Origin of the sequence: Roseovarius sp. SK2 (assembly GCF_028807495.1) — a bacterium.
In the GTDB taxonomy this organism is placed as follows: domain Bacteria; phylum Pseudomonadota; class Alphaproteobacteria; order Rhodobacterales; family Rhodobacteraceae; genus Roseovarius; species Roseovarius confluentis.
This window is the reverse complement of record NZ_JARAMK010000004.1, coordinates 111368-222590: the sequence shown is the minus strand read 5'-3', so window position 1 is coordinate 222590 and position 111223 is coordinate 111368. Positions and strand designations below refer to the sequence as shown.

General features: G+C 63.5%; 117 protein-coding genes and 1 tRNA gene (2 of these 118 cut by a window edge). 61 read left to right on the top strand and 57 right to left on the bottom strand.

From position 1 onward, the window contains the following. Together PVV74_RS10340 and PVV74_RS10335 are read left to right on the top strand one after the other, a co-directional pair. On the top strand, nt 1-446 hold the 3' portion of the coding sequence (locus PVV74_RS10340; RefSeq protein WP_103763229.1) for a uracil-DNA glycosylase family protein. 145 nt of this gene lie to the left of the window's left edge; 446 of the gene's 591 nt are visible here — the last part of the coding sequence; its start codon lies beyond the left edge, outside the window; it ends in the stop codon at nt 444-446. Beyond that, nucleotides 439-1215, top strand: a complete 777-nt coding sequence (locus tag PVV74_RS10335) for an SseB family protein (RefSeq protein ID WP_274593103.1) — start codon at nt 439-441, stop codon at nt 1213-1215. The genes PVV74_RS10340 and PVV74_RS10335 overlap by 8 nt, the downstream gene beginning before the upstream one ends. A gap of 87 nt (nt 1216-1302) precedes the next feature. Here PVV74_RS10335 and PVV74_RS10330 read toward each other — a convergent pair whose 3' ends face one another. The 7 genes from PVV74_RS10330 to PVV74_RS10300 are packed head-to-tail and all read right to left on the bottom strand — an operon-like array spanning nt 1303 to nt 8317. Next, nucleotides 1303-2238: a 2-hydroxyacid dehydrogenase gene (locus tag PVV74_RS10330; RefSeq protein WP_274593102.1), complete on the bottom strand. Its 936-nt coding sequence runs from the start codon at nt 2236-2238 to the stop codon at nt 1303-1305. A gap of 5 nt (nt 2239-2243) precedes the next feature. Next, complete coding sequence (gene rodA, locus PVV74_RS10325) at nt 2244-3383, bottom strand: rod shape-determining protein RodA (protein ID WP_274593101.1); 1140 nt, start codon at nt 3381-3383, stop codon at nt 2244-2246. A gap of 10 nt (nt 3384-3393) precedes the next feature. Beyond that, entirely contained in the window at nt 3394-5337 is a 1944-nt protein-coding gene (gene mrdA, locus PVV74_RS10320) for a penicillin-binding protein 2 (protein ID WP_103763233.1), read from the bottom strand. After that, nucleotides 5334-5873 carry a rod shape-determining protein MreD gene (locus PVV74_RS10315; RefSeq protein WP_274593100.1) on the bottom strand — a complete coding sequence of 180 codons (540 nt, stop codon included), beginning with the start codon at nt 5871-5873 and terminating at the stop codon, nt 5334-5336. The genes mrdA and PVV74_RS10315 overlap by 4 nt, the downstream gene beginning before the upstream one ends. After that, nucleotides 5866-6807: a rod shape-determining protein MreC gene (mreC, locus tag PVV74_RS10310; protein WP_103763235.1), complete on the bottom strand. Its 942-nt coding sequence runs from the start codon at nt 6805-6807 to the stop codon at nt 5866-5868. The genes PVV74_RS10315 and mreC overlap by 8 nt, the downstream gene beginning before the upstream one ends. A 26-nt stretch (nt 6808-6833) precedes the next feature. Then, on the bottom strand, nt 6834-7250 hold the full coding sequence (locus PVV74_RS10305) for a hypothetical protein (RefSeq protein ID WP_274593099.1): 417 nt from the start codon (nt 7248-7250) through the stop codon (nt 6834-6836). A gap of 20 nt (nt 7251-7270) precedes the next feature. Then, nucleotides 7271-8317: a rod shape-determining protein gene (locus PVV74_RS10300; protein ID WP_057792035.1), complete on the bottom strand. Its 1047-nt coding sequence runs from the start codon at nt 8315-8317 to the stop codon at nt 7271-7273. A 679-nt stretch (nt 8318-8996) separates the two neighbouring features. On the opposite strand from PVV74_RS10300, the gene PVV74_RS10295 reads away from it, so the two are divergent. Beyond that, on the top strand, nt 8997-9971 hold the full coding sequence (locus tag PVV74_RS10295; RefSeq protein ID WP_274593098.1) for a hypothetical protein: 975 nt from the start codon (nt 8997-8999) through the stop codon (nt 9969-9971). 245 nt (nt 9972-10216) lie between these two features. Here the strand turns inward: PVV74_RS10295 and rnhA are convergent, their stop codons facing one another. From rnhA to PVV74_RS10250, 9 genes are all read right to left on the bottom strand, one after another. Further along, nucleotides 10217-10681 (bottom strand): ribonuclease HI, encoded by a 465-nt coding sequence (gene rnhA / locus PVV74_RS10290; protein ID WP_274593097.1) that lies wholly within the window; start codon nt 10679-10681, stop codon nt 10217-10219. Between the two features lie 145 nt (nt 10682-10826). Then, on the bottom strand, nt 10827-11513 hold the full coding sequence (locus PVV74_RS10285; protein WP_274593096.1) for a hypothetical protein: 687 nt from the start codon (nt 11511-11513) through the stop codon (nt 10827-10829). Between the two features lie 604 nt (nt 11514-12117). Continuing rightward, on the bottom strand, nt 12118-12756 hold the full coding sequence (locus PVV74_RS10280; RefSeq protein WP_274593095.1) for a recombinase family protein: 639 nt from the start codon (nt 12754-12756) through the stop codon (nt 12118-12120). A 900-nt stretch (nt 12757-13656) separates the two neighbouring features. Further along, nucleotides 13657-15099, bottom strand: a complete 1443-nt coding sequence (locus tag PVV74_RS10275) for a type I restriction-modification system subunit M (protein ID WP_274593094.1) — start codon at nt 15097-15099, stop codon at nt 13657-13659. Beyond that, nucleotides 15099-16007, bottom strand: coding sequence for a DUF5655 domain-containing protein (locus PVV74_RS10270; RefSeq protein WP_274593093.1), 909 nt, complete (start codon nt 16005-16007; stop codon nt 15099-15101). The genes PVV74_RS10275 and PVV74_RS10270 overlap by 1 nt, the downstream gene beginning before the upstream one ends. Next, nucleotides 16004-17335, bottom strand: coding sequence for a restriction endonuclease subunit S (locus tag PVV74_RS10265; protein ID WP_274593092.1), 1332 nt, complete (start codon nt 17333-17335; stop codon nt 16004-16006). The genes PVV74_RS10270 and PVV74_RS10265 overlap by 4 nt, the downstream gene beginning before the upstream one ends. Further along, a complete protein-coding gene (locus PVV74_RS10260; protein WP_274593091.1) occupies nt 17332-20088 on the bottom strand; it encodes a type I restriction endonuclease subunit R in 2757 nt (918 codons plus the stop codon). Before PVV74_RS10260 ends, PVV74_RS10265 begins: the two co-directional genes overlap by 4 nt. 128 nt (nt 20089-20216) lie before the next feature. Then, nucleotides 20217-21743: a DUF6538 domain-containing protein gene (locus PVV74_RS10255; protein WP_274593090.1), complete on the bottom strand. Its 1527-nt coding sequence runs from the start codon at nt 21741-21743 to the stop codon at nt 20217-20219. A 79-nt stretch (nt 21744-21822) separates the two neighbouring features. Then, nucleotides 21823-21897 (bottom strand) — tRNA-Thr (locus PVV74_RS10250). Nucleotides 21898-21986: 89 nt separating this feature from the next. Between PVV74_RS10250 and PVV74_RS10245 the strand changes: the two genes are divergently transcribed. The 24 genes from PVV74_RS10245 to PVV74_RS10130 all read left to right on the top strand — a co-directional run bounded on the left by PVV74_RS10245 (nt 21987) and on the right by PVV74_RS10130 (nt 42560). After that, nucleotides 21987-22157, top strand: a complete 171-nt coding sequence (locus PVV74_RS10245) for a hypothetical protein (protein ID WP_170067192.1) — start codon at nt 21987-21989, stop codon at nt 22155-22157. Nucleotides 22158-22163: 6 nt separating this feature from the next. After that, nucleotides 22164-23432 (top strand): UDP-N-acetylglucosamine 1-carboxyvinyltransferase, encoded by a 1269-nt coding sequence (gene murA / locus PVV74_RS10240; RefSeq protein ID WP_274593089.1) that lies wholly within the window; start codon nt 22164-22166, stop codon nt 23430-23432. Continuing rightward, nucleotides 23429-23905 carry a DUF2948 family protein gene (locus PVV74_RS10235; RefSeq protein WP_274593088.1) on the top strand — a complete coding sequence of 159 codons (477 nt, stop codon included), beginning with the start codon at nt 23429-23431 and terminating at the stop codon, nt 23903-23905. Before murA ends, PVV74_RS10235 begins: the two co-directional genes overlap by 4 nt. 152 nt (nt 23906-24057) lie before the next feature. Continuing rightward, a complete protein-coding gene (locus tag PVV74_RS10230; protein ID WP_274593087.1) occupies nt 24058-24390 on the top strand; it encodes a hypothetical protein in 333 nt (110 codons plus the stop codon). Nucleotides 24391-24469: 79 nt separating this feature from the next. Continuing rightward, nucleotides 24470-25774 carry a histidinol dehydrogenase gene (gene hisD, locus PVV74_RS10225; protein ID WP_274593086.1) on the top strand — a complete coding sequence of 435 codons (1305 nt, stop codon included), beginning with the start codon at nt 24470-24472 and terminating at the stop codon, nt 25772-25774. Nucleotides 25775-25910: 136 nt separating this feature from the next. Further along, the gene (locus tag PVV74_RS10220) at nt 25911-26390 is read left to right on the top strand and encodes a UPF0262 family protein (protein WP_103763241.1); all 480 of its coding nucleotides are present in this window, start codon (nt 25911-25913) and stop codon (nt 26388-26390) included. 5 nt (nt 26391-26395) lie between these two features. Further along, the gene (locus tag PVV74_RS10215) at nt 26396-26857 is read left to right on the top strand and encodes an arsenate-mycothiol transferase ArsC (protein WP_103763242.1); all 462 of its coding nucleotides are present in this window, start codon (nt 26396-26398) and stop codon (nt 26855-26857) included. Continuing rightward, entirely contained in the window at nt 26854-27255 is a 402-nt protein-coding gene (locus tag PVV74_RS10210) for a ketosteroid isomerase-related protein (RefSeq protein WP_274593085.1), read from the top strand. The genes PVV74_RS10215 and PVV74_RS10210 overlap by 4 nt, the downstream gene beginning before the upstream one ends. Then, complete coding sequence (locus PVV74_RS10205; protein WP_274593084.1) at nt 27255-27842, top strand: GNAT family N-acetyltransferase; 588 nt, start codon at nt 27255-27257, stop codon at nt 27840-27842. The genes PVV74_RS10210 and PVV74_RS10205 overlap by 1 nt, the downstream gene beginning before the upstream one ends. A 282-nt stretch (nt 27843-28124) precedes the next feature. Further along, a complete protein-coding gene (locus tag PVV74_RS10200; protein WP_338020421.1) occupies nt 28125-29048 on the top strand; it encodes a lipid A-modifier LpxR family protein in 924 nt (307 codons plus the stop codon). Nucleotides 29049-29146: 98 nt separating this feature from the next. Beyond that, the gene (locus PVV74_RS10195; RefSeq protein ID WP_274593082.1) at nt 29147-30211 is read left to right on the top strand and encodes a Hint domain-containing protein; all 1065 of its coding nucleotides are present in this window, start codon (nt 29147-29149) and stop codon (nt 30209-30211) included. 180 nt (nt 30212-30391) lie between these two features. After that, a complete protein-coding gene (locus tag PVV74_RS10190; protein ID WP_103763246.1) occupies nt 30392-33268 on the top strand; it encodes a monovalent cation/H+ antiporter subunit A in 2877 nt (958 codons plus the stop codon). Further along, a complete protein-coding gene (locus PVV74_RS10185) occupies nt 33268-33630 on the top strand; it encodes a Na+/H+ antiporter subunit C (RefSeq protein ID WP_103763247.1) in 363 nt (120 codons plus the stop codon). The genes PVV74_RS10190 and PVV74_RS10185 overlap by 1 nt, the downstream gene beginning before the upstream one ends. Beyond that, entirely contained in the window at nt 33627-35279 is a 1653-nt protein-coding gene (locus PVV74_RS10180) for a monovalent cation/H+ antiporter subunit D (protein ID WP_274593081.1), read from the top strand. Before PVV74_RS10185 ends, PVV74_RS10180 begins: the two co-directional genes overlap by 4 nt. A gap of 1 nt (nt 35280) precedes the next feature. Then, nucleotides 35281-35781, top strand: coding sequence for a Na+/H+ antiporter subunit E (locus PVV74_RS10175; RefSeq protein WP_274593080.1), 501 nt, complete (start codon nt 35281-35283; stop codon nt 35779-35781). After that, complete coding sequence (locus tag PVV74_RS10170; protein WP_103763250.1) at nt 35778-36065, top strand: K+/H+ antiporter subunit F; 288 nt, start codon at nt 35778-35780, stop codon at nt 36063-36065. Before PVV74_RS10175 ends, PVV74_RS10170 begins: the two co-directional genes overlap by 4 nt. Further along, nucleotides 36062-36460 carry a monovalent cation/H(+) antiporter subunit G gene (gene mnhG / locus PVV74_RS10165; RefSeq protein WP_103763251.1) on the top strand — a complete coding sequence of 133 codons (399 nt, stop codon included), beginning with the start codon at nt 36062-36064 and terminating at the stop codon, nt 36458-36460. The genes PVV74_RS10170 and mnhG overlap by 4 nt, the downstream gene beginning before the upstream one ends. Before the next feature lie 122 nt (nt 36461-36582). Continuing rightward, nucleotides 36583-36924 carry an ArsR/SmtB family transcription factor gene (locus tag PVV74_RS10160; protein WP_274593079.1) on the top strand — a complete coding sequence of 114 codons (342 nt, stop codon included), beginning with the start codon at nt 36583-36585 and terminating at the stop codon, nt 36922-36924. Further along, nucleotides 36921-37388, top strand: a complete 468-nt coding sequence (locus PVV74_RS10155; protein WP_274593078.1) for an SRPBCC family protein — start codon at nt 36921-36923, stop codon at nt 37386-37388. The genes PVV74_RS10160 and PVV74_RS10155 overlap by 4 nt, the downstream gene beginning before the upstream one ends. Before the next feature lie 212 nt (nt 37389-37600). Next, nucleotides 37601-38221, top strand: a complete 621-nt coding sequence (rpsD, locus tag PVV74_RS10150; protein ID WP_103763254.1) for a 30S ribosomal protein S4 — start codon at nt 37601-37603, stop codon at nt 38219-38221. A gap of 84 nt (nt 38222-38305) precedes the next feature. Further along, nucleotides 38306-39727 (top strand): homospermidine synthase, encoded by a 1422-nt coding sequence (locus tag PVV74_RS10145; RefSeq protein WP_274593077.1) that lies wholly within the window; start codon nt 38306-38308, stop codon nt 39725-39727. A 222-nt stretch (nt 39728-39949) separates the two neighbouring features. Next, nucleotides 39950-41035: a histidinol-phosphate transaminase gene (gene hisC, locus PVV74_RS10140; RefSeq protein ID WP_274593076.1), complete on the top strand. Its 1086-nt coding sequence runs from the start codon at nt 39950-39952 to the stop codon at nt 41033-41035. Then, nucleotides 41032-41949 carry a prephenate/arogenate dehydrogenase family protein gene (locus tag PVV74_RS10135; RefSeq protein ID WP_274593075.1) on the top strand — a complete coding sequence of 306 codons (918 nt, stop codon included), beginning with the start codon at nt 41032-41034 and terminating at the stop codon, nt 41947-41949. The genes hisC and PVV74_RS10135 overlap by 4 nt, the downstream gene beginning before the upstream one ends. Before the next feature lie 5 nt (nt 41950-41954). After that, on the top strand, nt 41955-42560 hold the full coding sequence (locus PVV74_RS10130) for an extensin-like domain-containing protein (protein WP_274593074.1): 606 nt from the start codon (nt 41955-41957) through the stop codon (nt 42558-42560). A gap of 58 nt (nt 42561-42618) precedes the next feature. Here PVV74_RS10130 and PVV74_RS10125 read toward each other — a convergent pair whose 3' ends face one another. Next, a complete protein-coding gene (locus tag PVV74_RS10125) occupies nt 42619-43623 on the bottom strand; it encodes a DUF2125 domain-containing protein (protein WP_245890475.1) in 1005 nt (334 codons plus the stop codon). Nucleotides 43624-43706: 83 nt separating this feature from the next. On the opposite strand from PVV74_RS10125, the gene PVV74_RS10120 reads away from it, so the two are divergent. The 3 genes from PVV74_RS10120 (at nt 43707) to PVV74_RS10110 (ending at nt 47682) form a co-directional block, all read left to right on the top strand. Further along, on the top strand, nt 43707-44237 hold the full coding sequence (locus tag PVV74_RS10120; RefSeq protein WP_170067193.1) for a gamma-glutamylcyclotransferase: 531 nt from the start codon (nt 43707-43709) through the stop codon (nt 44235-44237). A gap of 103 nt (nt 44238-44340) precedes the next feature. Further along, the gene (locus tag PVV74_RS10115; protein ID WP_245890476.1) at nt 44341-45564 is read left to right on the top strand and encodes a biopolymer transporter ExbB; all 1224 of its coding nucleotides are present in this window, start codon (nt 44341-44343) and stop codon (nt 45562-45564) included. A 3-nt stretch (nt 45565-45567) separates the two neighbouring features. Beyond that, on the top strand, nt 45568-47682 hold the full coding sequence (locus PVV74_RS10110) for a peptidoglycan -binding protein (protein ID WP_274593073.1): 2115 nt from the start codon (nt 45568-45570) through the stop codon (nt 47680-47682). A gap of 31 nt (nt 47683-47713) precedes the next feature. Here the strand turns inward: PVV74_RS10110 and PVV74_RS10105 are convergent, their stop codons facing one another. From PVV74_RS10105 to gloB, 3 genes are all read right to left on the bottom strand, one after another. Continuing rightward, nucleotides 47714-48736, bottom strand: coding sequence for a M23 family metallopeptidase (locus PVV74_RS10105; protein ID WP_274593072.1), 1023 nt, complete (start codon nt 48734-48736; stop codon nt 47714-47716). Nucleotides 48737-48781: 45 nt separating this feature from the next. Then, nucleotides 48782-51115, bottom strand: a complete 2334-nt coding sequence (clpA, locus tag PVV74_RS10100) for an ATP-dependent Clp protease ATP-binding subunit ClpA (protein WP_103763261.1) — start codon at nt 51113-51115, stop codon at nt 48782-48784. 188 nt (nt 51116-51303) lie between these two features. Continuing rightward, a complete protein-coding gene (gloB, locus tag PVV74_RS10095) occupies nt 51304-52071 on the bottom strand; it encodes a hydroxyacylglutathione hydrolase (protein WP_274593071.1) in 768 nt (255 codons plus the stop codon). A 64-nt stretch (nt 52072-52135) separates the two neighbouring features. On the opposite strand from gloB, the gene PVV74_RS10090 reads away from it, so the two are divergent. Further along, nucleotides 52136-52888, top strand: coding sequence for a class I SAM-dependent methyltransferase (locus PVV74_RS10090; protein ID WP_103763263.1), 753 nt, complete (start codon nt 52136-52138; stop codon nt 52886-52888). On the opposite strand, the gene PVV74_RS10085 is transcribed toward PVV74_RS10090, so the two are convergent. Continuing rightward, nucleotides 52885-53244: a VanZ family protein gene (locus tag PVV74_RS10085; protein ID WP_103763264.1), complete on the bottom strand. Its 360-nt coding sequence runs from the start codon at nt 53242-53244 to the stop codon at nt 52885-52887. The two genes, PVV74_RS10090 and PVV74_RS10085, sit on opposite strands and share 4 nt — an antisense overlap. Nucleotides 53245-53648: 404 nt before the next feature. Between PVV74_RS10085 and PVV74_RS10080 the strand changes: the two genes are divergently transcribed. The 6 genes from PVV74_RS10080 (at nt 53649) to PVV74_RS10055 (ending at nt 59093) form a co-directional block, all read left to right on the top strand. Further along, a complete protein-coding gene (locus PVV74_RS10080; RefSeq protein WP_103763265.1) occupies nt 53649-54215 on the top strand; it encodes a F0F1 ATP synthase subunit delta in 567 nt (188 codons plus the stop codon). Further along, nucleotides 54216-55754 carry a F0F1 ATP synthase subunit alpha gene (gene atpA / locus PVV74_RS10075; RefSeq protein ID WP_103763266.1) on the top strand — a complete coding sequence of 513 codons (1539 nt, stop codon included), beginning with the start codon at nt 54216-54218 and terminating at the stop codon, nt 55752-55754. It abuts the gene before it with no gap. Between the two features lie 15 nt (nt 55755-55769). Continuing rightward, on the top strand, nt 55770-56654 hold the full coding sequence (locus tag PVV74_RS10070) for a F0F1 ATP synthase subunit gamma (RefSeq protein ID WP_274593070.1): 885 nt from the start codon (nt 55770-55772) through the stop codon (nt 56652-56654). Between the two features lie 20 nt (nt 56655-56674). Then, entirely contained in the window at nt 56675-58099 is a 1425-nt protein-coding gene (atpD, locus tag PVV74_RS10065; protein WP_103763268.1) for a F0F1 ATP synthase subunit beta, read from the top strand. 75 nt (nt 58100-58174) lie between these two features. Further along, complete coding sequence (locus tag PVV74_RS10060) at nt 58175-58618, top strand: F0F1 ATP synthase subunit epsilon (RefSeq protein WP_274593069.1); 444 nt, start codon at nt 58175-58177, stop codon at nt 58616-58618. A gap of 124 nt (nt 58619-58742) precedes the next feature. Next, nucleotides 58743-59093: an H-type lectin domain-containing protein gene (locus PVV74_RS10055; RefSeq protein ID WP_103763270.1), complete on the top strand. Its 351-nt coding sequence runs from the start codon at nt 58743-58745 to the stop codon at nt 59091-59093. A gap of 116 nt (nt 59094-59209) precedes the next feature. Here the strand turns inward: PVV74_RS10055 and PVV74_RS10050 are convergent, their stop codons facing one another. Further along, on the bottom strand, nt 59210-60226 hold the full coding sequence (locus tag PVV74_RS10050; RefSeq protein ID WP_103763271.1) for a ribose-phosphate pyrophosphokinase: 1017 nt from the start codon (nt 60224-60226) through the stop codon (nt 59210-59212). A 174-nt stretch (nt 60227-60400) separates the two neighbouring features. Here PVV74_RS10050 and PVV74_RS10045 point away from each other — a divergent pair, with 174 nt between their 5' ends. After that, complete coding sequence (locus PVV74_RS10045; protein WP_274593068.1) at nt 60401-61207, top strand: alpha/beta fold hydrolase; 807 nt, start codon at nt 60401-60403, stop codon at nt 61205-61207. Nucleotides 61208-61304: 97 nt separating this feature from the next. Beyond that, nucleotides 61305-61706: a DUF2177 family protein gene (locus tag PVV74_RS10040; RefSeq protein ID WP_274593067.1), complete on the top strand. Its 402-nt coding sequence runs from the start codon at nt 61305-61307 to the stop codon at nt 61704-61706. Nucleotides 61707-61715: 9 nt separating this feature from the next. On the opposite strand, the gene PVV74_RS10035 is transcribed toward PVV74_RS10040, so the two are convergent. Genes PVV74_RS10035 through PVV74_RS10025 form a run of 3 tightly spaced genes read right to left on the bottom strand, consistent with a single transcriptional unit; the run spans nt 61716 to nt 64164 of the window. Then, entirely contained in the window at nt 61716-62762 is a 1047-nt protein-coding gene (locus PVV74_RS10035; protein ID WP_274593066.1) for a threonine aldolase family protein, read from the bottom strand. Further along, nucleotides 62753-63241, bottom strand: coding sequence for a YcgN family cysteine cluster protein (locus PVV74_RS10030; RefSeq protein ID WP_103763275.1), 489 nt, complete (start codon nt 63239-63241; stop codon nt 62753-62755). Before PVV74_RS10030 ends, PVV74_RS10035 begins: the two co-directional genes overlap by 10 nt. Next, a complete protein-coding gene (locus PVV74_RS10025) occupies nt 63238-64164 on the bottom strand; it encodes a bifunctional riboflavin kinase/FAD synthetase (RefSeq protein ID WP_274593065.1) in 927 nt (308 codons plus the stop codon). The genes PVV74_RS10030 and PVV74_RS10025 overlap by 4 nt, the downstream gene beginning before the upstream one ends. 122 nt (nt 64165-64286) lie before the next feature. Here PVV74_RS10025 and PVV74_RS10020 point away from each other — a divergent pair, with 122 nt between their 5' ends. Continuing rightward, nucleotides 64287-64913, top strand: coding sequence for a glutathione S-transferase family protein (locus PVV74_RS10020; RefSeq protein ID WP_274593064.1), 627 nt, complete (start codon nt 64287-64289; stop codon nt 64911-64913). A gap of 18 nt (nt 64914-64931) precedes the next feature. On the opposite strand, the gene PVV74_RS10015 is transcribed toward PVV74_RS10020, so the two are convergent. From PVV74_RS10015 to PVV74_RS09995, 5 genes are all read right to left on the bottom strand, one after another. Then, complete coding sequence (locus tag PVV74_RS10015; protein ID WP_103763278.1) at nt 64932-65114, bottom strand: hypothetical protein; 183 nt, start codon at nt 65112-65114, stop codon at nt 64932-64934. Nucleotides 65115-65220: 106 nt separating this feature from the next. Beyond that, the gene (locus tag PVV74_RS10010; RefSeq protein WP_103763448.1) at nt 65221-65664 is read right to left on the bottom strand and encodes a MaoC family dehydratase; all 444 of its coding nucleotides are present in this window, start codon (nt 65662-65664) and stop codon (nt 65221-65223) included. Nucleotides 65665-65778: 114 nt separating this feature from the next. Next, a complete protein-coding gene (locus PVV74_RS10005; protein ID WP_103763279.1) occupies nt 65779-66654 on the bottom strand; it encodes a TIGR01459 family HAD-type hydrolase in 876 nt (291 codons plus the stop codon). A 113-nt stretch (nt 66655-66767) separates the two neighbouring features. Further along, nucleotides 66768-66995: a DUF1150 family protein gene (locus tag PVV74_RS10000; protein WP_152475776.1), complete on the bottom strand. Its 228-nt coding sequence runs from the start codon at nt 66993-66995 to the stop codon at nt 66768-66770. Between the two features lie 5 nt (nt 66996-67000). Continuing rightward, on the bottom strand, nt 67001-67414 hold the full coding sequence (locus PVV74_RS09995; RefSeq protein ID WP_103763281.1) for an Hsp20 family protein: 414 nt from the start codon (nt 67412-67414) through the stop codon (nt 67001-67003). A 169-nt stretch (nt 67415-67583) separates the two neighbouring features. Here PVV74_RS09995 and PVV74_RS09990 point away from each other — a divergent pair, with 169 nt between their 5' ends. The 3 genes from PVV74_RS09990 to PVV74_RS09980 are packed head-to-tail and all read left to right on the top strand — an operon-like array spanning nt 67584 to nt 69409. Next, on the top strand, nt 67584-67808 hold the full coding sequence (locus PVV74_RS09990) for a YdcH family protein (protein ID WP_103763282.1): 225 nt from the start codon (nt 67584-67586) through the stop codon (nt 67806-67808). Between the two features lie 46 nt (nt 67809-67854). Continuing rightward, nucleotides 67855-68343 carry a 5-(carboxyamino)imidazole ribonucleotide mutase gene (gene purE, locus PVV74_RS09985; protein ID WP_274593063.1) on the top strand — a complete coding sequence of 163 codons (489 nt, stop codon included), beginning with the start codon at nt 67855-67857 and terminating at the stop codon, nt 68341-68343. Continuing rightward, a complete protein-coding gene (locus tag PVV74_RS09980; RefSeq protein ID WP_274593062.1) occupies nt 68336-69409 on the top strand; it encodes a 5-(carboxyamino)imidazole ribonucleotide synthase in 1074 nt (357 codons plus the stop codon). The genes purE and PVV74_RS09980 overlap by 8 nt, the downstream gene beginning before the upstream one ends. Here PVV74_RS09980 and PVV74_RS09975 read toward each other — a convergent pair. From PVV74_RS09975 to PVV74_RS09945, 7 genes are all read right to left on the bottom strand, one after another. Then, nucleotides 69406-70551, bottom strand: coding sequence for an alpha-D-ribose 1-methylphosphonate 5-triphosphate diphosphatase (locus PVV74_RS09975; RefSeq protein WP_274593061.1), 1146 nt, complete (start codon nt 70549-70551; stop codon nt 69406-69408). The two genes, PVV74_RS09980 and PVV74_RS09975, sit on opposite strands and share 4 nt — an antisense overlap. Next, the gene (locus PVV74_RS09970; protein WP_274593060.1) at nt 70548-71270 is read right to left on the bottom strand and encodes an alpha/beta fold hydrolase; all 723 of its coding nucleotides are present in this window, start codon (nt 71268-71270) and stop codon (nt 70548-70550) included. The genes PVV74_RS09975 and PVV74_RS09970 overlap by 4 nt, the downstream gene beginning before the upstream one ends. A gap of 46 nt (nt 71271-71316) precedes the next feature. Next, nucleotides 71317-72168, bottom strand: a complete 852-nt coding sequence (locus PVV74_RS09965; protein ID WP_274593059.1) for a DMT family transporter — start codon at nt 72166-72168, stop codon at nt 71317-71319. Between the two features lie 111 nt (nt 72169-72279). After that, nucleotides 72280-73218: a sterol desaturase family protein gene (locus tag PVV74_RS09960; RefSeq protein WP_274593058.1), complete on the bottom strand. Its 939-nt coding sequence runs from the start codon at nt 73216-73218 to the stop codon at nt 72280-72282. Next, nucleotides 73215-73607, bottom strand: coding sequence for a hypothetical protein (locus tag PVV74_RS09955; RefSeq protein WP_103763289.1), 393 nt, complete (start codon nt 73605-73607; stop codon nt 73215-73217). The genes PVV74_RS09960 and PVV74_RS09955 overlap by 4 nt, the downstream gene beginning before the upstream one ends. A gap of 58 nt (nt 73608-73665) precedes the next feature. Beyond that, on the bottom strand, nt 73666-74835 hold the full coding sequence (locus tag PVV74_RS09950; RefSeq protein ID WP_274593057.1) for a trans-sulfuration enzyme family protein: 1170 nt from the start codon (nt 74833-74835) through the stop codon (nt 73666-73668). A 62-nt stretch (nt 74836-74897) separates the two neighbouring features. Beyond that, nucleotides 74898-75803 (bottom strand): DMT family transporter, encoded by a 906-nt coding sequence (locus PVV74_RS09945; RefSeq protein ID WP_274593056.1) that lies wholly within the window; start codon nt 75801-75803, stop codon nt 74898-74900. Between the two features lie 270 nt (nt 75804-76073). On the opposite strand from PVV74_RS09945, the gene PVV74_RS09940 reads away from it, so the two are divergent. The 3 genes from PVV74_RS09940 to gndA all read left to right on the top strand — a co-directional run bounded on the left by PVV74_RS09940 (nt 76074) and on the right by gndA (nt 79866). Next, on the top strand, nt 76074-77261 hold the full coding sequence (locus tag PVV74_RS09940; RefSeq protein WP_274593055.1) for an aspartate aminotransferase family protein: 1188 nt from the start codon (nt 76074-76076) through the stop codon (nt 77259-77261). 11 nt (nt 77262-77272) lie between these two features. Then, entirely contained in the window at nt 77273-78199 is a 927-nt protein-coding gene (argF, locus tag PVV74_RS09935; protein WP_274593054.1) for an ornithine carbamoyltransferase, read from the top strand. A gap of 260 nt (nt 78200-78459) precedes the next feature. After that, on the top strand, nt 78460-79866 hold the full coding sequence (gene gndA / locus PVV74_RS09930) for an NADP-dependent phosphogluconate dehydrogenase (protein WP_274593053.1): 1407 nt from the start codon (nt 78460-78462) through the stop codon (nt 79864-79866). 75 nt (nt 79867-79941) lie between these two features. Here the strand turns inward: gndA and PVV74_RS09925 are convergent, their stop codons facing one another. From PVV74_RS09925 to PVV74_RS09910, 4 genes are all read right to left on the bottom strand, one after another. Beyond that, nucleotides 79942-81423 (bottom strand): inorganic phosphate transporter, encoded by a 1482-nt coding sequence (locus PVV74_RS09925; protein ID WP_274593052.1) that lies wholly within the window; start codon nt 81421-81423, stop codon nt 79942-79944. 79 nt (nt 81424-81502) lie between these two features. Continuing rightward, complete coding sequence (locus tag PVV74_RS09920) at nt 81503-81952, bottom strand: NUDIX hydrolase (RefSeq protein ID WP_274593051.1); 450 nt, start codon at nt 81950-81952, stop codon at nt 81503-81505. A gap of 101 nt (nt 81953-82053) precedes the next feature. Further along, entirely contained in the window at nt 82054-84498 is a 2445-nt protein-coding gene (hrpB, locus tag PVV74_RS09915) for an ATP-dependent helicase HrpB (protein ID WP_274593050.1), read from the bottom strand. 8 nt (nt 84499-84506) lie between these two features. Continuing rightward, nucleotides 84507-85229, bottom strand: a complete 723-nt coding sequence (locus tag PVV74_RS09910; protein WP_274593049.1) for a DUF3108 domain-containing protein — start codon at nt 85227-85229, stop codon at nt 84507-84509. Between the two features lie 260 nt (nt 85230-85489). Between PVV74_RS09910 and meaB the strand changes: the two genes are divergently transcribed. Then, a complete protein-coding gene (gene meaB / locus PVV74_RS09905) occupies nt 85490-86476 on the top strand; it encodes a methylmalonyl Co-A mutase-associated GTPase MeaB (protein ID WP_103763299.1) in 987 nt (328 codons plus the stop codon). A gap of 273 nt (nt 86477-86749) precedes the next feature. Here the strand turns inward: meaB and PVV74_RS09900 are convergent, their stop codons facing one another. Then, nucleotides 86750-87766 (bottom strand): TraB/GumN family protein, encoded by a 1017-nt coding sequence (locus tag PVV74_RS09900; RefSeq protein ID WP_245890477.1) that lies wholly within the window; start codon nt 87764-87766, stop codon nt 86750-86752. 220 nt (nt 87767-87986) lie between these two features. Between PVV74_RS09900 and groES the strand changes: the two genes are divergently transcribed. Together groES and groL are read left to right on the top strand one after the other, a co-directional pair. Next, on the top strand, nt 87987-88298 hold the full coding sequence (groES, locus tag PVV74_RS09895) for a co-chaperone GroES (RefSeq protein ID WP_103763300.1): 312 nt from the start codon (nt 87987-87989) through the stop codon (nt 88296-88298). 57 nt (nt 88299-88355) lie between these two features. Continuing rightward, entirely contained in the window at nt 88356-90005 is a 1650-nt protein-coding gene (gene groL / locus PVV74_RS09890) for a chaperonin GroEL (protein WP_103763301.1), read from the top strand. A 117-nt stretch (nt 90006-90122) separates the two neighbouring features. Here groL and PVV74_RS09885 read toward each other — a convergent pair whose 3' ends face one another. The 3 genes from PVV74_RS09885 to PVV74_RS09875 all read right to left on the bottom strand — a co-directional run bounded on the left by PVV74_RS09885 (nt 90123) and on the right by PVV74_RS09875 (nt 92708). Next, complete coding sequence (locus PVV74_RS09885; protein WP_274593048.1) at nt 90123-91349, bottom strand: hypothetical protein; 1227 nt, start codon at nt 91347-91349, stop codon at nt 90123-90125. Between the two features lie 100 nt (nt 91350-91449). After that, nucleotides 91450-92067 (bottom strand): hypothetical protein, encoded by a 618-nt coding sequence (locus tag PVV74_RS09880; RefSeq protein WP_274593047.1) that lies wholly within the window; start codon nt 92065-92067, stop codon nt 91450-91452. Between the two features lie 149 nt (nt 92068-92216). Continuing rightward, nucleotides 92217-92708 carry a flavin reductase family protein gene (locus PVV74_RS09875; RefSeq protein WP_103763450.1) on the bottom strand — a complete coding sequence of 164 codons (492 nt, stop codon included), beginning with the start codon at nt 92706-92708 and terminating at the stop codon, nt 92217-92219. A gap of 134 nt (nt 92709-92842) precedes the next feature. Between PVV74_RS09875 and PVV74_RS09870 the strand changes: the two genes are divergently transcribed. Beyond that, the gene (locus tag PVV74_RS09870) at nt 92843-93712 is read left to right on the top strand and encodes a glycosyltransferase family 10 domain-containing protein (RefSeq protein WP_274593046.1); all 870 of its coding nucleotides are present in this window, start codon (nt 92843-92845) and stop codon (nt 93710-93712) included. 169 nt (nt 93713-93881) lie between these two features. Here the strand turns inward: PVV74_RS09870 and PVV74_RS09865 are convergent, their stop codons facing one another. Continuing rightward, nucleotides 93882-95957, bottom strand: a complete 2076-nt coding sequence (locus PVV74_RS09865; RefSeq protein WP_103763304.1) for a bifunctional sulfate adenylyltransferase/adenylylsulfate kinase — start codon at nt 95955-95957, stop codon at nt 93882-93884. A 117-nt stretch (nt 95958-96074) separates the two neighbouring features. Further along, nucleotides 96075-96986: a LysR substrate-binding domain-containing protein gene (locus PVV74_RS09860; RefSeq protein ID WP_274593045.1), complete on the bottom strand. Its 912-nt coding sequence runs from the start codon at nt 96984-96986 to the stop codon at nt 96075-96077. Nucleotides 96987-97095: 109 nt separating this feature from the next. Between PVV74_RS09860 and PVV74_RS09855 the strand changes: the two genes are divergently transcribed. Continuing rightward, entirely contained in the window at nt 97096-97638 is a 543-nt protein-coding gene (locus tag PVV74_RS09855; protein WP_274593044.1) for a DUF6647 family protein, read from the top strand. A 90-nt stretch (nt 97639-97728) separates the two neighbouring features. On the opposite strand, the gene trxB is transcribed toward PVV74_RS09855, so the two are convergent. Beyond that, nucleotides 97729-98709 (bottom strand): thioredoxin-disulfide reductase, encoded by a 981-nt coding sequence (trxB, locus tag PVV74_RS09850; protein ID WP_103763451.1) that lies wholly within the window; start codon nt 98707-98709, stop codon nt 97729-97731. A 218-nt stretch (nt 98710-98927) separates the two neighbouring features. On the opposite strand from trxB, the gene PVV74_RS09845 reads away from it, so the two are divergent. Next, nucleotides 98928-99428, top strand: a complete 501-nt coding sequence (locus PVV74_RS09845; RefSeq protein ID WP_103763307.1) for an Lrp/AsnC family transcriptional regulator — start codon at nt 98928-98930, stop codon at nt 99426-99428. A 7-nt stretch (nt 99429-99435) separates the two neighbouring features. Here the strand turns inward: PVV74_RS09845 and PVV74_RS09840 are convergent, their stop codons facing one another. From PVV74_RS09840 to PVV74_RS09830, 3 genes are all read right to left on the bottom strand, one after another. After that, entirely contained in the window at nt 99436-99732 is a 297-nt protein-coding gene (locus PVV74_RS09840; protein ID WP_103763308.1) for a hypothetical protein, read from the bottom strand. Between the two features lie 74 nt (nt 99733-99806). Continuing rightward, nucleotides 99807-100250 carry a YybH family protein gene (locus PVV74_RS09835; RefSeq protein ID WP_274593043.1) on the bottom strand — a complete coding sequence of 148 codons (444 nt, stop codon included), beginning with the start codon at nt 100248-100250 and terminating at the stop codon, nt 99807-99809. Between the two features lie 102 nt (nt 100251-100352). Continuing rightward, nucleotides 100353-101198, bottom strand: a complete 846-nt coding sequence (locus tag PVV74_RS09830) for a helix-turn-helix domain-containing protein (protein WP_274593042.1) — start codon at nt 101196-101198, stop codon at nt 100353-100355. 130 nt (nt 101199-101328) lie between these two features. Between PVV74_RS09830 and PVV74_RS09825 the strand changes: the two genes are divergently transcribed. Beyond that, nucleotides 101329-101529: a DUF2061 domain-containing protein gene (locus PVV74_RS09825; protein ID WP_103763311.1), complete on the top strand. Its 201-nt coding sequence runs from the start codon at nt 101329-101331 to the stop codon at nt 101527-101529. 10 nt (nt 101530-101539) lie between these two features. On the opposite strand, the gene PVV74_RS09820 is transcribed toward PVV74_RS09825, so the two are convergent. From PVV74_RS09820 to lgt, 5 genes are all read right to left on the bottom strand, one after another. Continuing rightward, the gene (locus PVV74_RS09820; protein ID WP_274593041.1) at nt 101540-102322 is read right to left on the bottom strand and encodes a Hint domain-containing protein; all 783 of its coding nucleotides are present in this window, start codon (nt 102320-102322) and stop codon (nt 101540-101542) included. A gap of 295 nt (nt 102323-102617) precedes the next feature. After that, the gene (locus PVV74_RS09815; protein WP_274593040.1) at nt 102618-102746 is read right to left on the bottom strand and encodes a hypothetical protein; all 129 of its coding nucleotides are present in this window, start codon (nt 102744-102746) and stop codon (nt 102618-102620) included. 310 nt (nt 102747-103056) lie between these two features. After that, entirely contained in the window at nt 103057-103812 is a 756-nt protein-coding gene (pgeF, locus tag PVV74_RS09810) for a peptidoglycan editing factor PgeF (protein WP_103763313.1), read from the bottom strand. Further along, complete coding sequence (locus PVV74_RS09805; RefSeq protein ID WP_274593039.1) at nt 103809-104876, bottom strand: class I SAM-dependent methyltransferase; 1068 nt, start codon at nt 104874-104876, stop codon at nt 103809-103811. The genes pgeF and PVV74_RS09805 overlap by 4 nt, the downstream gene beginning before the upstream one ends. Then, nucleotides 104873-105781 carry a prolipoprotein diacylglyceryl transferase gene (gene lgt, locus PVV74_RS09800; protein ID WP_274593038.1) on the bottom strand — a complete coding sequence of 303 codons (909 nt, stop codon included), beginning with the start codon at nt 105779-105781 and terminating at the stop codon, nt 104873-104875. Before lgt ends, PVV74_RS09805 begins: the two co-directional genes overlap by 4 nt. 97 nt (nt 105782-105878) lie before the next feature. Here lgt and PVV74_RS09795 point away from each other — a divergent pair, with 97 nt between their 5' ends. The 7 genes from PVV74_RS09795 (at nt 105879) to PVV74_RS09765 (ending at nt 110252) form a co-directional block, all read left to right on the top strand. After that, nucleotides 105879-106124: an accessory factor UbiK family protein gene (locus tag PVV74_RS09795; RefSeq protein WP_103763316.1), complete on the top strand. Its 246-nt coding sequence runs from the start codon at nt 105879-105881 to the stop codon at nt 106122-106124. Between the two features lie 145 nt (nt 106125-106269). Continuing rightward, a complete protein-coding gene (locus tag PVV74_RS09790) occupies nt 106270-106503 on the top strand; it encodes a hypothetical protein (protein ID WP_274593037.1) in 234 nt (77 codons plus the stop codon). Between the two features lie 116 nt (nt 106504-106619). Then, a complete protein-coding gene (locus PVV74_RS09785) occupies nt 106620-107135 on the top strand; it encodes a hypothetical protein (protein ID WP_274593036.1) in 516 nt (171 codons plus the stop codon). A gap of 362 nt (nt 107136-107497) precedes the next feature. After that, complete coding sequence (locus PVV74_RS09780) at nt 107498-107998, top strand: YbjN domain-containing protein (RefSeq protein ID WP_274593035.1); 501 nt, start codon at nt 107498-107500, stop codon at nt 107996-107998. A gap of 154 nt (nt 107999-108152) precedes the next feature. Then, a complete protein-coding gene (gene proC / locus PVV74_RS09775) occupies nt 108153-108968 on the top strand; it encodes a pyrroline-5-carboxylate reductase (protein ID WP_274593213.1) in 816 nt (271 codons plus the stop codon). After that, on the top strand, nt 108961-109302 hold the full coding sequence (locus PVV74_RS09770) for a tRNA-binding protein (RefSeq protein WP_103763320.1): 342 nt from the start codon (nt 108961-108963) through the stop codon (nt 109300-109302). The genes proC and PVV74_RS09770 overlap by 8 nt, the downstream gene beginning before the upstream one ends. Continuing rightward, the gene (locus PVV74_RS09765; RefSeq protein WP_274593034.1) at nt 109299-110252 is read left to right on the top strand and encodes a 2-hydroxyacid dehydrogenase; all 954 of its coding nucleotides are present in this window, start codon (nt 109299-109301) and stop codon (nt 110250-110252) included. Before PVV74_RS09770 ends, PVV74_RS09765 begins: the two co-directional genes overlap by 4 nt. A 79-nt stretch (nt 110253-110331) precedes the next feature. Here PVV74_RS09765 and PVV74_RS09760 read toward each other — a convergent pair whose 3' ends face one another. After that, the gene (locus PVV74_RS09760; RefSeq protein WP_274593033.1) at nt 110332-110940 is read right to left on the bottom strand and encodes an exopolysaccharide biosynthesis protein; all 609 of its coding nucleotides are present in this window, start codon (nt 110938-110940) and stop codon (nt 110332-110334) included. 156 nt (nt 110941-111096) lie between these two features. On the opposite strand from PVV74_RS09760, the gene PVV74_RS09755 reads away from it, so the two are divergent. Continuing rightward, nucleotides 111097-111223 carry the 5' portion of a beta-ketoacyl-ACP synthase III gene (locus PVV74_RS09755; RefSeq protein WP_274593032.1) on the top strand. The gene runs 995 nt beyond the window's last position, so the window shows 127 of its 1122 coding nt (coding positions 1-127); its start codon is at nt 111097-111099; its stop codon lies off the right edge, out of view.

The window sequence follows — 111223 nt, the reverse complement described above, 5'->3', positions numbered from 1 at the left end:
TGCGGGTGCACCAGTCGGGCAAGCCATTCGACGATCCGTCGGGCGACCGGCTGCGCGACTGGCTGGGAATGACGGCGGAGCAGTTCTATGACATGCGCCGGGTGGCGGTGATCCCGATGGCGTTCTGCTTTCCGGGGTATGACGCCAAGGGGTCAGATCTGCCACCGCCGAAGATCTGCGGCCAGACTTGGCATGACCGGGTGATGGCGGCCTTGGGGGAGGTCAAGTTACGGGTGATCGTGGGGGGCTATTCGCATCGCTACCACCTGGGCGAGAAGGGACCGGTGACCGAGACGGTGCGCAACTGGCGCGATTATGCGCCGGGGGTTTTCCCCTTGCCGCATCCGTCGTGGCGCAATACCGGGTGGCTGAAGAAAAACCCGTGGTTCGAGGCGGAAGTTCTGCCAGCACTGCGGGAAGAAGTGAGGCGCGCACTGGATGACTGAAACGACACATTTGGACCGGGCTCATGTGGCGATGGAAGCGGGCGGCGAGGCCGAGCGTCTGTGCTACTACCAGACGTTGACGGCGGCGGAACTGTTCCTGCTGCTGGAGGCGGAGGCCGAAGAGAATGATGTTGTGCCGCAAGCCTTCGAGTTGGAAGGTCGGACCTTCGTGCTGGCCTTTGATACCGAAGAGCGGCTGGCAGAGTTTGCCGGGGCAGAGGCGCATTACGTCGCGCTTTCGGGTCGGGCAGTTGCCGAGATGCTGGCCGAGGCAGGGCTGGGCCTTGGCCTGAACCTCGAGTCCGGGCCGCAGGCAGCGTTGTTGCCGAACGAGGCGATGGTCTGGCTGGCCGAAACGCTGGCCGAGGGTCCCGAAGAGGTGGAAGCGCAGCCGGATTCATTTCATCCGCCCAAGGGATTGCCTGAAGCGCTTGTTACCGCGCTCGACGCACGGCTGGCGGCGGCGGGCGGTCTGGCGGAACTGGCGTATCTCGTGGGTGTGACCTATGACAGCGGGGCCAAGGGCCACCTGCTGGGTGTGGTCGATGCCGTGCCCGAGGCGGAGCCGGCCATTGCGCGAGCCGTGTCGGAGGTGCTGGCGCTTTCCGGACTGGAGGCCGGATTGCTGGACGTGGGATTTTTCCGAAGCTCGGACCCGGCGGCGGCGCGGATGGCATTGGTGGGGCTGCGGTTTGACTTGCCCAAGGCTGAAGAGGCGAGACCGTCGACACCGGGGACCGATCCAGCGAAGCCGCCAAAGCTGCGGTAAGGAATTTTTTCCTTAGATAGGATGAGCCGGAATTCTCGCAATTTCCGCGCTCTTCTTCCGGCCTCGCTCGGACAGTGTCAGCGTGGGTCAGTAGCCCAGATCGCGGTCGACGAGGTGAAGCAGTGGCTCGCCCGCCTCACCACGGCGGATGTTTTCCACGATCACCTGCGCCGCGGTATCGGGACGGGTTTCCGAGGCAATATGCGGCGTCACTGTAACCTTCGGGTGAGCCCAGTAAGGATGCTCGGGCGGTAGCGGCTCGGTACGGAAGACGTCGAGGGTCGCATGGGCGATGTGACCGCCGTCAAGCGCGGCCAAAAGAGCGTCATCGTCAATCAGAGGGCCGCGTCCGGGGTTGATCACAACGGCGCCGGACGGCATCTGCGCCAGCGTGCCGGCGTCAATCACGTTCTCGGTCTGCGGCGTGTCGGGCAACAGGAGCACGACGATTTGCGCGGTTGAGAGTGCCTGCGCAAGACCATCGTCGCCATATAGGCAGGTAATCCCGTCTATGGACTTTTGGCTGCGCGACCAGCCTGTCACAGGAAAGCCAAGATGCACGAGAGCTTCGGCACAGGCCTGGCCAAGGGCGCCGAGGCCGAGAATTGCCACCGGTCGGTCCTTGGCCAGTGGCGGCACGTCGTGACGCCACGTGCCGTCCTGCCCCAGAACGTGGGTATCGGTGCCAAGGTGATGGCGCAGGGTATGGCCGGTCACCCATTCCACCATGCCGCGCTCCAGGCCGTCATCGACCATGCGCGTCAGCGGTTGGGTCAAGGTGTCGTTGCGCACAATGCCTTCGACCCCGGCCCAAAGGTTGAGCACCGCCTTCGCACGGGTGAACGGCGCGAAGTCCTGCACATCGCTGTTTGGCGCATAAACGATATAGTCGACCTGGTCCGGCGGCAGGTCCGTGGACAGGGTGTATTCGGTGATCCCGGCGTCGTGGAGTGACTTGCGCAGGGGGGCTTCGTAGTCCGCCCAGCGTTCGGCGCTGGCGGCGAATAGGATATTGAGAGACATGAGACCTACCGGGGGCGATGGATATGAGCGCTTTGCACCAGGCCGAAGCCCAGCATGAGGATGAGCATGGCCGAGCCGCCATAGCTGACCAGCGGCAGTGGCACGCCGACCACGGGCGCAAGGCCCATGACCATCGACATGTTCACCGCGAAGAACAGGAAGAACGTGACGACGACCCCCAGCGTCAAAAGCGACGAGAAGCGGTCGCGGTTCGCCAGCGCCGAGGTGACGCAGAAGACGATGATGAGCGCGTACAGCATCAGCAGCGAAATGGCTCCGACGAATCCGAATTCCTCGGCCAGCGTCGTGAAGATGAAATCAGTATGTTTCTCGGGCAGGAAATTGAGCCGCGACTGGGTGCCTTGCATGAAGCCCCGCCCCGTCCAGCCACCGGATCCGAGCGCGATCTTGGACTGGGTGATATGGTAGCCCGCGCCCAAAGGATCTGACGCGGGATCCAGGAACGTGTCGATACGGCGGTATTGATAGTCTGCCAGCAATTGCCAATCGGTGCCGCGGCTCTTGAAAACCGCCGTGACCAGCCCGCCGATGGCGGCGAGGACCGCAGCGAAATAGGCCCAGTGGACGCCCGCGAGGAACATGATAAGCCCGCCGCCGGTGATCAGCAGGATTGAGGTGCCGAGATCGGGCTGACGCAGAACCAGCGCCACCGGAACAAGGATCAGAACCACGGGTAGCAGAACCCAGAGCGGGCGAGACGTCTTCTTCAGGGGCAGCCAATCGTAATAGGCCGCCAGAAACATGACCAGCGTCACCTTCATCAGCTCGGAAGGTTGGAGGCGCATAAAGCCCAGGTCGATCCAGCGCTGCGCGCCCTTGCCCTCGACGCCGACCAGTTCGACCGCGATCAGAAGAAGGACGGAGACCGTGTAGGCCAGCACCGACATGTTGCGCCAGAACCAGATCGGGACCATGGCCACGAAGAACATCACGGCAAAGCCGAGCGCGTAGCGTTTTGCCTGCGGTTCGGCCCAAGGGTTAAACGTTCCGCCTGCAACAGAGTAGAGCATCAGGATTCCGATGGCGGCGACCGCCGTCAGCAAGAGCGCCAGAGGCCAGTTGAGGTACAGAACCTTGCGCAGGCCCGAAGGCGTGTCCTTGACGGTGTATTCAAGATAGCTCATGCAGCGCCCCTTATGCCCGGTCGCTGTCTTCGCTGCCGCGACGGTCGAGGCGCGAGCGCAGTTGTTCCTGCTGAGTCTTGATGCGGCCCCGGTCCTTGGACGGGTAGGCGTCAAGCGGGGGATCATCGCCGTACAGTGCTTGAAGGGTGATGTCGCGGGCGATGGGGGCCGCTGTCGTGGAGCCGCCTCCGCCATGTTCGACGATCACCGCCACAGCGACCTTCGGCACCTCGAACGGTGCGAAGTTGACATAGAGCGCGTGGTCGCGGCGTTCCCACGGCAGATCCTCGTTGCGGAAAACGCCGCGGGCACGTTCGGCGGCCGTGATGTTCCGGACCTGGCTGGTGCCCGTCTTGCCGGCCATGCGAAAGGCGTCTTCGATGATCCTGCTGCCATAGGCCGTGCCGCGCCGATTGTTGGACACGGCATACATCGCTTGCCGGATTTCGCGCAGGGTATTTTCGTTCAGGCCAAGCGGCTCGCCCCGGTTGGGCGGCTCCTCGACGCCATCGACAGAACGCACCAGTCGCGGTGACACCGAGCGGCCGGTGGCCAGCCGGGCGGTCATCACTGCAAGCTGCAATGGTGAACTGAGCACGTAGCCCTGGCCGATGGCGGCGTTCGCCGTGTCGCCGATGCGCCAGTCCTCGCCGCGCGAGGTCGCCTTCCACAGCTTGTTGGGGATGAGGCCGCCGGCGACGGACGTCATCGGCAGATCATGTTCGAGACCGAGACCGAGGCGCTTGGCCATTTCCGCGATCTTGTCGATGCCGACGCGCAGCGCGAGGTCGTAATAATAGACATCGCAGCTTTCGCGCAGCGAGCGGTGCAGGTCCACGTTGCCGTGCCCCGCGCGTTTCCAGCAATGGAAGCGGCGGTTCGCGACCTTAAGAAACCCGGGGCAATAGACGGTCTCGTTGGGATCAACCTGTCCATCCTCCAGCGCCGCCAGCGCAGTGACCATCTTGAACGTCGAACCCGGGGGATAGACGCCTTGCACGGCCTTGTTCGGCAGGGGGCGGTACTTGTTGTCCAAAAGCGCCGAGTAGTCGGCCTGCGATATTCCGCGCACGAAAAGGTTGGGGTCATAGCCGGGAGTGGATGAACAGGCCAGAAGGTCGCCGGTGTCGCAATCCATGACCACTGCGGCGGCGCTTTCGCCTTCCAGACGGGCAGTGATGTAGGATTGCAGCGCATTGTCGAGCGTCAGCTGGATGTCCGCGCCGGCCTCGCCTTCGACCCGGTCCAGTTCGCGCATCACGCGGCCAGCGGCGTTGACTTCGACCCGCTTGGTGCCCGCCTTGCCGCGCAGCGTATCCTCGCGCCGGCGTTCAAGCCCGATCTTGCCGATCTGGAAGCGCGGGATCAGCAACAGCGCGTCGGGCGCGTCGATGCGTTCCAGATCGCGGTCGCTGACCGGCCCGACGTAGCCGACGACGTGCGAGTAATCCTCGCCCATGGGATAGTGCCGCGACAGGCCCACTTCCGGCGTGACGCCGGGCAGGGCGGGCGCATTCACGGCGACGCGGCTGATATCCTCCCAACTGACGCGGTCTGCCACTGTCACCGGCGTGTCACCGCGCAGCTTGGCGAGGTCTTCGCGCGCCTTTTTCAGCTCTTCGGGGTTCAGCCGCACGAGCTTGGACAGGCGTGCGATCACGTCCTCGAGGTCACCGGCCTGTTCGCGAATGATGTTGATCCGGTAGGAGGGAATGTTCTCTGCGATCACCCGCCCCTCGCGATCGAAGATGCGGCCGCGGGATGGCGGGATCAGGTGGATATTGATCCGGTTCTCGTCCGCCAGCAAACGGAACTGGTCGGCCTGATCGACCTGAAGGTAGCGCATGCGCAGACCCAGAAGACCCACGAAGCCCGCCATGCCGCCGCCCAGCACCAAGCCGCGCCGGGTGATGCGGCGCTGGCTTTCGGTATTGTCGCGGGTGGGGCGCTTCATGTCCGGCCTCCGAGTGCGTCGATGTCACCAGGGGCCAGTTTACGCACCCCGAAGACAGATTGCGAGACCAGCACCACTAGCGGATAACAAATCATTGTCATCAGGAGCTGGATGAAGCTGAGGCCCAGCGGCGCCTGGTCGACAAGCAACACGGCTAGGATTGTGCGGTAGGCCAAGGTCATGACGACCAGTGTCGTGGCGACCGAGACCCATTCCACGGCAAAGGTCAGGTCCCGAAGGCCGATATGCCGCGCGCGCAGGGTTTCCGCCGCGATCAGCACCAGCGCGGCCCAAAGGCCGGGCGGGCGATGGAACATAAGGTCTCCCAACAACATCACGCCCGCCACCAGAAGGGGGGGCACGTATTCCGGGCGGCGCAGGATCCAAGCAAAGGTCAGCGCGACGATCAGGTCCGGCCCCGCCCAGCCACGTGGCAGGGTTTGCAGCGGCAGCAGGCTGAAGAACATCACGAACAGCGCGAGCCCGAGATAGAGCGCGCGCATCGTCCACATCTGCAAGGCAACATTGTCACCCATCGGTGGCCTCGCTGGTCTGCGCCTCGGCGGGTAGTTGCGGCTCCGGATCGGGGTCGGCACCCTGCACGACCGGGACGGACGGCTGAATTAGACTGCCGGGATCAAGCACGCGCTCATGCCCGTAATTCCGCAGAACGCGCAGGAATTCCAGGCGCTCGTAATCGGCGGCCAGGCGGACACGCATACGCCCGCCCGGGTCCTCGGCCAACTGCCCGACCAAGAGGCCGGCCGGAAAGACCTCGCCATCGCCCGAGGTCAGCACACGATCGCCAGGGCGCACCTTGTCCGGCGCCTCGATGAAGTCGATGGGCGGCGAGGCGGTGTTGTCGCCGATCAGCAGTGCCTGCTGGCCCGACGGCTGGATCGTGACGGGGATGCGGCTGGACGTATCGGTCAACAGGATCACCCTTGCGGTATTGTCGCCCACGCCCGATATACGGCCCACCAGCCCCAGCCCGTCCATAGCCGCCCAGCCGTCGACGATGCCGTCGCGGGCGCCGACGTTGATCAGAACGGATTGCCGGAAAGGCGAACCGCTGTCGGCCAGAACGACGCCGGTGACGAAGGTCAGTCGCGGGTCAAGCTGGACGTTGTTCAGGTCGAGCAGCCGCGCATTCTCCTGTTCCAGCTGTAGGGCGGCCTCTTTCCAGGCTTTCATCTGCTGCAATTCGCGCCGCAGTTCCTGGTTCTGCTGGTAGATGCGCTGGTAGCTTTGGAAATCGCGCAAGATGTTTACGGCACCGGTGACCGGCGCCATGGCCCAGTCAAAACTGGGCACGACCCGGTCGATCACCTGCGCACGGAAACGTTCCACGCGGGGACTGTCGATCCGCCACAACACGAAGAGACCGATCAGGCACAATACCAGTAGCCCCAGAAGCAGACGCTTCAGGGGAGCGGTGTAGTCGCTGCTTTGGTTGCGGTCCTTGGCCAAGCGTTACCTTCGATTGCAGATTGGGTTTACTCTAGCACAGAGCATTCGATGTCTTCGATTCCCCTGACGTAATTGATGACCCGCGTTCCGTCTTGTAGCGTTTCATATGAGACGACCGAGCGACGATGTGTTGTTTCTCCATCGAACGTGACCCCGAAAATCGTCATCTCGGACGGACCCGAGATCGGGTCTTCGTAGAAGATGGAAAGTTTGAAATTCTCGTCATGCGGACGCAGACCAACGACCTTGCCCGGAACGGTCTCGCCGTAGGTGGTTGTAATCTCGGCAGTCGCCCCGGACCATTTGATCAGGGTTCTCAGGATCACTCCGCTGGCGTCTTCCCTGTGAACACAATCACCGGTCTGGGGCAGGGCGGAGCCCGCATTTGCGGCGGAGGCCAGCAGTGCGAGCAACAGGGAGAGGATCATGAAACGTGGCATCATCCGACCTCTTCCCGCAGGGCTTAACTGTCGTAGTCGATGGCGTGGCGCAACTGCTTCTCGAATTCCAGGGCCTTGCCCGTACCGAGCGCCACGCAGTTCAGGCTGTCATCGGCGATGGACACGGCCAGCCCGGTCTGTTCGCGCAGGGCAAGGTCCAGATCGCCCAGCAGCGCGCCTCCGCCGGTTAGCATCACGCCACGGTCGACGATATCGGCCGCAAGGTCCGGCGGAGTGGCTTCGAGCGCGGTCATCACCGCCTCGCAGATCTGTTGTACGGGTTCGGCCAGCGCCTCGGCCACCTGGGCCTGGCTGATCTCGGTTTCCTTGGGCACACCATTGAGCAGGTCGCGGCCGCGGATCTGCATCGAGCTGCCGCGCCCGTCGTCGGGCATCCGAGCGGTGCCGATGGAGGTCTTGATGCGCTCGGCGGTGGATTCCCCAACCAGCAGGTTCTGCTGGCGGCGCAGGTAGTTGATGATCGCCTCGTCCATGCGGTCGCCGCCGACGCGGATCGAGCGGGCATAGACGATGTCGCCCAAGCTCAGAACCGCGACCTCGGTGGTACCGCCGCCGATATCCACGACCATGTTGCCGGTGGGGTCGGTGATGGGCATGCCGGCACCAATGGCCGCCGCGATGGGTTCGGCAACGAGGCCGGCGCGCCGCGCGCCGGCGCTGAGCACGGACTGACGGATGGCGCGTTTTTCAACGGGAGTCGCGCCGTGAGGGACACAGACGATGATCTTGGGCTTGGAGAAGGTCGAACGTTTGTGCACCTTGCGGATGAAGTGCTTGATCATCGCCTCGGCGGTGTCGAAATCGGCAATGACGCCTTCGCGCATGGGGCGGATCGCCTCGATCGAACCCGGCGTACGGCCCAGCATCAGCTTGGCATCCTCGCCCACGGCCAGCACCTTCTTGACGCCGTCCTTGACGTGATAGGCGACCACGGAAGGCTCCGACAGAATGACGCCTCGCCCCTTGACGTAGACCAGCGTGTTGGCCGTGCCGAGGTCGATCGCCATGTCAGCGGTGAAGAGCCCGGGGATTTTGTCAAAGATGGACATGGGTGCCTGCGTCCTGTGGTTTGAATAGTGATTTGGTCCCCGACTCGACCGCCGGAAACCGTTCGCTCTTATAGAGTGGGCGATTGTCGGGTGAAAGGGTGGTTTCGGGCCTGCTAAGCGTCAAATTGCCGGGCGTGATCGCAATGCGCCAGTCCTGTGCGGTCGCGGATGTGCCAAAACCTGCGATCAATAGAGAAGGTAAGCGCTCGTGGGCGCGCAGTTCAGGTGCTGCACGAATTGGAATGAGGCGATCACCTTTCGGTGATCATGGTGCTGCTGGGGAGGATTGAACTCTAGGATTGTAATTTCAACACATTGATAAACATATATAAAAAATGGCGCCATGCAACCTCTGTGTAGGAGGCGCGTGTAGCGCTTCACTGATAAAACAGACGTCGCTCGTAGGCTTCTTGCGAAAATACCTGTTGGCATTGGAGGTTTGCTGCGTCCGCGGCTCAAGTTAGCGCCCACGGGCGCAATTGAGTTTGGTGCGGCACTGCCAGCGTCGCCGGACTGGCCATTTAGTGCATCGGTCATGTTGGAGTTTGCAGAATTCGACCATGGAGCGATGGGGGCCTCGATCAGGTCAGCAAGTTCGCCTTGACCCGGTCCCGCATCGCATGGACAACTGCCATTTCCCGCACCAATGATCTTGTAAGATCACCACCAAGGACCGCAATTGAGACATATCCCCAACTCCCGGAAAAAGCGCTACCTGAAGGAACTAGACGATACATTAGCTGCACGCGTCCGGGTGGAGGCCTATGAAGATCAAGTGGAGCAGCTCGCGCGTCAATGCCGCAGGGGCCGGCTCGACAAGGCTACGCGGACCCGCACAGTGAAAGACTTGCTAAACATCACCTGCGCCACTGATGACCCGCATGTCGTCAGCCGGCGCGCGAGAGCCTATGAAAAACAGACCACCGGAACAGCGCTGCGGCTCTTTGCCGACGAGGAAAACAGCCGGTCGCGCGAGGAATCGACCAAGTATGGCGTGATGAGTTTTCGATACACGGTGGCACGCGAAGCCGCGGTCCTTTTCGTTGGCTACGTGCCCTTCCGGATAACGCGCCATGCATTAATTCGGCTGATGGAGCGCTCACAGATCGCTTATAATCAGGTTTCGGCCGCGAATTTCGGCATGGCTGAGATTGCTCAGTCGCTTGCACATATCATTCCCTATTTGCCAGTCTTCGTTCTCGGCAACATGGCCAGCGGGCATTACCACTTCGGCATCCGGATTGCCGATGGCATCCTGCTTTGCAACCTCTTCGAGGAAACCACCTATTACGAGGCCTCCTACCGGCTCGTGAGCAAGTATGGGGTAGCGCACCACCATGGGCGCTCGGTCTTTGGCAACCCCGAGGATGGCGTCTCGCGCGTTGTGCTGGCCAAGACTTGGATAGGACCCGAGGAGATACGGCCCGGCCAAGCCGAGTTGATCACTCAGGTCGAGGCGGTAATGGCAAGGAAAAGGCGTCTGGCGGCGAGCTTTATGGACGCCGATCTCTACCGCTCGCCCAATTGGATCGACGACGATTTACCCGACTATGTCTCGTCTCCGACGCAGGAGATCACCGATCTCGCTGTCGAAGTCGCCCAGATCATGCGTAGTGATGCCTACCACCGCGAGTTCGTGCCCCGAGAACGCTGACCTCGGGCCATCAGTTCAGATGTTGCGCGCGGCGGCACTCATTTGAGTGCGGAAATCTCCAAATGGTCTGTGAGGTATCCAATAACATCCGCCTTGAGCGATGGCAGGTCAAATCTGCATGGCGAAGCCTGTGGGCGGTCAGTCTGGACAGCCGGCTGCCTTCAGAAATTTAGCGTTGGCGCGAAGACCAGAGTCGGTGTTTGGCCCCACCCAGAAGAACCGAATGGGGCCGAATGTTGTGCTGGCTACCGGGCTTGTTTGGAAGCGGCCTGATTGGCATAGAAATCTGCTTCTTCGTTGCGAGGGTCGCCATCGTGACCGCGGACCCATTCCCACTGGACTTTCAGTCCTTCGGTGACCGCCAGAAGTTGCTCCCAAACCTCTTGGTTCTTGACGGGATGTCCGCTCGCTGTGCGCCATCCCTTAGTTCGCCACTTCGGGAGCCGTTCAGTCATCCCCAAGACGACGTATTGGCTATCCGAAAAGACTGTGATCGTGACGGGTTCGTTTCGTTTGATTTGGCGCAAGCCCGCGATGGCCGCCATCAACTCCATCCGATTGTTTGTGGTTTCCGGTGCGTTGTTGAGGACGACACGTTTCTTGGTTTCGACGCCATTTTCGTAGCGCCGGACAACTGCAGCGAAGCCCCCTTTGCCGGGGTTACCAAGGCAGCAGCCGTCAGTGTGAATAGTGATCTCTGTGTTAGTCATGAGTGAGTTTCCTTGCGGTTTTTTGGGGGTGTTAGGCATGGCGATTAGGCAGTCGGTTTTGTGGTCTCGCCAAACTCGGCCTACTCTCGCGCCTGCTTGAGACCAGCAGGCATCGAGGGCGTTTCAGGTTGGAACTTGAGGTGGACTAGGCAGCGGTCATGAGCCACGACGTCAAACGCGAAAAGTCGTCTTCTTCGTCGATGAGCAGGTCGTCATCCAACTCGATACGGTGCACTTTCTGGGGGATGTCACAGCCTTCCACGGCAAATTCGATTTCGTCACGACGAAGAGGACCAAAGTGACCCAGACCGTGATATGGGCCATTGGGACGAAGCGGGTCGAGAAGTTCACCATATTGGTTTTCATCCCTGACCATGATCACCTTCCGGAAGACAGGCTCAACGGTTGCAGAAACTGGACGCTTGGGTGACCATGTTTCCGCGTCACCTTCAGTCCAGAGGGTCTCTTCCATCCATTGCACGAAGGTGTTGGCCTTGATCGCGTTGAACCCTTTGACCCTTCCTTCTGCGAAGCGGCAAACTGCCCTAGGGCTTATCAGGCTGCCCCTATTGCGGCGACCATCGGTGAACCTGAAAGGCGTGTCGGTGATCTTGATTATGTCTGGATAGCCGATGCGCGATAAGCGACGGGCATATCCACCACCGCCACCATCTTGTTGAAAGCCCATCGCCTCCATGACGGTAGGACCAGCGAGCCAAAGATTGCCATTGGTCCTGATGACATCAACGGATGTTCCGTCAACGTCGTGGGTGGTATGAGTGAAGTCATCGACGAACAGGGGAATGCCGTCGTGATCGACAAGGTCGGTCATCGTGTCTTCCTTATCTAACTTAAGGGCATTGCGGGGTATTTTCTGCGGGGTATTTCTGCAGAGGAGGGTTGCCAGGGACTTTTGACAACTTGGCCAAAGGATTCCTCCTTCCCCGCGAAAACGCTAGAGGAGTCGAATGGTCAGGCTTCTCAAACATTGATTGCACCCTTCCGCTCATGCTCGCGAAAGCAAATCTGGTCTTTCTGTTCAGACGTTGCGACAGATGTCTTGGGGTCTCAGATGCTGGTTCATAGCTGGGCCAAGGCTCACTAGGGCTATGGTGAGTGTAAATCGGTTCGCAGTCTGAGTGACGCTCTTCACTGCTAGGGCGTGGGTTTGTTGCCGAGTGAGGCAGTTGCGAGATGTTGGGGCTAGTATGGGGGTTTTTCGATACCTCCCCTCGGTTGGCAACCCGGTTCCCGTCATGGCTATGCTGTGGGTTTATTATTGCAGGCGATAACAACCCGACCATCGGTGCTCCTTGATCGGTGCCAGTTAGGCTATACACCGGTGAATGGTCAGGGTGTCCTTAAGCTGGGCAACAAGATGATCGCCTCAGCTCCTAGGCACAATGCTGCGTAGTCCAAGTATGTGGGTTATTCTCTCACATCCCCCACTTCGCCAGTGCCGCTTCTGCCTTCGCAGGGTCTTGAGCAATCCTGATGACCGCGTTCCGGTTGATGCCTGTTGCCTTCGCAATGGCCGAATGCCCCTGACCAGCATCCAGCATCGCGTTCACCGCCTCAAAGCTAGCCCTGTCGAAGGTCGGCTTGCGCCCCTTGAACTTCTCCGGCGAAGCCGCCTTGTGGTGCTCTATACCGGCCTTCTGGGCTTCCTTTGTAGCCTCGGCCTGTGCCTCTGCCATGGCAGCCATGAAGCCGATCAGCGCGTCTCTGATGGCCTTCTGAGTGGGGTCTTTGGTAGTCCCGTCGAATACCATACCGTTGATCACGGTCTTGATCGTGACACCTCTACGGATGAACTCGCGGATGGTGTCGGTGACGTCCTGATAGTTGCGTCCAAGACGGTCTACCCAGCGGACCACCAGCGTGTCACCTTCACGTAGAAGGTCGAAGAGACGCTTGCCGCCTTCCCGGTCTGCCAGCTTGGTGGTCACCCCGGAGGTGCCATGATCGGCCACCACTTGGTCAACCTCAAAGCCAGCCTTGCGGGCTTGTTCAAGTTGGTGGTCGCTGGTCTGTTCGGTCGTGGATACTCGGACGTATAGGATGGTCTTGGACATGAGGTCACCTGTTCACAGAGCTTCTGTTCACATGATTGATGCGTTCACAAGATTAAGTCAACCCTAGTGAACACACTTTCTGTGTCCGCTCGTGATGTTCTTTGAGGTATACCCTAATGAACATGGTTCCATGGAGGCACATTCCGATCTGCTTTGTCAGACGACCTCTCGAAGAGTGGTCCAGCGGGGTATTCCTCTTTGCAAGCCAACAAGAACTTCTGCGTCAGAAGTGCAAACCCGACTGCGAGTTAGGAAGCATCCCGGCTTGGTTGCCTTTCCATCAGGCTCGATTGAACTATTGCCACGCCGTATTCGAAGAACAACTGGTCGCCGATTTTTTGATGACCTTGGACCTCTCATCTTCGCGCAGGCAACGGCAGCCCAATCGAATGCGCCGCGCCACGTCCTATCAAAGAAGACGACACCCTGCAGGTGCTCCTCCTCGACCATGCCTTTCCAGTTGCTTGAGCAACCCGGCGACAGTCCGTCTACGGCTATTCCGGAGAGGCTGCCAAAAGCGGTGCCGTGGTATAGATATCGCATTCCAAGCGGCACTTGAGCTTGTAGTTCATCCGCCAGCCTAAGGTCGCCGTTTCGATTGCTGAAGATGAAGTCCGCCATGCTCATCTGAGTGTGTATTTTGAAGCTCGCAGCCGCTTTGGTTAGCAGATCGCGAAGCTTGGGAGGAAGCGTTGGTGAAGATAGGGCTTCCGATATTGATGTGAGATGGCCCTCTCTTTCTTCATGGTCCCAAGTCGGGCAAAGCAGAGCATCTGCGCACTCAAGTAGAAGCTCCAAGACGCTTAGCTTATTCATCGGTAGCTTTTCATCGACCACCCCCACGGGGGGAACTTGCGTGCTGCTCATCCTATTCTGACCTGTCACATTTTTCCGATGAAATCATTCTGCATCTTCACCCAATTCTTCGGCTACGCTGCGGAACTGCTCGAGAGCCGCTTCGAGGTTCTCAACAATCTCTGCAGCCAGAATACCGGGTTCGGGCAAGCTGTCCAAATCTTCGAGGCTGTCGTCTTTGAGCCAGAAGAGATCGAGGTTTAGTTTGTCCCGCCCGATCAGGTCCTCGTAGCTAAACCGACGGAAGCGCTCGGTCTCTTGTCGGGCATGATAGCACTCGATGAAATCGTCGAAGTCTTCGCGCGCCAACCGTTTGGTCTTTAGTGTCTTGTGGACGTTGGTCCGATAATCGTAGACCCAGAGCGCCTTTGTCTGGGCATCTCGTGATGCGGACCGCTTGTCGAAGAAGAGGACGTTCGCTTTCACACCGGGGCTATACCAGATGCCCGTTGGCAGCCTCAGTAGCGTGTGGAAGTTGAATTGCTGCAGCAGCCTCTTGCGGATGCCTTCACCAGCCCTCCCGGCTTCGAAAAGGACATTGTCGGGGAGGACCACTCCGGCGCGCCCGTTGGTCTCGAGGCTGGTCATGATGTGTTGTAGGAAGTTGAATTGCTTGTTCGAGGTCGTGAACTTGAAGTCCTCGCGCTCGTAGCTTTCCGTCTCCGTCGAGACTTGGCCATCTTCGCCAATCACCTTGTAGCTCGACTTCTTGCCGAAAGGCGGGTTGGTGAGTATCACGTCGAACCGGCCTCCGCCGTCGAAAGCCAAGGCGTCACCTTGCACCACGGGGCTGCCGCCGTTCCCGATACCGTGCAGATAGAGGTTCATCGCGCACAAGCGCACCACCTCGTCCACGATGTCGACCCCGTAGAAAGCCGAATGGCGCAACTGGCGTAGCTTCTCGCGGTCCTGGGACTGCACCTTCATGTGGTCATATGCTGCCAACAGGAAGCCACCGGTCCCGCAAGCCGGGTCGCAGATGCTTTCTCCCACTCTCGGATTGACGCATTGCACGACGGTCTCGATGACCGGACGCGGGGTGAAATATTGCCCAGCGCCTGATTTGACCTCAGATGCGTTTTTCTCGAGAAGGCCCTCGTAGATTTCGCCCTTAACGTCGACCGTAAGGCCGACCCAAGGTCCTTCCTTGTCGATCAAGCTGACGACGCGTTTGAGCTTTGCAGGGTCAGAGAGCTTGTTCTGGGCCTTGCGGAAGATCGTGCCAATCAGCCCGTCTTCCTTCGCGAGAGCCTCCAGCGCGTGCCGGTAGTGCGTCTCAAGAGCGTCACCGTCCTTCGACGCCAGCGTCAACCAGTTCCACTGCGAGGGAACCGATGACGGCTCCCCGAGGAGGTCGATGCGCTCTTGGTCCATTTTCAGGAAGAGAAGATAGGTGATCTGTTCGATGTAGTCGCCATACGAGATGCCTTGGTCACGCAGGACGTGGGCGTAGTTCCAGACCTTGGAGACGAGTTGTTCGTTGGTCACTAAGAAGCCTCGTAGGATTGAGTGATCAGGGGCATAGCTTTCTCTAGGTCATCATGAGAGCAGATGGTCAACTCGAGGTCGCCCGTTCCGAAGTGCCCTATGTTGCTGACGTCGCGCGAAAACCCGTCTTCGAGTTCAACTGTCGATGGGTCGACCTTCAGGTATACGCGAACGGCACCAACTTGCGGCCTAATTTCGACGCAGGCGAAGTTCTTGATGCGCCGGAAGGCGATGTAGAGTTGCATCGTCTTCTTGATGACCTCGTCACCAAAGCTCATCAGGAACGCCTCGAGGTCGGCATAAAGGTTCTGCAGGTCTTCGTCGGCGTCAGCCAGATATTCGGTCACCGTCTTGTATTTCGTCGCCTTCGGGTTGGTGATGCCACCATTTCCGTTGATCGCCGGGGTTGCAGAGACCGCCGTAAGGAGTTCCAACGTCAGAAGATCATCGCCAAAGGTCTTGTAGCGGACAAGCTCGATGTTGCGGCCCATCTGGTTGACCGCGTGGGTATCATACTTGGTGAAGTCTGCAGCGATGCAAATGAGGCGCGGCGCGGCCCAGTCGATCTGCTTGGCCCTCTCGGCCCCAAGGGTTTTCATGACCAAGACCTCAAAGTCCCCGCGATGGTCGAGCAGCCAGTCCAGATAGAACAGGCCTTGGTTGATCACGTTCTCGCTCGAGGTTCGCTTATATTCGATGATCACCGGGGAGCCGTTTTCGTCGAGGCCAAGAGTATCCATCCGGCCGCCATTTGAGGTGACGTATTCGGAAGCCAAGAAACGCACTCCTAGGACCGCATCAAGGTTCTTTTCGAAGAGCGTCTGAAGGGCCTTTTCAAGGGGCGATGATGACCCGGCGAGTTCAGAGAAAGCGCTACCCTGTCGCCGGAAGAGTTTGATGTCGCTCATGCGATAGCCTTTCTGGCTTTCGATGCTGGCCCTTCGGAACGGATGCGGGCGAGAAGAGCGCTTGCTGGTTCTTCGAAGGCATCTTGCGCGACAAGTTTACCTGAGAACGCCTGTTTCAAAATGGACTGACGAAGTGCCGAGGCGCGTGAAAGTTCTGTCTGGCACCATGTTTCAACTGCCGAGACGCGAGCAATCTCTTCCCGAATTCGTGTAACGATCTCTTCTTGTTCTCGGACCGAAGGTAGAGCTAATTTGACCTCCCGTATGTTGGTTAGGTTCAGTCCCGGCTTACCGGCACCATAAGCAAACTGTTCTAGCTGCTTCCTTCCGGCAGTTTCGGCGACCAAAGCCCAATAAATGAACCCCGAACTGACTTCGTCTGCTACTCGCAGGAGAGCCACATGTTGACTGACATAAGCCTCATCAAGGTCTGCCGCCACTAGCGCTGTCTTAGTTACGTTCGCGCCCGTAATAGTGATGAGGATATCACCTGCCTGCACCAGAGTTCGAGTGCCTTCAGACTTGTCGGGCAGGCTGACGAAAGCCACATCCTTAAGGTCCAAACGGTCGTGTTTTAGGTTTTGCGCTCTGATGAAAATTGCCCCGCTTTGGGCATAATATTTCGCCCAACCTCGAGAGCCAGATGTAAGGAAATCAGTCACTTCTCCCAACTCGACCTCTCGCCACCTGGGAGCCGAATGTGTCTCTCTCCAATCTGAGGTCAGTTCCCCCGCCAAGGCGGCCTTCAAGACCGACTGTCGGTAACGCTTCAGGAGCACCTGCACCTGCCGCACCGCTTCTTCGCCTTTGTCGAGTTGGGCGAATAGCGTTTCGATCTTCTCGACGATGCGAAGCTGCTCAGGAGCAGGGGCAACCGGCAACGCGACTTGACTAAGTTTCGATGCGTTTACGTTTGGAACTGCAATTCCCGCTGACTTCTCCTCAATCTGCGACCAATAAAGTCGAGAGGCCATGAAGTAGTCGATGTATTCCGGAGCGATAAAGGGTTTGAACCGGACCAAATAGGACGCAAAGACTGCGCTATTGACGTCTTCCTTGACGAGGATGCTCTTACCTACTGAGCCTGCTCGGGCAACCAGTATGTCACCCTTGGCTAGAAAGTAGTCTTCTGGGTTCTTTGGTTCCTGCACACATGTTGGCACGGTATCCCAATTGACCCGCCCTGATGTTATATCCGAAGTTCTAAGCAGTTTAAGCTTAGTGCCATTCCGAGCCGCTTTTGTTGTCCACCCATACTGCGGTTTGCTAGCAACCTCCCCTAGGGTCGCCATCGACCATCCGCTCGGTAAGGTGTCTGCCTCATTCACGCGACGAGCGCTCCTTGCAGATCATCAAGCATGTCGTTCAGGTCCTCTCCAAAAGCCTTCTGGGCCGCCACGATGCCTCCTCGTCCGGTCAAGGTCGGGGCCTCCATGAAGTCGCGCGGTGCGATCTCGGCATTTGCCGCTATAAACGACGAGATGGCGCGTAGCCACCCTGCCTGCTCCTCAGAATAGTTCCTCCCCGCTTTTTTCTCACGGCCCAGCCAGAGGTTGAAGCGCTGCTCGACCTTGTCTGCGAAGGGCTCCAACATGTCTTCCTGCCCCAGCGCGAACCGGACAAGTGACACCACCTCAGTCAGTTGATCATCTACCGGAGCACCGCGAACCTTCGCCGCGTCAAGGCGCTTGTATGCCTGCCAGACATTGGCTGTGACGAGGTAGTGCGGGGGTGCTGTAAGGGCATCCACAAGCTCCCGGATGGCGGTGTAGGTGAGCCTCTGCTGTCCCCGTGGCTGGTTGTAGAGGATTTGCAACGCGGTAAGTTCATCCCGGTTTTCCTCGATGAAGTCACGGAAAGTCTTTACCGTCTCTTCGGCCCGCTTCAGGTCGAACCCTGCGCCGGTCACCTCGTCGGGAGTCGCCTCGTCGATGACCTGTTCGGATTTCTGTTTGAGCAGCTTGAGCAATTTTCTAGTGTCCGGGTTGTCAAGCGGCCTGCACGCGGTTTCGATCAGTTCCTCGATCACCGCTTGTTCCTGCTCAGGCGTGGTCATGGTGCCATGCACATGCTCAATGTTGGCCTGCTGTTCATCTGGGTCGATGGCGTCGAGGAGCGTATTCGAAAGATCACGCAAGCTCTTGCCTCCCGTCACCTCTGCAACCTTCGCCCGGTCCTCGTCCTCGAGCTTACGGTCGAGTGTTGCGAGGCGCGCGGCAAGCGACGACAGGGCATCCTCGTCCCTGCGACCCTGTGCGATCTGATCGAGGAGCGCGTCGAAGCTCACAGACCGTTTGCGCTCGAGAGGTTGAGAGGCAGATTTCTTGGTCTCGGAGACCCCGACGGCATCAATAAGGATGAACCGGGTTTTCGTTCTGGCATCTGGTGTAACGGCGCGAAGGTCGGCATCGGGGATGGTGCGGACCCCGCGACCCTTCATCTGCTCGTAATAGCCTTCTGACTTCACGTCACGCATGAAGATCAGGACCTCGACCGGTTTGATATCGGTGCCAGTGGCAATCATGTCGACGGTCACCGCGACGCGTGGCAACGGGTCCACGCGGAATGTCTTGATGAGCGTCTTTGGGTCTTCTCCCGTATTCCGGTAAGTGATCTTCTTGGCGAAATCGTTGCCTTCTCCAAAGACCTCGCGCACCGCGTGAACGATCTCTTCTGCATGATTGTCGTCCTTGGCGAAAATCAGCGTCTTGGGGAGCCATTCGCCTGACCGCTCTGGGAAGAGTTCCGTGAAGACACGGTCTTTGTAGGTTTGCAGTATGGTTCTGATCTGGTTCGGGTTCACGACTGAGCGGTCAAGGTCCTGACCGGTGTAATCGAGGTCCGCATCAAGTTCCCTGTAGCGCACCGCTCGGGTTCGCTTGTCCCTGACGGGCACCTGAAAGCCTGCTGCCTCCACCTTTCCCCCTGCCTCGGTCACGCGGGTGCGGATGCGGTAGACTTCGTAACCCACGTTCACGCCATCCGCCACGGAGCGCTCGTATGGGTATTCCGCGACGAGGTTCTTATTGAAGAACCCGAGGGTGTGCTTGGAAGGGGTCGCTGTCAGGCCGATGATCGAGGCGTCAAAGTATTCGAGAACCTGACGCCACAGGCCGTAGATCGAGCGGTGGCATTCGTCAGTGACAATAAAGTCGAAGGTCTCGATGGGGATTTCAGGGTTGTAGGCGAGCGGTGGGATTTCGCCTTCTTCACCTTGCCATGTCTCGAATGCAGACGCCTCCTCATCTTCAGGCTCGATCTCTTGGCCTTTCAGCATCGAATAGAGACGCTGAATGGTGGTGATGACCACCTTGGCATCTGCGTCCAAGCGGTGGGAGTGAAGGTGCTGGACGATATACGTGTCGGTGAACCGGTTGGCAGAACCATGAGGCAGGAAGTTCTGGAACTCCTTGAGTGTCTGGTCGCCCAGATTATTGCGGTCGACGAGGAACAGAATGCGCCGCGCGCCTCCATAGCGGATGAGCCGATGCGAGAACGAGCATGCCGTAAACGTTTTCCCTGCTCCTGTAGCCAACTGGATCAAGGCGCGTGGGCGGTCTTCCGAGAAGGACTTCTCCAAGCCGGTGATGGCTTCGATCTGACAGTCCCTCAAGCCCTTGGGGTTCAACTCGGGGAGCGCCTGCAGGCGGCCTCTCAGGGTGTCATTTTCCTTCAGCCAAGCAAGTAGCGTCTCGGGCCTATGGAAGGCGAACAGGCGGCGCGAGCGAGGCTTGGGGTCAGACATGTCACGGAAGAAGGTCTCGTCGCCGGTGCTCTCATAATCGAAGCGCAACACGTCCTGCCATCTAGCCAAATGGTCCGGGAGCTTCGCCATGTATTTCTCGGACTGATCAGCTACTCCACTCAAGGTGACGCCAACTTTCTTGGCTTCGATCACGCCTGCCGCTTTGCCGTCGACAATCAGAAGGTAGTCGCAGGGACCAGCCGGAAGCTGGAACTCCCTAACGGCAACCCCAAGCGCTGCATTCCGGTTCATCTGATCGCGGTCTTGAAGGACCCAACCAGCATCTAAAAGCAACGCGTCGATTTTGGCTCTCGCAACCTGTTCCGGTGCAACCACAAAGAACGCCTTAAGACAAATTTCGTCGACCTTAGCAGGTCAACCTTGTTTGGCAACTCAACGGCGAACTCGGCTCGCTGTTGGCACTAGACGCTAGCATAAATGCCACGTCGTTTTTTCTGCAATCCTTAGGATATGTTAATGCGCGGAATCTTACAAATCTCTCTGTAGAGCGTTTCGACTGGATACTCCCCGTAGTTTTCCCCAGCTGTGCGCCCGGAATGGGCTTGAATGGCCCCGAGGTATTCTGGAGCAATATCCGCGTTGCGACCCAATGTCTTGAACCTATGCCGCCACGCATGGTTCGGCCGTATACGCTCATCGGTGATGCCAACGTTGTCTCGCACCCAGACCGCAATCTTGTCTCTCGCGTTGTTTGAGCGCCTCACTGCTTCTGCTGTGGTGGAGGCCCCTGAGTGGAAAAGATAGCCGCTCTTCGCGCTTCTGATAAAGTCCAGAAGGCCAATCTCCTGAAGATGTGGGTGGACCGGCACGTCCCGATACATACCTGCTTTAACGCTTCCAGCTTCTGGTGTGATGGTGAGTTGCGGAATTCCATTTATGATGGTCAGGTCTTCTTTACGAAGCTGGGTTATTTCTCCCGCCCTTGCTCCTGTGTAGGCGCATATCCAAGGCACCCAGCGACAAGCGAGTTTGTTGTGGTGTGCCATCTTGGGCGACTGGTCAAAGACCGTGATCGCCGCAGACAAGACGCGTGTCGCCTCCTCTTCAGTGAAGCCAGACGACCGCGATTTGATCTTCTTGGGAACCTTGATTGTGACGTCTTTTGTCGGGTCGCTTTCTATAAGGAATTTGGAGCGAGCCAGTTGGAAAACTGACTTCACCGCTGCAAGGTATTTCGCTCCAACCGTTTTGGCTGCCAGCCCCTTTTCATGCCGCAGATAGTCCGTCCATTCGGAAATTTCTCGCGGAGAGATGCGTTCAACATCCTCATGACCCAGATACTTCTTGAGGACTTCCAACTTCTGGGCGAAATCCTTGACAGTATTCTCAGTTTTTCCGTTGGCGAGGTGATCTTTCTTCCACCTATCGAAGAGGTCTGAAAGCGTCGGCCCCGAAGCTGACTGCGAGGATCTCTTTTTCGGTGCCCATTCTGGGAACCGGTTGGCGTTCGGGTCGGCTGAGAAATCTCCCCGTGATCGTTTGTGCAGTTGTTCGGTGGCTTGTTCCCATGCGCGCTGGGTTTCTGTGATCAAGCGCTTCCGCGATGTCTGATCAACGGCAATGCCCTCTTCGAACAAGATCTCGTCCACGCTCTCACCATACCACAGTTCCAACGCGCTCTCGTCGCTCGCCGCCTGCTTGTTCAATCGGGCAACGTGTTCCCAGATCGCCGTTTCACCGGGTTCTTCATCCAAGTTTGCCATAAGGCGCTGATAGACTCGTCCTGACAGGCTGACGATTTGTTTGAGTGAGAGTGGTTCTGGTTTGGCCCGCAGGGCAGCCCAGCGGCATTGAATGGCCGCATACTCAATAGCAAAGCGTTCCTTGGCCTCGGCAGGGTCACGCGTTCGCAACGATTTCGACACCTCTTTTCGTCCGAAGGAGGCCGCTAGATCAGTCGGAACGCGCACGCGGATGTAGTAGATTCCGCTCTCTGGGTCTTTTACAGGACGGGGCATAATCAGGGTCACTGTGTAGGACTCCTGTGTAGGAGTCGACAAGCGCAAGGCGCTGATTTTGCGCAAGTATTTGTGTTTGTTGGTGTTTTCATGGTGCTGCTGGGGAGGATTGAACTCCCGACCTCACCCTTACCAAGGGTGCGCTCTACCACTGAGCTACAGCAGCGCCGGTTCGTGGCGGGGTGATTAGACCGTTCCGTGCATTCGTGCAAGCGTAATCTAGACGGTTTTTAGCGACTGCTGTAGACAGGCGCCATGAGCACGAACCCCCCGCCCAAATCAGGCGCCAAATCCCAGCAAAGTCGCGAGGACCGGCTGAAGGCTGCGCTGAAAGCGAACCTGGCCCGCCGAAAGGCACAGGCGCGCGGCAAGGCGTCGGGACAGGAGGGGCCGGAGGCAGGCCAGGACAAGAAAAAGGGCGGATAAAACGACATGGATTCGATACTCGTGACGGGCAATGGCCCTCTTCAGGGGCAAATCCCGATTGCCGGGGCAAAGAACGCGTGCCTGACGCTGATGCCGGCAACGCTGCTGAGCGAGGAGCCCCTGACGCTGACCAACGCGCCGCGCCTGTCGGACATCAAGACGATGACCGCGCTTTTGCAATCGCTGGGCGCGGAGGTGACGACGCTTCAGGACGGCCAGGTTCTGGCGATGTCGAGCCATGATCTGGACAGCCACGTGGCCGATTACGACATCGTGCGCAAGATGCGCGCTTCGATCCTCGTGCTGGGGCCGATGCTGGCGCGGGACGGCCACGCGGTGGTGTCGCTGCCGGGCGGATGCGCCATTGGGGCACGGCCTGTGGATTTGCACCTTAAGGCGCTTGAGGCGATGGGCGCGGAGCTCGAGCTGAAAGAAGGATACGTGCATGCGAAGGCGCCCGGTGGCCTTGAAGGCGGTGTCGTGGACTTTCCGCTGGTGTCGGTCGGGGCGACGGAAAACGCGCTGATGGCGGCCACTCTGGCCAAGGGCAGCACGGTATTGAAGAATGCGGCGCGCGAGCCCGAGATCGTCGACCTTGCGCAATGCCTGCGCAAGATGGGCGCGCAAATCGAGGGCGAGGGTACGAGCGAGATCACCATCCAGGGGGTAGACCGCCTCCACGGGGCGACCCATCCGGTGGTGACCGACCGGATCGAGTTGGGCACGTTCATGCTGGCACCTGCGATTTGCGGCGGCGAGGTGGAATGCCTGGGCGGGCGGATCGACCTTGTCGAGGCATTTTGCGAAAGGCTGGACGCCGCCGGTGTCTCCGTTGAAGAGACCGACGTGGGCCTCAAGGTCGCGCGGAAAAATGGCCGGGTGCGCGCCGTCGACGTGGTGACCGAGCCGTTTCCGGGCTTCCCGACCGATCTTCAGGCGCAGATGATGGCGCTGATGTGCACCGCCGAGGGCACCAGCGTTCTGGAAGAAAAGATTTTCGAGAATCGTTTCATGCACGCGCCCGAACTGATGCGGATGGGCGCGAAGATAGACGTTCATGGCGGCACAGCCACAGTGACCGGCGTGGAGCGTCTGAAAGGCGCGCCGGTCATGGCGACTGATCTGCGGGCGAGCGTCTCACTGATCCTGGCGGGACTGGCGGCCGAGGGCGAGACGCTGGTCAACCGGGTCTATCACTTGGACCGCGGCTATGAGCGGGTCGAGGAAAAGCTGGGCAATGTCGGCGCACGGATAGAGCGGGTGCAAGGCGAATGACCGAAGATGCACGTTTCGAAGACGGGCGCGAGGCGCCGCTGAACCTGGGGGCCTTCGATGCCGAAGATCTCGACGTGGTGTCGAGTCTGGTACAGGACGCGGTCTTTACCCTGCAAGACATGGCGTGGCGTCCCCGCGAGCGCCGGCTGGCGCTGTTGATCAACCGGTTTCGCTGGGAAGACGGCGCGCGGGCGCGGCACGGGGCCGAGCGGGTGCGCACGCTTCTGGTAATTGACAATGTCGAAGGCGTCTCCAGCCAAGGGCTGGACCGCGACGACCCTGATGTGATCCTGTCGGTGCTCTCCGTGCGGTTCGAACCCGACAGTGCCGAGGACGTTGCAGGCTACGTGACGCTGACGCTGGCGGGTGACGGAGCCTTGCGGGCACGGATCGAGGCGCTGGAAGTCACGCTGCGGGATGTCACGCGCCCCTATCGTTCACCGTCCGGCAAGGCGCCGGACCACGACGCCTGACGCGGCATTGCCGCAAACGGGACCGACGGGCATGAATGTTGTGCGTTTCGTCCTTGTCGCCATACCGCTTGGCGTCGTTCTCTTTTACTTCGTCATGCAATCGCTGACTGTTGGAAACGCCGAATCTGTGTCTTGTTGTCGCCAATGGCGGATTGAGCAAGCTGAACCGGGTCGAACTGAGCCGGATCGAGCCCGACCTGCATGGCCGTTGGCTGACCGCACAGTTCGCGGCCTTGGCGACGGGGCGGGGTATGCCGGAGACCTTCGAGAAACCTTCGGAAGAAGACTGGCATATCTTCCTGAAAGGCTGGCGCGAGGCGGACGGCGAGACGACTCCGGCCATGCAAGCCTATCTGCGGTCGAATGAAGAGGATCCCGGCCTCTACTGCGAAGGGGCCATCGGGTTCGTCCGGCGAGTGATTGCGGACACCACACCTTCGGGCTTGCGTATTTTGGCCGATTACACGGCCAGCCTTGCGCTATAGGGGCGCCGTTTTGAAAAGCGAAGGCACTTGAGGCGCGGCAGGCGTCGGTCTAAGTCTGCGCGGCAATAGGAGAATGCCCATGCCGGTGCGACTGACCACCAAGGATGACGATTTCGAGGCGCGGTTCGCTGCGCTGTTGAGCGCCAAGCGCGAAGACAGCCCTGACGTGGACGAGACCGTTTCCAGCATCATCGCGGATGTCCGGGCGCGTGGCGATGCGGCGCTGCTCGAACTGACGGCGAAGTTCGATAGGCTGGACCTGACCCCGGACAGGTTGCGGTTCACGGCGGAAGAGGTTGCCGCGCTGGTCGCAGACGTGCCGCCGGACGAGATGGCGGCGCTGGAACTGGCGGCTGCGCGCATCCGGTCCTATCACGAACGTCAGTTGCCCGAGGATGCATCGTGGCAGGATGAATGCGGCGCGACGCTGGGCTGGCGCTGGTCGGCGGTCAGCGCGGCGGGGCTTTACGTACCGGGCGGGCTGGCGTCCTACCCGTCTTCGGTTCTGATGAACGCGATTCCTGCCAAGGTGGCGGGGGTGGAGCGGCTTGCCATTGTGGTGCCGACGCCGGACGGTGTGGCCAATCCCGCCGTCCTGGCTGCCGCACAGATCGCCGGTGTCGACGAGATCTACCGAGTGGGCGGTGCGCAGGCGATTGCGGCGCTGGCCTATGGCACCGAAACCATCGCACCTGTCGACAAGATTACGGGACCGGGCAACGCCTATGTCGCTGCGGCCAAGCGGCGGGTTTTCGGCAGGGTTGGCATCGACATGATCGCCGGGCCCTCGGAGATCCTTGTGATCGCGGATCGCGACAACGAGCCGGACTGGATCGCGCTCGACATGCTGAGCCAGGCGGAACACGACGAAAGCGCGCAGGCTTTGCTGATTACCGACAACCCGGCGTTCGCCGACGCGGTGGAAGCGGCCATAGAGATGCGGCTGGAAACGCTGGAACGCCGTGCCATCGCCGGGGCAAGCTGGCGCGATTTCGGCGCGGTGATCGTGGTCGCGGACATGGACGAGGCAGCGCGTCTCGCCGACCGGATCGCGCCTGAACATCTGGAGTTATGCGTGGCCGAGGCGGAACGGCTGGCCGACAAGATCACGCATGCAGGCGCGATGTTCCTGGGCGCGTGGACACCCGAGGCGATTGGCGACTACGTTGGCGGGCCCAATCACGTGCTGCCCACGGCACGCTCGGCACGGTTTTCCAGCGGCCTCAACGTTCTGGATTTCATGAAGAAAACCACGATGGCGCGTATCACACCCGGCGCGCTGAAGGCGATCGGACCGGCGGCGGAGACACTGGCGCAGTCCGAAAGCCTGGAGGCACATGGGCTAAGCGTGCGGGCGCGACTGGACAAGCTGAACGAAGGCTAGGTGGCGCGCGCTTCGGGCCTTTCGGCCCGCCTCGCGGGTCACAGCGTCGCAAAAACGCCACCTCAGGACGTTCGGCTGCATTGCCCGCTAACGATTGCTGGGGTAGGCAGGAACAAGACTGCCGAAGAGAACACCCATGAGCCATATCTGTCATATCGAGTTGGATGATGCCAACCTGCCCCCGCCCACGCCCGAGATCGAGCAGGAGCGGAAAGTGGCCATGTTCGACCTGATTGAGGAGAACTCTTTCAGCCTGCCGATCCGGGATGACCGGGTTGCGCCCGACGGGCCTTATCGCGTCGGGCTGTCGATCCGCGAGAAGCGATTGGTGTTCGACATCCGCACCGAGGATGACGCGCCAGCGGCGGAATTTCACCTTTCATTGTCGCCATTTAGACAAGTGGTCAAGGATTACTGGGCGATCTGTGAAAGCTATTTCGACGCGGTTAAGAACATGCCGCCGAGCCAGATCGAGACCATCGACATGGCTCGCCGGGGCATTCACAACGAAGGTGCCCGGGTGCTGGAAGAGCGGCTGGAAGGCAAGGCGAAGGTCGACAACGATACCGCGCGGCGTCTGTTCACGCTGATCTGCGTGCTGCACTTCGGGAGCTGACCCAGATGGTCGAGGAGCTTCCTCAGTCCGTTCTGTTTTGCTGCGACCATAATTCCGCGCGCTCGCCCATGGCCGAGGGCATCATGAAAAAGCTCTATGGAACCGATACTTATGTCCAGTCCGCCGGGGTCAAGGGTGATATGGACATCGACGGGTTCTCGATCGCGGTCTGCGACGAGATCGGAGTCGAGCTTGCCCGGCACCGGACCCGAAGCTTTGACGAGATGGAACAGTGGGGCGACGACCTGTCCTCGTTCGATCTGGTTGTGGCGTTGAGTCCGGCGAGCCAGCGCAAAGCTCTTGATCTGACACGGGTTTTTCATCTCGACGTGGTCTATTGGCCGATCCTGGACCCGACCGGACTGGGCGAATCGCGAGAGGCGAAATTGAACGCTTACCGCCAGACCCGGGACCAGATAGTGGAACATCTCAAACGACGGTGGGGCGACCCCAAGGATATGAAATGACTGCGAAAAACGTGATCGAGGCTTACTTTCAGGCGTTCAACAACGGTGACGTGGATGGTATGCTGGAATGCCTGAGCGAGGATGTGGCGCACCACGTCAATGAAGGGCAGGTGCGGACAGGCAAGGCGGCCTTTGCCGCGTTCTGTGAGCACATGAACCGATGCTACCGTGAACACCTTGATAACATGGTGATTTTCGAGGCCGAAGACGGCACGCGGGGCGCGGCGGAATTCGTGGTGAACGGCACCTACCTCGCCACCGACGAAGGGCTGCCGGAGGCGCACGGGCAGACCTACAAGCTGCCGGCGGGGTCGTTTTTCTCTTTGGAAAACAACAAGATCACGCGGGTCGTGACGTATTACAACCTTGCCGACTGGACCAAACAGGTCAGCGCCTGATGCGGGTGGAGCGGCTGACCGGCGAAAACCTGTTGGCTGCGCTGGATGACGTGGCGCAGCTACGGATTACGGTTTTTCGTGACTTTCCATACCTTTACGATGGCGACGTCGCCTATGAGAGGGCGTACCTTGAGCCTTACCGGCAGAGCGAGGACGCAATCGTGGTGGCGGCGTTCGACGGGGAACGTCTTGTCGGGGCCTCGACGGGGACGCCTATGGAGGATCATGCCGAGGATTTCGCAGCAGCTTTTTCTGGGCAAGACATTGATATGAAAGATATCTTTTATTGTGCCGAGAGTGTTCTGCTGCCCGCGTACCGGGGGCGCGGGCTGGGCCACGCGTTCTTTGACGCGCGGGAGGCCCATGCGCGGGCTCTGGGGCACCGCTATGTTGCCTTTTGCGGTGTGGTGCGACCCAAGGATCATCCTTTGCGGCCAGAGACTTACCAACCATTGGACGGATTCTGGCGCAAGCGGGGATATGCGCCGGTCGAAGGGGCCGTCGCGACCTATCGCTGGAAGGATATCGACCAGCCGGAAGAGACCGACCACCCGTTGCAATTCTGGATGCGGCGACTCGAAGGTTGACGCCAGCCGAATGTTCAAACCCGCGTCGGTATCCGGGTGGTACGGCGTCGGTGCGATTGTCCGCCGGCACGGGTTAACGCATTGCGCGGTCCGTGTTGCCGCAAAACCCGGCCGGAACACGGCAAACGCGGCAAGGTCCCGGGGCAGGCCCGGGACGAGGCGTCCCATTGTTGCGCGAAGCCCACGGTGCGGAAATTCGGATCTTTCCCGATAGTCCAGTGCGGGGCTTTCGGTGTACCAGTTCAGGGCCGGGGGGCGATGGGATTTGGACGGATAGACATGATGCGCCGCCTTGCAGCGTTTTTGACCTTTTTTGCGGTTCTTTTGACCGGCCATGCCGCAGAGGCAGGCCCGCGCGAGCGTATCGGCTTTGGCTGGCTGACAACCAATGACATCGGTGGTGATTTTCACGACCGCTGGCAGACCGGATCGCTGACGACCAGCCGGGTCTGGGGGCCGGGCTGGAGCGGGCGTTTGCCGCAAGGCTTCGGCGAAGTGCTGGAGCTGCGTCTGGGCGGGCGCATCGTCTCGCCGCAGAACCTCACCAATCCTGCGGCCGGTGACCGGCCCTTTGCCGGGGTTCTTTCGGTCGGGCTGCACACGCATTTCGCACGGGGACCGATGGATTTCGCCGTGGGCGTCGATGTGAACGTGACCGGGCCGCAGACCGGGCTGGACGATTTCCAGCGCAACCTGCACGACGTGCTGGGCGGGCGAAATATTTCGGACCGCGTGCGCCGCAACCAGGTCAGCGACGACGTGAACCCGGAACTGGTGATGGAGACCGGCCGTGCCTTTGACATGGGAGGCAATGCCGAAATCCGGCCGTTTGTCGAGGGGCGCTGGGGGTTCGAGACGCTGGCGCGGGTGGGGTTCGACCTGACGATTGGCCAGCGCGGTCGTGACGGATTGCTGGTGCGGGACCCGGTGACGGGGCAGCGCTACGTTGCCGTGCAGGGCGTCGAGGCGCCGGGTGCGAGCTTTGTCTTCGGGGCCGACGTGGCCTATGTGGACAGCAGCGTGCTGTTGAATCGCGACCGGGGCATTCAGCTGACCGATGCGCGGACGCGGGTCCGCGGCGGGGTCAACTGGCAGGGCAAAGGCGGCAGCACGATCTTCTACGGGCTGACTTGGCTGGGCGAGGAATTCGAGGCCCAGGAGGAAAGCCAGCTTGTGGGATCGCTGCGACTGCGCCTGAGATTTTGAACGTAACCCTTTGTTAACACTTTGCAGGCTGATTCGTTTTTGCTAGCGTGCCGCTACAAAAAGACAAAAAAAGACTAAAGAAGGCAGGCATACAGGCAATGGGAACGACCTTTCGGGGCGCGTTCGTCATCTCCTGGTCGCAGACGGAAGTGGACGGTTTGGAAGCCGCTCCTGTCCAGTCTCTTAACGTGGGGGCCGCATGGTCCTGGCGCGGGGATCTGGTGCGGGTGGACGGACCCAATGAAGTACTGCGCCTTGAGCGGACGGAAAGGGACGCAATGAGCCGCAAATGCGCGGCAAAGCTGGTGCGGCGGCTGGTGACGGCGGCACGCACGGGCACGACGAAACTGGACGAAGTCGAGGTGCACGAGCCGCTGATGGACTCTGGGTTCGTGGTAACCAACGGGGTCCGAAGCTACACCATCACCGTGATCGATGTGGGGCATGGCGCACCGCCTCTGGTGATGTTCCTGGACGAGATTCCGCCAAGGAATACCGAGATGTGGATCGTGCACCAGTCGCTGGGCGCGCATCGCAGCCAGACGACCGACGTGGAAAGCGGCGGGGTGATCTGTTTCACCCCCGGCACGCGGATCGAGACACCGGACGGGCCGCGGCTGGTCGAGGAACTGCGCGAAGGTGACTACGTGCAGACCAAGGACAACGGCGCGGAGGAGATCCAGTGGATCGGCAGCCGCCGGATGAGCGGCGCGCGCCTGTTCGCGATGCCGCATCTGCGGCCGGTGCGCATTCGCGCCGGGGCGCTGGGCGTCGAGCGGCCGGACGAGGAACTGCTGGTCAGTCCCGAGCATCGGATGCTGGTGCAGGGCGAGATCGCGCAGGCGCTTTACAACACGCCCGAGGTGCTGGTGTCGGCCAAGGACCTTGTGAACGGGCGCAACATCGCCATCGACCTCGCGGTGCGTGAGGTGACCTATGTGCACCTGCTGTTGCCGCGGCATCAGGTGTTGTGGGCCAACGGGGTGGAGACCGAGAGCTTTCATCCCGCGTCCGCGTCGCTTCAGGCACTGGACGGCGAGGACCGCAAGCGGCTGTTGGAGTACAATCCGACGCTGGAGTTCGAGCCGCAAACCTACGGTGGCTTCGCGCGGCGCAACCTGAGCGCGTCTGAGGCGGCGATCCTTCAGCACGAGGCGGCCTGAGCCGCCCGGACAGATTGTCACGGCCTCGCCGCCGCGCGGGCGCCGTGACACATGCACCTGATTTTATGGTGCGATAACGCACGATTATAACCGACAATTTCGGTCGTTTTTCCTTGCGCTTTCGTCGCTGGGATGCAGTTTAGGTCGGAATTTACGAAACTGTTACGCCAAGGAGTTCGCGTGTCCCTCTTCTTTATCGTAGCACTTCCGTTCTTCGGCGCCCTTCTGCCGGGCTTGATGAATTCGGCGGGCCGGTCGTCCTGTGCGGGCGTCACGTTCACTGTTTCGCTGGCCGCGTTCATCGGGCTTTTGACCAACCTTCCGACGGTTCTGGCCGGTGGAACGGTGATGGCGCAGATCGATTGGATGCCGGCGCTGGGGCTGAACTTTACGCTGATGCTGGACGGGCTGGGCTTTTTCTTCGCCTTTCTGATCCTTGGCATCGGGATGCTGATCATCGCCTATGGCCGGCAATACCTGAGCCGCGAAGACCATATGGGCGAGTTTTTCACCTATCTGCTGCTGTTCCAGGGCGCGATGGTGGGGATCGTTCTGAGCGATAACATCCTGCTTTTGCTGGTTTTCTGGGAGCTGACCTCGCTGTCGTCCTTCCTGCTGATCGGCTATTGGAAGCACCTGCCCGAGGGCCGGCAAGGCGCTCGGATGGCGCTGGCCGTGACCGGCATGGGCGGGCTGGCGATGATCGGTGGGATGCTGATCCTGGGCCAGATCGTGGGCAGTTATGACCTGAGCGTGATTTTGCAAAACCGCGAGATGATCCAGGCCGACCCGATGTATGTGCCGGCGCTGATCCTGATCCTGCTGGGGTGCTTTACCAAGTCGGCGCAGTTCCCGTTCCATTTCTGGCTGCCGCACGCGATGGCCGCGCCGACGCCGGTCAGCGCCTACCTGCACTCGGCCACCATGGTGAAGGCGGGCATCTTCCTGATGGCGCGGATGTGGCCCGTGCTGTCGGGCACGCCCGAGTGGTTCGTGATCGTCACAACGGCAGGGCTGATCACGATGGTGCTGGGCGCGGTCATTGCGCTGTTCAAGCACGACCTGAAGGCGCTGCTGGCGTTCTCGACGGTCAGCCACCTTGGCCTGATCACGATGCTGCTGGGCACGGGCACGGCGTTTGGCGCGATGGCGGCGGTGTTTCACATCCTGAACCACGCGACGTTCAAGGCGGCGCTGTTCATGTCCGCCGGGATCATCGACCACGAGGCGCATACGCGGGATATCCGTCTGCTCGGTGGGTTGCGGAAGCTGATGCCGGTGACGTTCGTCATCGCCACGCTGGCGGCGCTGTCGATGGCGGGGATACCGTTCCTCAATGGCTTCTTGTCGAAGGAGATGATGCTGGAGGAGGCCAACCACACGGTGCTGTTCGACACGTGGTGGTTCGTGCCGGCGCTGGCCGTCATCGGCTCGCTTTTTTCGGCCGCGTATTGCTTCCGCTTCATTTCGCACACGTTCCTGGGCCCGGTGCGCGACGATTACCCGGCCAAGCCGCATGACCCGCCGGCGGGCATGTGGCTGCCGCCCGCGATCCTGGTGGTGCTGGTGGTGGTGATCGGGGCCGCACCCTTCCTGGTGCAGGATTTCGTGTTCCTTGTGGCCAAGGCCGTGATTGGCGGGGTCGAGCCGCTGGAAGTGAAATACATCAAGATCTGGCACGGGCTGGTGCCGGCGCTTTACATGTCGATCGCCGCCGTGGTGGGCGGGTTGATCGTGCTGCTGCTGTTCAAGCCGCTGCTGAAGCTGTGGGACGCGGCGCCACGCCCCGAGGCCAAGGTGATCTTCGAGTGGATCGTCGAGACGGCGGCGGCGGGGGCGCGGGCGCTGATCCATCCGATCCACAACGGATCTTTCACGCGCTATGCCGCCGTGGGGTCGGCGGCAATCATCGTGGCGGGATACTATGCCTGGGCGACGGGCACGGTGGCCGAAGCCACGCGGGCGATGCAGGCGCCGAGTGCCGTGGCAATAGCCGGGTGGCTGATGCTGGTGGCCGCCACGGGCGCGCTGGTGATCTTGCATCGCAATCGTTTCTTCTCGCTTATCCTGATCGGGATCGTGGGGCTGATGGTGTCTGTGGGCTTCATCTTCTTCAGCGCGCCGGACCTTGCGATGACGCAGTTCACCGTCGAGGTGGTGACGATCATCCTGTTGCTTCTGGCGCTGAATTTCCTGCCCAAGACGACGCCCGTGGAAAGCAGCCTGCTACGCCGGGTGCGCGATGCGGGCATGGGGATCGTCGGCGGGTTGGCGACCTTTGCGCTATCCTATCACTATCTTCTGCGCGATGCGGTCAGCAGCCCGATTTCCGAGTATCACCTGGCCAATTCCTATAAAGGGGGCGGCGGCACCAACGTGGTGAACGTGATCCTTGTCGATTTCCGGGGCTTTGACACCTATGGCGAGATCATCGTGCTGGGGATCGCCGCGCTGCTGATCTATGCGCTGACCGAGACGCTGCTGAACAGCAATGTGCGGGCGCGGCTGCTGAACCGCAAACCGGACCAGCCGCGGGCGGGGGACATGCATCCGATGATGATGGTGGTCCTGACCCGTGTGATCATGCCGGTGGTGTTGATGGTCGGCTTCTACATCTTCCTGCGCGGCCATAACGAGCCGGGTGGCGGGTTCATCGCCGGGCTGGTCGTGTCGATCGCCGTGGTGATGCAGTACATGGCAAGCGGCTTTGCCTGGACCTCGCAGCGGTTGCGATACCCATATCACGGGGTGATCGGCGCGGGCGTGCTGATCGCCGGGCTGACCGGCATCGGCTCGTGGTTCGTGGGCAAGCCATTCCTGACCTCGGATTTCACCTATGTGCGCATTCCGCCGTTCGAGAAATTCGAGCTGGCGACGGCGGCGCTGTTCGACCTGGGTGTGTTCCTGGCGGTCGTGGGCGCGGTGATGCTGTCGCTGGAGAGCTTCTCGCGGCTGGCGCGGCGGGCGCATACGCCGGATACCGAGCATCCGATGGATATTGACCCGTCGAGGGATGATCCGCCGAAAACGGTGGGCGCGAGCGGGGGGCCTGTCTGATGGAGTTTCTTGTTGCATCTGCCATCGGCGTCATGACCGCGGGCGGGCTTTACCTTGTGCTGCGGCTGCGGACATTCCCGGTGATCCTTGGGATCTCGCTGCTGACCTATGCTGTGAACGTGTTCCTGTTCGCCTCGGGGCGGCTGACCGTCGGGGCGCCGCCGGTGTTGGTGGACGGGGTCCAGACCTATACCGACCCGCTGCCGCAGGCGCTGGTGCTGACGGCCATCGTGATCTCGTTCGGGATGACGGCTGTGGTGGTGATGATCGCGCTGGGGTCGTTCCTTGGTGCGGATGACGATCACGTGGACGACCAGCCGGAAGAAGACGAAAACGACGCGCAGGCGGAGGGCCAGCAATGACCCATTGGATTATCGCGCCCGTCGTGCTGCCGGCGCTGCTGGCGCCGTTCATCGTGCTGGCCGCACGGTTTCATTTCGGCATCCAGCGGGCGTTCTCGGTCGCGGGTGTCGTAGCACTGATCGCCATTTCGGCCAGCCTGGCCTGGTCCGTGTCGGATGGCGACGTGATGCTGTACCAGCTGAGCGACTGGGCCGCGCCGTTCGGGATCGTTTTGGTGGGCGACAGGCTGTCGACGATGATGGTACTGCTGACGTCCGTTCTGGCGCTGTTCGTGCTGCTGTATGCCATCGGGTCGAGATGGGACGAGCGGGGGTGGCATTTCCACGCCCTGTTCCAGTTCCAGCTGATGGGCATCATGGGGGCGTTCCTGACGGACGACCTTTTCAACCTGTTCGTGTTCTTCGAGGTGCTGCTGATCGCCTCCTATGGCCTGATGATCCATGGGGGCGGCAATGAGCGGCTTCGCGCGGGGGTGCAGTATGTTCTGTATAACCTGATCGGCTCGACGCTGTTCTTGTTCGCGCTGGGCTCGATCTATGCCGAGACCGGGACGCTGAACATGGCGGACCTAGCCGAGCGGGTGACGCAGATCGGCGCGGAGGAGACGGTGGGTATCCGGGTGGCTGCCGTGCTGCTCTTGTTGGTCTTTGCGATCAAGGCGGCGCTGGTGCCGCTGCATTTCTGGCTGCCGTCGAGCTATGCCGAGGCACCGGCCCCCGTGGCGGCGCTGTTTGCGATCATGACCAAGGTGGGGGCCTATGCCATCATCCGGGTCTACACGATGATCTTTCCGCCCGACCTGGAGGCGACGGCGGGGCTGCACGTGGTGTGGCTGATGCCTGCCGCGCTGATCTCGCTGGCGATAGGTATGATCGGCGTGCTGGCCGCCAAGACGCTGGACCGGCTGGTGGCCTTTTCGATCATCGGGTCGATGGGCATGGTGATGGTGGCGATTGCGCTCTTTACCGAGGACGGGATCGCGGCGGCGCTTTACTATATCGTGCATTCGACGCTGGCGGGCGCGATCCTGTTCCTGATCACCGACCTTGCAAGGGCGGGGCGGGACAACCTGACCCTGACGGCGCAGCCGCCGGTGTCGGGCGCGGCGCTGACCGCGGGGATGTTTTTCGTGGGCGCGATTGCCATGGCGGGCCTGCCGCCGCTGTCGGGCTTCCTGGGCAAGCTGTTGGTGCTGGATGCCGCCTATGACAGTGCGCAGATGCCGTGGATCTGGGCGGTGGTGCTGGTGTCCAGCCTGATCAGCGTCGTGGGGTTTGCACGTGCTGGCAGCAATGTGTTCTGGAAGGCGCGCAGCATCGCGCGGCCCGAGGGGGCGCCCGTGGTGGCCGCCCCGTCCGCACTGAGCTATGTCGCTGTTGGCGGGCTGATCGCGCTGTTGATCGCGCACACGGTCTTTGCCGGTCAGGTGCATGGCTATACCAAGGCGATCTCGGCGCAGCTGTTCGCGCCCGAGCCGCTCAAGTCGACGGTTCTGGAGACGCCGGGCAAGCTGGGCCGGCCCGAGGACAAGGCCAAGGGTGGCTATGGCGATGACGACCATGGCGACGACGGTTATGGCGACGACGCGGCCCATGGCGAGAGCGATGAGGGCCATGGCGCGGACGAACAAGAGAGCGGGGGGCACTGACATGACACGCGCGTTCTACTGGGTGTTCCCGCATCCGTTTCTGACCCTGCTGCTGACGCTGGTCTGGGTCCTTTTGCAGAACGGATTTTCCGCCGGCATGGCGGTGTTCGGGCTGATCCTGGGCATCATCATCCCGTGGATGACGTCGATCTGGTGGCCGGATACGCCCAAGGGTTTCAACCTGTTCCGCATGTTCACCTATGGCCTGATCGTGATCTACGATATCATCATCGCCAACCTGCAGGTGGCGTGGATCGTGCTGACGGTGCCGAATTCCAAGCTGAAACCGGCGTGGATCGTGGTGCCACTGGACCTGGTGAAGCCCGAGGCGATCACCATCCTGGCGGGCACGATCACCCTGACGCCCGGCACGGTGTCGTCGGACCTGTCGGACGAGGGGCACAGCCTGCTGGTGCATGTGCTGCACACCGATGACCCGGACTCGGTGCGCGACGAGATCAAGACCCGCTACGAGGCCCGGCTGGAGGAGATTTTCGCATGAGTTCGCCATCTGACATCATGGATATTGCCATCGTCATCTCTTTCGTGGCGCTGGCGCTGGGGCAGCTTTTGTCGATGGTGCGCCTTGTCATTGGGCCGACACCGGGCGACCGGATCCTTGCGCTGGACACGATGGTGATCAACGCGCTGGGGCTGGTGGTGATGGTGGGCATCTTCCAGGGCGTGCAGGTCTATTTCGAGGTCACGCTGCTGATCGCGATGCTGGGTTTCGTGTCCACGGTTGCGCTGGCGCGGTTCATCCTGAGGGGGGACATCATCGAATGACTGCCATGGATATCGGATATCTTTCTGTCGCGTTCTGCCTGCTGGTGGGATCGGGATTCGTGTTGGTCGGTGTGTTCGGCCTGCTGAAGTTCAACGATCCGATGACGCGCCTGCACGCGCCCACGAAGGTGGGCACGTTGGGGATCGGGATGTTCCTGCTGGCGTCGATGATCCACTCGTTCCTGGTCGGCGACAGGTCTTATCACGAGCCGCTGATCATGGCGTTCCTGTTCGTCACGGCACCCATTTCGGCGCATTTCATCGCCAAGGTGAACATCCACAAACGGGCCTGCGAGACACCGCCCAGCCCGCCGCGTGACGACACATGGTCGACGCTGACGGATCCGGACGTCGAAAAAGAGGCCGAGGCGGACGCGGCAAAGGCGCGGGAGTAGGGCGCGGCCTGCGAGGTGGGCGGCGCGTGGGTTTTCACCCACCCTACGTGAACTTCCGCTGAAAGTTAGCTTATTGGCTTAGTTTTATTGACACGGTCTTGGTGATCCGGTTACTTAGGCATATGGCTAAGTTTGATTCGAAGCTGGACCTGTGTTTTTCCGCGCTGGGCGATCCGACGCGGCGGGTGATCCTTGAGCGGCTGGTCCGCGGCCCGGCGAGTGTCAGCGAACTGGCCGCGCCGCATGACATGGCGCTGCCGTCCTTCATGGGCCATCTGAGAAAGCTGGAGGAGGCCGGGCTGGTCACCTCCGACAAGCAGGGCCGGACACGGACGTTTGCCCTTGCCCCGGACGCGTTCGCCCCGGTCGATGACTGGCTGAGCGAGCAGCGGCGGATCTGGGAGGGCCGGCTGGACCGGCTGGACGATTATGTTGCAACCCTGATGAGGGACCGAAAGACATGAACCTGAACCCCGAGACCGACTTGAGCTTTACCCGAACCCTGAACGCGCCGCGCGCGCTGATCTGGGAGTGCTGGACCACGCCGGAGCACATCAAGAACTTCTTCGTGCCCAAGCCGCACAGCATCGAAAGCTGCGAGATCGACCTGCGCGTGGGCGGGCGGTTCAACACAGTGATGAACGTGGAGGGACACCTGATGGACAACAAGGGGGTGTACCTGGAGGTGGTCGAGATGGAACGGCTGGTCTTTACTGACACTTATACCGAGGGCTGGGTGCCCGTGCCGGACCCGTTCATGACGGCGATCCTGGATCTGGAAGACGACGGGAATGGCGGCACGATCTATACCGCGACGGCGCGGCACCGGTCGCCCGAGGCGAAGAAAACCCACGAGGACATGGGGTTCTTCGATGGCTGGGGCACGGTGGCCACGCAGCTGGAAGAGTATGCGCAGAGCTTGAAGTAGGACGTGAGGGCGCGTGGGTTTTCACCCACCTTACTCCTGCGCTGCGGGAAACTTGCGGGTTGGGCGAAGCGACGTGTTGACTCCACCACGAACCCTTATATAAGCGCGGCTTCATTGGTGTTGGTGGCCCCCGCAAGGGGATGCCTGTCGCCGTGGCAAAATCCACGGAGAGGACAACGCCCTTCGAAACCTTAAACGAAGGAGATCAGTCGATGACAAAGAGAACGGCTGCCAAATACAAGATCGACCGCCGGATGGGCGAAAACATCTGGGGGCGTCCGAAATCCCCGGTCAACCGCCGCGAATACGGCCCCGGCCAGCACGGCCAGCGCCGCAAGGCGAAGATTTCCGACTTCGGCCTGCAGCTGCGCGCCAAGCAGAAGCTGAAGGGTTATTACGGTGACCTGACCGAGAAGCAATTCCGCCGCATCTTCCGCGAGGCCGAGCGTCTGAAAGGCGACACCGGCGAGCTGCTGATCGGCCTGCTGGAGCGTCGGCTGGACGCGGTCGTCTACCGCGCCAAGTTCGTGCCGACCATCTTTGCCGCGCGTCAGTTCGTGAACCACCGTCACGTCCGCGTGAATGGTCAATTGGTGAACATCCCGTCCTACCGTGTTAAGGAAGGCGACGTGATCGAGGTTCGCGACCGTTCCAAGCAGATGGCCGCTATCCTGGAAGCCACGCAGCTGCCCGAGCGCGACGTGCCGGACTATATCGACGTGGACAATTCCAAGCTGACCGCGACTTTCGTGCGGACACCCAGCCTGGGCGACGTGCCGTACCCGGTGATGATGGAACCGAACCTGGTCATCGAATTCTACGCGCAGAACTAAGTTTTTAGGTCTGCCGCACCTGATCCGGAAGGCCGCGCCGCTGGGCGCGGCCTTTTGCATTTGTAAGTGGAGGAGACGCAGAGCATGGCACAGGACTTTCCAAAGTACGGGCGCATCGACGGGACCATCGTGATGATCGGCTTCGGGTCGATCGCGAAGGGAACGTGGCCGCTGATCGAGCGGCATTTCGACTATGACGCGGACAAGTTCGTGGTAATCGAGCCGAACGCGGCCAATCACGAGGCTTTGCGCGAGCTTGGGCTGCGTTTTGTCCCCGAGGCGGTGACGGCGGAGAATTATCGCGAATTGCTGGGCGGGCTGATCGAGCCGGGCAAGGGGTTCGTGGTGAACCTGAGCGTGGATACCTCGTCGCTCGACCTGATGAAGTTCTGCCGCGAGCAGGGCGTTCTGTATATCGACACGGTGGTGGAGCCGTGGGCGGGCTATTACTTCGACACGCAGGACAATGCGGCGCGTACGAATTATGCCTTGCGGCAGGCGGTGCGGGACGAGAAGGCGGCCAATCCGGGCGGGACCACGGCGGTGAGCTGTTGCGGGGCCAACCCCGGGATGGTCAGCTGGTTCGTGAAAGAAGCGTTGCTGACGCTGGCGAAGGACACCGGCAAGGACGCGGAGGCGCCGAAGGACCGTGAAGGCTGGGCCAAGCTTATGCAGGGGCTGGGCGTCAAGGGCGTGCATATTGCCGAGCGTGACACGCAGGCGCGCGCCGAGCCACGGCCGCGGGGGCATTTCGTCAACACCTGGTCGGTCGAGGGGTTCATCGCCGAAGGGTTCCAGCCCGCCGAGCTGGGCTGGGGCACGCATGAGACGTGGTTCCCGGAGAACGGGCACAGTCATGACACGGGGTGCCGCGCCGGCATCTGGCTGGAACGGCCCGGGGCGATTACGCGTGTGCACACGTGGTGCCCGACGCCGGGGCCCCAATTCGGCTTTCTGGTGACCCATAACGAGGCGATTTCGATTTCCGATTTCTACACCGTGGGCGCGCCGGAGGACCCCGAGTTCCGGCCCACGTGCCACTATGCCTATCACCCTTGTGACGATGCGGTGCTGTCGCTGCACGAGATGTTCGGGGCGGGGCGGCAGCAGACGACGCACGAGATTCTGGACGTGGACGAGATCGTGACCGGCATCGACGAGCTGGGCGTGCTGCTCTATGGGCATGAGAAGAACGCGATGTGGTATGGCTCGCGCCTGTCGAACGAGGAAACCAAGGACCTCGCGCCTTATCAGAACGCCACTGGCCTTCAGGTGACGAGTGCCGTTCTGGCGGGCATGGTCTGGGCGCTGGAGAACCCCGAGGCGGGCATCGTGGAGACCGATGAGATGGACCACGCCCGGTGCCTCGAGGTGCAGCGGCCGTATCTGGGCCCGGTGGAGGCGCATTACACCGACTGGACACCGTTGCAGGACCGGTGGGAGCATTTCCCCGAGGATATCGACGAGAGCGATCCATGGCTTTTCCGGAACGTGCTTGCGTCGTGAGGGGCGGGCTTTGCCACTGATTCCGCGCCGGGGTGCGGAACGTGGACGTCTACGCTGGTATTTCAATGCACGCGGCGTGGTCTTCGCGCCGCATCTGGTGCGATTTGACTTGGTGGGGCTGGTCAGGGCGCGCGCGTCTCGGTAATGCGGAACATGACCATCCGTTCAGGGCCGCTGCGGCCCCTGGGCGGTGTGCCGCTGCCCCGTGAGGAATGACATCACATGACCAATATCACTGCCCAGCCCGGAATACTGGACATCGCCCCTTACGTGGGCGGGTCGAGCCATGTGGAGGGGGTAAGCAACGTGGTCAAGCTGAGCTCGAACGAGAACCCGTTCGGGCCGAGCGAGGCGGCGAAGGACGCGTTTCGCAAGGCGGCGTATGATCTGCACCGCTATCCGTCGACCGACCATGCCAGCCTGCGGGGTGCGATTGCCGACGTGCACGGGCTGGATGCCGACCGCATCGTCTGTGGCGTGGGCAGTGACGAGATCCTGTCGCTGCTGTGCCAGTGCTATGCCGGGCCGGGCGATGAGGTCATTCATACCGAGCATGGCTTTGCCATCTACAAGATCGCGGCGTTGTCCAATGGCGCGACGCCGGTCGAGGTGCCCGAGCGCGAGCGGGTGACGGATGTGGATGCGATTCTGACCGCGGTGACCGAGCGCACGCGGCTGGTGTTCATCGCCAACCCCAACAATCCGACCGGCACGATGATAGGCGACGGCGAGATCGCCCGGCTGGCCGAGGGGCTGCCGGAGCACGTGCTGCTGGTGCTGGATGGCGCCTATGCGGAGTATGTCGAGGGGTTCGACGGTGGCGCGGGGCTGGTCGATGCGCGCGAAAACGTGGTGATGACGCGGACCTTTTCCAAGATCTACGGGCTGGGCGGGCTGCGCGTGGGGTGGGGGTATGGTCCGGCACATGTGGTGGATGTTCTGAACCGGGTGCGCGGGCCGTTCAACCTGAGCCAGTCGGCGCTGGTCGCCGCCGAGGCCGCGGTGCGCGACCAGGCCTGGGTCGACAAATGCCGCGCGGACAATGCGCGGATGCGGGCGTGGCTGGCAGAGGCGCTGGCCGGGCATGGCGTCCCGTCGGACACGTCCCTGGCGAATTTCGTTCTCGCCCGCTTTGCCGATCAGGAGCAGGCCGAGGCCTGTGACGAGTACCTGAAATCCGAGGGTCTGATCGTGCGCCGGGTGGCAGGCTATAACCTGCCGCATTGCCTGCGGATCACCGTTGGTGACGAGGCCAGCTCGCGCCGGGTGGCCCATGCGGTAGGGCAGTTCATGGGAGACGCGGAATGAGCGTGATCTATGACCGGGTTGCGCTGATCGGGCTGGGGCTGATCGCGTCGTCGATGTTCTGGGCGATGAAGCGCGCGGGTCTGGCGGGCGAGGTCACGGGATATGCCCGGTCGCAGGAGACCCGCGATGTGGCACGCGAGATCGGGCTGTGCGACCGGGTCTGTGATAGCGCTGCCGAGGCCGTGGAGGGTGCGGACTTGGTGGTGCTGTGCGTGCCGGTGGGCGTGATGGGCGCGGTGGCCGAAGAGATAGCGCCGGCGCTGAAGCCGGGCGCCACCGTCAGCGACGTCGGCTCGGTCAAGAAGGCGGTGATCGAGGCGGTTGGTCCGCATTTGCCGCAAGGCGTGCATTTCGTACCGGCCCACCCGATGGCCGGGACCGAACATTCGGGGCCACGCTCGGGCTTTGCCGAGCTTTTCGAGAACAAGTACACCCTGATCGTGCCGGTGGAGGGCAGCGACCGCGCGGCGGTGGAGCGGCTGGAGGCTTTGTGGCAGGCGATGGGCGCAAGGACCGACGAGATGGATGCCGACCATCACGACCTTGTCTGCGCCGTGACCAGCCATACGCCGCACCTCATTGCCTATACGATGGTCGGCGTGGCCGACGACCTGCGCCGGGTGACCGACAGCGAGGTCATCAAGTATTCCGCCGCGGGGTTCCGCGACTTCACCCGGATTGCCGCCAGCGACCCCACCATGTGGCGCGACGTGTTCCTGACCAACAAGGAGGCGACGCTGGAAGTGCTGGGGCGTTTCACCGAGGAGCTGTTCGCGTTGCAACGGGCGATCCGCACCGGGGACGGTGATCTGCTGTATGATTATTTCACGCGGACGCGCAGCATCCGGCGTGGTATCATCGAGGCCGGGCAAGATACGGATGCGCCGGATTTCGGGCGCGTGAAAAAGGGTTGAGCAGGATGCGCTTGGCGTGGATTTTTCCAGTTTTTCTGGCAAGTTGTTCGTTTGGCGGCGGCAAGGGGGATGACCCCGAACTGGTCACGCGGGGGGCTGTCTGCGGCGACCCGTCGATACAGGGCGTGGTGGTGGGCGATGTGCCCGGAAACGGGGCCTGCGGGATCGCCAATGCGGTCGAGGTGGATGCTGTCGGCGGGGTTCTGCTGAGCCAGCCCGCGACGATGAACTGCAAGACAGCGCGGACGCTGAACGCCTGGGTGAAGAACGACATGAAGCCGATTGTCGGCAATACCGGCGGCGGCGTCAGAAGCCTGAAGGTCGCGGCGCATTACGTGTGCCGGACGCGCAATCACAAGCGCGGCGCGCGGCTGTCGGAACATTCCAAGGGCAACGCGATCGACATCTCGGCCTTTCTGTTGCGTGATGGCACGGATATCTCGGTTCTGAACGACTGGGGCACGGGCAAGCGCGGCAAGATCTTGCGGCAGTTGCATGGCTCGGCCTGCGGGCCGTTCGGCACGGTTCTGGGGCCGGGATCAGACGGGTATCACCGCGATCACTTCCATTTCGACACGGCAGATTACCGGAGCGGGTCCTACTGTCGATAGGGCGTATCAAATCTTTTGCAAAAAGATTTGCCAAAAGATTTCTGAAATCTTTTGGCCTCTAGCGCAGGCGCAGCACTGGCGCGGGGCCGAGGGGCACCGGGCCCAATAGGACGCGGCCATCGCGCAGACCCAGCGGAATGTCGAGCGTCTTGGGGTTGCCGGCCATTTGCGACACCAGCGCGAGGCCGTCTTCGAGCGTGCCGGCAAAGCCCTGTGGCAGCGCGCCGCTGTCCACGGCGAGGCGCAGGATGTCGCGCCAGTTGCGCGCCTTGACGGTGATTTCGCCCGTGGGAATGCCGGCGGCGTCGACCGTGACCTCGCCCGCGGCCTGCAATTCCAGCCGGCCCCAGCGGGCTTCGGCCAGCTTGAGCTCGATGCGGCGGGGCTGGGGGCGGGCGTCCTCGATCGCCGAGAGGTCCCAGGGCTTGTCGAACGCCACGGTCATGTCTATCGACAGCGCCTCGAGCGAGTCGGGCAGGGTGTCGCCGGGATCGACCTTGACACGCCAGTCGAGCGCAGGGGTAAACCCGTCGGCGTTGAGGCCCAGGCGATAGCTGCTGTCGGCGGCGGTCGAGCGTTCGGCGGCGAGCGTCAGGCTGTCGGCGGTGGTCGGCTGGACGGTGGTGTCAGGCTGAATGGCGAGATTTTCGGCGGTCAGGGTCAGGCGATCCAGCGGCAGGCCCGGCGCGGCGCGGGTAACAAGGCTGGCGCGCATGTCCGTGCTGGTCACGTCGTACTTGGCCCGGGGCGTCGCGACCAGCTGATGATCGGGCCAGACGGCGATGATGTGGTTGGGCTTGTAGCTGAGCGCGAAGAGTTGGAAGAACGGTGCCTCCCACGCAAGGCCGGTGTCGGGGTCGGCGAGGCTGACATCGGTGAAGGTGGTGTCGAAGCGGTTGGGGAAGCCGCGGGTCGTGAGGTCGGAATACTCGGCCACCCAGCCATCGGCGCGACGGCCCTCGAACCACGCCTCGAACGCCTTGGTCGCGCCGGTGGAGCCGACGGCCCAGTAGACGGACCATGCCAGGGCCGCCACCACGATCAGGATCAACATGCCGCGCATCTGCCTATCAGCCTTCTTCCGAGCCCTTGCCGAGTGGTATTTAAAGTGATTAGGGGGCAGGGGAAAGCGCAAGGAGCGGAAAAATGACGATGTGGGTTTTCGGCTATGGGTCGCTGGTGTGGAACCCCGGCTTCACGCCGGTGCAGCGCGTGCTGGCCGCCTTGCCGGGCTATCATCGCAGCTTCTGCATGCGCTCGATCCACCACCGCGGCACCGAGGAGAACCCCGGCCTTGTGCTGGCGCTGGACGAAAGCCCGGATGCGCTGTGCCGGGGTGTGGCGCTGGCGGTGCACGAGGACGAAGAGGACAAGGTGCTGGCCTATCTGCGCGAGCGGGAACTGGTGTCGGCGGCCTATCTTGAGAAAGAGCTGGACATCATGCTGCGCGACGGGCGGCAGGTGCGGGCGCTGACCTATGTCATCGACGCCGATCACGTGCAGTATTGCGGCGGGCTGGACCTGGAGGAACAGGCCCGGATCATCGCGCGCGCGCATGGCGGGCGGGGGCCGAACCACGAGTATCTTTTCCAGACCGTCGCGCATCTGGAGGAGCTGGGCATCGTTGATCCCGAACTGGACTGGCTGGTGCGGCGGGTGAAGGGGATCGGGGTCTGAGCAAACCTGCGGCGAAGGTGCGGCAAACGCTTTAAAACCTTGGCTTCAAAGTGGTTAACGCGTAGGGTGTCGCCAAACAATAACCGCGCCGGGAGCCGTCCAGATGGACCAGCCGGACCGTGAGGTCGAGCCCAACTTTTCACACCCCGTGAGGCAGATCACGCTGATGCTGATCGTGCTGGCCCTGACGGGGCTTGGCGCGTTCTTCGCGCTGCCGCGGGTATTGCCGGTGTTCCAGGCCAACCCGTACCTGAACGGGTTCATCCTGTTCGTCTTTGTGATCGGGGTGGTGGCCTGTTTCTGGCAGATGTACCAGCTGATCGGTTCGGTGCGCTGGATCGAGGGGTTTGTCCAAGAACGGGAAACACCCCAGGATATCAAGGCGCCGCTGCTGCTGGCACCCCTGGCGACCCTGCTGAAGCAGCGCGGCAAGCGGATGAAGATCGCGTCGGGCTCGGCGCGGTCGATCCTCGACTCGGTGGCACAGCGGATCGACGAGGCACGGGAGATCACGCGCTACATCACCAGCATGTTGATTTTCCTCGGTCTTTTGGGGACGTTCTATGGCCTGGCCACGACGGTGCCGGCGGTGGTGGACACGATCCGCAGCTTGGCCCCGCAGGACGGCGAGGAAGGCGTGGACGTGTTCAACCGCCTGATGACCGGGCTGGAATCGCAGTTGGGCGGCATGGGCGTGGCCTTTGCCAGTTCGCTCCTGGGCCTTGCCGGGTCGCTGGTGGTGGGCCTTCTGGAGCTCTTCGCGGGGCACGGGCAGAACCGGTTTTACCGCGAGTTGGAAGAGTGGATGTCGACGATCACGCGGGTCGGTCTTGCGTCGGGTGACGGCGAGGGCGGCAGCGAGGCGGGCGTGATGGCCAGCGTCGTCGACCACATGGGCGAGCAGATGGAGAGCCTGCAGCTGATGCTGACGCAATCCGACGTAAGCCGCGCGATGGTGGACGAAAAGCTGGGGCTTCTGGCGGATTCGATGGAGAAGCTGACCGCGCGTCTGACCGATAGCGCGCCCCTGCATGACGCGTTGTCGCGGGTGGCGGACGGGCAGGAAGAGCTGATCCGGCAGATGGCGAGCCACGAGGGCGAGAGCGGTGGGATCGACGCGGAAAGCCGGATGCGGCTGCGGTCGATCGACGTGCAGATGTTGCGCATCCTGGAGGAAATCAGCGCCGGGCGGCAGGAAAGCATGAGCGAGTTGCGCACCGACCTGAATTCGCTGTCGCGGGCGATCGGGCAGTTGGCGTCGAGCCATGGGCGAAGCGATGCGGCGCCACGGGCACTGCGCCGCACCGAGCGGGAGCAGGGGAGCTAGGCGATGGCCCTGTCACGGCGCACCGGCGCACGATTCCAGGCCTCTATCTGGCCGGGATTCGTGGATGCGATGACGGGCCTTCTGCTGGTGCTGATGTTCGTGCTGACCATCTTCATGGTGGTGCAGTTCGTTTTGCGCGAGACGATCAGCGGACAGGAAAGCCGGCTGGACGAGCTGTCGTCCGAAGTGGCGGCGCTGAGCCGGGCGCTGGGGTTGGAACAGGACCGCAACGCCACGCTGACCGAGCGGGTGGGTGCGCTGACCGCGACGCTGGGCGATGCGCGGGAACGGCAGGAACAGCAGGCGGCGCTGATCGCGGCACAGGAATCGCAGATCGCCGAGGCAGAGGCCCGGATCGCCAGTTTCGAGGAACAGGTGGCGGGGCTGTTGGCGCAGCGCGACGAAAACCTTGGCACGATTGCGGACCTGGAAGGCCAGCGCGAAGAGTTGCTGAGCGAGCAGGAGCAGCTGCAGCTGGCATTGGCGGGTTTGCGCGACGAGTTCGATGCGCAGGAAGAAGCCGCACGGTTGGCGGCGGCGCAGGCCGATGCGCTGGAGGCGATGATCGCGGAATTGCGCGGCGAGGCCGAGGCGGATGAGGCGGCGCAGGCGGAGCTGACCGCGCAGGTCGAGGGTTTGCAGGCGCAATTGTCGGACGAAGAGAAGGCGCGGCTGGCCGAGGCGGCTGCGGCGGAGGCGCTGCGTGATCGTTTGGAAAACGCGGATGCGGAGCTGACGGCGATGACGCTGGCGCTGGAGGAACAGCGCAGGAAAGCCGAGGAAACGCTGGCCATGCTGGCCGCGGCCGAGGACGCGCAGGAGGATCTGGACGTGCGGCTGGCGGCGGCGCTGATGGCGCAGCAGGAGGCCGAAGCCGCGTTGACGGAGGCCGAGAGCGGACAGGAGGTGACCCGCTCTCAGTTGAACTCTGTCGAGGCGGAACTGGCGCAGGCGCTGGCGGATATGGAGGCCGAGACGGTGCGGGCCGAGGAGTTGCAGCTTCGGCTGAGCGAGACCGAAGCGGAACTGGCCGCCTTGAGTAAGGAAAGCGGCGAGGTGGCGCAGACCGCGGCAAGTCTGGAAGAGCGGTTGGCCGAGGCATTGGCGGCCAAGACCGCCGCCGAGAACGAGGCGGTGGAGAATGCCGATCTGATCGCGGATTTGAGGCGACAAGTCGAGGCGCTGGAGGCAGATGTGCAGGCGCGCGACAAGCGGATCGCGTCTTTGATGGCGGCGAACGAGGCGGCCACGGCGGAGGCCATGTCGGCGGAAGATGTGCGCGCGCAGCTGGCCGCGGCCCTGGCCGCGAAGCTGGCCGCCGAAGAGGAGGCCGAAGCGCGGCTGACGGAAGCCGAGCAGCGGGCGGCGATGCTGGGGCAGGTGCAGGCGGAGCTGGACCGGCAGCGTTCGTTGGCCGACGAGGCGCAAGAGGAAGAGGCGCTGCTGAACCAGCAGGTGCGCGCATTGCGTGATCAGTTGGGGCAGTTGCAGGCGCTTCTGGACGATGCCAAGGCGCGCGAGGCCGCATCGGAAGTGCAGCTGCAATCGCTGGGCAACGAGTTGAACACCGCGCTGGCGCGGGTGGCGGCCGAGGAACGGCGGCGGCGCGAACTGGAGGAAGCCGAGCGCAAGCGGCTGGAGGCGGAACGTGCGGACCTTGAGAAGTTCCGGTCGGAGTTCTTTGGCCGGTTGCGGCAGTTGCTGGAAGAACAGGAAGGCGTGCGGATCGTGGGCGACCGCTTCGTCTTCTCGTCCGAAGTACTGTTCGCACAGGGTGAAGCGCGCCTGTCGGACGCGGGTGAAGGGGAATTGGCGAAGGTGGCGGACATCCTGCGCACGGTGGCCGAGAATATTCCCGAGGATATCGACTGGGTGATCCAGGTGGACGGGCACACCGACAACGTGCCGGTGCGCGCGGGCGCGCGGTTCGAGGACAACTGGGAGCTAAGCCAGCAGCGGGCACTGTCGGTGGTGCGCTACCTTGTGGATTTCCTGGGCCTGCCGCCGGAGCGTTTGTCAGCCAACGGGTTCGGACAGTACCAGCCGGTCAACCCCGCCGACACCCCCGAGGCGCGGGCGCAGAACCGGCGGATCGAGCTGAAGCTGACGGAGAAGTAGGCGCGAGCCTGTCGCGAACACCCCGTTGGCGCTACTCGGCCAGAACGATGATGTCGGCGTGGCGGTTGGCCAGCACCTGGCTGTACCGTTCCAGCGTCACGTAGCCGCGATAGGCACCGGGGGGCCAGCCGCCCTCGGGGGCGCGGCGGCCATAGGCGCGGAAAAGCTGGGCCTGCGGGGCGTTGAGCGTTTCGGAATGGGTGAAGATTTCGCCTTCGGGGCCGGACGCCGTGACGCGCATGGTGTCGCCCGGTTGGGCGTAGAAGACGTGACCGTAGAGCACCAGCGGCATGTCGGGGGTGGTCTCGGACACGCGGGCGTCGCCGGATTTCACGGCATCGAATTCCGGCACGGCGGTGGAGAAGCCGGCGGTGAAAAGCCCGGCGCGGTCATAGGGCAGGGCGCTTTCCCAAAGGCCCGGGCCGGTGGCGGTGCCGCAGGTGCCCGGCTCGGCCTCGGGCAGGAACGGGTCGATCACCTCGCCGTCCTTGAGGACCGAAAGGTGGATGTGGGGCGCGTTGGTGAGGCCGCTGAGGCCGATTTGACCCAAGGGCGTGCCGCTGTCGACCTCCTGTCCTTCGGTCACGGCGATAGAGCCCTTTTTCATGTGGCAATAGAGTGTCTGCCAGCCGCTGCCGTGGTCGATGCGCACGGCATTGCCGCATTCCCGGCCTGCGATGGCGTCGCGGGTCTCTTCGGTCACGGGGGTGTCTTCCATCCCATCGCGCAGGGCGGCGACGCGGCCCGGGGCGGCGGCGAGGACGTTGACGCCCTGATCCATCGCCTCGAACGAGAGCAGGTGAATGTCGGTGCCGCGGTGGCCGTCGCGGCTTTTGAGGCTGCACATGAAGTCGTGCTGGCCCGGGCCGGGGTCGAGGTCGACGTAATCCTCGATATAGCAGGTCTGGCCCAGGGCGCAGTCGATGGGCAGCGCGAGCGTGGGCGGCTCGGCCAGGGCAGGTGTGGTCAGCAGGGCGATGGCAAGGACGGCAAGGGAGAGGCGTGTCGGCACGGGGTCATCTCGCAGGCTGGTCGAACGGAAAACGGGCGGCATTGGATGCCGCCCGTCATGTAGTCTATCGCAAAGCCTGCGCCGGTGTCACTCGGCCGTGAGTAACGGCGGCTTCTTGCCCGAAAGGCGCGGATGCTCCGGCCCTTCGATGCGCAGGTCGATCTGGCCGTCCTTGACGCCGACCTTGACCACACCGCCCTTGGCGAGCTTGCCGAACAGCAGTTCTTCTGCCAGCGGCTTCTTGATGTGTTCCTGGATCACGCGGCCAAGCGGACGCGCGCCCATCTTGTCATCGTAGCCCTTGTCGGCCAGCCATTCGGCGGCGGGCTTCGTCAGTTCGATGGTCACGTTGCGATCCATCAGCTGCGCCTCGAGTTGCAGCACGAACTTTTCGACCACTTGCAGGATGACATCCTTGGGCAGCGCGCCGAAGGAGATGACCGCATCCAGCCGGTTGCGGAATTCCGGCGTGAAGGTGCGTTCGATCGCGGCGGTATCTTCGCCCTCGCGGCTGTCGCGGCCAAAGCCGATGGCCGACTTGGCAAGCTCGGTGGCGCCGGCGTTCGAGGTCATGATCAGGACCACGTTGCGGAAGTTCACCGTGCGGCCGTTGTGATCGGTCAGGTTGCCGTGGTCCATCACCTGCAGAAGGATGTTGAACACGTCCGGGTGAGCCTTTTCGATCTCGTCCAGCAGCAGCACGCAATGCGGGTGCTGGTCGACGCCATCGGTCAGAAGGCCGCCCTGGTCGAAGCCGACATAGCCCGGAGGTGCGCCAATGAGGCGCGAGACAGCGTGTTTCTCCATGTATTCGGACATGTCGAAGCGCAGAAGTTCCACGCCCAGCGTATCGGCCAGCTGTTGCGCCACCTCGGTCTTGCCCACGCCGGTGGGGCCGGCGAAGAGGTAGTTGCCGATGGGCTTTTCAGGCTCGCGCAGACCGGCCCGGGACAGCTTGATCGCCGCCGACAGCGCCTCGATCGCAGTGTCCTGACCGAAGACGACGCGTTTGAGCGAGCCTTCGAGATCCTTGAGAACCGCGGCATCGTCCTTGGAGACGTTTTTCGGGGGAATGCGGGCAATCTTGGCCACGACATTCTCGATCTCCTTGGGGCCGATTGACTTGCGTCGCTTGGAGGCCGCCACGAGATGCTGTGCGGCACCGGCTTCGTCGATGACATCGATGGCCTTGTCGGGCAGCTTGCGGTCGTTGATGTAGCGCGCCGAAAGGTCCACCGCGGACTTGATGGCCTCTGCGGTGTACTTCACGCTGTGATGCTCCTCGAAATAGGGCTTGAGGCCCTTGAGGATCTTGATCGCGTCATCGACCGTGGGTTCGACCACGTCGATTTTCTGGAACCGGCGGGAAAGGGCGCGGTCCTTCTCGAAATGCTGGCGGAACTCCTTGAACGTGGTGGAGCCCATGCAACGCAGCTTGCCGCCTTGAAGCGCGGGCTTCAGCAGGTTGGAGGCGTCCATCGCGCCGCCAGAGGTGGCGCCGGCGCCGATGACGGTGTGAATCTCGTCGATGAAGAGCACCGCGTCGGGATGTTCCTCAAGCTCGGTCATGACGGCCTTGAGCCGTTCCTCGAAATCACCGCGGTAGCGCGTGCCCGCAAGGAGCGCGCCCATGTCGAGCGAGAAGATGGTTGTCTTGGACAGGACCTTGGGTGTCTGGCCGCCGACGATCTTGTGCGCCAGGCCTTCGGCGATGGCGGTCTTGCCCACGCCGGGATCGCCCACCAGAAGCGGGTTGTTCTTGCGGCGGCGGCAGAGCACCTGGATGCAGCGCTCGACCTCGCTGTCGCGGCCAATCAGGGGGTCGACATCGCCCTGGCGGGATTTCTCGTTCAGATCGACGCAATATTTGGCCAGCGCGGATTCGCCATTCTCCACCTGCTCGCCCTCCGTGGAGGACTTGGCGGATTCGGATTCTTCCTCGCCCACGCCCTGCACCGGGCGGGATTCGCCGTAGGCGGGGTCCTTGGCGACGCCATGGGCGATGAAGTTGACCGCGTCGTAGCGGGTCATGTCCTGTTCCTGAAGGAAGTAGGCGGCGTTCGACTCGCGCTCGGCGAAGATGGCGACGAGCACGTTGGCGCCCGTGACCTCGGTGCGGCCGGAGGATTGCACATGGATGGCGGCGCGCTGGATAACGCGCTGGAAGGCGGCGGTCGGAACCGCCTCGGAGCCTTCGATGTCGGTGACGAGGTTGGACAGGTCATCGTCGATGAATTCGACCAGCGTGGTGCGCAGGTCCTCGGTATCGACACTGCACGCCTTCATCACGCGGGCCGCATCGGGCTCGTCGATCAGGGCGAGCAGGAGGTGTTCCAGCGTCGCGAATTCATGTTGCCGTGCATTGGCCAGGGCCAATGCGGCGTGGATTGCCTGTTCAAGGGTGTTCGAGAATGACGGCACGGTGTGCTCCCTCTGCTTGGGCTAGGGCCGGTCCGACGACCTTCGCCTTATATGATTAAAGTTTGGTCGATACAGGCCAGCCTTCAAGGACTTTTTTCCCAAACCCGTTCACTTTTCCCTTTCCTATCTTACAAAAGCTGCTTTTACAGGCCATGCCGTGACAATTTGGCCAGCCCGCGTGGGCGCGCCTAGAAATTGTCCTTTCGGGTGCGGATTTCGGCGAACACGTCGGCGGCGTCGGCGCCCGTCATGCCCAGATGCGCCTGCACGGCGGGATCGGTGGCACGCAGGAAGGGGTTGGTGGCCAGTTCTTCGGACAGGGTGGAGGGAACGGTCGGTTTCCCTTGATCGCGAGCCGCTTCGACCGCCTTGACCCTTGATATAAGCGCCGGATTGTCGGGATCAATAGTGACCGCGAAACGCCCGTTGGCGGCGGTGTATTCATGGCCCGAGCAGATGGTCGTGTCGGGCGGCAGGGCGGCCAGCTTCGACAGGCTGTCCCACATTTGCGGCATGGTGCCCTCGAAGACGCGGCCACAGCCCAGGGCCATCAGGCTGTCGGCGGTGAAGGCGACCTTGCTGTCGGGGAAGTGAAAGGCGATGTGGCCGATGGTGTGACCCGAGACATCCATGACGGTGCCGGTGTCGGAGCCGATGGTGACCGTATCGCCGTCATTCAGCGCGATATCGAGTTTTGGCAGGCGGGAGGCGTCGGCGGCGTGGCCGACGACCTTTGCGTCATGTTTGGCCAGTAGCTCGTCCAGGCCCTGCACGTGGTCGGCATGGTGGTGGGTGATCAGCACATGCGTGGCGGACCAGCCCTTGTCGGCCAGCGCCTTGAGGATCGGCGCGGCCTCGGGGACATCGACGACGGCGGTGTCGCCGGTTTCGGGGTCGTGGGCGAGGAAGGCGTAGTTGTCCGAAAGGCACGGGACGGTTTCGATCTGCAATGTCATTGGTCCATCCTTGAATTCGTGGTTATGTTTGCCCCGAGAGTGACGGATCGAGGCGCGGGCTGCAATGCATCTGGATGTGCAGGACCTGAGGAATTTCTATTACCGCAACCAGCTGGGGCGTGCGGTGCAGAAAACCGTGGGCGCCGAGATCAGGGCGCTGTGGCCCGAAGCGAAGGGGCAGACAGTGGCCGGTTACGGCTTTGCCGTGCCGTTCCTGCGGCCCTACCTGAAAGACAGCCGGCGGGTGATCGCGCTGATGCCCGCGCCGCAGGGCGTGATCCACTGGCCCGCGGACAAGCCCAATATCAGCGTTTTGTGCGAGGAAACGCTGTGGCCGCTGGAAACGGGGCGGGTCGACAAGCTGATGCTGGTGCATGGGCTGGAGACCTGTGAGCGGCCAGGTGAACTGTTGGAGGAATGCTGGCGGGTGCTGGGGCCGGGGGGATCGGCTCTGTTCGTGGTGCCGAACCGCGCCGGGCTGTGGTCGCGCAGTGACCGGACGCCGTTCGGGTACGGGCGGCCCTATAGCCAGAGCCAGTTGGAGGCGCAGCTGAAGACCCGCAATTTCCTGCCCGAGCGGCATGTGACCGCGCTTTACCAGCCGCCGTCGCACCGGAAATTCTGGCGCAAGACGGCGGGCATGTGGGAAAACATGGGCGGCAAGCTGTCAGTGGTGCTGAAAGGTGGGGTGTTGATCGTGCAGGCCACCAAACGGGTGCACGCGCCGACCGATCGCGGCTCGGCCATCCGGGACACGGTGCGCAGTCCGCTGGGGGTGCTGGCGCCGAAGCCGAAACCGGAGGCGAAGCCGGTTTAACGGCGCCGGAAGGCTGCGCGAAACCCCCACCCCAGGGCGAGGCCCAGCCCGACGCCGAGCGCATCGGCCAGCAGGTCCAGCCATTCGGCGCCGCGCCCGAAGGCTGGCTGGATCACCTCGATCGCCGCGCCGAACGCGATGTAGACGGGCGCGAGGCGCAGGGCGCGGCGCGGTTCGGTCACGGCCATGGGCAGGATCAGGGCCGCGAAGGCCAGAAGGTGAAGCACCTTGTCGTGCAATGTGAACGGCGGGGGGTGCCCGTGCGACGGCCAAAGCGTGGTGACAAGGATGCCGAGCGCGAGCGCCAGGGTCAGGACGTGGGCGAGACGTAGACTGAAGGGGGCGGGACGGGTCATCAGGCGTCCTTAGGGAGATGGAGCACGCTGTGCAACGTGGAAGAAAGTGGGCGCACATGCGCGTGCTTGAGAGTGTGGTAGCGTTAACGGCTTTTGATGCGCCAAAACCCTTTGATGCCTGACTTCTGTGCAGGTTGCGCAGGAAGGAATCGCAAAAAAGCGACGAAAAGTTACGATTTTTGTCGCAATAAAATTGCGCATTCGGTCGCAGAGCCCGTAAGCCATTGAAAAGTAAGGGCGACCACTGGGGTCTTAGTCCGTCCTGCTGGCTTGCGAGGTTCACAACGGTCTGCTAAACCGCCCACGAAAATCGATGTCTCGCGAGTTTCATCGTCTCTAACCACCCTGGTAAAGACGGCCTTTGCGCCGTCTTTTGTCGAGCCGGGGTCAGAACTATCGGAAGGGTGGACGTGTCCGAACCAGCTTCGATCTCCTCCGGCATTGCCGAACGCTATGCCACTGCCATTTTCGAGCTTTCCAAAGATGCCAACTCGCTGGACAAGCTTGAAACGAACCTCGCCGATCTTTCCGCCGCTCTTGATGACAGTGCCGATCTGCGTGACCTGCTCAGCAGCCCGGTTGTCAGCCGGGAAGACCAGGAACGCGCCATCACGGCGGTTGCGGACAAGATGGGGCTCGTGCCCGAACTGAAGAACGGCCTGGCGCTGATGGCGCAGAAACGCCGCCTGTTCGCGGTGCCGCAACTGGTGCGCCAGCTGAACGAGCGTATCGCGGACCACAAGGGCGAAGTGACCGCCGATGTGACCAGCGCCGTCAAGCTGACCGACGCGCAGTCGAAGAAGCTGGCCGAGACGCTGAAAAGCACCGTCGGAAAAGACGTGAAGATCAATGCGACCGTCGATGAAAGCCTCATTGGCGGTCTTGTCGTAAAGGTGGGCTCGAAGATGATCGACACGTCGATCCGTTCGCGCCTCAATTCCCTACAGAATGCAATGAAAGAGGTCGGATAAATGGGTATCCAAGCTGCAGAGATTTCTGCGATCCTTAAGGACCAGATCAAGAATTTCGGCCAGGAGGCCGAAGTTGCCGAGGTGGGTCGCGTGCTGTCAGTCGGTGACGGGATTGCCCGTGTGCACGGCCTCGACAATGTGCAGGCCGGTGAGCTGGTGGAATTCCCCGGCAACATCATGGGCATGGCGCTGAACCTGGAAAACGACAACGTCGGTGTCGTGATCTTCGGTTCGGACCGCGACATCAAGGAAGGCGACACCGTCAAGCGCACCAAGTCGATCGTGGACGTTCCGATCGGTGACGAGCTGCTGGGACGGGTCGTGGACGGCCTGGGCAACCCGCTGGACGGCAAGGGCCCGATCAAGGCCAAGAGCCGCGGCGTTGCCGACGTGAAAGCGCCGGGCATCATCCCGCGTAAATCGGTTCATGAACCGATGGCAACCGGCCTGAAATCGGTCGACGCGATGATCCCTGTTGGCCGTGGCCAGCGCGAGCTGATCATTGGCGACCGCCAGACCGGCAAGACCGCAATCGCGCTCGATACGATGCTGAACCAGAAGTCGTATAACGACGCGGCCGGTGACGACGAGAGCAAGAAACTTTACTGCGTCTACGTCGCCGTTGGCCAGAAGCGGTCGACCGTGGCGCAGCTGGTGAAGAAGCTGGAAGAAGCCGGCGCGATGGAATACTCCATCGTCGTGGCCGCCACCGCTTCCGACCCCGCGCCGATGCAGTTCCTGGCGCCCTATTCGGCGACCGCCATGGCGGAGCACTTCCGCGACAACGGCCGCCACGCGCTGATCGTGTACGATGACCTGTCGAAACAGGCCGTGGCCTATCGCCAGATGTCGCTGCTGCTGCGCCGCCCGCCGGGCCGCGAAGCCTATCCGGGTGACGTTTTCTACCTGCACTCCCGTCTGCTGGAGCGTTCGGCGAAGCTGAACGAGGACAACGGCTCGGGCTCGCTGACGGCGCTGCCGATCATCGAGACCCAAGGCGGCGACGTGTCGGCGTTTATTCCGACCAACGTGATCTCGATCACCGACGGTCAGATCTTCCTGGAAACGGAACTGTTCTACCAGGGCATCCGCCCCGCCGTGAACACCGGTCTGTCAGTGTCGCGCGTGGGCTCTTCGGCCCAGACCAACGCGATGAAGTCGGTTGCGGGTCCGGTGAAACTGTCACTGGCCCAGTACCGTGAGATGGCGGCCTTCGCCCAGTTCGGTTCGGACCTCGACGCCTCGACCCAGCAGCTGCTGAACCGGGGCGAGCGTCTGACCGAGCTGATGAAGCAGCCGCAGTATTCGCCGCTGACCAACGCCGAGATCGTCTGCGTCATCTACGCGGGCACCAACGGGTACCTCGACAAGATCAAGGTCGACCAGGTTGGCCGGTTCGAGGATGGTCTGCTGAACCACATGCGCAGCAAGCGTAAGGACGTTCTTGACTGGATCACTAACGAGGATCCCAAGATCAAGGGCGACGCCGAAGACAAGCTCAAGTCGGCCATCGAAGAGTTCGCAGCCGACTTCGGATAAGGGGGTGACGAGGCAATGCCGAGTCTGAAGGACCTAAAAAACAGGATCGAGTCGGTCAAATCGACCCGCAAGATCACCAAGGCCATGCAGATGGTGGCCGCCGCGAAACTGCGGCGGGCCCAGGATGCGGCCGAAATGGCCCGCCCCTATGCCGAGCGGTTCAACGCCGTGATGTCCAAGCTGGCCGCCGCGGCGGGCGACGCCGAGAACGCGCCGCCTTTGCTGCGCGGGACGGGCAAGGACGACGTGCATCTGCTGGTGGTGATGACCGCCGAGCGCGGTCTGTGCGGTGGGTTCAACGCCAACATCGCCAAGCTGGCGCGGGGCGAGATCAACAAGCTGCAGGCGGATGGCAAGACCGTGAAGGTCATCACCGTGGGCAAGAAGGGCCGCGACGCGCTGAAGCGTGACTTTGCGGATCTGTTCATCGACCATGTCGATCTGTCGGACGTCAAGAACGTGGGCTATGCCGACGCGCAGGCGATCGCGCAGAGGGTGCTGGACCTGTTTGACCAGGGCGAATTCGACGTTTGCAAGATCTTCTTCTCGGAGTTCGAGAACGTGGTCAGCCAGAAGCCGACGATAAAGCAGGTGATCCCCTTCGAGGTCGACGAAGCAGCGGCCGAAGAGTCGGACGATGCCGGCACGGTCTACGATTACGAGCCCGACGAGGACGCGATCCTGCGCGACCTGCTGCCCCGTGGCGTGGCGACCGCGATCTTCAGCGGCCTGCTGGAGAACAGTGCCAGCGAACAGGGCGCACGGATGTCGGCCATGGACAACGCGACGCGCAACGCCGGCGAGATGATCGAGGACCTGACCATCGAGTACAACCGCTCGCGTCAGGCCGTGATCACCAACGAGCTGATTGAAATTATTTCGGGCGCCGAGGCGCTTTAAGAACAACCGGAGAGACGACAATGGCCAAAGCAAAAGGCAAAATCACCCAGGTGATCGGCGCCGTGGTGGACGTGCAGTTCACCGACCACCTGCCCGAGATCCTGAACGCGCTGGAAACCGACAACAACGGCAAGCGGCTGGTCCTCGAAGTGGCGCAGCACCTTGGCGAAAGCACCGTGCGCACGATCGCCATGGACTCCACCGAGGGCTTGGTGCGCGGCCAGGAAGTGACCGACACCGACGGCCCGATCAGCGTGCCGGTGGGCGACGCCACCCTGGGCCGCATCCTGAACGTCATCGGCGAGCCGGTGGACGAGGGCGCGCCGATCAAGGCGAAAGAGACCCGCGCGATCCACCAGCCCGCACCCGAGTTCGAGGAACAGTCGACCGAGTCGGAAATCCTGGTCACCGGCATCAAGGTCGTCGACCTGCTGGCGCCTTACGCCAAGGGCGGCAAGATCGGCCTCTTCGGCGGCGCCGGCGTGGGCAAGACGGTTCTGATCATGGAACTGATCAACAACATCGCCAAGGTGCACTCGGGCTACTCGGTCTTCGCCGGTGTGGGCGAGCGGACCCGTGAGGGTAACGACCTGTACCACGAGATGATCGAGTCGAACGTGATCGACCCCGAGAACCTGGAAAACTCCCAGGTGGCACTGGTCTACGGCCAGATGAACGAACCGCCGGGTGCGCGTGCCCGTGTCGCCCTGACCGGCCTGACGCTGGCCGAACAGTTCCGCGACGCGTCGGGGACCGACGTTCTGTTCTTCGTGGACAACATCTTCCGCTTCACGCAGGCGGGCTCCGAGGTGTCGGCTCTGCTCGGCCGTATCCCCTCGGCGGTGGGCTACCAGCCGACGCTGGCGACGGACATGGGCGCGATGCAGGAACGCATCACCTCGACGAAGCAGGGATCGATCACCTCGATCCAGGCCGTGTACGTGCCCGCGGACGACCTTACCGACCCCGCGCCGGCCACGACCTTTGCCCACCTCGACGCCACGACCGTTCTGAGCCGTGCAATTTCGGAGCTGGGCATCTACCCGGCGGTGGACCCGCTCGACTCCAACTCGCGTCTCATGGACCCGCAGATCGTGGGCGAGGAGCACTACAAGGTGGCGCGTGACGTGCAGGGGATCCTGCAACGCTACAAGTCGCTGCAGGACATCATCGCGATCCTTGGCATGGACGAATTGTCCGAGGAAGATAAGCTGACCGTGGCCCGCGCCCGGAAGATCCAGCGCTTCCTCAGCCAGCCCTTCGACGTGGCCAAGGTGTTCACCGGCTCGGACGGCATCCAGGTGCCGCTGGAAGACACGATCGCGTCCTTCAAGGCCGTGGTTGCCGGCGAATACGACCACCTGCCCGAAGGGGCGTTCTACATGGTCGGCGGCATCGACGACGTGAAAGCCAAGGCCGAGAAGATGGCCGCGGACGCCGCATAAGCGTGGGTTTTCACCCACCCTACGGACCGGTCCGCGGGGTGGGAGAAGCCTGGCGCGACAGAAACGGAGGCCAATATGGCTGATACAGTGCAATTCGACCTGGTGAGCCCCGAGCGCCTGCTGGCGTCGATCGAGGTGACGCAGGTGCAGATCCCTGGCAGCGACGGCGACATGACGGCGATGGCCGACCACGCGCCGCTGATCACGACGCTGCGCCCCGGTGTCGTCAGCGTGTCCGGCCCGGAGGGCGACAAGGAGTATGTCGTCACCGGTGGTTTCGCCGAGATCAACGCCGACTCGATCTCGGTCTTGGCCGAACGCGCGCTTCCGCGCGAGGACATGACGCAGGACGAGTTTCAGAAGATGGTCGACGAGGCTACCGACCGTCTGGCCAAAGCGCAGGAAACCTTCGTCAACGAGCCCGGCCCGGTGGACGACGCGGCGAAACTGCTGTCCGACATGGTGGCGATGGGCGACCAGATCGGTCTTTCGACCTCGTCCAAGGTCCCCGCTCCCTGAGCGCGGTCGGGCAAAAGACATGTTTCGTAAAGGGCCCACAAATGTCGGGCCCTTTTCCTTTTTGTTTCGCAATTTCGCCGAAAAGCGATATTAGAACGAATTGTGTGACGGCGCGCGGCGGTAGATGAAGTATCTTGTCAATCAGACCATGGGGATTGAACAGGGCGACGACGTCCTGTTCTCCGACTACGAGGATGGTGGCGAGATGTGGACCGGCACCGGCGCCCGCGAACGCCGCCGCAAGGTGAAATTCGGGACGGCTTTCAAAGAGCCGCCTTCGGTGCATGTCAGCCTGTCGATGTGGGACATGGCAAGCGCGACGAACGCCCGCGCGGACGTGACCGCCGAGAACGTGGCCGCAACGGGGTTCGATGTGGTTTTCCGCACATGGGGTGACACGCGCGTGGCCCGCGCCCGCATCCGGTGGATGGCGATCGGCGCCGTCCCGCACGAGGACGACTGGCAGCTCTACTGAAGAGTTTCGGGCCTCCGGCGGGATAATTTTCGCCAGAGGAAGACGCGCGGGCATGCCTTTTCCTCTGGCCCCAATCAAACAATAGAGCGTGGCTCAGCCACTCGATCGGATCAGGCTCAGGTGCCGAACTGGCCTTCGTAGATGGGCTCCAGCGTCGGGGTCTCGAAGAGCGACGAGACGGACGTGCCGTTCCAGATGTTCAGGATTGCCTGGGCAAAGACCGGGGCGGTGGGGATGATGCGGATGTTGGGGGTGTTCTTGACCGCCTCGGTGGGCTGGATCGTGTCGGTGATGACCATGGATTTCAGCACCGAGTTGGTGATCCGCTCGACCGCCGGGCCGGACATGACGCCGTGGGTCGTGTAGGCGTGAACCTCGCGTGCGCCGTTGTCCATCAGGTGCTGGGCAGCCTTGCACATGGTGCCGGCGGTGTCGCACATGTCGTCGACGATCACGCAGATTTTGTCGGTGACCTCGCCGATCACGGTCATCTCGGCCACTTCGCCGGCCTTTTCGCGCCGTTTGTCCACGATGCTGAGGGGCGCATTGATCCGCTTGGCGAGTTCCCGGGCGCGGGCCACGCCGCCGACATCGGGCGACACGATCATGACGTCGTCGAGGTGGTCGCGGAACTGGGTCATCACGTCGAGCGCGAAGACCGGAGAGGCGTAGAGGTTGTCGACGGGGATGTCGAAGAAGCCCTGGATCTGGGCGGCATGCAGGTCCATCGTCAGGACCCGTTCGATGCCGGCCTCGACGATCATGTTGGCCACCAGCTTGGCCGAAATGGGCGTGCGGGCCTTGGTGCGGCGATCCTGCCGGGCGTAGCCGAAATAGGGGATGACGGCGGTGATGCGCTTGGCCGACGAGCGGCGCAGCGCGTCGGACATGATCAGCAGTTCCATCAGGTTGTCGTTGGCCGGATTGGACGTCGGCTGGATGATGAACATGTCCTCGCCGCGGACATTCTCGAATACCTCGACGAAGATCTCGCCGTCGTTGAAGCGTTCGACGCGGGCATCGACGAGCCCGACATTGACGCCGCGATGCATGGACATGCGGCGCGAGACGGCTGTGGCCAACGGCATGTTGGCGTTGCCGGAAATGAGCTTCGGCTCGTGAGTGACTGACATGTGAAAGGGTCCCCGGGTGGTCGATCTTGACAGATTCGTGACGTTGACACCGATTAGCATGGGTGGCACGTCTGGCAAAGACATGCATTGGGCGAGGGTGCCGAATGCCGCGAAAGGCCATGAAAATGAGACGCACCCTGCCGCATTTCCCCGCAGATGCCCCCGTGACGCGCGATGCCTGAGGCGTTGAAAGCCGGGTTTCCGACGTATTGGACGACGTTCGGGCAAGGGCCGCAGCCAGCGTTGGCCATCCATTGTTCGCTGGCGCATTCGGGCACGTGGGGCGCGCTGGCGCGGCACCTGTCGGGGGCGCTGACCCTGACGGCGTTCGATATGCCCGGGCACGGGCGCAGCGGCGACTGGGACGGGCGCGGCGAGATCCAAGAGGTGACGGCGAAGATTGCCGCCGACTTGGCTGATGGTCCGGCGCATGTGATCGGGCATTCCTTTGGTGCGACGGTGGCGTTGCGGCTGGCGGTCATGCGGCCCGAGCTGGTGCGGTCTCTGGTCCTGATCGAGCCGGTGTTCTTTGCCGTGGCGCTGACCGATCGCCCGCAGATGCGGGAGGGCTTCGCGGCGCAGATGGCCGGGTTCACCGACGGCATGAAAGCTGGTGACGGACATGCGGCGGCGCGGGCGTTCCTGTCGGTCTGGGGGAACGGCACCGAGTGGGAGAGCCTGAGTTCGGCGGAGCGCGACCGGCTGGCGACGCAGATGTCGCTGATCGAGGCGGGGCATGCCGCGCTGTACGACGATGTGGGGAGCCTGTTGGCGCCCGGTGTCCTGCAGGGCGTGACCCAGCCCGTGCTGCTGATCGAAGGCACCGCCTCGCCCGCCATCATCGGTGCGATCAACGAAGGGCTGGCGGCGCGATTGCCAAAGGCCGAGCGCGCGGTCATGGCCGGGGCGGGGCACATGGTGCCGCTGACCCATGCGCGGCAGGTGAGTGCGGAAATCCTGCGATTCCTGCGCAACGTGTGACGCAGAAGCGTTGCCCTGAAGGTTTTCACGCTAGCTCTTGAGGGGCGGCAGGAACCGGCGCGGTTCGGGCCGCGTTCAACCGGTCTGGAGGCCAAGCATGACCATCGCCATTCTTTACGTCGTGACCTTCGCGGTTTTCCTCGGGCTGGATTACCTGGGCCTGAGTTACCTGATCAAGCCGACCTTCGAGAAGGACGTCAAGGGCCTGCTGCTGGACAGCCCGCGCATGGGGCCGGCGGTCGTTTTCTACGCCTTCTATATCTTCTGCGTGCTGTGGTTCGTCAGCTGGCCCGCGATCCAGCAGGAGCGGACGCTGCTGTGGGTGTTTGGCACCGCGGCGCTGATCGGGGCGATGGGCTATGGCACTTACGAGTTTACCAACCTTGCGACGCTGAAGGATTGGACGTGGCGGATGGTCGCCACGGACTTTACCTGGGGCACGCTGCTGACGGGCACGTCGGCCACGGTGGGTGTCGCGGTGGCGCGGTGGTGGGCCTGAGGGTCCGCGTCAGCCTTTGACGAGCGCCAGGAAGTCGTCGATCTGCTCGTCTGTGAGGGACCAGTCGCAGACGCAGCGCATCAGGAGTGGTTCGTCCGGGTCGCCATCTTCCAAAGGTCCTTCGTAGAGGCCGTAGACCGCGCCGCCCGCGTGCAGGCGCTGGTGCGTGGCGCGGGGCAGGCGGGCGAAGATCATGTTGGCCTGCGGTTCGGCGATAAAAGTGCAGCCGGGCAAGGCGCGCAGGCCCGCGACAAGGCGGGCGGCGTTGGCGTTAGCGCGCTGTGCCGAGGTCAGCCAGACATCGTTTTCGAGATACCCCAGCATTTGCGCGGCCAGGAAGCGGCCCTTGGACACGAGGTGTCCGCCACGCTTGCGGCGGCGTTCCAATTCCCACGCGTGGCCCGGGTCGAACATGACGACAGCCTCGACATTCAGGCAACCGTTCTTGGACGCGCCGAAGGAGACGGCGTCAATGCCGGCCTCATGGCTCATCTGGGCGGCGGTGCAGCCGAGGGCGGCGCATGCATTGGCAAAGCGCGCGCCGTCGAGATGCACCGAAAGTCCGTGGGCATGGGCGACGTTGGTAAGGCCGCGCAGCTCGTCCAGCGTGTAGAGCTGGCCCATCTCGGTGACCTGCGTGAGCGCGACCGTTCCCGCCTCGGACGCGTGGACGTCGCGGGCAGGCAGGGCGGAGATGGCGGCGGCGAGATCGCCGGCCGTCATCTTGTCTTCGTGTCCCGTAAGGGTCAGGCGGGCGCCGCCGGTGTAGAACTCGGGCGCGTGACATTCATCGACGAGTATGTGGGCGCGGGGCGTGCAAAAGATGGTCTGCCATGGCTGGGTCAGGTTGGCGAGCGCCAGAACATTCGCCGCTGTGCCGGTGGTGACGAACTCGACCGCCGCGTCGGGGGCGGCGAAGACCTCGCGCACCTTGTCGCGGGCGGCGTCGGTGAGCGCGTCGGCGCCGTAGGGCGTGGCGTGGCCTTCGTTGGCGCGGGCCAGCGCTTCCATCACCTGGGGCAGGGCGGGGCCGGTGTTGTCGGAGCCTAGTCGCATCCCAGGGGTTCCTCTATCAGGTGCTCTTCCCACTCGTCCTCCGAGATCTCGAACTCGGGCAGGGTGGCGTTCTGCACCGAAACCCCGGCGGCGTGCACACTGTCGGGTGTGCCGGAGATGAGCGGGTGCCAGTCGTAAAGCGGCTTGCCGGTCCAGAGGAGCTTGTAGGCGCAGGTTTCCGGCAGCCAGTAGAGGCTGCCTTCGATATTCTTGGGCGAGAGCGAGATGCATTCGGGCACGAACTGGTGCCGGATGTCGTAATTGGCGCAGCGGCAGGTGCTGTCGTCGAACAGGCGGCAAGCGATGCGGGTCAGCGCGACCTCGCCGGTGTCCTCGTCCTCGAGCTTGTTGAGGCAGCATTTGCCGCAGCCATCGCAGAGCGCTTCCCATTCCTTTTGGGTCATGCGGTCCAGCGGCACGGTTTCCCAGTAGCGCGGGCGCAGGCCGGAGCGGTCGATGGGATCGGAGGTGTCGGTCATATGGCGGCCAGGATCGCGCGGGCGCGGTCGCAGTCGGCGTCCATCTGGGCGATGAAGGCCTCCAGGCTGTCGAAAGTTTCCTCGGGGCGAAGGTATTCGACGAGGGCCACGGACAGGTCGGCGCCGTAGAGGTCGCCGGCGAAATCGAAGAGGAAGGTCTCGATATTGGGGACTTCGCCCTGGAACATCGGGCGCGTGCCGAGGGACGCCGCGCCGTGGTAGTGGCCCCGGTGCGGGCCGTCCAGCACGTCGACCAGCACGGCATAGACGCCGAAGCGGGGCGGGTGCAGCCCTTCGATGGACATGTTGGCGGTGGGATAGCCGAGGTCGCGGCCGCGCTGTTCGCCGCCGATGACAGGCCCGTCGATGCGGTGCCAGTGGCCCAGCATGGCGGCGGCGTCGCGCGGGCGGCCCTCGCTCAGGGCGGCGCGGATGGCGGTGGAGGAGACTTGGCCATCGTCGCCTTCGAGAAGCGTGGCGATGGTGACGTCGAAGCCCATGTCCTGCCCGAACCGCTGCAGGTCGGCGGAATTGCCGGCGCGGCCCTTGCCGAAGCAGAAATCGGCGCCGACGACCACATGCGTCAGGCCCAGACCGTCGGCGATGACGTTGCGCGCGAACTCCTCGGGTGTGAGGCTGGCGAGGGCGGCATTGAAGTTGAGCTCATAAAGCCGTTCGACGCCCAGCTTGGCGAGGCGGTTGGCGCGCGCCTCGTGGCCCATCAGGCGGAAGGGCGGCGCGTCGGGGGCGAAATACTCGCGCGGGTGCGGCTCGAACGTCAGCACACCAAGAGGACCGTCGCCCTTGCGGGCGAGGTCGATCACGGATTGGTGGCCCAGATGCACACCATCGAAATTGCCGATGGCGACGGAGGCGCCCCGGTCTTCGGGATCAATGAAGGTGTAATCGCGGATGATGCGCATGGCGCAGGGGTAGCCGGATGCGGGGGGGTGATCAAGAGGCGGTGCCGCGCATTCAGTTTGAAAGAAACGCAAACCGTTCTTATGCGTTCATGCAGCAGCAACAAGATGATTGGAGAGAATGAATGGCCGACAAACCCGTGCTTTACGGTTTCGACGGATCGACGTATGTGCGGACGGCGCGCATGGTCCTGATGGACAACGAGATTGACTATGACCAGGTGCATGTGAACGTGCTGGAAGGCGAGCCCAAACAGCCCGAGCACTTGAAGCGGCATCCCTTCGGCAAGGTGCCGGTCATGGACATCGACGATATGCGCCTGCGCGAGTGCGACGCGATCTGCCGCTACATCGACGAGACGGGCAAGGGGCCGAGCCTTGTGCCGGACGATCCCAAGGCGCGGGCGAAGATGAACGAGGCGATCAGCGTTTTCACCAGCTATGGGTACGACGCCCTGATGGCGGCGGCGGGCTATCACCTGTTCCCCGAGCTGATCGGCGGCAAGAATGACGATGCCCTGTCGAAAAGCCTTGCGGACTCGCAGACGCTGAACGCGCTGCTGATGGACTGGGCCGATCCGTTCATCTGCGGCAAGGAGCCGACGCTGGCGGACTACATGCTGGCGCCGATGATCTATTACGTGTCGCTGACGCCCGAGGCCGACAACATCATCACCGGCAAGCTGGCGCGGTGGTGGACGCCGATGCAGGAGATCGAAAGCTTCAAGGCGACCGAGCCCGATATGGGCTGATCGCCCGTGGCGCGTGCCTCAGGTCTGACTGGGGCCGCGCCGCTGCATCACGGCCTGGCGGATGGCAGCCCAACTGTCGGCCTCTGACTTGCGTCCGGCGTCCTGCGACTCGCGCATTTTTCGCGCGGCCTCGGCCTCGGCCTTGGGGCCGTGCGCGCTCAGCAGCGCGCGGGCGTATTCGGCTGTCTGGATTGCATCCATCGGTTGGGTCCTCCCTCTGGTTGTCCAATTGTGAAACGCACTATACACGATTCGTGTTCCGGTCGTGTGACGCGCGGCGATCTATCGCCGGGCGGTTGTACGCGGCTCAGTCAAACTTGCCGGTCGGGGCCAGCACTGTCGCCTCGCCCACGAGGACCTTCTTGCCGTCCACGAGGCAGCGGGTTTCCAGCGTCACGCGGCGCTTGGCGTAGTCGATGGCGGTCACCTCGACCTCGGCCTCGACCATGTCGCCGGGGCGCACGGGGCCGAGGAATTTCAGGGTCTGGCCCATGTAGACGGTGCCGTGCCCCGGAAGCTGTTCTCCGATCACCGCAGATATCAGGCCGGCCGTGAGCATCCCGTGGGCGATGCGCCCCTCGAAGATGGTGTCGCGGGCATAATCGTCGTCCATGTGCACCGGGTTATGGTCGGTCGAGACCTCGGCGAACATGCGAATGTCCTCGTCGGTCACCACTTTGCGCAGCGACCGGGTCATTCCCATTTCGATCTCTTCGATCGTGATCGTTCCGCGCGGCATGTTGTCCAACATCAGACCCTCCATTTCCACCTGCGCCCCTAACGGGTGCGCAATAAATAACACCATACGATAGGTAAGGATGCAACTTTATTACTTTGCAGGCGCAGAAAATCAAGGGTTATTTTGTCAGCGCAGTTTGCCGATGGCGTAGGTCGGAGACGACATTTCCTTTTGCAGGTAAGCGGTTAGCGCCTGCGGGTCGGGCTGGTGCGACGTTTTGGTTTCGTCCGCCGCCAGCCCGCCGGTGATGAAGAGAGAATCGATATCCTCGCCCGTTGCGCCCTGGATGTCGGTGGCGATGCCGTCGCCGATGGCGAGGATGCCGTCGCTGGAGATATCCTTGCCCAAGGCCGAAAGGCGACGGCGGGCGAGGTCGTAGATCGGCGGGTGCGGTTTGCCGAAATAGAGGCTTTCGCCGCCCATTTCGGTGTAAAGCCGGGCGAGCGCCCCCGCGCACCATTCGCGCACGTCGCCACGATCAACGATGATGTCGGGGTTGGCGCAAAGCAGTTTCAGGCCCTTCTGCTTGGCATAGAGGAAATCGGCGCGATTTGTTTCGGGATCGGCCATCGTGTCGTTGGGACCGCAGCAGACGATGCCTTCGGCGTCTTTCAGGTCAACGCGCTCGATCTCGACGGGGTTGTCGATGACTTCCAGCGGTTCGAAAAAGCCCGCATCGCGCGCCCATTCGCCCATGAACCACACCTTGCGGCCGACCATCCCGCGATACATCGCGGCGCGGGCGCTGTCGCCGGACGTGGCAATGGCGTCATAGCAGGACGCGGGCACGCCGAAGCTTTCGAGTTGGGATTCGACGCCGGCGCGGGGCTTGGGGGAGTTGGTGACCAGCACCACCGTGCCGCCATCGGCGCGGTAGGTCATCAGCGCCTCGACCGCGTCCGGGTAGGCGGTGACGCCGTTATGCACACAGCCCCAAAGGTCGACGAAAAGCGCGTCGTAATTGCCGGAGATTTCGGAGAGGGAAGTGATGATCTGGGTCACTGCGATACGGGCCTTTCGCGTCGTTAAGTGTCGAAAACCGTATGCCAGCGAAGGGGCTGTTTGACCAGCCGGGGTTTCGGCCCGGGATGCGGGCCGAAACGGGATTGGGCGTATCAGTGCACGGCGACCGGATCGAGGTCGTTCTGGCGGGCCAGAACGAAGGCCATCTTGCGGTCGGCGACAAGCGCCAGGCGCTCGCCTTCCTCGTTGTGCACGGCGTAGAGCGTTTCCAGCTCGCCCACCTGCTCGCGCATGTCCTCGGGCAGATCCTCGGCGTTGACCTGACGGACATAGACGATGGGACGCTCGGCCTCGTGATCGAATTCGTACTGCGTTTCCATACTATTTACCCCTTGTTTATCTTGATGGTCTGAACCACCGTTTCTGGTGCGGCGCGGGTCAGGTCGACGTGCAACAGCCCGTTTTCCATGATCGCCTCGCCCACTTCGACCCCGTCGGCCAGCACGAAGCTGCGCTGGAACTGGCGGGCGGCGATGCCGCGATGCAGATAGACGCGTCCATCCGCATCGTCCCGCTGGCGTCCGCGGATCACCAATTGGCGGTCTTCCAGCGTGATCGACAGGTCTCCGTCGGCGAATCCGGCCACGGCCAGCGTGATCCGATAGGAATTCTCGGAGGTCTGTTCGATGTTGAAAGGCGGGTAGCCTTCGTTTCCCGACTTGGCGCTGCGTTCCAGCAGGCGCTCAAGCTGCTCGAAGCCGAGCATGTAGGGGTGCGATCCCATCGTGTGCTTTGTCATGGGCGTGTCCTTATGCAGTCAAGCGACAGTCCGTATGTGAAGGCCCCGTTCGCGGCGACCTCTTGCAGTGAATATGGGGGCGCGGGGCGGGGCCTGCAAGGGCTATGCTGCGAGAGGGTTTGTCGCTATTCTGCCCCAACGCGGGGCATTTTTCGGAGAATCGGGGCGAATGAACAAGTTCAACGACCTTTCGATGAAGTCGGACGAAGTGCTGCGGGTGGAGTTGGAGGAGTTCCGGCGCCAGCACCGCGACCTTGACGAGGCGATCCGCGCGCTGGAGGAAAAAGGCACCAGCGATTTTCTGACCGTGAAGCGCTTCAAACAGCAAAAATTGCGGCTGAAGGACCGGATCTCGTGGATCGAGGATCGGCTGCTGCCGGATATCATTGCGTAGGCACCGCTGATCGGTATAGTTCGCGCTCCGCAAAGGGGAGCGAGACATGGGCAATCCGCAGATCGGCATCATCATGGGCAGCCAGTCGGACTGGGCCACCATGAAGGAGGCCGCCTTGATCCTGGACGAGCTGGGCGTGTCGTACGAGACGAAGATCGTCTCGGCGCATCGCACGCCGGACCGGCTGTGGGACTATGGCAAAAGCGCCGTGGACCGCGGCCTGAAGGCGATCATCGCGGGTGCGGGCGGTGCCGCGCATCTGCCGGGCATGATGGCCAGCAAGACGCGCGTGCCCGTGATCGGCGTGCCGGTGCAGACCAAGGCGCTGAGCGGTGTGGACAGCCTTTATTCCATCGTGCAGATGCCCAAGGGCTTTCCCGTGGCCACCATGGCGATCGGATCGGCGGGCGCGGCCAATGCCGGGCTGATGGCGGCGGCGATCCTTGCCAATGGCGATGCGGCGTTGGCGGAGCGGCTGGACAAGTGGCGTGATGCGTTGTCGGCATCGATCCCGGAGGAGCCATCGGATGACTGAACCTTTGCCGCAGGGTGCGGTGATCGGAATCCTGGGTGGCGGGCAACTTGGGCGGATGCTGTCCGTCGCGGCCAGCCGGCTGGGGTTCAAGACCTGCATTTTCGAGCCGGGGGGCGATTGCCCGGCCAGCCATGTTTCGAACTTTCACTTGCAGAAGTCTTACGAAGACGCAGACGCGCTGCGGCAGTTCGCGGATGCCGTGGACGTGGTGACCTACGAGTTCGAGAACATCCCGACCTCGGCGCTGGACGTGCTGGAAGCGGCCCGCCCGATTCGTCCGGGGCGCGAGGCGCTGCGGGTGAGCCAGGACCGGCTGACCGAGAAGGCGTTCCTGACCGGGCTGGGACTGAGCACCGCACCTTACGCCGACATCACCGATCTTGCGAGCCTTGAGGCCGCGCTGGAGGAGATGGGCACGCCCGCGATCCTGAAAACACGGCGGTTCGGCTATGATGGCAAGGGCCAAGTGCGGATCAACGATGCGGCCGAAGCTGAAGCAGCGCTGGCCGAGATGAACGGCGCACCCGCGATCCTGGAAGGGTTCGTGGCTTTCAGTCACGAGGTATCGGTGATCGGTGCGCGCGGCGTGGACGGGCAGGTGGCTTGTTTCGATCCGGGCGAGAACGTGCACCGCGACGGGATTTTGCACACGACTACGGTTCCGGCGACGCTGAGCACGGCGCAGCGGACGGATGCCGTGCTGCTGGCCGGGCGGATATTGAACGCGCTGGACTATGTCGGCGTGATGGGCGTGGAACTGTTCGTGACGGCGCAGGGCCTGATCGTGAACGAGATTGCGCCAAGGGTGCACAACTCGGGCCACTGGACGCAGCAGGGTTGCACGGTGGACCAGTTCGAGCAGCATGTCCGGGCGGTGGCCGGGTGGCCACTGGGCGACGGGTCGCGCTATGCCGACGTGGTGATGGAAAACCTCATTGGCGATGACATGGACCGCGTGCCGGCGATTGCCGGAGAGGCGGGCGCGAGCCTGCATCTTTACGGCAAGGCCGAGGCCAAGCCGGGGCGCAAGATGGGGCATGTGAACCGGGTCACGCGGTCGGGCTAAGCGATAAAGCGGTGCGCGACGTCGCCTTTCAAGTAGGTGACCTGGCCGCCCGAGATCGTGGCGCAGATATCGCGGGTACTGGCATCGACGATGACGAGGTCCGCGCGTTGTCCGGGGGTAAGCGTGCCGCGGTCGGACAGACCCAGAAGCTGTGCCGGACCCGACGAGATCATCCCCCAGGCGGCAGCGAAGTCCATCAGGCCGCCATCGGCCAGCAGGAACGCGGCGCGGCGCATCGACGGGTAGTGGTAGTCCGAGGCGAGTGAATCGCACAGCCCCATCGCGATCAGGTCGAGCGCGCTGGCATTGCCCTTATGCGAGCCGCCGCGCACCACGTTCGGGGCACCCAGCACGATCGGTGCGCCGGTGTCGCGCGCGGCTTCCGCCGCCTCGGCGGTTTCAGGAAATTCGGCAATATGCACACCGCGCGCGGTCCATGCAGCGCGTTGTTCGGTGGTGGCGTCGTCGTGGCTGCCAAGGCGCACGGGCAGGTCTGCCAGCCGGGCGCAGAGGGCGTCGAGGGCGGACGGAACGTCGGCCATGCCGTCGTGGAGCGCGTGAATGTCTTCGAGATGCTTGTCGGGGTTCTTGCCGATCCTGAGCGATTTGCCGACGTGGCCCGGGGGTGTCTTGCCCTTGGCCAGCAGGTCATGCGGCAGGTGGTCGTTGAACACCAGATAGGGGATGGCGTAGCGTGTGATCCAATCCTCTATCGTGGCGTAGTCGTCCAGCATCGAGATCTCGAAGCGCAGCTGCACGCGCAGGTCGGTGCCGACGCGGGGGCGTATATCGTCGAGGCTTTCCAGCACGCGCTGGGCGAAGTCCGGCCCGCGCATCCCGCCTTCCCAGCTGTAGAACTGGGCCAGCGTGGCGGTGGTGATGCCGTTCGCGGCCAGCTCGGCCTCGGCCACGATCAGGCCCTGGTCGAGGTCTTTCATGGCCCCGCGCCGCGGGGCGAGGTGTTTTTCGAAGGCATCGCCATGGGCATCGACCAGGCCCGGCAGGATGAGATAACCCGAAAGGTCGATCTCGCGTGCTGGCGTCTCATCAGTGATCACACCGTCCGACAGGCAGAGTGGCGTGTCTGCGAGGCCCGAGGGCGTCAGCACCTCGGCCCCGGTCAGGCGCAACGACAGGCTCATTCCGTGAGGCCCATGAACATGTCTGTGATGTTCATGTCGTGGTCGAACTTGCCGGTCCTCAGGAAGGACAGAACCTGCGCGATGACGTATGGATTGTTCATCATGAAGGTGTGGCTGACGGGCAGTTCGATATGGTCGGCCATGCCGTCGACCTTGGTGGACTCGACAGAGACCTTGCCGTCATCGGCACCCTCGATCAGCGTGGAATAATAGGGGTTGAGCGAGCGCGTGCCGGCGATGACGCCAAGCTCGAAGTCAATCGGCGGAAGGCTGTTGGCAAATCCGTCCTCGCCGGTGTCGAGCTGCATCCCGGCGGGCCCGTTGATCAACTCGAAAAGCTCCAGCCCGCCCAGTTGGTCCACCAGTTCCGAGCCGTGGTTGGGTGGGCCAAGCATGACGACACGGCCCATGTCGTCGGGGCGGTTGTCGCGCAGCCAATGGCGCAGAAGGATGCCGCCCATCGAATGGGTGACAAAATGGATCTTGTCCTGACCACAGACGCGGGCGGCGTAGGGCAGGGTTTCCTCGGCCAGTTCGGCGATATCGAGTTCGGTCGAGGGATAATCGGTGCGGAAGGTGGTGTAACCTTCGTTTTTCAGCACTTCCTCCATCACGATGAAGGAGGTTTCGGTCCGCGCCAGGCCATGCAGCAGCACCACGCAATCGGCCAAAGCCGGAGCGGGGAGCAGAAGGGCAAGGGCGGTCAGCGCGGATTTCATGGATAGGGAGATAAGCCTTCGGGCCTCGCAGATACAGCCCCCTGCGTCAGGAATTGCGGCGGCGCGGCATGGAAAGCGCAACCCCGCCCAGAACGAGGGCGGAGGAGAGCACGATCTGCACGGTCAGGGACTCGCTCAACAGAAGGATGCCGCCCAGGAGCGCGATGATCGGCACTGTGAGTTGCGCGACGGCGGCCACGGAAGCGGCAAGCGAGGGCAGGACGGTGTACCAGAGCGCATATCCCAGCCCCGAGGTGACTGCGCCGGTGATGATGGCGAGAAAGATGCCGTAGCCGGAGAGTGGCGCTGCGTCGGCAGGGCTGGGCAGGGCGAGCCAGGCCAACAGGCCGACGGGTGCGGCAAGGGTGAAATTGGCAGCGGTGGCCTGAAGCGCGTCTTTGGATTTACGGCCAGCCAACGAATAGACGCCCCAGCCGATGCCTGCGAGCGCCATGAGCGCACCATGCCACGGGCTGACGGCCGTGCCGGCGCCGGGCCACATCAGCCATGCAAGACCAGCAAGCGCCAGACCCGCGCCGATCCAACGGCGGGCGGGCAGGGTCTCGCGTGTGAGTAGGGCAGCGGCGAACATGGTGATCTGCACCATGCCAAAGAGGATGAGCGCGCCAAGCCCCGCGTCGAGCGCGGTGTAGGCCAATGAGAAGCCGTACATGTAGACCAGCAGCGACAGGACGCCAGATACGCGCGCGGGACCGCCAAGGCGGAGCCCGCCGCGCAGGACGATGCAAAGCCCCGCCAGCATCGCTGCGCCCGCGACGAGACGGATCGCCCCGAAGGAAACGGCGTCGATATGCCCGCCCGCCAGGGCGAGCCGGTTGAGGATGGAGTTGGCGGCGAAGGCCACCATCGTCAGGGCGGTGAGCAGGAAGAGACGCATGGGACCATGCGTAGCGCGGGGCTGGGTGGAAGGAAACTCACATTGGCGCGGGGGCGGAATTTTGAAAAAATTCCGGGCAATTTTCTTAGAAAGAAAATTCCCGCGCCCGCGTCAGCCGAGGGTCTCGAAGCCCGGCGTGTTCGCATCCTCGGGGTGCTTGGCAAGGTGCTTGCGCTTGATCGTCTCGGAGGTATCGCGGCTGCCGTCGTGGCTCCATCCCGGGGGCTTGATGCAGTAGTTCAGACGATCGCGCCAGGTGAGTCCGGGCTGGATCACGTCGCGGAAGATACCCACCCACTCGTGGAAGGCCACGCGGATGGGATTGAAGGTGCCCAGGTTGCGGACGAGACCGTAATCGACCTTTTCGCTGTCCTGTTCCGGGACGAAGGTGCCGAACATCTTGTCCCAGATGATGAAGACACCGGCATAGTTGGCATCGAGATAGCGCGCATTGCGGCCGTGGTGGACGCGGTGGTGCGAGGGTGTGTTCATCACCGCCTCGAACCAGCGGGGCAGTCGGGTGATCGCCTCGGTATGGATCCAGAACTGGTAGATCAGGTTCAAACCGCCGCAAAAGAGCACCATCGCCGGGTGAAAGCCCAGCAGGATCAGCGGCGCCCGGACCAGCATCATGAAGGTGAAGGTGCCGGTCCATGTTTGGCGCAGGGCGGTGGTGAGGTTGTAGTGCTGCGAGGAGTGATGATTGACGTGGCTGGCCCAGACCCAGCGGATGCGATGCCCGAAACGGTGCACCCAGTAGTAGCGCAGGTCGTCCAGCACGAAGCAGAGGATCACCACCCAGACCGACGTGCCGAGGTCGAGCGGTGTGATGGCCCAGAGCGCCATGAAGAACCCGTATGCGACAAAGCCCAGCAGGATGCCGGAGGCCACGTTGCCGGCGCCCATCACGAGCGATGTCAGCGCGTCGTAGGTCTCGTACCGGCCACCGCGGCGCTTGAGAACGATCCAGGTGAGTTCGATCAGGATGAGCGCGATGAAGACCGGCACGGCGAAGTTCACCACGTCGGGATAGGTCAGTTGATCCGTCATCGGGAGGCCTCCATCAGGCCGGGCCAGAGGCGGGCCTCGTCGGGGTCGAGCTTCAGGGTGATGCGCGGCGCGGTGTAATCGGGCAGGGCGATGCGCAGCCCTGTGTCGGTCTGCGTGATCCGCGCGCCGTCGAGATACCGCGCGGTGGTGTCGGCGCCCATGGGCCAGACCACGCCGGGACCGCGGGACGTTTCCACGAGGGCGGCGTGGCGGTCGTGGCTGAGGATCACGCGCGTGGGCGTATCGTCGGGGAATTCGCGGAGCCAGGCGCGGGTGGCGGCGGACCCGTCATCGAACGTGGCGGGTTTCGAGAGGCCGAGCAGGTGCAGCAGCACCGCAATCCCTGCGATGCCGAGCACGACCATCGGTAGCAAGATGCTGAGCGGCATGTCCTCTTCCCTCGCGCCGCATTTAGCCAAGGAAGGGGGGCGGCGATCAAGGGTGACGTTACGACGCCGCCGCCCCCGCGCGGTCCAGCGCCTGTTCGAGGTCGGCGATGAGATCGTCCGCGTCCTCGATACCGATCGACAGGCGCAAAAGGCGGGGATGGACAGGGAAGCCCTCGCCCGAGACGGTCTTGCGGTGTTCGATCAGGCTTTCGACGCCGCCAAGCGACGTGGCGGGATAGAAGACCTCGCAATAGCGGCTGACGTCGATGGCGGTCTGCTCGGTGCCCTTGACGAGGATCGAGAGCATCCCGCCGTAGAGGCCGCCGGTCTGGCGTTTGGCGATCTCGTGGTCTGGGTGCGAGGGCAAGCCGGGATACATCACGGCGTCGATGCCGGGATGGCCTTCGAAATGCTGCGCCACGGCCAGGGCGTTCTCGGTCGCGCGTTCGTAGCGGAGCATCAGTGTGCGCATGCCGCGGATCAGAAGGAAGGCGTCGAAGGAATGCAGGACGGTCCCTTGAATCATGCGGACGTGGAAGATCTCGTCCCAGTAGGTCCCGGTTTCGCGCACAGACAGTACGCCGGCGGTCACGTCGGAATGGCCGTTGAGGTACTTGGTGGCGGAATGAAAGGAGATATCCGCGCCAAGTTCCAGCGCGCGGGTGGCGCAGGGGGGCGTGCCGGTGCAGTCGGTGACCAGTTTCGCCCCGGCGGCATGGGCGATCTCTGCGGCGGCGGCGATGTCGGTCGTGTCCCAGTTGGGGTTGTTGGGGCTTTCGACCCAGACCAGCGCGGTCTCGCCATTGACCGTTGCTGCCTTCATCGCGTCGAGATCGCCGGCGGGATAGTAGCTGACCCGCAGGCGGTTCTTGGCCTCGTAGGTTTTGAACTGGGCGAGGACGCCGTGATACATCACCTCGGGCACCACCACGTGCGCGTCCGCGGGCAGGTGTTCGATCACCGCAGTGGCCGCGCCCATGCCCGACGAAAAGAGCAGGCTCTCGGCGGCGCTTTCGAGGTCGGCGATGATCGCCTCGGCCTGTTCGGTCGTCACGTTGCTGTCGCGGCGGTACATGTAGCTTTGGCGCAGTTCGTAGTTGTCATCCCTCGCGTAGGTGGCGGCGGTCTGGATCTGCGGCACGATGGCACCGGTGGCGGGGTCGAGATAGCGCAGGGCCTGCGCGAGCTTGGTGGCGGGCGAAAGCGGGCGGTTGGGGCGGTGTGCCATGAGCATGTTCCTTTCAGCGTCGGGGCGGACGGTACGCATTTGGCCCGCGATGGCAAGCCGGGTCAGAGCGGGCGCGCGGGCGGCACGGTGGGAGATTTGAGCCGCGCCTCGCGCCAGGCCAGAAGGGCCGCGCCGGAGAGGATGGTCAACGCGCCGAGGACAGATATCGCATCGGGCAGGACAGAGAACACGGCGGCATCGTAGAGCGCGGCGAAGACAAGCGTCGCATAGAAGAAGGGGGCGACGAAGCTGGCATCGGCGCGGGCCAGCGCGTTGACGAAGCAGGTTTGTGCGGTGGCCATCAGCAGGCCGATCCCGGCGAGGGCGGCCCATTGCGCCGGGCTGGGTGCGGCCCAGACGAAGAACGCCGCCGCACTGGCGATGAGGCAGCCGAAGCCGTTGTTGATCAGCAGGATCTGCAGGGGGCGTTCGCGGCCCGAGAGGAACTTGATCGCGATAAGCTCGGCCCCGAGGCAGGCAGCGGCGGCGAGGGCAAGTAGCGCGCCGGGCTCGATCGTGCCGCCGCCGGGGCGGGTCAGTATGAGCGCGCCGCAAAGGGCGATGGCGGCGGCGGTCCAGCGGACGGGGCCGACTTTCTCACCAAGGATGGGAATGGCCAGCATCATGCCGAAGACCGGGTTCAGGAAGCTGATCGCGGTGGCGTCGGACAGCGGAATGAAGGCGGCGGCGGCGAACATCAGGGTGACGCCGCCCCAGCCGAGGCCCGAGCGCAGAAGGTGGAGGTGCAGGGCCGGGCGCACGATGGGGAACCGCGTGGCGGCGGCGAAGGACGATATGGCGATGAACGCGAAGAGGAACCGGCCCTGGCTGATCTGCAGCGGATGCAGCGCGGGGCCGAGCGCGTCGGTGCCGAGCGCCTTGGCCAGGAGCGTGCATCCCGCGATGAAGGCTGCGGCGGCAAGGGTCAGGAGCGCGGCGGCGCCGGGGTTCTGGACGGGCGGTGTCATCGCCTGTCCAGTGGCAGGCGGGCGGGAGAAACTCAAGCGCCATATCGGAGCGCGCAGAAAACACTTTGCGCGGGGCGCGGAACCGGCTATGTCAGCGCGCATGATCGAACGCCGCACAAATATTCGGAGCCGACGCCGCCGCACCTGCGCCTGACGTCCCGCTCGCCTGTTCGATCCATCCGGTGCCGGAGCGCACCAAACCCTTTCCACCATTGACGAACGCCCTGCCATACGGCACTCAAAGGGCTTCCATACTTGAGGATACCACAGATGATCCCCTCCGTTCTGCCGACGTATAATCGTGCACCGCTCAGCTTTGTCAAAGGCGAGGGCGCCTGGTTGATCGAGGCGGATGGTCGACGTTTTCTGGACCTTGGCGCGGGCATCGCGGTGAACGCGCTGGGCCATGCGCACCCGGCGCTGGTGGCGGCGTTGACCGAGCAGGCGGGGGCGCTGTGGCACACCTCGAACCTCTACCAGATACCCAAGCAGCAGGAGTTGGCCGACAAGTTGGTGGCCGAGACCTTTGCCGACACGGCCTTCTTCTGCAATTCGGGCACCGAGGCCTGCGAACTGGCGGTGAAGATGTGCCGCAAGTATTTCCATGACAAAGGCCAGCCGGAGCGGACCGACATCATTGGCTTCGAGGGCGCGTTCCACGGCCGGTCCAGCGCGGGGATTGCCGCTGCCGGGTCGGAGAAGATGACCAAGGGGTTCGGGCCGCTCTTGCCGGGATTCAAGCATGTGCCGTTCGGTGACCATGACGCGTTGCACGCCGCCATCGACGACAACACGGCTGCGATCCTGCTGGAGCCCGTGCTGGGCGAGGGCGGGATCAAGCCGGTGCCCGATCAGTGCCTGAAAGGGCTGCGCGATCTGTGCGACGAGACGGGCATCCTGCTGATATTCGACGAGGTCCAGTGCGGGATGGGCCGGACCGGCAAGCTGTTCGCGCATGAATGGTCCGGGGCCACCCCGGATATCATGATGGTTGCCAAGGGCATCGGCGGGGGCTTTCCGCTGGGCGCGGTGCTGGCCACCGAGGATGCGGCCAGCGGGATGACGGCGGGCACGCATGGCTCGACCTATGGCGGCAACCCGTTGGGCTGTGCCGTTGGCTGCGCGGTCATGGACATCATCGCCGATCCCGAATTCCTCGCCGAGGTGAACCGCAAGGCGGGCCTGTTCCGGCAGAAGCTGGAAGGCTTGGTCGCGGCGCATCCGGAGGTCTTCAAGGGCGTGCGCGGATCGGGCCTGATGCTGGGGCTGGAATGTGTGGTGACCAATACCGACGTGGTGGCCGCCGGCTATGACGCCGAGGTCGCGGTGGTCCCGGCGGCGGAGAACGTGGTGCGCCTGTTGCCGCCGCTGATCATCTCGGACGACGAGATCGGCGAGGCGGTGGCGCGGCTGGACAAGGCCGCGACCGCGGTGAAGACGGCCCTGGCCGAGGCATGAGGAGCGGACCGATGCAGCATTTCCTGGATATTCACACCACCGACGCGAGCGAGTTGCGCGGGATCATCGACGGCGCGCGGCACATGAAAACCGCGCGCGAGGGCCGTCCGCGCGGTGCGGCCGATGACGAGCAGCCGCTGGCGGGCCGGATGGTGGCGCTGATCTTCGAGAAGCCGTCGACGCGGACGCGGACGAGTTTCGACGTGGGCGTGCGCCAGATGGGCGGCGAGACGATGGTACTGTCGGGCGCGGACATGCAGCTGGGCCATGGCGAGACCATTGCCGACACCGCGCGTGTGATGAGCCGCTACGTCGACCTGATCATGATCCGGACCTTCGACGAAAGCGTGCTGCAGGAGATGGCCGAATATGCCGACGTGCCGGTGATCAACGGGCTGACCGACCGCACGCATCCCTGCCAGATCATGGCCGACGTGATGACCTACGAGGAACATCGCGGACCGATCAAGGGTAAGAAGGTGGTCTGGGCCGGGGATGGCAACAACGTGTGTTCATCCTTCCTGCATGCGGCGGGGCAGTTCGGGTTCGACATGACATTCACCGGACCGGCGCAGCTGGACCCGGAGGAGGAATTCGTCGGGCTGGCGCGCAAGGCGGGCAGCACGATCACCATTGAGCGCGACGCGGCCAAGGCCGTGGAGGGCGCGGACCTGGTGGTGACCGATACCTGGGTCAGCATGCACGACAGCCAGTCGAGCAAGGAACGCCGCCACAACATGCTGCGCCCGTACCAGGTGAACGCGGAGTTGATGAAGCGCGCCAAGAACGATGCACTGTTCATGCATTGCCTGCCCGCGCATCGCGAGGAAGAGGTGACGAGCCCCGTAATGGACGGGCCGCACTCGGTCGTGTTCGACGAGGCCGAGAACCGCCTGCACGCGCAGAAAGCGATCATGCGCTGGTGTCTGGGCGTCTGACGCCGGTGCGAAGGAGCGCGTTTCACGCGCGCAGGTTTGTCTCGTCGTTGCCCTTGCGGGCAAAGCCTCGGGGGGCGTCTGGCGGGCGTGACGCGTCAGGGCACGGTCAGGCGGCCTTGCGAAAGGCGGGGCTGCCTTCGGCGAGAGTATTTCTGCCAAGAAAAAGGGCGCGCCGTGGGAACCTCCCCGGACCGCATGGTCGGGTTCCTTGGCATCCGGTGCGGGGCGGTCTACGCTGGCCGTGAAGCATAGGAGCGGACATGGCAGGCGGTTTCGCACAGATCGGCGTTTACGGGCTGGGGACAATGGGCAGCGCCCTGGCGCTGAACATGGCCGAGAAGGGCTTCGAGGTGGCGGTGACCAACCGCGAAGCCGACTGGATCAGCGATTTTGTCGATGAGGCCGGGCCGCTGGCCGCGCGGTTGCATCCGCATGAAAACTTGCGCGATTTCGTGGCCGGGCTGAAGACGCCGCGGGTGATGCTGTTCATGATCCCGTCCGGCAAGCCCATGGATGCGATGATCGAGGAGGTGGCCCCATTGCTGGAGGAGGGCGACACGATCATCGACGGCGGCAATGCCGATTTCCACGACACGCGGCGACGCGCGAAGGCGCTGGCGGAGAAAGGTCTGCATTTCGTCGGCATGGGGGTGTCGGGCGGCGAGCACGGCGCGCGGCACGGGCCGTCGATGATGGTGGGTGGCAGCGACCACAGCTGGGATCAGTTGCGCGACGTGTTGCGGGCAATCGCGGCGCGGTATGAAGATGACCCGTGCGTCGATCACCTTGGCCCGGACGGGGCGGGGCATTTCGTCAAGACCGTGCATAACGGCATCGAATATGCCGACATGCAGGTGATCGCCGAGATCTATGGCCTGCTGCATTACGGCTGTGTCTGGTCGCCGGCGCAGATCGGGGCGCTGTTTTCCAGTTGGAACGACGGCGCGCTGAAATCCTACCTCGTGGAGATCACCGGCGAACTGTTGGCCTATACCGACCCGGCGACGGGGCATCCGGTGGTGGATGTCATCAAGGATGCCGCGGGACAAAAGGGTACGGGGCGCTGGACCGTGGTGGAGGCCGTTCGCATGGGCCAGGCCGCGACCATGATCGAGGCAGCGGTGGGCGCGCGCGCTTGGTCGTCGGAGAAGGACACGCGCATCAAGGCGCAGGAATTGCTGGGTGGCGAGCGCGGTCTGCTGTCCCTCGACGAGGACATCCTGGCAGAGGCGTTCATGGCGGCGCGGGTTCTGTGCTATGCGCAGGGGTTTCGCGTGCTGGAGGCGGCATCGCAGGAGTATGAGTGGGCGCTCGATTACGCCCGGATCGCCGAGGTCTGGCGGGCGGGCTGCATAATCAGATCGGTTCTGCTGGACGATATCTCGGAGGCGTTTCGCGAGGATCTGCCGCACGGGCAGTTGTTCCTGTCGCCGCGTTTCGCGGAGATCCTGAAACGGACCGTGCCGGCGCTGCGCAAGGTCGTTGCGGAGGCTGTGGCGCATGGTCACGCGATCCCGGCGCTGTCGGCGGCGCTGCAATGGTACGACAGTATGCGTCAGGGCTATGGCACCGCCAACATCATCCAGGCGCAACGGGATTTCTTCGGCTATCACGGCTTCGCGCGGCTGGGACAGGACGGCAAGTTTCACGGGCCGTGGTGGGATTGATCCTTATGCCCGAAGGGCACGCGTCTCGAGCGACGGCACGGTCGAGGCGCCCTGAAAGACCGGCGCGCCTGAGGGTCAGCCTGTCAGGCTGTTGAGCACGAAGAAGATGACCGCGGACATTACTGCGGCGGCGGGGACCGTGATGACCCAGGCGGCGACGATGGTCATGAAATGGCTGCGGCGCACCAGCTTGCGGCGGCGGCGTTCCTCGGGGGCGAGGCGCTTGCCCGTGCCGCCGGTTGTCAGCCCTTTCTGAAGGCGGCGTTCCATGTACCATTCGCGGAAGAAGCCGACGCCGAAGACGCCGCCCACCGCGATATGCGTGGAGCTGACCGGCAGGCCCAGCCAGCTGGCGACGATGACGGTGATGGCCGCCGACAGGGCGACGCAATAGGCGCGCATCGGATCGAGCTTGGTGATCTGGCTGCCGACCATGCGGATGAGCTTGGGGCCAAAGAGGAACAGGCCGAAGGAAATGCCGAAGGCGCCGATGATCATGACCCAGAGCGGGATCGCCACCTCGCCGGCAAAGCCGCCGGCCTCGGAGGCGTAGACGATGGCCGCAAGAGGGCCCACGGCGTTGGCGACGTCATTCGCGCCGTGAGCGAAGGACAGGAGCGCCGCCGAGATGATGAGCGGCAGGCCGAAGAGCGCCTTGAGCGAGCGGCGGCGGTTTTCCATTCCCTCGGACTGGCGCCGGATCAGGGGGATGGTCAGGGCGTAGATCGCTGCCCCGGTCGCCGCGCCGATCAGGAGGGCGGTGCCGATGTCGATCTTGACGATGCGTTTGAGGCCCTTCATGGCAAGGTAGGTGGCGAATGTGCCGGCCATGAGCCCCACAAGGATCGGCACCCAGCGGCGGGCGGCGGCGATCTTGTCTTCGCGATAGACAATCCGGGTCTTGATCAGGGCCAGGAAGCCGGCGGCGATGACCCCGCCCAGCACGGGCGAGATCACCCAGCTGGCGGCGATGGCGCCCATGGTCGGCCAGTTCACCGTGGCAAGGCCCGCGGCGGCGATGCCGGCGCCCATGACCCCGCCCACGACGGAGTGGGTGGTGGACACAGGGGCGCCGACCTTGGTGGCGAGGTTGACCCAGAGCGCGGCAGAGATGAGGGCGGCCATCATTGCCCAGATGAAGGTCTGTGCAGTCTGCATCCCCTCGGGGTCGATGATGCCCTTGGAGATGGTCGAGACCACGTCGCCCCCCGCCAGAAGCGCGCCCGCGCTTTCGCAGATCGCCGCGATGACGATGGCGCCGCCCATGGTGAGCGCGTTGGCCCCCACGGCGGGGCCCATGTTGTTGGCCACGTCGTTGGCGCCGATGTTGAGCGCCATGTAGGCGCCGAATGTCGCCGCGGCGATCACCACCATGTTGTTCGGAAAGGCCCCGAAGAACAGCGCCGCGCCAAGCCCCGCGATGACCATGAAAGCCAGTGCGATACCAAGCGAGACCAGCGGCCGCGAGACATAGGCCGTCGCGTATTCGATCTGGGAGATCCGCCCGAGATCCTTGTCGAGCGTCTTCCACTGGTTGTTCTGCGGGTTATCGGCCAACGGTCCCTCCCGGTCCGGTTCGGGGCAGAGCGCTAGCCGTTCTGGCGCGGCGGTTCAATGCCGCGATGTCATAAAACCGTTACATTTCCAGCAGAATGGACTTCAGACCCGGTTCCTGTACCATTTCAGCCGCATCGGCGGGGCTGACCCAGCGACGCTTGCGTTCGTCATGTTCTGGGTAGATATCGGCGAGCTGGTCGACGTGGACCTTGAAAACCTCGACCTCGACCGGGGCTTCATAGCCGCCGTCGAGTTGCTTGTCGTAGCCGAAACTGCCGACATGCCCTTCGATCTTGGCGCCCTTGCTGACACCGGCCTCTTCCCAGGCTTCCTGCAGCGCGGCCTCGGCGGCTTTCTTGCCTTCCATCGGCCAGCCCTTTGGGACAATCCAGCGGCCCGTGCCGCGGCTGGTGATCAAAAGAACCTGCGTGCCGTGCTTTTTACTGTTGCGGTAACATAGAGCGGCCACCTGCAATTCCGGCGGGCGTCGCAGAATGGGTTGGAAAAGTTCCGTCCAGGCTTTTTTCATCGCTGTCGTCATGCCGCTGCTCTCAATATATTTGTTTTCTTTTAAGTATATACGTTTTTTGCCGCAGGAATCAACTTTTGGCTATTGCAAAAGATGCAGTCTCAGCCTTGGCGGCGTTTGGCGCGCAGGGTCGGGTCGGCCTCGCGCGGGTTTTCGGGCCAGGGGTGCTTGGGATACTGCCCGCGCATGTCCTTGCGGACGTCCGCATACGAACTGTCCCAGAAGCCGGGAATGTCGAGCGTGGTTTGCACCGGGCGGCCTGCGGGCGACAGAAGGGTGACGCGCAGCGGCGTGCGGCCCACGGTGGGGTGGGTGGTCTGGCCGAACATTTCCTGCAGGCGCAGGGAAATTTCGGGATGGTCGCCGGAATAATCGATGGGGATGCGGCGACCGAGGGGCGTGGTGAAATGCGCCGGGGCGGCGGCGTCAACGCGCTGCATCTGGTCATAGGTCAGCCGCGCGCGCAGGGCGTCCAGCATGTCGAAGCGCTTCCAGTCGGCGGCGGTCTTGAGGCCGGTGATGTAAGGCAGGAGCCAGGTTTCGAGGTCTTCGAGGAGGGCGGCGTCTGACATGTCGGGCAGGTCCTCGCCTGCCTCGCGCAGCAGGGCAACGCGGGCGGCGAAGCGGCGGGCGGGGTCGGACCAGTTCAGGCCGAGGTCGCGGATGCCGTCGAGCATGGCACGGGCGATGGCGTCGTCAGGGGCGTCCTTCCACATGCGGTCGTCCAGAACCAGCGCGCCGAAACGTTCCTGTCTGCGGGTGACGACGCGGCGGTCGCGGCGGTCCCAGTGGCAGACGTCGTGCCAGGCGATCTGATCGGCGAAGAGGGCGCGAAGCTCGGACTCGGAAAGCGCGACGGCCTGCCGGATGCGGGCCTCGCGCGGGTTGCCGTCAAGGTCGGTGGCGACCAGCAGGCGTTGACCGGCGAGGGGGTCTTCGTCGGGCAAAAGCGCGCCCTTGCCGCCCGAAAGGACGAAGCGAGGGGCGTCCCCCTTGCGGCGCAGGCCGATGCGGTCAGGGTAGGCGAGCGCGGCGCATTCCGCGTCGGACATCCCGTTGGCCCGCGTCGATTTTGCCTTTGCCGCCAGGCGCTTGGCTTCGGCACGGATGCGCATCACCGCGCCGTGGTTGGCAGGGTGCGGGTGTCGGCCCTTGGGGTCGCGCAGGGTGGCCATGCGCAGGGTGAGGTCAACCGGGGCGCCGCGTGGCAGCGGGTCGCGGTCGGCCAGCAGGGCGGCGAGCAGGGCCGCGTCCGGTCCGGCGGTGCCCAACATATGGGCGAGGCGCGGGTGCAGGGGGAGCTTGGCCAGCGTCTTGCCATGCTCGGTGATGCGGGCCTTTGCATCGAGGGCACCCAGCATCTGCAAGAGCGCCTGCGCCTCGGCATAGCTGCCGGGATTGGGCGGGGTGAGGAAGGGCAGGTCTTCGGGCGTGGCGCCCCAGAGCGCCAGTTCGAGGGCGAGGCCCGACAGGTCGGTCGCCTCGATTTCGGCCGGGGGATAGGCGGGCAGGGCGCCTTCCTCTCCCTTGGTCCAGAGGCGGTAGCAGGTGCCTTCCGCGACGCGCCCCGCGCGGCCTGCGCGTTGCGTGGCCTCGGCGCGCGTGACGGGCTCGGTCACCAGCCGCGACATGCCGGAGCCGGGGTCGAACCGGGCGCGGCGGGACTTGCCGCCGTCGACCACCACGCGGATATCCTCGATGGTCAGCGAGGTTTCGGCGATGGAGGTGGCAAGGACCACCTTTCGGCCCTCGCTCACGGGCGCGATGGCGGCGCGCTGGGCGGCGAAGTCCATCGCTCCGAAGAGCGGGCGGATTTGGCAATCGGGCGGCAGGCGGTCCTTCAGCAGGGCCTCGGTGCGACGGATCTCGCCTTCGCCGGGGAGGAAGACGAGGACGCCGCCCGTGGTCTCGGACACGGCCTTGGTAACGAGGTCGGCAAGGGCCGCGTCCCACCTTGTTTTCTTAGGTATGGGCGCGTCGATGTGGCGGGTTTCGACCGGGAAGCTGCGGCCTTCGGAGGTGACGATGGGGGCCTGCATCAGCTCGGCCACCGGGGTGGCGTCGAGTGTGGCGGACATGGCCAAGAGCAACAGGTCGTCGCGCAGGGCACCGGCCACTTCGAGGCAGAGAGCAAGCCCGAGATCGGCGTTGAGAGAGCGTTCGTGGAACTCGTCGAAGATCACGGCGCCGATGCCGGTGAGTTCCGGGTCGGACTGGATGCGGCGGGTGAGGATGCCTTCGGTGACGACCTCGATCCGGGTCGCCTCGGAGACTTTGGCATCGCCGCGGACACGGTAGCCCACTGTTTCGCCTGTTTTTTCGCCCAAGGTGGACGCCATGCGCTCGGCGGCGGCACGGGCGGCGAGGCGGCGAGGCTCCAGCATGACGATGCGGCCTTGGGTGAGGCGGTCGGCCAGCATTTCCAGGGGCACGACGGTGGTCTTGCCCGCCCCGGGGGGCGCTTGCAGCACGGCGCGGCCGGTGTTGCGCAACGCGGTGAGAAGCGCCGGAATGGCGTCGTCGATGGGAAGCCTGTCGCGGGTCATGTCCCGCCTTATCGGCGATGCATCGACACTTTGCCATAGCGGGTGCGCACGACCACGGTGTCGGCGCGCATGGCGTTCCCCTGCGGGACATAGATGATCGACACCGGAGCGGTGCTGTGGCGCAGTTCGCTGGCGGAATAGCCGGCGATGCGGCGGTACTGCCCCGAGCATTGGACGCGGCCGCCATCGAGGGCCTTCCGGCTGGTAAGTCTGAGACGGGCGTGGCGGTGGCCGTCGTAAACGTCCGCGTTCAAGGAACAAAGCTGGTTCGGAGCCTGGTCGCGCAGGGCGGCATAGAGCGCCGTCAACGGGTCGTAGGCGCCGGGCAGGGTGCGTGGATTGACGGCGGGTGCGCTGCTGCCGGTGTCGCCTGTGACCCGCGTGGCGACGCCGCCGGAAAAAGAGATCTTGAGGTTGGTCGAGCGGCGGCCCTCGGAGGTGACCTCGGAATAGCTTCGCGGGACGAAACGATTGCCGGATTTGCCGCCGCTGGCGGACAGATCGAAGCTGGCCTGTTTCAGCGCGGAGAGTGCACCCGTGGTGGCGAAGCGGGCGCGGGTGCTGTAGGCGCTGGCGGTTTCGTTGCTGGCCATGGCCATTTCGCCGACCTTGGCGCCGATCAGGCGGACGTCGTAGCGGGCCTGGCTGCTGTCCGCGAGCGCGGTGGTCGCGCCGAGCGCGGTAAGAAGCGCCGCGAGGGCGACATAGGTTAACCGGATCTTGACTGTCACGTGCGGGCCTCTTGCATTGCATCCGTGGAAGGACATGGCGCAAGAACCAAAGTAACACGTTCAGCCCGGATTTCATCCCGGCATATGAAGTGGGTCCGTGCGGGAGTGTGGCGCGCAAGTGGTTACCATCGGGTAAACCGGCCCTGCGGTGCCGGGGGCTGTTACGGTTGCTGGACATTTCCGGCCCGGCTGGGGCACAAGGCGGAAGGCCCTGACAGGGATCGCAATGCGGCGATCCGGACCGGAGGAGACGACGCGCGATGACCGATACCGAAAAGCTGGCCGAGCAGTTGGTGGCGCAGGAACGCCGCGCGCTGGCGCGGGCGATCACGCTGGTGGAAAGCGGGCGAGCCGATCACCGGGACGCGGCGCAGGCCCTGCTGGACCGGGTGGCGGGGCATGGAAAACAGGCCGTTCGCATCGGGTTGTCGGGCACGCCGGGGGTTGGAAAAAGCACGTTTATCGAGGCGTTTGGCATGATGTTGACCGGCAAGGGCCTGCGTGTGGCGGTGCTGGCGGTGGACCCCAGCTCGGCGCGGTCGGGCGGGTCGATCCTGGGCGACAAGACGCGGATGGAGCGGTTGAGCCGCGAGCCTGGTGCGTTCATTCGCCCCTCGCCCAGCCAGACGCATCTGGGCGGCGTGGCGCGGCGCACGCGCGAGGCGGTGACGCTGTGCGAGGCGGCGGGGTTCGACGTGGTGCTGATCGAGACCGTGGGCGTGGGACAGTCCGAGACGGTGGTGTCGGAGATGTGCGATTTGTTCCTGCTGCTGCTGGCCCCGGCGGGCGGCGACGAGTTGCAGGGGGTGAAGCGCGGGATCATGGAGATTGCCGATCTGATCCTTGTGAACAAGGCGGATGGCGATCTGAAATCAGCGGCGACAAGGACCTGCACCGACTATGCTGGCGCGTTGCGATTGTTGCGCAAACGGCCGCAGGATCCGGAGGGCTTTCCCAAGGCGATGATGGTGTCGGCCTTGCAGGACGAGGGGTTGAACGCGGCCTGGGACGAGATGAATGCGCTGGTCGACTGGCGCCGTGAGAACGGGCATTTCGATGCGCGTCGCGAGGAACAGGCGCGGTACTGGTTCGGCGAGGAAGTGAAGCGGGGCCTGATGGCGCAGCTGGAAACACCGGAGGCGCGGGCGCTGATGGAAGAGGGCGCCGAGGACGTGGCCGCGGGGCGCACGGTGCCCAGCGTGGCGGCGCAGCGGGTCTTGGACCGGCTTTCCGAATCGAAGGGTTAACCCGGTCGGACCGGCGAAATCGACGTCGGTATCGCGTCGGTATTCGGGTGGTATTGCGACGGTGCGGTTGTCGCGGGAGCGGTGGTTAACCGAGCGTGCGTGGTTAAGGGGTGGTTAACGCAGGGCGCGTGGGTTTTCACCCACCCTACGCGGTTTGGGTGGCGGGGTGAAGATAGCCCTGCGCGATTTGGGTGGGTGAAGTCGTAGGGTGGGGTGGAACCCCACCCTACGAGGTCCCGGATCACGTCCGGGACGGGCGCGTGGCCGGTGGCGTCAGAGGTCCACGCGGGTGACGGTGTAGCCCTTGTCTTCGAGCAGCCTGAGGATGCCCACCTCGCCCGGCAGGTGGCCGGCGCCCACGGCGATGAGCACATGCTCGCCCGGCGCGACCTGCGACTCCAGCCGGTCGATCCAGCCCAGGTTGCGTTTTTCCAGCAGCAGGTCCTCGACCATGGCAAAGCCCTCGGCCCCGGCCTCGCCGCCGTACTCCTCGGACACGTAGCGCGAGAACACCAGCGTCAGGGCGATCTCTTCTGCAAGGTAGCGTTCGCGGATCGTATAGGACAGATCGTTCATGTCGCCGGGCCAGGCGAGCGACATGCGGATCATCTCGATCTGGTCGTCCATCGGGAAGCTGTCGAGCAGGGTCAGCAGGTCGTCGAAATCCTCGAGCGAGCGGGTGGGGTTGCCGGCCTCGGCGGCGCGGTCGCCGACCAGCATGTCGATGCCCTTGGCCTCGAACGCGCCGGACTGCGCCTCGCAGGGGCCGATGCCGAGCATCATCCCGGCCCAGAGCGGCTTGAACTTGGCGGCCATGAAGCCGGGGATCATCCGGGCCTGCATCTCGGCGCGGTAATGCTGCCAGTCTTCCTCGCCCAGAAGGTCGGGCAGGGTGGGGCCCTCGGTGATGAACATGAGCGACGGGTTTTCGGCCATCGCCCTCTGCATCGCCATCTGGTCATCGTTGGAGATTTCCAGGTAGATCTTGTCGGCGTCCTCGATCATCGGCGCCAGGCGGTCGAGATGGGCGTCGGTCAGGCGGTGCTTGAAGTGGTAGGTGCCGAAAATGTCGATCACCGTGTCGCCGCGCGTGGCCTGCCACAAAAGCCCCTCGGCATGGGGCATTGCATCTGCTTCTTTGCGAAGGGTTTCGAGGGTTTCGGCGGGCAGCGCGTCGATCAGGTCGGCGCCGCCGCAGGTGTCGCCCGGGGTGTCTTGCGCGGCGGCGGGCAGGGAGAGGCCGAGCGAGAAACACAAGGGGGCCAGCAGCGAGGTGCGCAAAGTTTTCATCATCTGACCCCTTGTTTTACGTGCTTGAAACAAGATGTAGAGGGGCAGGGCGAGGTGCGCAACAACGCCCCGCGCCTGACGACGCAAAATTTTCCCAAACTCATGTTGACAGCTTAGTGATCGCTCCTTAGCTATGCGCCGTTAGCACTCGACTACGGTGAGTGATAACGGTCTCCGCAGGGGGGCCTGAGGGAAACTTGATAGCCAAGGAGCAAAAGCTATGGCATTCAAACCGCTGCATGACCGCGTGCTTGTACGCCGCGTTGAGAGCGAAGAAAAAACCGCTGGTGGGCTGATTATCCCCGACAGTGCCAAGGAAAAACCCAGCGAAGGTGAAGTCGTTGCTGTTGGCGATGGCGCCCGCAAGGATAACGGCGAGCTGATCGAGATGGCCGTTTCCGTCGGCGACCGCATCCTGTTCGGCAAATGGTCGGGCACGGAAATCACGATCGACGGCGAAGAGCTGCTGATCATGAAAGAGAGCGACATCCTGGGTGTGACGACCGACGCGAAGGCCGCGCAAGCCGCCTGAACGCCACGGATCGTATCCTAAGCTGACCAACCAATTAAGACATCAGGAGCGACTTATATGTCTGCAAAAGACGTGAAATTCGATACCGATGCCCGCAACAAGATGCTGCGCGGCGTCAACGTCCTGGCCGATGCGGTCAAGGTGACCCTTGGCCCCAAAGGCCGTAACGTGGTTCTGGACAAATCCTTCGGCGCGCCGCGCATCACCAAGGACGGTGTGTCGGTTGCCAAGGAAATCGAACTGGAAGACAAGTTCGAGAACATGGGCGCGCAAATGGTGAAAGAAGTCGCCAGCCGCACCAATGACGAAGCCGGCGACGGCACCACCACCGCGACCGTGCTGGCCCAAGCCATCGTCAAAGAAGGCATGAAGGCCGTGGCCGCGGGCATGAACCCGATGGACCTCAAGCGCGGCATCGACCTTGCCACCAGCAAAGTCGTCGACGCGATCAAATCCGCCGCACGCGAAGTCAACGACTCGGCCGAAGTGGCGCAAGTCGGCACCGTGTCGGCCAACGGCGAAGCCGAGATCGGCCAGATGATCGCGGACGCGATGCAGAAGGTCGGCAACGAGGGTGTCATCACCGTCGAGGAAAACAAAGGCCTCGTCACCGAGACCGACGTCGTTGAAGGCATGCAGTTCGACCGTGGCTACCTGAGCCCGTACTTCGTGACCAACGCCGACAAGATGACCACCGAGCTGGAAGACTGCATGATCCTGCTGCACGAGAAGAAACTCTCGTCGCTGCAGCCGATGGTGCCGCTGCTGGAGCAAGTCATCCAGTCGCAAAAACCGCTGCTGATCATCGCGGAAGACGTGGAAGGCGAAGCGCTGGCGACCCTCGTGGTCAACAAGCTGCGCGGTGGCCTGAAGATCGCCGCCGTCAAGGCGCCGGGCTTTGGTGACCGTCGCAAGGCCATGCTGCAGGACATCGCGATCCTGACGGGCGGCCAGGTGATTTCCGAAGACCTGGGCATGAAGCTGGACAACGTCACGATGGATATGCTTGGCCAGGCCAAGAAAGTGTCGATCACCAAGGACGAAACCACCATCGTCGACGGTGCTGGCGAGAAGGCCGAGATCGAAGCACGGGTCAGCCAGATCCGCACGCAGATCGAGGAAACCACCAGCGACTACGACCGCGAGAAGCTGCAAGAGCGTGTTGCCAAGCTGGCTGGCGGCGTTGCCGTCATCCGCGTGGGCGGCATGACCGAGGTCGAAGTGAAAGAGCGCAAGGACCGTGTCGATGACGCGCTGAACGCGACCCGCGCGGCCGTTCAGGAAGGTATCGTCGTGGGCGGTGGTGTCGCGCTTGTCCAAGGTGCGAAGGCGCTGGACGGCGTCGAGGGTGCCAACAGCGACCAGAACAACGGTATCGCCATCGTTCGCAAGGCGCTTGAAGCGCCGCTGCGCCAGATCGCGGAGAACGCGGGCGTTGACGGTTCGGTTGTTGCGGGCAAGATCCGTGAATCGGACGACCTGAAGTTCGGCTTCAACGCGCAGACCGAAGAATATGGCGACATGTTCAAGTTCGGCGTGATCGACCCCGCGAAGGTCGTGCGCACCGCACTGGAAGACGCCTCTTCGATCGCCGGTCTGCTGATCACGACCGAAGCGATGGTTGCCGACAAGCCGCAGAAAGAAGGCGCCGGCGGCGGTGCTGGCGGCGGCATGCCCGACATGGGCGGCATGGGCGGCATGATGTAAGGTTTTCGCATCCGCGAAAACCGATGCCCGGCGGGCGTTTGGCGAAAGCCTGATGTCTGACGGGTGCCGCAAGGAAAAAGAGGGGCCGTCCAATTGGGGCGGCCCTTTTTCATGTCGTCAGATATTCATTTCGCGCCAGAGCGCCTCGGCGCGCTGGCGTAGGTCTGAACCCTCCGGGGCGCGATAACAGCTTGAGAACGTGTCGTCGAAGCGATCGTGCAGTTCCGGGTTGCTTTCATAATAGCTGGTGTCGACATTCCTGAGACTGGCGTAGAGTTCGGCATCATCCAGAACTCGGGCGGCGTGTTCCTGACACAGGCAGATCTGGGCCATGGCGCGCTCTGACACGTCGAGCCCTCGGCTTTGCATCGCTTGCAGTTGGAGTGGGTAGCATTGCGCGATGAAGGCGTCCGGGCTGTCCGGGATGCCGCCGATTCGAGCCGCGGGCGCACCATCGGGCAGGGTGACGTTCATGACGTTGGCCAACCCGGATTCGAGTTGACGGAACCCATCGCCGTCGCAGCCCTGCTGCGAAATCAGTTCGAGAACGGCGCTGCGCACCGAGGAGATCGAGCGGGTCTGATAGGTGCGAATGTTTGCTTGGGCCCAGTCCGCGAATTCGCGGCGCACGCGCAACGCATCATCGGATTCGTCGGTTTCGCTGTACTTGTAGTTGCCAAAGCCGTCACGCGTCGTGGTGGTTCTGGTAATTCTGACCGGGATCGTCACGGCGTCCGGCCCGTAGCACGCCTTGACATGTCTGGAGATCGCCTGAAGCGCGAGCATGGCGTCGGTGGTTATTTCGGCGGGGTCGGCCAGCGTCGTGTCGTGTCTCAGGATCGCCATCAGCCCGGGACGGGAGGTTGCATGATCCCGCAAGGAGGGCGGAATGCCGGCGATGTCGGCGTTCCCGACGGCAGCCGTCAGCCGGTATTCGCGCTGCCAGCCGTCGTTGCCATCGAAGACATAGAGCAGGATTGAAGAGTCCGCGCGCTGCGTTGTCGTCGCGAAGGCTGAGAGGACGCCGGAAAGGCTGGAGTCCCCGCCCCTGATATCAGTGCCGCGCAGTACGTCCCCGACACGTGCGCCCTGCGAGGCGGCCGCCCCGCCCGGCCTGAGCGCCGCGACAAACGCCCGGTTCTCGTGCTCTTGAAAAAATATCCCGAAGCGGTCCCACGCGATGGCCTGCCCGTCTTGCGCCTGTGCATTGTCCAGGCGACGCGAGAGGTCAGGGGTGATCCCGTACAAACCGGCATTGCGGGCGTTCTGAATCGGATTGTCTTGTGCCGATGCGATGTCAGGGCCCGGCAGGCCAAGCGAAATCGCGATCGTGAGAAGCGTCAACAATGGTCTCATCATTCAAATCCCGGATAGCTTAATCCGGATAGAATGCACCAGCGACCGAGTCGAAACAATCCGGCGTCAAGCCAGGGCCCGAGGCCTCTCAGGCGGCGAACAGCCCGGAATTGCCCGGCGCGTCGGAGATACGCAGCGAGGGTTTGCGCGTTGGGGCGGTCTTGCCCTTGAGCACGGCCGACAGCTCGGCATGGATCTCCTCGATCTCGTAGGTGTCGCCTGAGAGCGCGATGGCCGGCGCATCTTTGCCCGCCACGCGCACAAGCAGGGTGGCCAGTCCGCCCGGCTGGGCCGGGCGGCGCAGGAAGACGCTTTCGATCGACCCCAGGTCGATCTCGCGGCTGATGCGGGCCTGGTTGTGCATGTTGAGCTTGGTCAGGGTCAGCTTGCCGGCCTGCATGTCCAACGTCATGCACCGGCGAAAGCCACGGGTGCCGTAAACGAAGACGCCGAGGCCGGCCAGCGCCATGAGCGAGGCCAGCATGCCGTATGCGGCCAGGCGGCCGGTTTCGGGATCGACCGGCAGGAAGAACCACATGGTGACCGAGCCCATGACCATCACGATGCCCGCGATACGCAGGGCCATTTCGGTCACCGCCTCGATCTTGAAACGCTCGAAGCGTTCGCCAGCCACGAGGCCCTGCGCCGTGGCTGTCATGTCGACGGTGTGCAGGCCCGCCTTGGTGTTGGACTCCAGATAGGCCATATGCCGGTTCCTTATCGATGTCGTTGGACAAGCATTAACCGGGAATCCGGGCCATATTGCGGCCCCTGCAAAGCGAGATGGTGCCAGACTCGAGAAAATCGCGCGAAGGTTGTGGCGTCGCGCTCGGCGACAGAACTGAGCGTGACAGGTCAGACGCGGGCCTTGGGGCGCACGATATGAAAGCTGCCGCTCATGTAGGTGAGCGGTTTCTCCCCGGCGTCGGAGATGCCTGTGACGTCGCCGATGCAGATCGCGTGGCTGCCATGGACGTGGCGGTGCGTCAGGCTGCAGGAAAACGCCGTGGCGCGGGGCAGAAGGGGGCCGTATTCGGTATCGAACACTTCGACCCCTTCGAACCGGTCCGGGCGTTCGGCATCGAACGAGCCTGCGAAACGCCGGGCAAGGTCGTCGGCATCCTCTGGCAGGATGTTGACACAGAAAGCGCCGTTGGCCGAAACCGCGCGGGCGATGGTGCTGTCCGCCTTGAGGCACACCAGCACCGACGGGGGGTCGGCGGACAGCGACGTGAAGGCGCTGACCGTCGCGCCGGCACGCCCCGAGGGGCCGTCGGTGGTGACGACGGTGACCGTGGCGGCCACCTGTCGCATGGCCCCTATGAATGCGTCGCGCGCGGTGGTCATAGTATGTCCTTCTGGCCGGAACCCGTCCTGTTCCGAGTGTTCCATAAGCTGGCATCTCCGGCCGGGATGTCAATGGCGGACGCCGTCGTCGGGAGCAATTGCGCTGAGGCCGCTTTCGCCGTATCAGGGCGGCCATGAACGAGACCTCCAATGCCATTGCGATCATGCCTTATGACGTCCGGCCGGGCCTGCGGCCGGGGCGGGTGCGCCTTGACGCGCTTCTCTGGCCGATGGGGCGGCCCGAAAGGCTGGCGGGTGCGGAGCGGACGGTGCGCGATCTTGGGCCGGACGATCACCTGGTGGTCTTCACGTCGAGCCTGCTCTATCGCCGGCCCTGGCTTGGCACGCGGGCGAAGGTGTCGGTGATGATACTTGAGCCGGAAGCCATTCATGGCGACCACATGCAGAAGCTGCGCCGCCAGTACGCGCGGTTTCACAAGGTGCTAACTGCCAATGCCGACCTGCTGGCCGCGATCCCCAACGGGGTGCTTTTTCCGCAGGGCATTACCTGGGTCGGGGACCGGACGAAGCTGGACCTGACGAAAACGAAGGCCTGCAGCCTGATCGCGTCGGCCAAGCGGTCGCAGGAGGGACATGCGCTGCGCCATACGATGGTGGATTACGTCCGCGCCGAAGGGCTGGACGTGGACGTGATGGGCGGCGGGTATCAGCCGTTCGAGCGCAAGGCCGACGGGCTGGCGCCCTATCGCTTTTCGCTGGTGATCGAGAACGTGCGGGAGGTGAATTACTTCACCGAAAAGCTGATCGACGCGGTGCTGTGCAAATGCGTGCCGATCTACTGGGGTTGTCCGAATATCGCGGACTTCATCGATACCTCGGGCATGATCGTTTGCGAGAGCGAGGCGGAATTGAAGGCTGCGATGCAGGACCTGTCGGAAGAGCGTTATGCCGCGCTGTTGCCCAGGCTGGAGGAAGCGATGCCGAAGGCGGAGATCTATGGCGAGTTGTATGAGCGCGCGGCGCGGGCGGTTGTGGGGGACTGAGGTTCCGGCCCTATACCGTCGCGGTCGAGGCGGGGGCGGTCGCCACCCCAGGGGCTGACGCTCGCCTTCGTCGTGACCAGCAGCAAAGTTCGAATAGCCGACACTGGCGCGCCAACCAGTACGGGCCGCCCCAACAAGGGAGGGCCCGGTTTTTCAAACGCCCGGCAGATCAGCCCGCGATGAGGCCCATCTGTTCGAGCTTCAGCACCACCTGGTGGGCGCAGTTGTCGACATCGACATTTTCGGTCTCGACGCGCAGTTCGGGATTTTCGGGCACGTCGTAGGGGTCTGAAATGCCGGTAAACTCCTTGATCTTGCCTTCGCGGGCCAGCTTGTAGAGGCCTTTGCGGTCGCGGCGCTCGCATTCCTCGATCGAGGTGGCGACGTGGATCTCGACGAAGGCGCCGAAGTTTTCGACGTCTTCGCGCACCGCGCGGCGCGTGGCAGCATAGGGCGCGATGGGGGCGCAGATGGCGATGCCGCCGTTCTTGGTGATCTCGGAGGCGACATACCCGATGCGGCGGATGTTGAGGTCACGGTGCTCTTTCGAGAAGCCGAGTTCCGAGCTGAGGTTCTTGCGGACGATATCGCCATCCAGAAGCGTCACCGGGCGGCCGCCCATTTCCATCAGCTTGACCATCAGCGCGTTGGCGATGGTCGACTTGCCCGAGCCGGAGAAGCCGGTGAAGAACACGGTGAAGCCCTGTTTGGCCCGCGGCGGGCGGGTGCGGCGCAGTTCGGTCACGACCTCGGGGAATGAGAACCATTCGGGGATTTCCAGGCCTTCCTGCAGGCGGCGGCGCAGTTCGGTGCCCGAGATGTTCAGGATGGTCACGTCGTCCTTGTCCTCGATCTCGTCCATCGGCTCGTACTGGGCGCGTTCCTGCACGTAGACCATGTGCTTGAAGTCGACCATCTCGATGCCGATCTCGTCCTGGTGCTCGCGGAAGAGGTCCTGGGCGTCGTAGGGGCCGTAGAAATCCTCGCCGGCCGAGTTCTTGCCCGGGCCGGCGTGGTCGCGGCCGACGATGAAATGCGTGCAGCCGTGGTTCTTGCGGATCAGGCCGTGCCAGACGGCCTCGCGCGGGCCGGCCATGCGCATGGCGAGGTTCAGCAGCGACATGTTGGTGGTGGAGGCGGGGTACTTGTCGAGCACGGCCTCGTAGCAGCGGACGCGGGTGAAGTGATCGACGTCGCCCGGCTTGGTCATGCCGACGATGGGGTGAATGAGCAGATTGGCCTGTGCCTCTTTCGCGGCGCGGAAGGTGAGTTCCTGGTGCGCCCGGTGCAGGGGGTTGCGGGTCTGGAAGGCGACGACCTTGCGCCAGCCCATCTTGCGGAAGAAGGCGCGCAGTTCATTGGGCGTGTCGCGGCGGGCGCGGAAATCGTAATGCACGGGTTGCTGGATGCCGGTGACCGGACCGCCGAGATAGACGGGGCCCGCGGTGTTGTGCAGGTAGTTGACCGCCGGGTGGGCGGAATCGTCGGCGCCGAAGACCTTTTCGGCCTCGTGCGATTTGTCGGGCGACCAGCGGTCGGTGATGGTCATGGTGGCGAGAATCACGCCTTCCTGGTCGCGCAGGGCGATGTCCTGGCCGGGCTCGATGCTGTCGGCGAAATCCTGGGAGACGTCGAGCGTGATGGGCATGGGCCAGAGCGTGCCGTCGGCCAGGCGCATCGTGTCGACCACGGAGTTATAATCTTCCTCGGTCAGGAAGCCCTTGAGCGGGCTGAAACCGCCGTTCATCAGCAGTTCGAGGTCGCAGATCTGGCGCGGGGAGAGATCCCAGCTGACGAGATCGGCCGCTTCGACCTTCAGTTTCTGGGCGCTTTCGTAGGAGACGAAAAGCTCGGGAATGGGGGCGAGGTTGTTCTGCACTAGTCTGGTCCTGTGTTTGAGGGGGTCGAGCCCGCTTCGCGTGCCGGTCAGTTCGGCATGAAGCGCGTCGTATTCGGCGAATTTCCGGGCGAGGAAGTCGTCGGTGAGGCGCAGCATTTCCGCCGCGCCGCGGGAGGTGAGCGCATAGGCAAAACGCTGGCGCTTGTCGGGGCCGGAGCGGTCGCCGATCTTGACGAAGCCGGCCTCTGTCGCCTGGCGGAGCAGGGCGTTGAGGCGGCCAAGGGACACGTCGAGCGCCGCCGCGAGTGAGCGCTGCGAGGCCTCGGACGACCTGTCCAACTGCCGCAGGAGGCGGAAGAGGAGGTCCCGGTCGGGCAGGCCTTGTTTTGCATCATGCGCGGTCATGCGGCGACTCAAAGTGTGTTCACGCGTGAACACATATGGCAGGTGACCTGCGTTGTGAACCCCTTTCGGGCCGAAAACACTAAAGTTGCGGATATGTTGCGCGAAGCGCCGCCGGTTTTACTCCGCAGCGGACATCGGTGCGGTGGCGGCCCGGGCCTGCCGGACCTCATCGTGCAGCCATGACCGGAAGGTTTGGATCATCGGATCGTTCGCGCGCGCCTCGGCGCAGGCGACGGAATAGATCACGTCGGGCATGGTGTCGGTGTCGAAGAGCCGCACAAGGCGCCCCGAGGCCAGCGTGCCCTGCACCATCGCATCGAATGCCATGGCCACGCCGTGGCCCTGTTCGGCGGCGGTGGTGGCCAGTTCGCAATTGGGAAAGGTGGGGCCGGCCGGCAGGTCGGGCGAGCGGAGGCCTGTGGCGGCGAACCACTCTGCCCAGGAGTCGTCGGTTTCGTCATACATCAGGCGCAGTCGCAGCAGATCCTGCGGGCTGCGGATGTTCTCCCGTTCCTTGAGGTCGGGGCGGATCACCGGATAGCGGCTGGAGGTCATCAGCGGTTCGGTGTGAACGCCGGGGTGGTGCGCGTCGCGCCACTGGATCACCACGTCGCTGTCATTGGACGAGAAATCGATGTCGGGTGCGCCCGTCGAGACGCGCAGGCGGATCCGGTCGCCGAAGGAGAGCCCGCCGAGGCGTGGCACCAGCCAGCGGGCTGCAAAGCCGGGCGTGCAGAGCACGCGCAACGGTTTGTCCCCGGCCTCGCGTACCGACCGGGTGCTGTCGTCGAGCAGGTCCAGAAGGCCGGTGAGCTTGCCCGCGTAGGCGCGGCCCGTCAGCGTCAGGTCCATCCGGTTTCCGCTGCGCTCGAAAAGCGCGGTGTCGAGATACTCTTCCAGCGCGCGGATCTGGTGGCTGACGGCAGAAGGCGACAGGCACAGCTCTTCGGCTGCGTGCTTGAAGCTTTTGTGGCGCGCGGCGGCCTCGAACGCCTTGACCGCGGCGAAGGGGGGCAGGTGCCGTCCCATGGCAGATGAATTTCCTTCACTGGCACATGAAAAATGGCCTTTTGCGCCGGGGCGCGACCGCAGCTTAGCATTTTAGGGACATCAATCCAAATCCCGAGAGGAGGTTGCCATGCGCATCCTGTCCCGAGCCGGCCCATGGTCGGCGCGTACCGGCCTTTTCTGTCTTGTTCTCAACGCGTTTTGCGGCGTCGCTTGGGCGGCGGATCTGCTGGCCTGGCGCGAGGCGAAAGCGATGCCGGAACTGGTAGAGCATATGGAAGTCTGGCTGGACCGGCATACGGATTTGCCACGGCGGGCGGTGGCGCCAGAGATCCGCCTGACGTCGCAGGCCACGGTGGCGCGGCTGGCGCCGATGCGGGCGGCCTCGGAGTCGTCGCGTACACGCGGGCTTTACGATCCAGATAGCGAGACGATCTGGCTGGTGCGGCCGTGGAGTGCGAAGAACCCGTATGACGTGAGCGTCCTGTTGCACGAGCTGGTGCATCACCGGCAGGCGGCGCATGGGCATTGGTATTGCCCGGGGGCGCAGGAGTTGCCGGCCTACCGGGCGCAGCAGGCATGGCTGAATGCCTTGGGGCTGGAGCCGGATGTGAATTGGGTCGCGGTGGTCCTGGAGGCGGGATGCACGCCGCGGGATATTCACCCGGAGTGAGTGTCACGTGGGTTTTTACCCAACCTACGGTGCGGGGCATTGAGTGGGGACGTCCCGGGGTGAACCCGGGACGTCCCGCTATTGGGTAGCTCAGGCTTGCGGGACGTAGGCCTCGGGGGCGGGCGCGTCCTCGGGGAGTTCGGCGATGAACTTCTCGGCATCCAGCGCGGCCATGCACCCCATACCGGCAGACGTCACGGCCTGGCGGTAGATATGATCGGTCAGGTCCCCCGCGGCGAACAGGCCGGGGATCGAGGTGCGGGTGGAGCCGGCCTCGACCTTGACGTAGTCGCCGTGATGCATCTCGACCTTGCCCTTGACCAGCTCGTTGGCCGGGGCGTGGCCGATGGCGATGAAAACGCCCTTGCAGGGAATTTCCTGCGTCTCGCCGGTCTTGGTGTGCTTGACGCGCACGCCGGTGACGCCCTTGGGATTGTCGTCCCCCAGCACCTCGTCGAGTTCGTGGAACCACAGGGGTTCGATCTTGGGGTGTTTGAGCAGACGGTCCTGCAGGATCTTTTCGGCGCGCAGCTCGTCGCGGCGGTGGATGAGCGTGACCTTGGAGGCGAAGTTGGTCAGGAACAGCGCCTCTTCGACGGCGGTGTTGCCGCCGCCAACCACGACGATCTCGTCGCCGCGGTAGAAGAAGCCGTCGCAGGTGGCGCAGGCCGACACGCCGAAGCCCTTGAACGCGTCCTCGGACGGCAGGCCGAGCCACTTGGCGCGCGCGCCGGTGGCGAGGATCACGGCGTCGGCGGTGTAGGTGTTGCCGCTGTCGCCCTTGGCGACGAAGGGGTGCGCATCGACGTCGAGCGACGAGATGATGTCGCCCACGATCTCGCAGCCCATGGCCTTGGCGTGGGCTTCCATGCGAACCATCAGGTCGGGGCCCTGTACCTCGGTGTCGCCGGGCCAGTTCTCGACCTCGGTGGTGGTGGTCAGCTGGCCGCCGGGTTCGATGCCCTGAACGAGTATGGGTTCCAGCATGGCGCGGCTGGCATAGACACCGGCGGTATAGCCCGCGGGCCCCGAGCCGATGATCAAAACCCTGGTGTGACGTGTTTCGGCCATGTCCGATCCCCCTTGATCCGTGAAGCGGGGCATGCGACGCCCCGTCTGAGTCTGGCCAGATATAACGGGGCCGGGCGGGGGTGTGTAGCCCCGCAAGGCCGGTATGCGGGAATCGGGACGACATTTTCTGTCTCGAAAGGATATTGCGCTATTGCGAAACAATATTGCGTGTGGCGGTGGCGGTGCTATAACAATCGCGAAACTCACGGGAGGATGAGATGCCTGCGACCCGCCTTGACGACATCGACCGCATGATCCTGGCCGAATTGCAGGCGGATGGACGCATGACCAACGTCGAACTGGCCCGCCGGGTGGGCATTTCGGCGCCGCCCTGCCTGCGCCGGGTGCGCACGCTGGAGGAGCAGGGGTACATCAAGGGCTACCACGCCGACGTGGACGCGCGCGAGTTGGGATTCGAGGTGCAGGTCTTTGCCAGTGTCGGGCTGGTGAGCCAGGCGGAGGCAGACCTGAGCGCGTTCGAGTCGCGGTGCCGGGAGTGGCCGCTGGTGCGCGAGTGTCACATGCTGAACGGCGAGGTGGATTTCATCCTGAAATGCGTGGCGCCCGACCTGAGCACTTTTCAGAGCTTCCTGACCGGAGAGCTGACGGCGGCGGAGAACGTCGCATCGGTGAAGACCTCGCTGGTCATACGCTGTGCCAAGGACGAACCGGGCGTGCCCTTCGAGATCCTGGAAGAGCGGCTGAGCCGGTCGGCCTGAGCGGCGCTCAGAAGCCGCAGTAGTCGGAGCCGTAATAGCGATAGCGGAACGGGTTGCGGTCGAGCACCTCGATATCCTCGCGGTTCGACACTGCGATGACGGCATTGTTGGCGCCCATCAGGCCATAGCCGGCATCCTGATAGATTTGCAGCAGCTGCGCCTCGGTCAGGACGCAGGCGTTCACCTCGAAAATGTAGCGGACGAAATCGTCGGGATCGTTTTCGCGCGGCGGGGGGCGGTCGTTTGCGGCGGCGGTCTGGGCCAGGACAAAGATGGCAAGGCAGGTCAGGTGAAAATGGCGCATTTGGAAATCCGTTTTGGCTCAATGAGCGGAGTTTGCGCCGTTTGCCGAGGCGCTGCAAGCGGGCAGGCCTGCGCCTATTCGATCTTGAGTACGTGGTACATGTCGCGCGTCAGCAGGAGCTGACCGTCGATCACCTCCCACAGGTGCATGTAGCGGCCGAGGATGCGCTGTTCGCCCACCATGACGACGGTTTCGCCGATTTCGACCGCGCTGGTGTCGAAGGCGCGGATGTCGAAGGTCTTGAACTGCAGGTCGCGCGCGCCGGCGGCGAAGGCTTGGGCGTAGTGCTGGGTGATGGCTTCGCGCCCGAGGATCGAGGCTTCGCCGGGTGGCAGGAGGGCCGCGTCGGGGGCGTAGAAGCCGGCGAGGCTTTCGGCGTCCTGCGCGTTGTAGGTGGCGACGAAGGCTGTCATGCGGGCGATGACGGGATTGTCCTGGGCCTTGGCCGGGAGGGTCACAATCAGGGCAGCGGCGAGGGCGAGGCAGGTGGTGAGGCTGATCGCGAACAGGCGGGGCATGGGAAAAGACTTTCTTCTGGAAATGGAACGGGCGGTCAGGGCGTGCCGTCACGATAGCGATGTTGCGCGCATCGGCGCAACGGGGGCGCGTCCGACGCGGGGTCAGAGGTGTTTCGTCAGTCCGGCGATCCAGCCCGGGGCGTCGCGGGCATCGACCACGGCCTCGCGGATCAGCCAGTCCATGTGGCCCGACAGCAGCTTCAATCGCGACGGTTCGCGGAAAGCCAGGTAGAAGCGGCCCACGTAGATCACGCCCATGAGCGGGCCGAAGAGGGTAACGGGCGCCGAAAACAGGTTGTGCGCGTCGAAGAGGTTGAGGCGCAGGGACGGAAAGAACGTTTCGGCTTGTTCAACGAGATGCAGGATCTGTTCGCGACGCGCGTCGCGGTCGAGTCCCTGCCAGTAGCCGGTGCCGCGGGCGAAGGCCTCGAGCTCGTGCCGGGGCATGGCGATTTCGTACTCGGTCGCCTCGCGCCGGAGCCAGTCGAGATTGTCCTGCATGGCGCGCACGGCCTGTCCCGGTGTCTTGCCGAGGAAAGCGGCATATTCCCAGTGCATCACCGCCTCGGTCTTGAGCATGTCGGGCAAGGTGGCGGGGACGTGGCGGATCTTGTACCCGCTGGCCTCTCGGTGCCAGTCGAGCAACTGGGCGTCGGCGGATGTGCGGTCGGCTTGGGTCATGCTGAGGGCGGCCTCGATCACGTCGCCTGGGCGTTCGGGGCGATCGGTGAGGCCGAGCAGCCAGTCGGAACTGACCCCCAACGCCTCGGCGCAGCCGGCGGCGAGGTGGGCGTTGGGCATGCGGGCGGCCTCGGTATCGAGCAGTTGCGACACGGTGGAGCGGCTGACGCCGGTCTGGCGCGCCAGCGCGCTGAGATTGGTGCCGGTCATCGTCATGGCGCCGGTCAGCCGGTCGCGGAAGATCGTGGCGCGGGCCTGTTTGTTCATATCAGTGCTTTTTGTCCAGTTTTATGGACATCTGCCAGGTTTGTTAAGCAAAGGCAGAATACAGCACAAGACGCTGCGATGCTAGTTGAAGGGCAGACGAGAAACGTGACGCGGCAAGGGAGCTTGGGATATGGACACGAAAAAACGCACGCTGGCCAAGGCGACAACCTGGCAGGCGCTGGGCCTGTTGGTGATGACGTTGATCGGGTTTTTCATGACAGGATCGGTGGCCGAGGGCGGCGCCTATGCAATGATCACGGCGACGATCGGTTTCGTCACTTTCTTTCTGCACGAACGGGTCTGGGCCGGAATCGGCTGGGGCCGGTCCTGAGCGGGCCAGGTCAGACGGGCAGCCCCTGAAGCGGCAGACGCGGGTGGCTGGTGCTGCCGAAATCCGACGGTTTCTTCACATGCGGAAAGAGCGACAGGAAGAGCGCCAGCATGTTGGGGCCCATGGCGCGCTCGAACCCGGGGCCGGGATGGAAGCTTTCGACCTCGATGCCCGAGGCGCGCAGGATGGCATGGCGGCGCAGGCAGAGGTGATAGACCGTCACGGGCCGGGGCGGCACAAGTTCGATCACGTTCATGCCGTCGACGAGGTCGCTGGCCGGTGTCAGCACGCGTTCGCGGCCGAAGCTGTCGCGCAGGCCGGGCGGGCGGGCGAGGATGCGGGCGCCGGGGCCGGCGGTGAGGTTCGCCTCGGGCCGGCCCAGTCCGAAGGAGTCGGGCATGATCCGGGTCAGGCGGCAGGCGGTCTGGTCGACGCCGAGCGCGGCGGGAACAAGGGTCATCGACCCGATCCAGATCACGCGGGAAGGACCGTGATCGGCGGTGGACACGCTCATGCCCGGTTCGAGATCCTGCACGGCGACTTGTCCGGAGGGCGTCTGCAGCAGCGTGCCATGGGAAAAGGCGGAGAACGCGCTGTCGAAGATCGGAGCGGCCGGCGCGATCTGTTCGGTCCAACAGGGCGATCCGTCCGGGCGCAGGTAGGCCATCTGGAACTTGCGCATCTGGCGCGGCGATCTGGCGGCGGGAGGGACGTGCGCCGGGCCGGTGCGACCGGGGGTGCCATCTGTGTTGCGCGCCACCGAGAGAGGGGCGGCGATTGTCGGGGTGCCCATGGTGCGATCCTTTTTAGGATCATCACAACCGCGTCGGCCCCCACCGACAACGACAGAGGGATGGTCCGTCATGTGCGTTATGGGCTCAATAAAGGCGGAAACAGCGAATTGTAGTCAAATTTGGGCGGGTATTGTCAGACGTGACCGAACAATTTCCCGAAACCCGGCGATATTGTCTGCAGGGGCGGGACCGACCCGCCACAATTCAATCCAGGGAGTGGTTCGAATCAACAATGGCCACCCCTTGGAAAGAGGCGGCCATCGGCGGTGTCCGGGGATCGGGGCGTGGTGTGGATCAGGCGATCCGAAGCGCAGACGGCTTGGGGGTCACGCGGTTGGCGTAGCGCACCCGGCGCGAGAACGGCAGGTCCGGGGTGTCCTGCTGGCTTGTTTCGATCAGGGATTTCATCCAGCGCTTCTTCATGGTCTTTCCTCTCAACTTTTTCTGCCTCGCCGCCTTTTGGGGCGTGTTGTTCTGATGCCCTCATATTCCCCCCGGTTTGGGGCCATGGTTGGGCGTCGCAACAAAAATTTCGAAAATTTTTGGGGTGGCGCGGGCTGGAATGTGGTCGACCCGTCCCAATCGTGCAGGTTCAGTAAAACAAGGCTATTCGCGAGGTCTGCGTCATCAATCCGGGGTGTGGAGGTTCGATTGTTTCCAGAATTGAGGCAATCTTGTGGGCGCACTTGCCCAGATCGCGACAGAATTGGGCCGGCTCGGGTATGACCAAAGCCTAAAGGCGGATGGCGGAGATCAGGCGGCCGTAGTCGGCCTCGCCCTTGTGCGTGGCGCGGCGAAAGGAAAAGAAGCGGTCGGCGTCGCTGTAGGTGCAGTGCCGTGTCCAGCTGGCGTCGCCCACGCCTGCGGAACGCAGGCGGTGCAGGCCGAAGCCGGGCAGGTCGAACTGGTACTTGCCGGGCTTGCCATTGGTGAAAAAGCGGGTGTTGTCGGGGTTGTCGTCGGCGAAGCGTTCGAAGAATTCGGTGCCCACCTCGTAGGCGGGCTGGCTGATCGAGGGGCCGATGACGGCGGTGGTCCTGGCGCGGTCGGCACCGAGGGTTTCCATCGCGTCGAGGGTGGATTCAAGGATTCCGTCGAAGGCCCCGCGCCAGCCGGCATGGGCCGCGCCGATCACCCCGGCCTTGCGGTCGGCAAAGAGCACCGGCTGGCAATCGGCGGTAAGGATCGCCAGCGCAAGGCCCGGCGTGGCGGTGACGATGGCGTCGGCCTTTGGCCGGGTGTCGGAGGGGCCGGTGGCGAGATGCACATCGGTGGAATGGGTCTGGTTGGCGGTGACGAGGTGATCCTCGGGCACGCCCATCGCATGGGCGACGCGGGCCCGGTTGATCGTCACGATCTCGGACTGGTCTGACGAGCCCTGGCCGCAGTTCAGTCCGTGGAACACGCCGGAAGACGCCCCACCCTTGCGGGTAAAGAAGCCGTGGGTGACAGGTGCGAGACTGTCGTCGGTGAGGATTTCCAGCGTCATGGGTCCAGTCCGGGTGGGGGTGCGGCACCCTCGGGATAGAGCGCCATCACCTTGAAGAGCGTCCCCATTTCATCCCGCCCGGTCAAGCGGCGAAACGCGGCATGATGTGCCTGGAGCATAGGGCCGCTCATTTGCGTGGCAAGGGCCTCGGCCCGTTGGGTGATGCCGAGGCGCGAGAGAAAGAGCGCCTGCGGCGCGAGGCGCGTGGTCTTGCAGGTGCCGCGGGCGGCGTCGGCCAGCGCCTCGAAATCGACGTGGGCCGAGAGGTCGGCCATGCCCGGCGCGGCGAGGATGTCGGCGCGGTCGTGGCCTTGCACGGCTTGCAACGTGTCGCCGAGCGAGCGCCAGTCGCCGTAGTCGATGACGAGCGCCGCGCCGCCATGCGCCCCGATGCGGCGGGCCAGCGCGTCGATGACCGAGGCGGCCGCGGGGCAGGTCTCGACGATGTCGCCCTGGGATGTGTCTTCGAGCCTGTGGGCGAGGGCCGGTTCGATGCGTTTCGGGCTGAGGCCGAGGGAAAGGGTGCCCTCGGCCAGCCCGACGACACGCTCGCACCAGCCGTCGCCCTGCCGCTGGAACTGGCGGACGGGCAGCGCATCGAAGAATTCGTTGGCGATCGAGAGCGTGGGAAGGGCGGGCAGGGTGTCGGCGCTGTCATGCCAGGTTGGGGCATGGGCGGAAAGGGTTTCGGACTGGTGGTCGCGCAGGGCGGGGGACGTTTCCACCAGGTGCAATTGCAGGGCGTCGTGAAAGCCCGGGACGCCGCGCGTGGCGCGCAGGGCGTCGGCCATCAGGGTGCCACGGCCGGGGCCGAGTTCGACCAGGGCGACGGGGTTGGGTGCCCCCTGATCGAGCCAGGCTTGCGCAAGACAGAGGCCGACGAGTTCGCCGAACATCTGACTGATTTCGGGGGCGGTGATGAAGTCGCCCTGTTCACCGAACGGATCGCGGGTGGCGTAGTATCCATGTTCGGGGTGCATCAGGCAGGCGGCCATGAACGCGTCGAGGCGCATGGGGCCGCTTGCCGTGATTTCGGCTTGGAGGATGTCCGCCAGCGCGGTCATCCGGTGGCGGTGGAACGGGCGTGCTTGCGGTAGGCCAGAACCAGCGTGATGAGCCCCATCGCGATCATCGGGATGCAAAGGATCTGGCCCATCGTCAGGCCGTAGCCGTTCACGTGCCACGCCAGGCCCAGCGGATTGCCGGGGCTGACGAACTGCGCGTCGGGCTGGCGGACGAATTCGACGATGAAGCGCCCGATGCCGTAGCCGGCGAAGAAGATGCCGGTGGCGGCACCCACGCGCTTCAGCAGGCCGCGGCGGAACACGAGGTAGAGCAGGATCGCGCCGAGGATCAGCCCTTCGAGCGCGGCCTCGTAGAGTTGCGAGGGGTGGCGGGCACAGATGCCGACGGCCACACCGGCGCAGTCCTGCGCGGCAGCACCGGGGAAGATCACGCCCCAGGGCAGGTCGGTGGGGCGGCCCCACAGCTCGGCGTTGATGAAGTTGGCGATGCGGCCCAGCAGCAGGCCTACGGGGGTGACCGCACAGAGGATATCGGCCACGGTCAGCCAGCGGATGCCCTGCAGCTTGGAATAGGTGATGCAGGCGATGATGACGCCCAGAAGCCCGCCGTGGAACGACATGCCGCCCTGCCAGATCAGCAGGATCTCGGCCGGGTTCTGCAGGTAATACATCGGCTGGTAAAAGAGCACGAAGCCCAGCCGCCCGCCCAGGATGACGCCGAAGATGACCCACGTGGCCAGATCCTCGACCTGTTTCACGGTCATGGGCGCCACGTTGTCCTTCCACAGGTGGGGGCGGTTCACGGCCATCACGACCAGCCGCCAGCCGATCAGGATGCCTGCGATGTAGGACAGGGCGTACCAGCGCAGGGCGATCTCGAACCCGAAGACGGTGAACGAGAAAAGCTCGGACGAGATGTCGGGGAAGGGGATCGCTGCTTTCATGGGCGCCGTTCTGCTGTTGGGTCGCGGCGAAGTCAACCTTGCCCCGACGCGGTTTGGTGCCCATATAGAGGTCAAGTGTAACGGAAGGTAGAGCGATATGCAGACGCGCAACAAGGTTCTGGACGATATCAGCCAGCTGATGACGAACGCCATGGGCGTGGCGCAGGGCGCCAAGCAGGAGGCCGAGACGGCGATGTCGTCGATGGTGGACCGCTGGCTGGCCGACCGCGATTTCGTCACCCGCGAGGAGTTCGACGCGGTGCGCGCCATGGCGCAGAAGGCCCGCGAGGAGAACGAGGCGCTCAAGGCGCGGCTGGACGCGCTGGAGAAAGGCGCGAAGTAAGGCCTCTTTGAAAGGCTGGAACATGTGGCGCGGTTCGGCAACGAGCCGCGTTTTTTCGTTCGGGTGGGACAACTTCGCCGCGCGGTGGGGAAAGCGGATTCAAGGTCCCGGATATGGCTTGGGAGCATAAGGTGTCTGCGCGGAGATGCTGACGGCGCATGCGCTGGCGATGGAGGTCGATGGCGGGTTCCTGAACCGGCAGGTCAAGGCGTGGACCGCAAAGGTCGGCGCCGAGATTGACGCCTATCGCGATGAGATGCGGCTGGACGCGGAGACGCGGGCAGAGGTGGGTTTTCACCCACCCTACGCGGTTCCGGAAAGCTTGATTGCCGGTAAGATTCCGCGCCTCGGTCGGCAGGAATCGGCACGATGCTGCTGACGGGCCGCGGTTCGGCGTCTTCGGGAAATCGATATGGAACACGTGGCGCGGTGGCTGCATTTCCCCTCAGATCCACGCGGGCCGACCGTCCGCAAAACTGAAAAGGAGGATCCGAGATGAAAACGACCCTTACTTCCACGCTGACCATTCTGGCCTTGGCAACCGCACCTGTCATGACCTTCGCCGCGAGCGACGAGGCCAGCAAGGTCGAGACGGAAAACGAAGCAAGCGTGACGGAACAAGCTGGCGATACGGTCTATGCGATCGGTGAGAGCGCGACCGACACGGCACAGGCCGGGGTCGATGCCGTGGGTGGCGTGGCAGAAGACGCCTATGATGCCGCAAGCGACGTTTCGGCGGAACTCGACGCAGCCCTGACCGGCGACGCGAAGGTTTATACCACCGATGGTGAGCTAATCGGCACGTATAACGATGCGGACTCGCAAGGCAACATCGCAGTCGTCGACCTAGACGGCGAGATGGAAGGCGCAGATGACCGGGCCGTCGAACGGGCTGGCATTCCGCTGAACGCCCTGATGGTCGGTAACGACGGCGGCGTGACCGTCAACATGACCAAGGCCGAGTTCGAGACCGCGCTGAAGGCGCAGGCGAGCACGACCTCGGGCGGCTAAGTCGCCGGATACATTTTGAAATTCAAGTCAATGGCTGCCTTCGGGCAGCCATTTTCATTTTGACGAGCCCGCTTTTGATTGCGGTGGACCGCGGGCGCAAGCATAAGGGCCGCCGGTGCAAGAGGTCCCGGATCAAGTCCGGGACGGCGGCGCGGTGAAGCAGGCTCATCCGCACCCATCGCTTGATGAAATTTTCATGTCATCCACAACTTATTGCGGTTATCCCCAAGAAATAGCTTTACAGGTCGCAAATCCCCCCTCACCATATCTTGTAGGAAAAGCGGGAATGAACCCCTTTCCTAGAGCAGGCAGCTAGCGTTTGGGGCGCTGCCAGCCCCCGCTACAACACACGAGGTGGCGCCATGGCACTTTCCGAGCAATACTTTTCAGAAGACCTTCATCCCATCGACATCGTCGAACACCTAGCCGAGCATCACGACTGGGATTTCGACCGGATCGGCGACGACCAGATCGCCATGGCGGTGGAAGGACAGTGGCGGACCTATTCGATCACGCTGGCCTGGTCGGCCTATGACGAGACGCTGCGCATGGTCTGTACCTTCGAGATGGAGCCGCCGGAGGACAAGCTGCCGGCGCTTTACCACGTGCTGAACGACGTGAATGACCAGTGCTGGGCAGGCGCCTTTACCTTCTGGGCCGAGCAGCAGTTGATGGTCTACCGCTACGGGTTGGTGATGACGGGCGCGCAGGCGATCAGCCCCGAGCAGATCGACACGCTGATCGGCGCGGCGGTGATGAGCGCCGAACGGTTCTACCCGGCGCTGCAACTGGTGGTTTGGGGCGACCGAAGCCCGAAAGAGGCGCTGCAGATTGCCATCGGCGAGGCGTATGGTCGGGCCTGACGGCGCACAATTTTAAGGCGAACGGGGCGTGCCGGGTGGCGCGCCCTTTTTCTTTTGCGCGAGGTGCGGCCGAGGTTGGCGCTGGCGTATTGCAGGGACGCAATGTGCGGATTATCAACCCGGGTAAAGACAAGGAATGAAGGGACGCACCGGGATGGATATGCAGCACGTGGCCGACAAGGGCCTGGTCCTGTTGGGCTGTGGCAAGATGGGGTCGGCGATGCTGGCCGGGTGGCTGGAGCGCGACTTGCCGCCCGGGTCCGTCTGGGTGATCGACCCCAAACCGTCGGACTGGCTGAAGGGGACGGGCGTGCACCTGAACGCGGAGTTGCCCGAGCATCCGGCCATCGTGCTGATCGCCGTCAAGCCGCAGATGATGGGCGAGGCGCTGCCCACCATCGCGGCGATGGGCGGAGGCGGGACGCTGTTCGTGTCGGTCGCCGCGGGCACGCCGATCGAGGCGTTCGAGGCGGCGTTCGGCAGTGACAGCCCGATCATCCGCGCCATGCCCAACACCCCCGCCGCCGTGGGCCGGGGCATCACCGCTATCGTCGGCAATGACGAGGTGAGCGGCGACCAGATGGACCTGGCCGAAGCGTTGCTGAAAGCCGTGGGGCAGGTGGTGCGGCTGGAGGGCGAGCACCAGATGGACGCGGTCACGGGCGTGTCGGGATCTGGCCCGGCTTACGTATTTCACATGATCGAATGCATGGCCAGGGCGGGCGAGGCCGAGGGCCTGGCTCCGGAATTGGCGATGCAGTTGGCGCAGGCAACGGTGGCGGGCGCGGGCGCGCTGGCCGAGTCGGCGGACGAGACGCCGGCGCAGTTGCGCGAGAACGTCACCAGCCCCAACGGCACGACGCAGGCGGGGCTGGAAGTGCTGATGGACGAAGACACCGGCCTGCCGCCGCTGATGGCCGCGACGGTGAAGGCTGCCGCTGACCGTTCGAAGGAGTTGCGCCGTGGCTGACGAGATCACGTTCGACGACTTCCTGAAGGTGGACATCCGGGTGGGCAAGATCACCCGTGCGGAGCCGTTTCCCGAGGCGAAGAAGCCCGCGATCAAGCTGTGGGTCGATTTCGGAGAGGAGCTGGGCGAGAAGAAAAGCTCGGCGCAGATCACCAAGCACTACGACCCCGAGGGCCTGGTGGGTAAGCAGGTGATGGCGGTGGTGAACTTTCCGCCGCGCCAGATCGGGCCGGTGATGTCCGAGGTGCTGGTCCTGGGCGTGAGCGATGAAGAGGGCGGGATCGTTCTGCTGTCGCCGGATCTGGATGTGCCTGTCGGAGGGCGGATGCATTGAAACGGGTTTATTTCACGCGGCCCCTGCCCGAAAGCGTGGCAGACATGGCACGCGAGCATTTCGACGTGGAGATGCGCGAGGAAAACACGCCCCTGAAGATCGGGCAGATGCGCGCGGCGCTGAACCTGTATGATGGCGTGCTGATGATGTTCGGTGACACGTTCTCGTCCGAGGTGTTCCGCGAGGCGCAGAACCCGCGTTGCAAGGTGTTGGCGAATTATGGCGTGGGGATCAACCATATCGACCTGGCCGCGGCGCGGTCGGCGGGGGTGCATGTGACCAACGTGCCGGGGGCCGTCACCGATGCCACGGCGGATATCGGCATGACGCTGATCATGATGAGCGCGCGGCGCGCCGGAGAAGGCGAGCGGATGGTGCGGGCGGGCAAGTGGCCCGGCTGGAACCCGACGCAACTGCTGGGCACGCATGTGACGGGCAAGACCGTGGGGATCATCGGGATGGGCCGGATCGGCGGGGCGATTGCGCAGCGCTGTCACCACGGGTTCGGGATGGACGTGATCTATACCGCGCGCAGCGACAAGGATCCGGGATTTCCATGCGAGCGCGTGGAGTTGCAAGACCTGTTGGCCCGCGCGGATTTCGCGGTGGTGTCGGTGCCGGTCAGCCCGGAGACGCGTCACCTGATCGACGCGGAGGCGATTGCATTGATGCCGAGGCACGCGCATCTGATCAACATCGCGCGGGGCGACATCGTGGACGAGGCCGCGCTGATCAACGCCTTGCAGGAAGGGCGGATCAGGGGCGCGGGGCTGGACGTGTTCGAGAACGAGCCGGAGGTGCCGGAGGCGCTGAAGGCGCTGGAGAACGTGGTGCTGCTGCCGCATATGGGCACCTCGACATTGGAAGTGCGCGAGAAGATGGGGCGCGTGGCGGTGGAGAACCTGCGCGCGGCACTGGCCGGGGAGACGCCGCCGAACCTGGTGAATTGACGGGGCATGGCGGTGGGGTGAAACCCCACCCTACGGGCGCGAAGAGTGGAGGCGAAGGGCGGTGGGGTGAAACCCCACCCTACATGGCCTGAAGCGCGAAGATCGGCAGGCTGGCGCCGAGGCACATGATGGCGACCCCGAGGCAGGCCAGCACCCCGTCGCGCACGATGATCGCCGTGGCAAAGAAGATCGTTGCCATGCCGAGGACCGAGGACGAGAACGGTACGATCTCGAGGAAGACCATCAGAACGCCACAGAGCACGCAGAGCGCCTGGTAGAGCTTGCGGAAGGGCCCGGTCATCAGGGCCCTGAGGCGCGGGCGGGTGATCGCGTCGATCCTTTCGCCTATCCGGTGCAGGCGCCGGAGCGCGGCCAGCATCTTGTCGTTGCCAATGCTTCGGTTCATCACGAAGGCGGGCAGCCAGAGGTGATTGCGGCCCACCAGCATCTGTGCGGCGATGGAAGCGATGAGGAGGCCGCAGGCGCTGGAGAACAGGGGAATTCCGCTGAGCGGCGAGGCCACCAGCAGGGCGGGTACGCACATCGCGGTGGTGAAAGAGCTCTTGCCGAATGCCTCGATCATGCAGCGCAGCGTCACCTGATCCCTGTCGGTGGTGTCCTCCAGCCGATCGATAATGGCGGTGATGGGTTTTGATGAAGTCTCGGGGTGCGCCATGTCGTCTTTCACGGATTGATCTTGGGCCTTGATGACGCGCCGCGCGTCAGGTTATAGAACGCCGCCACGTTGAGAGCGGTTCCCCGCGACGCAGGGTTTGCAGCCTCGTTTCACTTGACCTCGGGGCAGGGTTCTGGCGTGGTGGCCGCCACGTCGAGGGAGAGAGACATGTTCAAGCCTGCGATCACCGGCACGGGTGTTTTCACCCCGCGAGAGACCATCACCAACGACGAGCTGGTCGTGGCCTTCAACGCCTATGCCGAGCGGTTCAACAAGGAGAACGCGGACGCCATCG

Coding starts and splice junctions, on each gene's coding strand:
- PVV74_RS10185 (WP_103763247.1), top strand. CDS start 33,268: ATGGAGTTTCTTGTTGCATCTGCCATCGGCGTCATGACCGCGGGCGGG.
- PVV74_RS10195 (WP_274593082.1), top strand. CDS start 29,147: ATGGGAACGACCTTTCGGGGCGCGTTCGTCATCTCCTGGTCGCAGACG.
- PVV74_RS10145 (WP_274593077.1), top strand. CDS start 38,306: ATGGCACAGGACTTTCCAAAGTACGGGCGCATCGACGGGACCATCGTG.
- PVV74_RS09825 (WP_103763311.1), top strand. CDS start 101,329: ATGGACACGAAAAAACGCACGCTGGCCAAGGCGACAACCTGGCAGGCG.
- rodA (WP_274593101.1), bottom strand. CDS start 3,383: ATGAGCTATCTTGAATACACCGTCAAGGACACGCCTTCGGGCCTGCGC.
- PVV74_RS09955 (WP_103763289.1), bottom strand. CDS start 73,607: ATGCCGCTCAGCATCTTGCTACCGATGGTCGTGCTCGGCATCGCAGGG.
- PVV74_RS09835 (WP_274593043.1), bottom strand. CDS start 100,250: ATGCCCCGCCTGTTCGCGATCAGCCTCACCACCTGCCTCGCCCTCGCC.
- meaB (WP_103763299.1), top strand. CDS start 85,490: ATGACCGATACCGAAAAGCTGGCCGAGCAGTTGGTGGCGCAGGAACGC.
- groL (WP_103763301.1), top strand. CDS start 88,356: ATGTCTGCAAAAGACGTGAAATTCGATACCGATGCCCGCAACAAGATG.
- PVV74_RS09815 (WP_274593040.1), bottom strand. CDS start 102,746: ATGAAGAAGCGCTGGATGAAATCCCTGATCGAAACAAGCCAGCAGGAC.
- PVV74_RS10025 (WP_274593065.1), bottom strand. CDS start 64,164: ATGCGCATCATCCGCGATTACACCTTCATTGATCCCGAAGACCGGGGC.
- PVV74_RS09870 (WP_274593046.1), top strand. CDS start 92,843: ATGAACGAGACCTCCAATGCCATTGCGATCATGCCTTATGACGTCCGG.
- PVV74_RS10270 (WP_274593093.1), bottom strand. CDS start 16,007: ATGAGCGACATCAAACTCTTCCGGCGACAGGGTAGCGCTTTCTCTGAA.
- PVV74_RS09830 (WP_274593042.1), bottom strand. CDS start 101,198: ATGAACAAACAGGCCCGCGCCACGATCTTCCGCGACCGGCTGACCGGC.
- gloB (WP_274593071.1), bottom strand. CDS start 52,071: ATGACATTGCAGATCGAAACCGTCCCGTGCCTTTCGGACAACTACGCC.
- PVV74_RS09840 (WP_103763308.1), bottom strand. CDS start 99,732: ATGCGCCATTTTCACCTGACCTGCCTTGCCATCTTTGTCCTGGCCCAG.
- PVV74_RS10300 (WP_057792035.1), bottom strand. CDS start 8,317: ATGTCCATCTTTGACAAAATCCCCGGGCTCTTCACCGCTGACATGGCG.
- PVV74_RS09875 (WP_103763450.1), bottom strand. CDS start 92,708: ATGACCACCGCGCGCGACGCATTCATAGGGGCCATGCGACAGGTGGCC.
- PVV74_RS10120 (WP_170067193.1), top strand. CDS start 43,707: ATGACGATGTGGGTTTTCGGCTATGGGTCGCTGGTGTGGAACCCCGGC.
- PVV74_RS09900 (WP_245890477.1), bottom strand. CDS start 87,766: ATGAAAACTTTGCGCACCTCGCTGCTGGCCCCCTTGTGTTTCTCGCTC.
- lgt (WP_274593038.1), bottom strand. CDS start 105,781: ATGAAAGCAGCGATCCCCTTCCCCGACATCTCGTCCGAGCTTTTCTCG.
- gndA (WP_274593053.1), top strand. CDS start 78,460: ATGGCAGGCGGTTTCGCACAGATCGGCGTTTACGGGCTGGGGACAATG.
- PVV74_RS09820 (WP_274593041.1), bottom strand. CDS start 102,322: ATGGGCACCCCGACAATCGCCGCCCCTCTCTCGGTGGCGCGCAACACA.
- PVV74_RS09950 (WP_274593057.1), bottom strand. CDS start 74,835: ATGGCACACCGCCCCAACCGCCCGCTTTCGCCCGCCACCAAGCTCGCG.
- PVV74_RS10050 (WP_103763271.1), bottom strand. CDS start 60,226: ATGTCAGTCACTCACGAGCCGAAGCTCATTTCCGGCAACGCCAACATG.
- PVV74_RS10330 (WP_274593102.1), bottom strand. CDS start 2,238: ATGTCTCTCAATATCCTATTCGCCGCCAGCGCCGAACGCTGGGCGGAC.
- PVV74_RS10020 (WP_274593064.1), top strand. CDS start 64,287: ATGGCCGACAAACCCGTGCTTTACGGTTTCGACGGATCGACGTATGTG.
- hisC (WP_274593076.1), top strand. CDS start 39,950: ATGACCAATATCACTGCCCAGCCCGGAATACTGGACATCGCCCCTTAC.
- PVV74_RS09920 (WP_274593051.1), bottom strand. CDS start 81,952: ATGAAAAAAGCCTGGACGGAACTTTTCCAACCCATTCTGCGACGCCCG.
- proC (WP_274593213.1), top strand. CDS start 108,153: ATGGATATGCAGCACGTGGCCGACAAGGGCCTGGTCCTGTTGGGCTGT.
- groES (WP_103763300.1), top strand. CDS start 87,987: ATGGCATTCAAACCGCTGCATGACCGCGTGCTTGTACGCCGCGTTGAG.
- atpD (WP_103763268.1), top strand. CDS start 56,675: ATGGCCAAAGCAAAAGGCAAAATCACCCAGGTGATCGGCGCCGTGGTG.
- PVV74_RS09945 (WP_274593056.1), bottom strand. CDS start 75,803: ATGACACCGCCCGTCCAGAACCCCGGCGCCGCCGCGCTCCTGACCCTT.
- PVV74_RS09970 (WP_274593060.1), bottom strand. CDS start 71,270: ATGAAATCCGCGCTGACCGCCCTTGCCCTTCTGCTCCCCGCTCCGGCT.
- PVV74_RS10335 (WP_274593103.1), top strand. CDS start 439: ATGACTGAAACGACACATTTGGACCGGGCTCATGTGGCGATGGAAGCG.
- PVV74_RS09980 (WP_274593062.1), top strand. CDS start 68,336: ATGACTGAACCTTTGCCGCAGGGTGCGGTGATCGGAATCCTGGGTGGC.
- PVV74_RS09780 (WP_274593035.1), top strand. CDS start 107,498: ATGGCACTTTCCGAGCAATACTTTTCAGAAGACCTTCATCCCATCGAC.
- PVV74_RS10110 (WP_274593073.1), top strand. CDS start 45,568: ATGGCCCTGTCACGGCGCACCGGCGCACGATTCCAGGCCTCTATCTGG.
- purE (WP_274593063.1), top strand. CDS start 67,855: ATGGGCAATCCGCAGATCGGCATCATCATGGGCAGCCAGTCGGACTGG.
- PVV74_RS10210 (WP_274593085.1), top strand. CDS start 26,854: ATGACTGCGAAAAACGTGATCGAGGCTTACTTTCAGGCGTTCAACAAC.
- PVV74_RS10115 (WP_245890476.1), top strand. CDS start 44,341: ATGGACCAGCCGGACCGTGAGGTCGAGCCCAACTTTTCACACCCCGTG.
- PVV74_RS10000 (WP_152475776.1), bottom strand. CDS start 66,995: ATGGAAACGCAGTACGAATTCGATCACGAGGCCGAGCGTCCCATCGTC.
- PVV74_RS10205 (WP_274593084.1), top strand. CDS start 27,255: ATGCGGGTGGAGCGGCTGACCGGCGAAAACCTGTTGGCTGCGCTGGAT.
- PVV74_RS10220 (WP_103763241.1), top strand. CDS start 25,911: ATGAGCCATATCTGTCATATCGAGTTGGATGATGCCAACCTGCCCCCG.
- PVV74_RS10180 (WP_274593081.1), top strand. CDS start 33,627: ATGACCCATTGGATTATCGCGCCCGTCGTGCTGCCGGCGCTGCTGGCG.
- PVV74_RS09880 (WP_274593047.1), bottom strand. CDS start 92,067: ATGGCCTATCTGGAGTCCAACACCAAGGCGGGCCTGCACACCGTCGAC.
- PVV74_RS09845 (WP_103763307.1), top strand. CDS start 98,928: ATGCCTGCGACCCGCCTTGACGACATCGACCGCATGATCCTGGCCGAA.
- PVV74_RS10010 (WP_103763448.1), bottom strand. CDS start 65,664: ATGTTGGACAACATGCCGCGCGGAACGATCACGATCGAAGAGATCGAA.
- PVV74_RS10170 (WP_103763250.1), top strand. CDS start 35,778: ATGAGTTCGCCATCTGACATCATGGATATTGCCATCGTCATCTCTTTC.
- PVV74_RS10040 (WP_274593067.1), top strand. CDS start 61,305: ATGACCATCGCCATTCTTTACGTCGTGACCTTCGCGGTTTTCCTCGGG.
- PVV74_RS10200 (WP_338020421.1), top strand. CDS start 28,125: ATGCGCCGCCTTGCAGCGTTTTTGACCTTTTTTGCGGTTCTTTTGACC.
- PVV74_RS10015 (WP_103763278.1), bottom strand. CDS start 65,114: ATGGATGCAATCCAGACAGCCGAATACGCCCGCGCGCTGCTGAGCGCG.
- PVV74_RS10125 (WP_245890475.1), bottom strand. CDS start 43,623: ATGCGCGGCATGTTGATCCTGATCGTGGTGGCGGCCCTGGCATGGTCC.
- PVV74_RS10055 (WP_103763270.1), top strand. CDS start 58,743: ATGAAGTATCTTGTCAATCAGACCATGGGGATTGAACAGGGCGACGAC.
- PVV74_RS10070 (WP_274593070.1), top strand. CDS start 55,770: ATGCCGAGTCTGAAGGACCTAAAAAACAGGATCGAGTCGGTCAAATCG.
- PVV74_RS09865 (WP_103763304.1), bottom strand. CDS start 95,957: ATGACCGCGCATGATGCAAAACAAGGCCTGCCCGACCGGGACCTCCTC.
- pgeF (WP_103763313.1), bottom strand. CDS start 103,812: ATGACGCTGGAAATCCTCACCGACGACAGTCTCGCACCTGTCACCCAC.
- PVV74_RS10160 (WP_274593079.1), top strand. CDS start 36,583: ATGGCTAAGTTTGATTCGAAGCTGGACCTGTGTTTTTCCGCGCTGGGC.
- PVV74_RS10285 (WP_274593096.1), bottom strand. CDS start 11,513: ATGACCGACCTTGTCGATCACGACGGCATTCCCCTGTTCGTCGATGAC.
- PVV74_RS10235 (WP_274593088.1), top strand. CDS start 23,429: ATGACCGAAGATGCACGTTTCGAAGACGGGCGCGAGGCGCCGCTGAAC.
- PVV74_RS09960 (WP_274593058.1), bottom strand. CDS start 73,218: ATGACGGATCAACTGACCTATCCCGACGTGGTGAACTTCGCCGTGCCG.
- mrdA (WP_103763233.1), bottom strand. CDS start 5,337: ATGAAGCGCCCCACCCGCGACAATACCGAAAGCCAGCGCCGCATCACC.
- PVV74_RS10045 (WP_274593068.1), top strand. CDS start 60,401: ATGCCTGAGGCGTTGAAAGCCGGGTTTCCGACGTATTGGACGACGTTC.
- PVV74_RS10175 (WP_274593080.1), top strand. CDS start 35,281: ATGACACGCGCGTTCTACTGGGTGTTCCCGCATCCGTTTCTGACCCTG.
- rnhA (WP_274593097.1), bottom strand. CDS start 10,681: ATGACTAACACAGAGATCACTATTCACACTGACGGCTGCTGCCTTGGT.
- PVV74_RS09860 (WP_274593045.1), bottom strand. CDS start 96,986: ATGGGACGGCACCTGCCCCCCTTCGCCGCGGTCAAGGCGTTCGAGGCC.
- PVV74_RS09790 (WP_274593037.1), top strand. CDS start 106,270: ATGCTGACGGCGCATGCGCTGGCGATGGAGGTCGATGGCGGGTTCCTG.
- PVV74_RS10215 (WP_103763242.1), top strand. CDS start 26,396: ATGGTCGAGGAGCTTCCTCAGTCCGTTCTGTTTTGCTGCGACCATAAT.
- PVV74_RS09805 (WP_274593039.1), bottom strand. CDS start 104,876: ATGACCGCGCTGGCGGACATCCTCCAAGCCGAAATCACGGCAAGCGGC.
- PVV74_RS10060 (WP_274593069.1), top strand. CDS start 58,175: ATGGCTGATACAGTGCAATTCGACCTGGTGAGCCCCGAGCGCCTGCTG.
- PVV74_RS10305 (WP_274593099.1), bottom strand. CDS start 7,250: ATGATGCCACGTTTCATGATCCTCTCCCTGTTGCTCGCACTGCTGGCC.
- hisD (WP_274593086.1), top strand. CDS start 24,470: ATGCCGGTGCGACTGACCACCAAGGATGACGATTTCGAGGCGCGGTTC.
- PVV74_RS10130 (WP_274593074.1), top strand. CDS start 41,955: ATGCGCTTGGCGTGGATTTTTCCAGTTTTTCTGGCAAGTTGTTCGTTT.
- PVV74_RS10280 (WP_274593095.1), bottom strand. CDS start 12,756: ATGTCCAAGACCATCCTATACGTCCGAGTATCCACGACCGAACAGACC.
- atpA (WP_103763266.1), top strand. CDS start 54,216: ATGGGTATCCAAGCTGCAGAGATTTCTGCGATCCTTAAGGACCAGATC.
- murA (WP_274593089.1), top strand. CDS start 22,164: ATGGATTCGATACTCGTGACGGGCAATGGCCCTCTTCAGGGGCAAATC.
- PVV74_RS10315 (WP_274593100.1), bottom strand. CDS start 5,873: ATGGGTGACAATGTTGCCTTGCAGATGTGGACGATGCGCGCGCTCTAT.
- hrpB (WP_274593050.1), bottom strand. CDS start 84,498: ATGACCCGCGACAGGCTTCCCATCGACGACGCCATTCCGGCGCTTCTC.
- PVV74_RS10155 (WP_274593078.1), top strand. CDS start 36,921: ATGAACCTGAACCCCGAGACCGACTTGAGCTTTACCCGAACCCTGAAC.
- mnhG (WP_103763251.1), top strand. CDS start 36,062: ATGACTGCCATGGATATCGGATATCTTTCTGTCGCGTTCTGCCTGCTG.
- PVV74_RS10085 (WP_103763264.1), bottom strand. CDS start 53,244: ATGACCCGTCCCGCCCCCTTCAGTCTACGTCTCGCCCACGTCCTGACC.
- PVV74_RS09855 (WP_274593044.1), top strand. CDS start 97,096: ATGCGCATCCTGTCCCGAGCCGGCCCATGGTCGGCGCGTACCGGCCTT.
- PVV74_RS10245 (WP_170067192.1), top strand. CDS start 21,987: ATGAGCACGAACCCCCCGCCCAAATCAGGCGCCAAATCCCAGCAAAGT.
- argF (WP_274593054.1), top strand. CDS start 77,273: ATGCAGCATTTCCTGGATATTCACACCACCGACGCGAGCGAGTTGCGC.
- PVV74_RS09940 (WP_274593055.1), top strand. CDS start 76,074: ATGATCCCCTCCGTTCTGCCGACGTATAATCGTGCACCGCTCAGCTTT.
- PVV74_RS09990 (WP_103763282.1), top strand. CDS start 67,584: ATGAACAAGTTCAACGACCTTTCGATGAAGTCGGACGAAGTGCTGCGG.
- PVV74_RS10035 (WP_274593066.1), bottom strand. CDS start 62,762: ATGCGACTAGGCTCCGACAACACCGGCCCCGCCCTGCCCCAGGTGATG.
- PVV74_RS09995 (WP_103763281.1), bottom strand. CDS start 67,414: ATGACAAAGCACACGATGGGATCGCACCCCTACATGCTCGGCTTCGAG.
- PVV74_RS10135 (WP_274593075.1), top strand. CDS start 41,032: ATGAGCGTGATCTATGACCGGGTTGCGCTGATCGGGCTGGGGCTGATC.
- PVV74_RS09965 (WP_274593059.1), bottom strand. CDS start 72,168: ATGCGTCTCTTCCTGCTCACCGCCCTGACGATGGTGGCCTTCGCCGCC.
- PVV74_RS09795 (WP_103763316.1), top strand. CDS start 105,879: ATGCAGACGCGCAACAAGGTTCTGGACGATATCAGCCAGCTGATGACG.
- PVV74_RS10090 (WP_103763263.1), top strand. CDS start 52,136: ATGCATCTGGATGTGCAGGACCTGAGGAATTTCTATTACCGCAACCAG.
- PVV74_RS10105 (WP_274593072.1), bottom strand. CDS start 48,736: ATGCCGCCCGTTTTCCGTTCGACCAGCCTGCGAGATGACCCCGTGCCG.
- PVV74_RS10030 (WP_103763275.1), bottom strand. CDS start 63,241: ATGACCGACACCTCCGATCCCATCGACCGCTCCGGCCTGCGCCCGCGC.
- trxB (WP_103763451.1), bottom strand. CDS start 98,709: ATGGCCGAAACACGTCACACCAGGGTTTTGATCATCGGCTCGGGGCCC.
- PVV74_RS09975 (WP_274593061.1), bottom strand. CDS start 70,551: ATGAGCCTGTCGTTGCGCCTGACCGGGGCCGAGGTGCTGACGCCCTCG.
- rpsD (WP_103763254.1), top strand. CDS start 37,601: ATGACAAAGAGAACGGCTGCCAAATACAAGATCGACCGCCGGATGGGC.
- PVV74_RS09785 (WP_274593036.1), top strand. CDS start 106,620: ATGAAAACGACCCTTACTTCCACGCTGACCATTCTGGCCTTGGCAACC.